This is a genomic window from Corynebacterium sp. ACRPO, assembly GCF_022347205.1.
GTDB lineage: Bacteria > Actinomycetota > Actinomycetes > Mycobacteriales > Mycobacteriaceae > Corynebacterium.
On record NZ_JAKRNE010000006.1, the window covers coordinates 1 to 114381 of the forward strand.

Consider the following 114381-nt stretch of genomic DNA (forward strand, 5'->3'; position numbering starts at 1 on the left):
CCCGGTTGTCGACGCCCAACCCCAGCCCCACCCCGCCCCCGCGCCCGCCCCCGCCCCAGACGCGGAGGCCACGCCCGAGGACGCTGCACCAGAGGACGGTGCACCGCAGGACGTTGCGCCGGAGGACGCAGCCCCTGAGCAGCCGCAGCCGGACCAGCCCGAGGCCGAGGCCGAGCCGGAAATCGCCCCGGTCGCTGAGGTTGTAGATACCGCGGAAGGCGATGCGGATAATGCCTCGCCGGAGGATAAGGCCGCGCTCGCGTCCTTCCTGTACACCGCGGACCAGCTCAAGGGGCTGGGCGGCGTGAAGCACGCGCAGATCGTCGGCCTGAGCGAGGACCAGCGCGCCGCGCAGATCATGGTCACCCCAGAAACCGCGCCGACGGACGCCGCGACGGTCAACGTTGCGCACGCGTTGCGCTCGGCCACCAGCGAGATTGAAGACGCCACCGGTACCGATATCGGCTTGACCGGCCTGACCGCCGTGCAGCTCGATATCACCGAGCGCCTCGAGGAAGCCATGGCGCCGTACCTGGCCATCGTCGTGGGCCTGGCCATCGTGCTACTGCTGTTGGTCTTCCGCTCCATCCTGGTGCCGCTGGTTGCCGGCCTGGGCTTCCTGCTGTCCGTCGGCGGCGCCTTCGGCCTGACCGTTCTGGTCTGGCAGGAAGGCCTGTGGAACCTGGTTCCCGCGCCGGGCCCGCTGATTTCCTTCATGCCCATCTTCCTCATCGGCGTGACCTTCGGCCTTGCGATGGATTACCAGGTCTTCCTGGTCACCCGCATGCGCGAGCACATTTCTCGCCACCCGGAGGGCACCGGCGGGCGATATAGCGCCGTCGACGAGGCCACCATCACCGGCTTTACCCAAGGCGCCCGCGTGGTGACGGCCGCGGCCATTATTATGATTTCGGTCTTCGTGGCCTTTATTAACCAGCCGCTGCCTTTCATCCAGATCTTCGGCTTTGCCCTGGCCGCCGGCGTGCTTTTCGACGCCTTCTTTATCCGCATGACCCTCGTCCCTGCCACCATGTTCCTCATGGGCCGCGCGACGTGGTGGATGCCGAAGTGGTTGGCGAAGATTCTACCCACCCTGGATATCGAAGGCACCGCCCTGGAAGAAGAATGGGAAGCTAAACACGCCACCCCAGCCCCAACCCCTAGCCCTGCAGACAAGGAAGAAGAGTAAAGATGGACTTGAGTTTCGACGTCGGCAAGCGCCTGCCCGAAGGCCCCGGCAAGCACGGCCGCAGCGGTGTCATCCACACCCCGCACGGTGATATCCAGACCCCGGCTTTCATCCCGGTGGCCACCAAAGCCACGGTGAAGACGCTTACCCCGGAGCAGATTCGTTCCACTGGTGCGCAGGCCATCTTGTCGAATGCGTACCACCTCTACCTGCAGCCGGGCCACGACATCGTGGACGAGGCCGGCGGCGTGGCCGAGTTTGAAAACTGGCATGGCCCGACCTATACCGACTCCGGCGGATTCCAGGTCATGTCCCTGGGCGTGGGCTTCAAAAAGGTCCTTGCGATGGATATTGCGGATCTCAGCGATAAGGACATCCGCGCCGCCAAGAAGGAACGCATGGCGCAGGTGGACGAGGATGGCGTGGATTTTAAATCCGTCATCGACGGCTCCAAGCACCGCTTTACCCCCGAGAAGTCCATGCAGATCCAACACGGGCTGGGCGCAGACATCATGTTTGCCTTCGACGAGCTGACCACGCTGGTTGATACGCGCACCTACCAGGAGGAATCCGTCGCGCGCACGCACCGCTGGGCTAAACGCTGCCTGGATGAGCACGATCGCCTCACCCGCGAGCGCGCCCACCGCCCGAAGCAGTCGCTGTGGGGTGTTGTCCAAGGCGCGCAGTACGAGGACCTGCGCCGCCAGGCCACCCGCGGCCTGCTCGACCTCGACCGCGCCGCCCGCGAGGACGGCAAGCGTGGCTTCGGCGGTTTCGGCATCGGCGGCGCACTGGAAAAGGAAAACCTGGGCACTATCGTCGGCTGGGTCTGCGATGAGCTACCCGAGGACAAGCCGCGCCACCTGCTTGGCATCTCCGAGCCGGACGATATCTTCACCGCCGTCGAGGCGGGCGCCGATACCTTCGACTGTGTGGCGCCCACTCGTCTGGCACGCCGCGGCGGCGTCTACACCCTTGACGGCCGTATGAACCTCACCAATGCGCGCTTCAAGCGGGACTTTGCCGGCGTCGACGAGGAATTCGGCGGCTACGTATCCGAGAATTACTCCCGCGCCTACCTGCACCACCTGCTCAAGGCGAAGGAATTCCTCGCCGGCACGCTGTGCACCATCCACAATGTGGAGTTCATGATTCGCTTGGTGGATAATATCCGTGTCGCCATCGACGGCGGATATTACGAGGCCTACCGCGATGAATTCCTCGGCCGCTATTACGCTGGCAAGTAGTCCTCGCGCTTCTTCACCCACTTAATGACCGCGGCCGTCACCGGCAGCATGACGGCCTCCATCAGGGTCTTCCACACGAAGCCCACGATGACGTAATTGATAAATCCGCCCACGGTGTCTACGCCGATGACCGGTGCGGCGATGGCGCAAAATAGCAGCGTATCGCCGAACTCGCCCACCACAGTGGAAGCGATAAGGCGCGCAAAGAGGCCCTTTTCGCCCGAGCGCTTCTTCATCGCGGTCAGCGTCCAGGCATTCAGCAGCTGGCCCACCAGGTAGCCGGCCAGCGAGGCGGCCAGAATCTGCGGCATCAGGCCAAGGGTGGCGGCGAAGGCCTCTTGACCCTCGTAGAAATCAGCCGCCGGCAGCCAGATGGCGATATAGAAACACACGGCCGCCAGGATGGCCATCGCGAAGCCGATGTAGACCGCGCGCCGGGTGGACTTGAAGCCATAGCACTCGGAGAGCACGTCGCCGACGATATAGGCCAGCGGGAAGAGGAAAAAGGCGCCGTCGGTGACCAGCGGGCCGAGCTGCACGCCCTTGGTGGCGTTGATATTAGAAATCAGGAAGGTCACCACAAACACGGTGACCAGCCAGGGGTAGAGGGTGGAGCGGACGGGAATGAAGCGCACCTCAGCGCCGTTCGATTTTTCCATGCCCGCCATTGTGCCAGCCCGTAGACTGTGGGCATGAATTCCGCGACCACCGGCGCCGGCCGTTACGCGCCCAGCCCCTCCGGCGATCTGCACTTTGGCAACCTCCGCACGGCGTTTCTGGCGTGGCTTTTCGCCCGGTCGACGGGCAGGCGCTTTGTGGTGCGCGTGGAGGACATCGATAAGCAGCGCTCCTCCCAGGAGTCGGCCGAGCGCCAGCTCGCGGATCTGCGCGCGCTCGGGCTGGACTGGGACGGCGAGGTCATCTACCAGCACGACCGCGACGCCGCCTATGAACAGGCTCTGGCCCAGCTGCCCACCTACGAGTGCTATTGCTCCCGCAAGGATATCCGTGAGGCCTCCCGCGCCCCGCACGCCATTCCCGGCCAGTACCCGGGCACCTGCCGCAACCTCACCGAAGACCAGCGCGCGGTCAAGCGCGCCGAGCTTGCGGCCCAGAATCGCCAGCCCGCCCTTCGCCTGCTTGCCGACGCCCCCACATTCACCATCCACGACGCCCTCCACGGCACCTATACGGGCGACGTCGATGACTTCATCCTGCGCCGCGGCGGCCAAGACACTGGCTGGGCCTATAACTTGGCCGTCGTCGTCGATGATGCCTATCAAGGCATCGACCAAGTGGTCCGCGGCGATGATCTGCTCTCCTCCGCGCCGCGTCAGGCCTACCTCGCCTCGCTGCTCGGCATCGAACCGCCGGAGTATATCCACGTCCCGCTCGTGCTCAATGCATCCGGCGAGCGCCTGGCCAAGCGCGATGGCGCGGTGACCATGCGGGAGATGGGGGAGGAGGGGGACGTCGTCAAGCAGCTGGCGGCCTCGCTGGGGAACAAGGCTCACAGCGCCGCGGAGCTGCTCGCGCAATTCGCGCCCGATCGACTCAGCCCTGAGCCTTATATCTGGCGGGGGTAAAATCTGGGTCCATGGACGTTCTTCTGGTGCTCATTGGGCTCATGCTGCTGACCGTGTTCGTCGTCGCCATCGGTGACAAGATTGGGCTGCCGTGGCCGGCCCTGCTGACGATCATCACCGCCTGCGCGGTCTTCGTGCCCAGCCTGCCCCAGTTCGAGCCGCCCACCGAGCTCATCCTGCCCATCTTCCTGCCGCCGCTGCTGTGGGCACTGGCCCGGCGCACCTCGTGGGGTGTTATCCGCGAGCAATGGGTGACCATCTTGAGCCTGTCCGTGCTGCTGGTGGTCGCCACCACGCTGGCCGTTGGCTTCACGGCCTATGCCTTCCTGCCTGGCATCAGCCTGGCCGCCGCCATCCTTATCGGTGCGGCCATCGCCCCGCCAGACCCCGTCGCCGTTGACGCCGTAGCCGAGCCCGCCGGCATCCCGCGCCGCATCATCACCACTTTGCAGACCGAGGGCTTGTTTAACGACGCCGCCTCCATCGTCGCCTTCAACCTCGCGCTGACGGCCGTAACCCAAGGCGATGAGCTTTCCTTCGGTGGCGGCGTGCTCAACTTCTTCTACTCCGCATTCGTGGCTGGCGGCCTGGGGTGGGTCGTCGGCCGGCTGGTGGCGCTGTTTATTACCCACGTCCACGACGTCACCGCGCGCAACGCGTTGACTTGGGTGACGCCGTTCGCCGTCTACCTCATCTCGGAGGAACTCGGCGCCTCCGGCGTTATCGCCGTAGTCATTGCGGCCGTGGAGCTTAATTCCCGTGCCGATATTCAGGCCGAGGACCGCCTGTCCGGCCAGGCCTTCTGGGAGACCATCGAGCTGCTCTTTACCGGCGTGGCCTTCGGACTCATTGGACTGACGGTGAATACGGCCATCGCGGAAGTCGGCTCGGACCTGTGGCACTCCGTGGTGGTGGGCGTCATTTTGTCCCTCGTGGCCTTTGTCGTCCGCTTGGTGTGGATGTACATCTATTACCGCATCAACGTCTCCCGCGGCCGCCCGCGCGTGGCGCCGCTGCGCCTGCAGGAGGTGTTGCTGATGACGTGGTCCGGCATGCGCGGCCTAGTCACCTTGGCGCTGGTGCTGTCTATCCCGGCCGGTGTATTCAGTTTCCACCACGAGCTTGCCGTCATCGCGTTGACCGTCTTGCTGGTCACGATGGTGGTGCCCGGCCTGCTCTTGCCGTGGCTGATGGAGCGCCTTGACCTGACAGAGGCCTCCCAAATCGCCAGCGATAAGATGCGCGCCGCCGTGGTGGCCCGCGCGCGTGCGGCCAGCATCGAGGCCCTGTCGCACTTCCGGCCGGATGGCCACATTACTGCCGACGCCGAAAAGGTCGACCCCGAAATTTCCGCCAACGTGATTCAGTGGTTCGAAGACCGCCTGGGCGATGGCGAGGATGTTTCCGATGACTCCCGCTGGCAGCGCGCCTGGCAGGCCCGCCACGTGGTGTTGGAGGCCCGCCGGACCGCCCTGGCGGCCGCACAGGAGGAGCTGCTGCGCATGCGCGGCTACCGGGCCTATAATCCGGCCATCGTGGACGAGGTGCTCGAGGAAATTGACCGCATGGTCTTGGGCACCAAGCGCCACTAGGCTGGGCGGCATGGATCCCTTCGATTATGCGCAGCTTGAGGACGCGCTGGATTACCTCTACGACTTCCTTGACCAGGATCTAGCGGACCGCGTGCGCGCCGAGCGCGAATATGTTCCGGCCGGGCTGGAGGGCCTGCTTGCCGACGACTCCCTCGACGACTACGTCTGGCTCTGGATCAAAGACCCAGGCCCGAATGGCTTCCGGCAATACCTGCGCGATGGGGGCTATTCCGAGGCCGAGGTCTCCCAGGCTTTCCTCTGGGCGCGCACCGAGTGGGGGATGAATACGCCGCCGCACGTCGCGTGGCTGAAGGCGGATGGCTACGAGCTGCCGATCATCGATTAGGGGGGAGGGGCGTCGGCAAGCGCGGCCGCGCGGGGTTAAGTAGCAAAAAGTGTGTCTGAGTTACAGCGATCTTGCTGCTCAGGCTGGGTAAATCGGGCGGATATAAGGTCTTTATGCTTATATCCGCCCGTTTCGTGTTCAATCCATCGGAATGGCACCCGCATGTGCTAGCCGGGGGTTGGTGTGCTTTCCGGGTGAGTAAAAACAGACCACGATGCCCGGTATGTGCTGGGCAAATGAAGAAAAACGGAACCACATCCAAAGGCACAACTAGGTGGCGGTGCAAAGACCCGAACTGCGGCAGCTCCACGACACGAACTCGCACCGATCTCACGCAGGCCCGCAACTTTAAAGCCTTCGTCTCTTATGTCACCTCCACAGCGACGTTGTCTGAACTCGCCGGGCAACAAAGGGTGAGTCGTTGGACACTTGATCGCCGATTCGAACCGTTTTGGCTCATCGACGTCCCCAACGACGGTGCCCCGCAGCGCGTCTACGATCAGATCTTCATCGACGGCACCTGAAGTGTCCCAGGTTTTGTTCCGTCTGAGTAGATGGGAAAATCTGGAATATGCCAAGAAAATTTGACCAGGATGCGAAGGACCGTGTGGTCCGTCTTGTAGAGGACCGTATCTTGGCGGAAAATATGTCGATGCAAGCCGCGTGCAAGGCAGTAGCTCCAAAGTTGGGGGTTTCATGGCACACGGCTCGTCAGTGGACCCAGCAGGCCCGTCGTGCGGGAAGCATCCCAGAACCTGTGCCTGAAGACTTGGCCGCGGAAAACGCGAGGCTACGCCGTGAAAATCAAGAGCTACGCGACACCAATGAGCTACTGAAGGCTGCCTCGGCTTTTTTCGCGTCGGAACTCGACCCAAAACGTCGGAAATGATCCGGTTCATCGATGAATACCGGAATCGTTTCTCCATCGAGTTCATTTGCGAGACGTTAAACACCCACCGTGTTGGCGGTTTCATCACGTCCCGTGGATACCGCCAATCAAAAGCCCGTGGTATGAGTGCCCGCAGTCTTCGTGACGCTGCTCTAGTCGCGCACATCGCCGAGGTCCATGAAGAAAATTTTGGCGTCTACGGCATCCGTAAGATGTGGCATACTCTGCGCCGTGAAGGAATCGACATTGGCCGTGAGCAGACCGCACGCCTGATGCGTCTTGCTGGAGTCAGAGGCAAAGGTAAAGGTAAGTCTCCTATTACTACCCGCAAGCCGAAGGGACCAGATCTGCGTCCTGATTTAGTTAATCGCAAGTTCAACGCCCCGGCACCGGCCCGATTGTGGGTGGCCGATATTACTTATGTGCGCACTAGAAAAGGATTCGTGTACACCGCTTTCGTTACCGACGTGTTCTCCCGAAGGATCGTCGGGTGGGCACTATCTGATTCAATGCGTACCGAGGCGCTGCCGCTGCAGGCGCTTAATCAGGCGATTGTCAGCGCGAAGGAAACAACGGGGCTGATTCATCATTCAGATCATGGCTCACAGTACGTCAGCATTGTCTACAACGAACGGCTGGCTGAGTATGGAATTGTTGCCTCTACCGGGACAGTAGGAGATTCCTATGACAATGCTTTGGCCGAAAACGTCAACGGTTCCTACAAAAATGAGCTGATTCATCGGCGGTCGTGGGACAGCGTGGTTGACGTGGAGATCGCGACGTTTGAATGGGTTAATTGGTGGAACGAGGTACGGCTTCACCAAAGTCTCGGCTATCGCACGCCAGCTGAGGTTGAGTCAGAGTTTTGGGAAACCAACCCGGCCCAAGAAATAATGGAAATCAAGGCAAATGCCTAGGAACAAAACCCGGGACACTTCACCTACACCGCGGCTGGCTGCCTACTTGTGGCAGCCAGCCGCGACCACGTCATTGCGTGGCACTGGACCAAACACGAAACAGCCCACGCATACACGCAGCTACTTCGCAAAATCGCCGAGCCACTCTGCGTCGTCCTCGACGGCGGACAAGGCGCACTCACCGCGATTAAAGCCTGCTGGCCAAACGTGATGATTCAGCGTTGTCTCGTCCACGCACAACGCGTCATCCGCCGCTACACCACCTCACGGCCGCGCACCGACGCTGGCAAAACCATCTACGCACTGGCGCTGAAACTAACCCGTGTCACCACGCTCGACCAGGCACGGGAGTGGACGCTACGCCTGCACGAATTCGGTCAGGTATTCAAAGCATTCCTCAACGAGAAAACACCCGTGCCAAAAGAACGCCGAACACCCAATAACCAGTGGGAATGGACTCATCTACGGGTACGCAAAGCCTACAACTCACTGCTGCACCTCTCGCGCAACAATTGGCTGTTTACCTACCTTAAGCCACCACCGAATGCGCTTGATCCTAACCGCTGGGCTTCAACGACAAACAGTCTTGAAGGCGGCATAAACGCCCAGCTCAAACGCATCGCCGATGCGCACCGAGGCAGGTCTGGGGAACGTCAACGAAAAATGCTTGAGTGGTACCTCCACACCAAAAAGCAACTGCCTGACGATCCGCTAAATATCGCCAGGCAGTGCAATTATGGCCAAGATCAACTCGCCAAAGTCAACGATCTTGCCGAAGAAGACCACAACAAAGCCGACCAAGAAACAGGCCGACCAGCCTTCTACGACAACGCTATCCCAACCGAGTACGAACACTCGATAGGAATCAGAAAAGGCCCCATGAAGTAACTAACCGTGTACCCGCCCCGCAACACGCCGAACGGACACACATTCTGCTACTTAACCCGCCGCGCGCCCGTATACAACAAAAATCCCGGCTCCATGCTGTGTAGCAGGAGCCGGGATTTCCTGTGGCGGAGGATGTGGGATTTGAACCCACGAGGGGCGTGAACCCCGCACGCGTTCCAGGCGTGTGACATAGGCCGCTAGTCGAATCCTCCGAGAAGAAACATTAGCAGCCGTGGCAATTATTTTACCAATCGCCAGGTCAGGGCCTATTTCTGGCGATCTAATGCCGTTTGTGTCGGATGGTCCTTGGGTTGCGCGCCGGTGGGCGGTGGTAGCCCGTGCGGCCGGAGGCCCATTTGGCTAAACCGGCGCGCGGGCGTTAAAGTATGGGACAGGATTCCGCGTGGCGTCCATCCTCTGAACTCCCCCAGGGCAGGAATGCAGCAAGGGTCAGGAGGCTCTGGCGGGTGCGCGGGGTCCCCTTTTTGTATGGCGTGCGTTACTATTGGGGGCTAAAAGTCGCCCTATACATGGAAGGTAGACATACGCATGTCGCTTCTTACTTTGGAATCGTCCGAACTCGCGGAGCTCGCCGCCCAAGTCCGTAAGGACTACGAGGATCTTAAGGCTAAGGGCCTGAAATTGGACCTGACCCGCGGAAAGCCGGCGAAGGCGCAGCTGGACCTCTCCAACGATCTCCTCGCTTTGCCCGGCCTAGGCCATTACACTGACGCGGCCGGAAACGACCTGCGTAACTACGGCAACCAAAAGGGCATCAAAGAACTGCGCGATATCTGGGGCAAGCTGACCAACATGGACCCAGAGCTGCTGGTTGCCGCAGACTCGTCCTCGCTGAACATCATGTTCGACCTGATTTCTTGGGCGTTTCTCTTCGGCACCAATGATTCCGCGAAGCCGTGGAGCAAAGAAGAAAAGCTTAAGTGGATCTGCCCGGTGCCGGGCTACGACCGTCACTTTGCCATCACGGAGCAATTCGGCTTCGAGCTGGTCACGGTGCCAATGGAGGAGGACGGGCCGGATGTAGAGGCCGTCGAAAAGCTGGTGGCGGATCCGGCAGTCAAGGGCATGTGGGTAGTGCCGATGTTCGCTAACCCCACCGGCGCCGTGATTTCTGAAGACAAGGCCCGCCGCCTCGCCCGCATGGAGGCCGGCGCGCCGGATTTCCGCATCGTGTGGGATAACGCCTACGCCGTGCACACCCTGACCGAGGACTTCCCGGAAATCCTGCCGATTCTGGATATCGCTGCGGAAGAAGGCAACCCGAACCGCTTCTGGGCCATGTCCTCTACCTCGAAGATCACCTTCGCGGGCGCGGGCGTGGGCTTCTTCGGCACCTCGGAGGACAACCTCGAGTGGTACCTGGAGCACGCCGGCATCCGCGGCATCGGCCCCAATAAGATTAACCAGCTGGCGCACCACGAGTTCTTCGGCTCTGCCGAGGGCGTGCGCGCGGTGATGCGCCGCCACGCAGCGCTGATTAAGCCCAAGTTCGATGCCGTGCTACGCATCCTAGAAAAGCGCCTCGGCGAGTACGAGGTGGCGCAGTGGACCACCCCGAAGGGCGGCTACTTCATCTCCCTCGACGTCGTCGACGGCACCGCCAACCGCGTGTGGGAGCTCGCGCGCGATGCCGGCATCCTGCTCACCCAGGCCGGATCCGCCTACCCTTATGGCCAGGACGATAACGACCGCAATATCCGCCTCGCTCCAACCTTGCCGCCGCAGGAAGAGGTCGAGGCCGCGATGGACGGCGTTGCCACCTGCGTCCTGCTCGCCGCCGTGGAGAAGCTGGGGGCCTAAAATCAACGCCGACGAGTCTGCCCTGTGGCTGAGCGAGATTATCCCGGCGCCGCTGGAGTTCCGCTACGTCGATAAGCGCCGGCTAGGCCTTGCCTCGCTTGCCGACGCCCAATCGCTCGCCCTTACCACCACCTTCAACACCACCGACACCGGCCTGCAAAGCCAAGATGACGGTGCCGATGTGCGCTGCGAGCTGCTTACGGTGGCACGCACCGGGCAGCCCGAGGTGGCCGCCGCCATCAACGCCGCGGCCGACACCTTCGAAAAGGCCGGCGGCCTGCTGCCGGCGCAGCCGGGCGTGATGCTGCCGTCCATCCTCGACGTCCCAGATATCACCGTGCACCACGGCCTGTTCATCGCCCCGTACCTGTGGGGCGGGCAGACCCCGCAGTTTCGCGAGGAGGGCCGCCTGACCCTCATCTTGCAGCTGCTCATGCTGACGGATTCGGAATATGCGTTTGGGGTAGAAGAGGGCGTCGGCAAGCTGCAAGGAGCGGTGGCCGAGCAGGGCATTGACCTGCTGGACTGGTCGCGCGAGGGTTAGCCGGTAAACTGGCTAACCGTGGCTTTATACCGGAAATATCGTCCAGCAACGTTCGCGGAGGTCGTGGGCCAAGAGCAGGTCACCACGCCGCTATCCGCCGCCCTTGACGCAGGGCGCATCAACCACGCCTACCTCTTTTCCGGCCCGCGCGGCTGCGGCAAGACCTCCTCGGCGCGGATTATGGCCCGCTCGCTCAACTGCGAGCACGGGCCGACCTCGACGCCGTGCGGCAAATGCGATTCCTGCGTCTCCCTCGCCCCCGGCGGCCCCGGCAACCTGGACGTGACGGAGCTCGACGCCGCCTCGCACAACGGCGTGGAGGACATGCGCGAGCTGCGCGACCGCGCCTACTACGCGCCGGCCGAATCGCGCTACCGCATCTTCATTATTGACGAGGCGCATATGATCTCGCCCTCCGGTGCGAACGCGCTGCTCAAGGTGGTGGAGGAGCCGCCCGAGCACGTCATTTTCATCTTCGCGACCACGGAGCCGGAGAAAATCATCGGCACCATTCGCTCGCGTACCCACCACTATCCCTTCCGCCTGCTGACCCCGCCGGCCATGAAGGGCCTGCTGCAGCGCACCGTCGAGTCCGAGGGCGTGCAGGTCGAGGACGCCGTGTACCCCATGGTCATTGAGGCGGGCGGCGGTTCCCCGCGCGATACTTTGTCTCTGCTGGACCAGCTGCTGGCCGGCGCTGGGCCCGATGGCCTGACCTACGACCTTGCCCGGCCACTGTTGGGCGTCACCGATGTCTCGCTGCTTGACGACGCCATCGAAACCCTCGCCAACCAAGACAAACCCGGCCTCTTCGCGATGGTTGACCATGTCATCGAGGCCGGCCACGACCCGCGCCGCTTCGCCGTCGATTTGCTCGACCGTTTGCGCGATCTGATGATCCTGCAGGCCGTCCCCGGCGCCATCGAGGCCGGCCTCGTCTCCGCGCCCACCGACCGCGCCTCCGTGCTCACCGCCCAGGCACAGCGCTTTTCCGGCCCGCAGCTGACTTACCTGGCTTCCACGGTCAACGACCGCATCAGCGACCTGACTGGTGCGACTTCACCGCGTCTGCTGCTGGAAATCATGTGCGCGCATCTGCTTATCGGGTCCACCGGTCCCGCTGCCGCCGCACCTGCAGCGGCTCCCGCTCCCGCCCCCGCTGCCAATGCTGCCGCGGCCTCGCCCGCGCCGGCTGGCCCTGCGACCCCGGGCGGTGCTCCCGCGGCCAACTCTGCCGTCGCCGGCGCCCAAGACCCCCAGTCCGCTGCTGCTGCCATCATCGCTCGCCGCCGCGCCAAGTCCCAGGAACAGCAGGCTTCTGCCCCTTCTCCTGCTCCAACCTCTGCACCGACCGCTCAGTCGCAACCGAAGGCGCAGGCCCCGTCCCAACCGGAATCGCAACCGGATGCGCAGCCGCAGGCGCAATCCGAGCAGCCGGCGGCCGCCGAGGCGCAAAGCACGCAGAGGCCGCAGGGCCAAGAGCCGCAACCGCAGCAGCAAGAGGCTGGGGACCCGTGGCAGCGTGAGCGGCAAATCCCGCAGGCAAAGGTGCCCGAGCAACAATCGGCGCAGTCGGCGCAGAGCGAGGCGCCGCACTCAGCGCCGACTCAGGAGAAGCATCGCGAGCCACTAGAGAAGCCCGTACCGTCCCGCGCGGAGGAATCTGCCCAGGAAACCAAGCCGGAGTCTGGCGCAGAGAAGGCGTCGGAAATGGCGCAGCCGCAGGCGGCGGAGGAGCCGGCGGGCGACTTCGCAGAGGCCGTGAGGGAGAAATGGGTGGCGTTGAGGGGGAGCGTCGGAAAGCGGAATAAGGTGGCCGAAATCATGCTGGCCGAAGCCCGCGTGCTTGGCTTCCGCGATGGCACCCTGACGCTGGGACACACCACCGGCGCGCTGGCCGAGCGCATCAACGCGCCCGCCAATAACGCCGTCATCGTGGAGGTGCTCAAGGAGGAGTTCCAGCGCGATGTGGCCGTGACCTGTGTGGTGGGCACCGACCCGAAGACCGCCGGTTTCGATGCCCCGCGGCCGCCGCAGCGCAAGGAAGCGTGGACGCCGAATCAGCCGGCGCGCGAGCCTGCCGACGACCAGGAGGCGGAGAGTAAACCGGAAAGCGCGCCCGGGTGGCGCTCGCGCATCGCACGGGCGACGCAGGCTGCCAAGCAGCGCGATGAATCACAGTTCAGCAACGGCGTGCCGCTGCCGCCCGAGCCTGAGCCGGATTTTGCCGCTCCGCCCGAGGAGCCGCCGGCCTATACCCGCGATGACGAAGAGCGCGACATGATGGAGGCCGCGCAGTCGACCGGCGAGATGGATCATCGCAGCGCTACCGAGGTAGCTATGGAGCTGCTGGAGCGCGAGCTGGGCGCCCGGCGTGCCTAACCCAGCGAGCACGGTACACTCGGGCGGTAGCGAAATTTACAGTTGAATTAGAAAGGAAACAACATGGCTGACCAAGACCCAATGCAGCAGGCAAATGACATGAACGACCTCATCGCGCAGGCCGCGCAGGTGCAGGCGGACCTGCAGAAGGCGCAGGAAGAAATCCTCGCCACCAACGTCGAGGGCCAGGCAGGCAACGGCCTGGTTAAGGTGACCATGACCGGCGGCGCCGAGCTCGTGGACCTGCAGATCGATAAGTCTGTCGTGGACCCGGAGGACGTCGATACCCTGCAGGACCTGGTCATGGGCGCGTTCAAGGAGGCCCACGCTGCGGCCGGCCGCCTGGCGCAGGAGAAGATTGGCCCGCTGTCCCAGGGCATGGGCGGCCAGGGTGGCCCGTCTTTTGAGGATGTCTTCGGCGGCAACCAGTAGCCCGCGCGATACGATAAAAGGCCGTTGCCCCGGTTGGGGCCGCGGCCTTTTGCTGATTTGGGAGTAATTGATGTTTGAAGGACCTCTGCAAGACCTCATCGACGAGTTTTCGCGCCTGCCGGGCATCGGACCGAAGTCGGCGCAGCGCATCGCGTTTCACGTTTTGCACATGGAGCCCGAGGACATCGAGCGGCTGCAGAACGCATTGGGCGCGGTGCGCGATGGCGTGACCTTTTGCCGCATCTGCTGCAATATTTCCCGCGAGGATGTCTGCCGCATCTGCATTAATTCGCAGCGCGACGCCTCGACCATATGCGTGGTGGAGGAGCCGAAGGATATCCAGGTCATCGAGCGCACCGGCGAGTATGAGGGTCGCTACCATGTCTTGGGTGGCGCGCTGGATCCGCTGGCGAATGTGGGCCCGCGCGATTTGAATATTTCCACGCTGCTGCAGCGCCTGGGCGGCGTGCTGCCGGATCGCGAGCTGGCGGATTCCACCCCTGAAGCCCCGCTTTACGACGCCACCCCCACCATCCACGAAGTTATTCTCGCCACCGACCCCAATACCGAGGGCGAGGCCACCGCCGCATACCTGGTGCGGTTGCTGCGTGACTTCCCTGATTTGAAGATCACCAGATTGGCCTCCGGCATGCCGCTCGGAGGCGATCTGGAGTTCGTGGACGAGCTCACCTTGTCCCGCGCGCTCTCTGGCCGCCTGACCATTTAACGCGGGGAATCCGCAAGCGCGGGCTAGGGGACGGCGGCCGTGGGCCCGGTTCGCGCGCGGCCGGTGAACACCGGCGGGCCGTGCGCTCTGCTGGCCGTCCCGTTATCTGCGCTGCTGTGTATACCGCTGTGGCCGCTATGCATGCTGCTATGCGGGCTGCTAGGCGTAGCGTTGTGCCGGCTGGCGGGCGGGAGCCAAGCGATTCGACCGTTGACGCGGGCCATGCGGCCGCGGCCCGGCAGGCCGTTGATGGAGTTGTGATACGGGCAGAGCAGCGTCATGTTTTCGGGGTGGGTGAGGCCGCCGCGGGAGTATTCGATGAGGTGGTGGGCTTGGCATTCGGAGGCGGGGCGTCGGCAAGCGGGCCAGGCGCAGCGGGCGCCTTCGGCCTCGAGCATGCGACGCTGCTTAGGGGAGGCATGCCGGGTGCGGTAGAGATTGACGGGGCCGCGCTCGGGATGGATGAGCGTGAAAAGGCCGGCGCCGGCTAGGGTGCGGCGGACGAGTTCGGCGCCGGTGATGGTCGCGCCATTGGTCATCGCGAGGCGGATGTCGTCGCCGTCGCCTGTCAGGATTTTCAGGTAATCCGGCAGCTCCATGATGACATTTGTGGTCACGGTCGCGGGCGCGGCGGCGCGGGAACCGGTGAGCCAGGCCAGCGGGTCGGACTGGGCGGCGGCCCAGATATCGGCCATCTGCGTGGCGGGGCCGGTAAAACTCAGGGTGGTTTTCTCGCCGTGCATGATGCGGCGGCCGCCGTCTTCGCGCTCGGGTGGCGGGTTGATTTCGCGCAGCAGCCGGGTGGCCGCGCGCGAGACTTGCTCGGTAGTGCCGGCGGTAGCGCACAGCTTCTCGCGGAATTGCCAGCGCTTGGTGTGGTCAGAAATGCCGCGTGAGCGGCGGGCGATGAGCGCGAGGGTCTCCAGGCTGTGTTGGTTGCGGCGCGCGGCGGCCAGGGCGCGGGATTGGTAGCGCGAGTGGCTGGTGGGCGAGAGGAAGGCCGCGGCGGTGCGGCGCAGGGTGCGCGCTTGGTCCGCGGGCAAGGGCAGGCTGGAGGCGGCGTGGGCCTCTTCGAGAAGGTCCACGCCGCGCTTAGCGATGTCGCCCAGCTGCTCCAATAACGTCATGCCCCGCAGCCTATGGGCGGGGGCACGCGGCTACAAGGGGTGGCGGCCGAGCCTGTGGATAACTTGGGGGTTTCGCGGCCGCTGGGCGAAGTTATCCACAGGTGTGGGCCTATCTTTGGGAGCGCGGGGGCTCGGAGGCGTTGAAACGTTCGACGCGCAGGCGGTCGACGGCCGGGATATCAATCGGCTCGAGGTCCGCGAGGGCCACGCCCATGGCCTGGGCGAGGAGGAGATCCGCCAACTGCGGGTTTCGGGCCAGTGCTGGGCCGTGCATATAGGTGGCGATGACGCTGCCTTGGACGGCGCCTTCGTAGGTGCGCTGGGCGGAGCCGTCGCTGAGGTCGGCGGTGGCGGCCTGGTCGGCATTGCCATTGCCGCGGGTGAGCGTGCCAAGCGGCTGCGCGGACGGGCCGAGGATGGTGGCGCCCAGGTGGTTTTCAAAGCCGGTCAGCGGCTCGGTGAGGTCCGCGGTGGCACCGGCGCGGGTAGGCTCGGAGGCTACCTCGCCGATGGCGCGGTCCTGCATGCCGGCCGTGGTGGCGTCGAGCAGCCCGACGCCGTCGACGATGCGGCCGGAGGCGCGGAAGGATTCGCCCAGGACCTGCAGGCCGGCGCAAATGGCAAAAACGGGGCGGCCGGCGTTAGCGGCGCGGGTAAGGCCGCCATCGGAAATCAGGTGGTCCGCAGCTAGAATCTGCGCGGTATCTTCGCCGCCGCCGAGGGTGTAAATGTCCAGCGTCTCGGGCACGGGCTCGCCCAAGCGGATGGGGTGAATCTCCGCCTCGAAGCCGCGCATGCGGGCGCGCTGGCGCAGGACGAGGGCGTTGCCGTCGTCGCCGTAGGTACCGAGGACGTCGGGAAGCACTAGGCCGATATTAAGCATTGGTGGCCTCCTTGGAAAGCGCCTTCTTCAAATCGCGGAAGGCGGTGTAGTTGGCGAGGACCTCGATGCGGCCCTCCGGGCAGGCGGCGAGCGCGTCCATCGGGTCCGGGATGAGCTCGTGGGAGATATCGGCGTAGACCAGGCGCACGGCGAGGTCGGTGCCGCGCTCGCCGGCGGCCTTGACGCTTAAGCCATTGAAGCCTTCGAATTTCACGTCCCAGAGCCAGGACATGTCGATGCCATCGGCCACCTGGCCGTTGGTGGCGATGACCAGGCCGTCGGCGCTGCGGTCCACCATGGATAGTGCTTCTTGCCAGCCGGCTGGGTTCTTGGCCAGCAGCAGGCGAATTTCGCGGTCCTTCCAGTGGATGGTGGAGTAGCGGCCGGCGACGTCGTCGATGCCCTCGGCGGCCGCAATGGCCTTATCAAGGTCCACACCGAAGCCCTCCACGGCCGCGGCGATGGCTTGGGCGGCGTTGCCCCGGTTCGCGCGGCCGGGCAGCGCCAGGTTCAGTGGGCGCTTGGCGGTCGGGGTGATGATGCCCCGCTTATCGACGCCCCAGGTAGGCTGCGGCCGGCGGAATTCGCGGCCGTCGGCAAGCGGCTTAACGGCGTACCAGTCATCCTCGGTGCGCACGACGTGCCCGCCGGTGCGCGGGCAGGTGACGGAATCGCCGAGCCAGCCGGCGCCGGCCGAGACCCAGATGACATTCTTGGCGTCATAGGCCACGGAGGTCATGAGCACGTCGTCGCAATTGGCGATGACGAGCATGTCTGGGTGAGCCTCCACGGCGCCGCGCAGCGCGCGCTCAATCTTGTTGATTTCGCCCACGCGGTCCAGCTGGTCGCGGGTGAGGTTGAGCAGGACTAGGGCCTGCGGGTTGAGGTTATCGGCCACGTGGGGCACGTGCAGCTCGTCCACCTCGAGGACCAGGTGCGAGGCGTCTTTGCCGGCCATGAGCGCGGAGATGATGCCGGCGTCCATGTTGTCGCCGCCGTCGTTGGTAGCTACGGTGTGCTCGGCGCGGACCGCGGCGGCCAACATGCGGGTGGTAGTGGACTTGCCGTTGGTGCCGGTAACCAGCACGGCCGGGCGCCCACCGCCCAGGTTGGTCATGATGGAAGGGTCAATGGCATTGGCGATTAGACCACCGATCATTCCGCCGGCGCCACGGCCGGTGGCGCGGGAAGCGGTGGTGGCCAGCTTCGCGGCGGTAGTGGCGGTGGTGGTGCGCAACTTCTTCAGCGCACCCGGGACTCTAAAACTCATGTCCCCTAGGGTAGTCGGGCGGGCGGCTTAGTCGTTCTTTTTCGCCGCCGAGCCGCCAGAATTTCGTCGGCCCCTGCCGCGACCTCCGCGGCCGCCGCGTCGCCGGCGCCGCTTGTTGTTCTTCCCGCCGCCCTTTTTGTTGTGCTGCGGTGAGCGTTGGGCCCGCGGCGCTGGCTTAGTGGATTCGGGTTCGGGCTCGGCGTCTTCGATGCGCGTGAGGGCATCAAGAAACGCGGCGTCCGACATCAGCGGGATGCCCTTGCGGTGGGCATGCATGGGCTTTCCCACCAGATCCGTGGTGACATTGCAGACCACCAGCGAGGACTCGCGGGTAAGCTTTTCCGAATAATTGAGCTCCTCGCGCATGAGCGCGGCGATGATGGTGTCTGGGTCCTCGAGGATTTCCGGTGCGACCACGATTTCCATGCCGCGGCGCAGCTCCTTGCCCGGTTCGTATTTGCCGGGATTGTGGTGCTGGACGGGGGCCTCGGCGGCGTCGACGCGCACGTGGGAGCGTTGCAGGCCGAAGCGATCTGCGCGCACGTCTTCGGGCGCATAGCTGCGCACAGTGCCGCCTTCTTGCTGGCGGTAGAGCGCGATGAGCAGCTCGGTTTGCTCGCGGGAGGTTTCTGGCTCGGGCCGGCCGGCGCGCTCCACCGAGGCTTTCGGCGTGGTGTCCAGGCCGCTCTGCTTGGCGACGCCCCCCAACCGCACATCATTCGACCGCACCTCCTGCGCATAGGAGGTGGCCAAGGTATCGATTATGCGAACCGGCGTGGGAACGTGTCCGACCTTTTGGCGCCGCCGGCGGCCTTTGTTGCGGCCGCGGTTGCGCGCCCGGTTTTGGCGTGCGGCGGCCATCATGGCGCGGCGGGCCTCGGCGACGAGAAAGCCCCAGGTATAGGGGAGATCGTGGACGATGAGCGTGCGGCCGTCGATAAGCTTGTCCAGCGATTTAAGGATTTTGCCAAAGGCGGGAGCCTGCTCAATATCGGTGGTGCTCAGCCCGTGGAGGTGGCGCGGTCCGGCATCGATATCGGGCTTGAGGACGGCGTGGAAGAGCTGGCCTTGTTCGCCGGCGTCGTTGAAAGCAATGGCGTCGATAGTCACGATGCGCCCGGTGCTGGGATGGATGCCGGTGGTCTGCAGGGTCAGCGCCACGTAGGGGTAGTCGGCCGCATCGGTGGATAGGTCGGCTTGCTGCGGCTGCTGTGGCTTCTGGTTAGCCGCTTTCGGCGCGGCAGGTCGCTCGTGGCGGGCAGATGGGTGCGGCTTTGGCTTTGGTATCGGCTTGGGTTTTGCGGCGTCCGGTTCGCCGGACGGTCGCACCGCGCGGCGCGGCCTAGCGCGTCGCTGTTCTGCGCCTGGTTTGGGCGCTGTGGACCTGGCCGCGTGGCGCGAAGCCACCGTCGCGGGCGACGGCGCTGGGGCCGACGCCGGCGTGTGCTGCGGGGAGGGGCCAGGTGTGTTGTTCATTAAACTCAGTGTAGTATCCCGCAATTCGCGCAGGGGGACAGGGCGCGCCGCTTAATTTTCCACGACGATGACAATGACCTTCGGCGGGGTTGTTGGCTCTTCGGGCTCCTCAGGTCGCCCCGGTTCCTCCGACTGCTGCGGTTCTTCCGGCTCGAGCGGTACCAGGGGCACCTCCGGTCCATCCGTTGCGCTGCGGTATGTAGTCGGCAGTGCCGGTTCGGGCTCTACGGTGATCTCTGGTTCTGGCTCCGGGGTGGGCTCGAGCTCAGGGCCAGGAATTGTCGTCGTAGGTGCAGTGGTCTCCGGCTCTGGCGTTGGTTCGAGCTTGGAACCTGTGATAGTGGTATCCGGCGCCGGCTTAGGCTCGGACTCCGAGGTCGGCAACGGAGACGTCGTCGTAGGCGCGGTCGACTCCGAGGGCTTTGGTTCCGAAGACTCAGGCGCTGAGGTGGGCGTAGACGGGTCTGCAGCCTGGGTCGGCTCAGACGTTGGCTCGCTCGTGGCAGAACTGGTGGCGGAGCTGGAAGGCTCTGCGGTCTGCTTTTCCGTCGAGGCTGCGGTGGTAGTTTCAGTCGTCGTTTCCTCGGAAGTTGTCTTTTCCGAGGTAGACGCGCTTGAGGTCGGCAGATCGGACGGCTCGGCAGACTGGGAGGACGAGGAGGTTGCGGTCGGTCCCTTGGCTGCTACCTCGGGTGCGGGTTCCGAGCTGGAGGATGGCGTCGAGGCAGGCGTGGTCCGAGACGGTGCCGGTGCCGGGGCTGGGGCCGAGGCGACGTCATTGGCTGCGGCCATGGCGGCAGCGGTCGCGGCGGAGGCGGCGCGGGAAATTGCCTGGGAATCCTCGCCGTGGTGGCCGCCGCGGGGTTCGCTGTGGTGGCCACGTCGGTTGTCGGCGGCAGGGGCTTGGGCGCGGTCAGCGTGAGGAGAATGCGTCGCGCTGGGCTTCTTCGTGGTCTGCGAAGTGGAGGGGGCGTCGGCAAGCGGGGGCTGAGCTGAGGTACCGCTGGTGGGGCCGGCATCGTGGATGCGCGGCGTGGCGGGGTGCGCGGGGCGCTTGGGGCCATTGCCGTCGAAGTGGGAAGAATCGAGGGAGGAATGGTTGTCTTCCGGAGCGGGCGCGGTGGAATGCGTGTTGGTGTCTGAAAGGGCTTCGTCCTCGCTCAGCAGGTTGGTGGCTACGGTGGCACCGCCACCAACGAGCACGGCGACGCCGGCTGCGGCCAGCAGGTTCGAGGTCACGGCACCGGATGCGCCGGCAGCACCGGCGGCAGAGGTGACGCTGAAACCGCTGGCTGCGGAGGTGCCGGCGGTAGAGACACCGGTAGCGGGGCCGCCGGGGACAGCGGATGCAGCCTGAGCGCGAGCTGCGGTAGCAGCGGACATGATGGCGGTGCCACCGGCGACGACGCCCAAAATTAGGCCCGCGTGGTGCTTGTTGGCGGCGTTATGCGCATAAATGGTGAGCGCGGGGCGGTCATCGGCGTTGTAGTGGAAGTAACCGTGGGCAATGGCGAGGCGGCCGGTCTTGGTGCAGTCGAGGACGGCGGGGGCGATCTCGCGGGCGGCTTCCCGGGGAAGGGAGCCTAAGAAGGTGCTATTGATATAGACGTCGACGGTATTGCGGCGCAGGAAACCGCGGGTGCGCAAAGAAACGAGGTAGTGCTCGTCGGTGTGCGGAAAGGCGGTGACGTCCTTGGAAAACTCCGTCAGCGTGGCGGTGGTCTCGCCGGGCAGCATGGTCCAGCGCTGCGCCGGCGGGTTATTGGCGGGAATGCACAGGTGCGGCGCCGGCAGGAGCAGGTTCAGTGTGGGCCAGTCTTCCCCAGAGGCATCCGTCATGCTCACATGGGCGGTGGCGCGTGGGTGCAGGCCGGCGCTGAGAATCCAGTCAAAGAGGGCATAGGCCTGGGAATCGGCGGCACTGAGGTGGCCCACAAGAGAGTCACCGATCCGAATCGCGAAGCCTTCCTCGGCGGTGCGGGGGCCGAGCTCCGCGGAAAGGTAACCGTCCTCCGCGGCGGTGGACTCGAGCAAGTCGCTGAAAGTCTCCGGCGACACATCCGCAATGGGCAGGTTATGGATTACGCCAAAACCGTGGTCAGGGACCACGTAGGTGGCGGAATCCAGCGAAGTCATTGGGGCCTTTCCATGCGAAACAATAGTAACTTCGCATTTTAAGCACCGCTAGGGGCGTTTTCCAATTTCCCAACCCGGCGAGAAAGGGATGTTATCCTGCTCAAAAGTTCTTACAGAACAAAAATAAGTACGGCGATAAGCACCGCAATTACCAGAAGGGCAATGAGGGTAGGCCACCACTGCTGGCGGCGCGGTGTGGAGTCATCGACGTTGACGGCGCGAAAGCTTGTGGTTTCGAAGGTTTCGGTGGCGGCGGGGGAGGTAGGGGTGGCGTCGGCAAGCGAGGCTTCCTTTGAATCCGGCAGCGGCGCACCCGCATAGATACTGAGCACCCGGCCGGCGCTGCGCGGCGCATGGTAGGCATGGGCCAGGGTTGTGCCCTGCTTGGCGACGTCCACCCCATCCAGTCGCCCCACCCACTGCGGGCCCAAATAAGCATCGGCGCCGGATCCGGTGGTGCTGGGTGAAAGCGTCACCAATACGTGCATGCGCGCGTGGGCGGGAATATCCAGATCCGCGGGCAGGTCGGTGATGTTGATGGGTGGGGCATAGCCCAGCATCGTCCACGGACCGGCCGGCGGGTTATTGGCCGGCAGGCAGAGGCCCGGCCGCGGCAACAGCAGGGACAGGGAGCCATCGGGCTGCGGCGCGGCCGTAGCTGCAGGAGTGAGCCCAGCGCGAAAAAGCAGATCTATCTCGGGGTATTCGGCATGGTCTGCGCTGGTGATATGCCCGATGGGGGAGTCGGTGCGCACCTCCAGGCCACCGTCCTGGCGGGGCGCCAAGGTGACGGTGAACTCCTGGTTTTCCTTCGTTTGCGCACCATAGACGGGCAGGGCCTGCACGGCGCCCAAGCCGCGGTGCGGAATGAGGTAGGTAGAAGAAGGCATACCCACCCTTCTACCACGCCAGGGTGCGGCACTGGTGTGCAGCACCGGCGGCCGGGCTTAGGCCAGGGCGCGATTGACGGCGGAGTTAATTGCGTTAATGGAAGCCCGCGTGGTGGATCCGGCGATGCCGGCGCCCCACACCTTGTTCTGGTTAACGTCGGCTGCGATATAACAGGCGGCCTCGGCGTCGTCGCCGGCGGAGCGGGACTGCTGGGAGTATTCCATGACCTCGAAGTCGATGCCCAGGGATTCCAGCGCGTTGGCATACGCCGCGATGGGGCCGTTGCCGGTGCCGGAGACGGTGGATTTTTCCCCGCGGAAGGTCACGGTGGCGGTCACGGCGACGTCACCGTCGGTGGTCGGGGAGTTGTCCATGTGGAAGGCCTCCAAGGCCAGCGGGGTCTCGCGGTCTAGGAATTCGGTGGCGAAGATGTCCCACATGTTCTTGGAATTGACCTCGCCGCCCTCGGAGTCAGTGATTTCCTGCACCACGGTGGAAAATTCCGCTTGCATGGCGCGCGGCATATTGATGCCGTGGTCGGTCTTCATGATGTAGGCAACGCCGCCCTTGCCGGACTGGGAGTTGACGCGGATGACCGCCTGGTAGTCGCGGCCCACGTCCTTTGGATCGATGGGCAGGTAGGGAACCTCCCAGATGGCCTCGCGCAGTTCTTCCCACGAGACCTCGGTATTGTTCGCGCCGGGGCGGATGGTGGCCGCCAGCGCATCGAGGCCCTTGTTGATGGCGTCCTGATGGGAACCGGAAAAGGCGGTAAAGACTAACTCGCCGCCATAGGGGTGGCGCTCCGGCACGCGCAGCTGGTTGCAGTATTCAACGGTCTCGCGGATCTGCGGCAGATCGGAGAAGTCAATCTGTGGGTCTACGCCTTGGGTGAGCATGTTCAGGCCCAGGGTGATGAGATCGACGTTGCCGGTGCGCTCGCCGTTGCCAAATAGGCAGCCCTCGATGCGGTCCGCGCCGGCCATAAAGCCCAATTCGGCGGCGGCGATTCCCTCGCCGCGGTCATTGTGCGGGTGCAGCGAGAGCAAGACGTCTTCGCGGCGGGCCAGGTTGCGGTGCATCCACTCGATGGAATCGGCGTAGACATTGGGCGAGATCATCTCCACGGTGGAGGGCAGGTTGATGATCATCGGGTTATCCGGGGAGGGATCCATGATTTCTACTACCTCATCGCAGACCTCGCGGGCGAAGTCTAGCTCGGTGCCGGTAAAGGACTCGGGGGAGTATTCCCAGCGCCACGTGGTGTCGGGGTAGTCCGCGGCGATGGACTTGATGAGTGCGGCGGCGTCGGTAGCCAGCTTCTTAATGGCGGGCTTGTCCTTGCGGAAGACCACACGGCGCTGCAGCTTCGAGGTGGAGTTATAGAAGTGCACGATAACGTTCTTGGCGCCCTCGCAGGCCTCAAAGGTGCGGCGGATCAGGTGCTCGCGGGCCTGGACTAGTACCTGGATGGTGACGTCATCGGGAATCTTATTGCCCTCGATGATTTCGCGGACGAAGTTGAAATCCGTTTGGGAGGCGGACGGGAAGCCGACCTCGATTTCCTTGTAGCCCATTTTGACCAGAAGGTCGAACATGCGGTGCTTGCGTTCTGGGCTCATGGGATCAATGAGCGCTTGGTTGCCATCGCGCAGATCCACTGCGCACCACTGTGGGGCGTGGGTGATTTTCTTGCTGGGCCACGTGCGGTCCGGCAGATCGATGTCTTCCACTTCGACGGCGAAGGGCTGGTAGCGCTCGTGGGGCATGGCGGAGCCGCGCTGCTTATTCCACGCGGGCTGTCCCTCGCGGCGTGGGCCGTTAGGGGTGGTGATATCGCGAGGGGCGCTGATAAAAGAGTCAGTGGGGGACATGGTGCGGTTTCCTTGTCTGTGGTGTCTGTGCGAGACGGCCAGCTGGGCTTGGGTAGCCGGACTCCGCGACGGGGCGCTGGCCAGTGCTTAGGCCGAAATCCCGCCGCGGCAGATAAGGAGTAGGTCAATCCGCTGTGTCATATCGGTCACACTACAGGCTCTCTCACTATGTGGCAAGAGATTTCATTCAATGAGACGCGGCGGCGGTGCGGTACTATGCCTTTCGTGTCTACGGCCCTCCATTCCGCATCCAACTCGTCGTCCTTACTGCGCTCCTTGTGGGCGCCTGCCGCGCTCGTTGCGCTCATCGGAGCTGCGGTGCGCGTGGGCGTGCTCGCGGCGGTGGCCGCCGTGCAGGACGATAAGCTCTGGGGACTGCTCAATAAGTGGGACGCCAAGCACTACGTAGAAATCGCCCGCGGCGGGTACTTCGGTGCGGATATCTCTACGGATGGGCCGGTCCATGAGACAACCATGGCCTTCTTTCCGGGTTTTCCCTTCCTGGTGCGTGCGGTAAGCGGCATCTTGGGAACCGGTGAGGCTGGCACTGCCATCGCGCTCAACGTGCTCTTTAGCATCGCGCTGGCCGCTGGGGTGATGGCCTTGGCCGCGCAGATGGGCATGGGAAAGTGGGCCCAAGTGCTCAGCGCCGTAGTGGTAACCAGCGCGCCGATGTCCATCGTGTTTTCTATGCCGTATACCGAGGCGCTTTTCGGGGCACTGGCTATCTGGGCGGTAGTGACGCTGGTGGGCGAGCGCTGGTGGGCCGCCGCGGCGTATATCTTTGTGGCCGGGCTCGTGCGCCTTACCGCGGTGGACCTCGTTGCGGTCTTTGGGCTTATGGTGCTGCTGCGGGCCCGAAAGGACTGGCGAGCCTGGGCCGCGGTGGCGTTTTCCGTCGTGCCGCTGGTGGGCTATTTGTGGTGGTCGAGCAGCCACTTGAAAGATGTCGGCGGTTATTTTGGTATCCAGAAAGAACATTGGAATTCCGGCTTTGATGGCGGCAAAGCCACGGCTATGTGGCTGTGGGAGACGCTGACTGGGGCCACCAATGGCGGCTACCTGCTCAGTGCCGGCGTCATGATCGCCGCCCCGCTATGCCTGCTGCTGGCGTGGCGCCGCCTGCCGCTGGCGGCCTGGCTGTTTTCCGCCGTCCTTATGGCCAATGTGCTGCTTTCTGATGGCATCATGCACTCGCGGCCCCGGCTGCTCCTGCCGGCGGTGATCGTGTTGTTGCCGTGGGTGAAAAAGGGGGCGTCGGCAAGCGTGGCGGTTATTGCCTGGGCCCTGTTTGGCGCGTGGTTTTCGGCCTATATGCTCGGCGTATTTGAGTGGGCCATCTAACCGCGCTGGCTCACCGGGCTGCGGGAGAGCACGATGGTGGACAGCACCATGACGGTTAGGGCGATGAGCATAATTGCCCAACCGACGGCCGTATCGATGAGGAATTTCTCTCCCAGGACCATGTATCCCAAGCCGAAGGCCACGATGGGCTCAAAGATGGTCATGGCCGGCAGGGAATGGGCCAGGGGGCCGGCGTTGAAGGAATATTGCTGTACCACCGTGCCGGTGAGCGCGAGGCCGATGAGGCCGTAGAACTGCCAGCTCGCCAATAGGGTGGTGAGGCCTTCATGAGTGAAAATATCCACCACGGCCTTAGAAAGCAGGGCGACGAAGCCATAAATAACGCCGCAGGCCGTGCCCAATGCCAAGGGGCGCTGATCCGGTAGCTTTGCGGCCGCCGCGCCGAGGATTGCGAGGGTGGCCAACCCTATGAGGAGCGCCGGCCACCAATCGCTCCATTCTGGGCGGGGATTGCCGGCAACCGGCCGGCCGTAAATGACCATGATGCCCACCGCAATGGTCAGCGCAATGGACCAGAAAACCTCGTGGAAGGGCATCTTACGGCCGGAGTACCATGCCGAGAGCGGCAGGGTAAACATCAAGGACAGCACCAAGATGGGCTGGACGACCAGCAAGGTACCGAAGCCGAGCGCGATAACCTGCAGGCCGTAGGCGCCAATCGCGGCCGCGGTGCCCACCCACCACAAGGGGTTAGACATGGCGGCACGCATGACCGAATCATCGGCGTCGAGGGCAATGCGGTGGCGGACGACCGTGCCCCAAGCAACCGTCAGCGCGGATGCGAGCGCGAAAAAGATGGCGAGGAGGTTGCTTAACACCCGCTCAACGGTAGTAAAGATTCCTGTTATATGCATATTCTGCGCTGCATGGCGCGCGTTTTTCTCTATGGGGGGACGGCCGGCGCATGGCGCGCTTTACGCTCGGGGTGTGTGAATAAAAAGCAAGCATTGTCTAGGAATTATGATGAGGACTAGGCCCCTGCGGGGTAGCATGGGTATTTGACTAGTGACCGACAGGTATTTCTGGCGGTGTGCGGACGCGCGCGCCAGGGGTGCCTTGAAAGACGAAAGGCGGCATCCTTACCGTGGCCCTGATCGTGCAAAAATATGGCGGTTCATCCCTCGAATCCGCAGACCGCATTCGCGCCGTTGCGGAGCGCATCGTGGCCACCAAGAAGCAGGGCAATGACGTCGTCGTGGTGTGCTCCGCCATGGGCGATACCACCGATGAGCTGCTCGACCTTGCTGCCCAGGTCAACCCCGTGCCACCACGGCGCGAAATGGACATGTTGCTGACCGCGGGCGAGCGCATCTCCAATGCGCTGGTGGCCATGGCCGTGGAATCCTTGGGTGCCCATGCCCAGTCCTTTACCGGCTCCCAGGCCGGCGTGCTCACCACCGAGCGCCACGGCAATGCCCGCATCGTGGACGTTACCCCAGGCCGCCTGACCGAAGCTCTCGATGAGGGCAAGATCTGCATCGTCGCCGGCTTCCAGGGAGTTAATAAGGAATCGCGCGATGTCACCACGCTGGGCCGCGGCGGTTCCGATACCACCGCGGTGGCGCTAGCAGCCGCGCTGAATGCGGACGTGTGCGAGATTTATTCCGATGTCGATGGCGTGTATACCGCAGACCCGCGCATCGTCCCAGACGCGCAGAAGCTAGAGAAGCTCTCCTTCGAGGAGATGCTGGAGATGGCCGCGGTAGGTTCCAAGATTTTGGTTCTGCGCAGCGTGGAATATGCCCGCGCGTTCAATGTACCCTTGCGAGTTCGCTCGTCTTATTCAAATGACCCCGGCACCCTAGTGACCGGATCGATGGAGGATATTCCTGTGGAAGAAGCAGTACTAACTGGTGTAGCAACCGATAAGTCCGAAGCAAAGGTCACCGTCCTTGGAATCCCGGACCGCCCCGGGGAGGCAGCGAAGGTTTTCCGTGTCATTGCCGATGCAGAGATCAATATTGACATGGTCTTGCAAAACGTCTCCTCCCTGGAGGATGGCACCACCGACATCACCTTCACCTGCCCGCGTGCTGACGGTCCACGCGCCATGGAGCTGTTGACCAAGCTGAAGTCCGAGGGCGGCTGGGCCAATGTGCTTTACGACGACCAGGTGGGCAAGGTCTCCCTCGTTGGCGCCGGCATGAAGTCCCACCCGGGCGTTACCGCCGAGTTTACCGAGGCCCTGCGCGACGTCGACGTCAATATGGAGCTCATCTCCACCTCCGAAATCCGCATCTCCGTGCTCACCCGCGAGGCTGACCTGGATAAGGCAGCTCGTGCGCTGCACGATAAGTTCCAGCTTGGTGGCGAAGAAGAAGCCACGGTTTATGCTGGAACCGGACGTTAAATACCTAAAAGCAACTACAGAGGATTTTTAAGTCATGACCACTGTTGCAGTCGTAGGCGCTACCGGCCAGGTCGGCCGCGTTATGCGCTCCATCTTGGAAGAACGCAATTTCCCGGCGGATAAGGTGCGCTTTTTCGCCTCGTCTCGCTCCGCCGGCACCGAGCTGGAATTTCGCGGCGAGCAGATTACCGTAGAAGACCTTGCTGAGGTCACCGAGCAATCCGTTGCCGATGTCGATATTGCCTTGTTCTCCGCCGGCGGCTCCACCTCCAAGCAGTGGGCCCCGGTATTCGCCGCGGCCGGCGCGACCGTGGTGGATAATTCCTCGGCCTACCGCAAGGACCCAGAGGTTCCCCTCATCGTTTCCGAGGTCAACCCCGAGGCAGTCAAGAACACCCCGAAGGGCATCATTGCTAACCCGAACTGCACCACCATGGCGGCCATGCCGGTGCTGAAGGTCCTCCACGACGCCGCTGGTCTGAATAAGCTCCACGTGTCCTCCTACCAGGCTGTGTCTGGCTCCGGTCTGGCAGGCGTGCAAGCGCTGGCCGCGCAGGTCTATTCCGTTGGTGAGCACAATGTGGGCTTGGTCCACGATGGCTCCGCGCTCAATGACGAAGACTTTGGCCCGTACGTGGCACCTATCGCCTATAACGCCCTGCCGATGGCTGGCAACCTCGTTGATGATGGCTCTCTGGAGACCGATGAGGAACAAAAGCTGCGTAACGAATCCCGCAAGATCCTGGATATTCCGGAGCTCAAGGTAGCGGGGACCTGCGTGCGCATCCCCGTCTTTACCGGCCACACCCTGACCATTCACGCCGAGTTCGATAAGCCCATCACCCCAGAGCAGGCCACCGAGCTTTTGGGTGGCGCTCCGGGCGTTACGCTTGCCGACGTCCCCACTCCGCTCGCCGCCACCGGCATCGACGAGTCCTTGGTCGGCCGCATCCGCCAGGACCAGACGGTGGACGATAACAAGGGCCTCGTGCTCGTTGTCGCCGGCGATAACCTGCGCAAGGGCGCTGCTCTCAACACCATCCAGATTGCAGAGCTGCTCGTCTAGAGCAGCGCCGCTTCGCCACCCGTTGCACTACAAAGCTCGGCGCCCTCCTTTCCCCATAGCAAGGGAAGGAGGGCGCCGAGCTTTTTGGCTTATCAGCCGTGGACGAGGGAGCTAGTCCTCAGAAACCGGCTTGGCGGTGCCAGTGCCAGAGTCGGCACCAGTGCCCTTCTTGCCAAAGTCGAGGTCGCTAGTGGACGACGGAACCTCCGGCTTGGTGTGCTGCACGTAGGTCACGGACGGCTCCGGATCTTCGCGGTCGTACTCAATATCATCATCATTTTCGAGCTCCTCGTGGATCTCTTCTGCGATATTGGTAACGAACTCGGTGGTTTCCATATTGGATGCTGCAGCCAGCTTGCGCAGCTCGCGCTCGTTCTTCTTGGTAAAGCGCTTGCGCGGGTCCAGGCGGCGGGACACCAGCTCGTGGGCGCGCATGCGGCGGTCGGACTCGTCCGCGAGCTTGCTGCCGTTCTTGATGCGGTTGAAGACCATCACCGCGATCATCAGCAGTCCGAGGTAGCCCAGGATCGGGTAGACGTTGCTGACCAAGGCCTGGAAGCCCACGAAGGACAAGATGAAGCCGATGATGCAGGCACCGGCATAAACCGGGTAGAAGCGCTTGGGGTTATTGCGGGTCAAGCGCTTGCCCAGCGCGTAGAACATGCCGATGGCGGTATTAAAGACCATGCCGTAAATGACAAAGGTCATCAGCACGCCCAAGACTGGGTGGATGCTGGTAATCAGGCTCAGTACCGGCATGTCCTGGCCGTTGACGGTCTCTGCCTCGAAGAAGAGGGCGAAGACCAATAGTGCCAACAGGATGAGATAGAGCAGGCCGCCAATGAGGCCACCGACGCCAACTGCACGGTTATCCAGGAAGTTACCGCCAATAACGATGGACATGGATACTGCCGTCATCACGTTCAGGCCGGTGTAGTTCAATGCGGCTAGCCACCAATTAGGCAACGAGGTATCAACATTGTTGACCGCCCAATCATTCATGGCGGAGAAATCAACATCCGCATTCAAGATGGTATAGCCGGTGGCAATCACCACGAAGATAATGATGAATGGGGTGATGGTACCGATGACCGCAGTTACTCGGTCGACATCCATCAGGCCGACGATCAGCACCAAAATCAGCATGGCGGTGGCGCCCACCCATACAGGGACGGACGGGAACTGCTGATTGATATTCGCACCGCCGCCGGCGAACATGACGAAGCCGATGGCGAACAAGGTCACCAGGGTGGACCAGTCCAAAATCTTGGCGGTAAATGGCGATGCGACCTTGTCGTAGACAGCGGTGTGCTCCTCGGCTTGGAAGTAGGAGCCGAGCTGCAGGATGGATACGCCGGTGATCATCATCAAACCAGCGGCCAGGGCGATACCCCACAGGCCCCAGTTACCAAAGGCTACGAAGTACTGCATGGCCTCCTGGCCGGAGGCGAAGCCTGCGCCCACGACGACGCCGATAAACGCCATGGAAATTCCGATTGCGCGTTTTAACATGAAAGGGAGAAACTCTCTTACTCACACGCGCCGGGCCCGGCATTGGTATCGCGCGGGCCCGGATCGACGGTCGATTTATCACGTGTGTACAGAACTAATAAACCACACATTGGACAGATATTTCGCGCAAGAATCGCCCTCATTGTGGCCTCGTTCACCCCACTCATTGCGCGTAAAGTGCAGCTAAGTGCCAAAATTTGGGGCCCGTAGGAAGCAAGGTAACCAGAGCGTAACAATTTGGGAGTGAAATTAACTCCGCAATCGCAGGGGGCTATTTGGGGGTATTACCCTATCCCCGCGATGAGATCCTTGCGGGCGCGCGCAACGCGGGAGCGGATGGTGCCGACGCGCACGCCGGCAATCTTGGCCGCCTCCTCATAGGTATAGCCCAGTACCTGGGTGAGGATGAGGGCTTCGCGGCGGTCGGCCGGGAGGGCGTCGATAAGCGTACGCGCGTCGATCCACTCGCTCCACGCCGCGGATTCTTCCGGCGCCGCACCCATCGCGTCTTCGTACTCGGTGGCAGACTTTCGCGGCCGGGCCATATCGTGGCGAATATTATCCACCCACACGCGCCGAGCCAAAGAGAGCAGCCACGTGCGCGCGGAGGACCGCGCCGCAAACCGCGGCAAGGCGCTGATGACGCGGAGATAGGTCTCCTGAGTGAGATCGTCAGCCCCCTCGGGCCCGCCCAGGTGCGCCAGCAAACGCCACACATCATCCTGGGTGGCCTTAATAAACTCCGTCAGTGCCGCGCGGTCGCCGCGACCGGCCCGAAGGGCAAGGTCGGTGACGCGGGCGTCGTCTGCTGCGGAGTGGTGAGTCACCTGAATGAATCTACCAGCACCTCTTACTCTCTTTGTCGAGCCCTGACAACCGTGCAAAGTTTTGCCACACTGGAGGGAACTGACCGCGAATTGCCAGGAGGCAAGAATGAGTGAATTTACCGCTGATGACATCCTGAACAAGGGCCAGCGCGCCGCTGGCAAGGGAAATACCACCCGCCCCTCGGGCCAGCCGGTGCCGTCCGAAAACACCTCGGTGACCGCCGGCCAGCAGGGCCCGGTGGCGCTGAATGATATCCACCTCATTGAAAAGCTCGCGCACTTCAACCGCGAGCGCGTGCCGGAGCGCACGCCGCACGCTAAGGGCCACGGCGCCTTCGGCGAGCTGCACATCACGGAAGATGTCTCTGCCTATACCAAGGCCAAGGTCTTCCAGAAGGGCACCGTCACTCCGATGATGGGCCGCTTTTCCACCGTGGCCGGCGAGCAAGGCTCCCCGGATACCTGGCGCGATGTGCACGGCTTTGCCCTGCGCTTCTACACCGAAGAAGGCAACCTCGACATCGTGGGCAATAACACCCCGGTCTTCTTCATCCGCGATGGCATTAAGTTCCCAGACTTCATCCACTCCCAGAAGCGCCTAGGCACCAATGGCCTGCGCGATGCCGATATGCAGTGGGACTTCTGGACCCGCAACCCGGAGTCCGCACACCAGGTCACCTATCTGATGGGTGACCGCGGCACCCCGAAGTCCACCCGCCACCAGAATGGCTACGGCTCCCACACCTTCCAGTGGGTCAATGAGGAAGGCGAGGCTTTCTGGGTCAAGTACCACTTCAAGTCCCGCCAGGGCGTGGAGAACTTCACCGATGAGGAGGCCACCACCACCGCCGGCCAGAACCCGGATTGCCACCGCGAGGATCTCTACAATGCCATCGAGGAAGGCAACTACCCGATCTGGGACGTGAAGGTGCAGATCATGCCGCTGGATGAGGCGGAGAATTACCGCTTCAACCCCTTCGACCTGACCAAGGTCTGGTCTAAGAAGGACTACCCGCTGCATGATGTGGGCTACTTCGTCCTCAACCGCAATCCACGTAACTTCTTTGCCCAGATTGAGCAGGTGGCGCTCGACCCGTCCAATATCGTGCCCGGCGTTGGCCTGTCTCCGGATAAGATGCTGCAGGCCCGCGTCTTTGCTTATGCTGACCAGCAGCGTTACCGCATCGGACCGAACTATAAGCACCTGCCGGTCAACCAGCCGCAGAACGTGGACCAGGTCAATACTTATGAGCATGAGGGGCCGATGCAGTACCTCTTCAACGCTCCAGAGGATCCGGTTTATTCGCCCAACCGCCATGAGAAGGGTACGGGCGTGCTTGACGACGCCGCTGTAAACGACCGCTCCCAGCTGGAGACCACCACCGCGGCGGAGCTCTACATCAATCCGGAGTCTCACGGCAGCGACCTAGTGCGTGCACCGTACGTTCGCCACGCCGAGGACGATGACTTTGTCCAGGCGCGCGACCTGTACGAGAACGTCTATGACGATGCCGCCAAGGAGCGCCTGGTCACCAATATCACCAACGCGATGGCCGGTGTATCCGAGGAGACCGAGGAGCGCGTCTACGAATACTGGACCAACGTGCACCCAGCCCTTGGCCAGCGCGTGCGCGAAGTCTACGCCGAAAAGAAGTAATCTTTCCCCGGCAGCGCCTCTGCGCTAACGACACCGCCCCCGTACCGAGTTGCTTTACTGCACGGTATGGGGGCGGTTTCTTGCTATGCGGCTAGTCGCAGCGGCGCATCTTTTCCGTAACAAAGGCAGGAGCGCCCTCGGCGGCCCACTTATCCACGTCGTAGCACGGGGCGGCCATGCCGGAGGTTGCCGTGCCAATGGATTCAATGGCTACCCACTGGCCGCCCTCATAGCGCGCCCAGGCAGTCCAGTCCGTGCTGTCTTTGCCAAAGTGGGCCCACTGGCCATCGCAGTTATTGACTCGGATATTGGTCATGGTGGGAGCTGCGGGCTGTAGCGCTTCTGGGGAGCAGTCGCCGCGGCCGGTGTCGGCGGGTACGGCGGCTGGGGCTTCGCTTTCCGCGTTGCCGGATTCCGCGGTCTCCTCAGCGGGAGCTGCCGCCGCAGAAGTGGGCTCGGCCGCTGCGGTCTCGGTGACGGTGTCTTCGGCTTCCGAGGTTGCGGGATCGCTCGTGGTTTCTTCGGACGAGGTCTCTTCGGCTGAGGAGCTAGCGGCGGTGGCGTCGGAGAACTCCGGTTCTGCGGAAGTATCGGCATCGTTGGAGCAGGCAACAAGGCTGAAACACAGCGGTGCGATGACCGCAGCGGCGAGGTAGCGGGAAGGGGCTAGGGAATAAATGTGGGACATGCCATATATCGTAGAGGAACTGCCATTGCGGGGGTGCTCGGCGCGCCTGCAACAGGGGAGTGACCTGCAAGGATAGGTTCAGTACTATGACCTCACGCCTTGCCTCCCCAGACGCTGCGTCCCCCTCCCGGTGGCGCAGCGTCCTCTTGATCCTCTTGCTCGCCCTGCCGCTCATTATCGGCGCTGCGGTGGCAGGCCTTGCGCAGTGGGAACCCGCCCACACCTGGTCTAGCGCCGCGCAGCCGTTTGGAGCGCCGCGGGAAAATTCCGCCTCGCCAGAGGTGAAGGAAGCCGCCGAGGCGGCCAGCCGCGCGCAGGCACAGGCGAGCATGCTTAAATCGGGAGCGACGCAGCTTGCCGACGGCACAGGGGAGCTGAATAAGGGGGCGGATGAGCTTGGAGGGGGCGTCGACAAGCTGGCGACGGGCTCCCAAGAACTGGTCGCCGGCCTCAATCAGCTGCAGTCCGGAACTAATACGCTCGGTGGCGGTGCAACGGAGCTGGCCAATGGTGTCGGCGGTGCCGTGGACCAGGTGGTGGGCCTCGGTGCCGTCCAGGGGCAGATTCTGCAGGCCATCGATGGCACGATGCGGGACCTGGAAGGCAATAAGTCCAAGGAAGCGAAGGAAATTCGCTCGCAGCTGGGCGATCTCCGTGCGCAGGTGAATAATTTCCGCCTAGATAATTCGGTGACCGATCAGCTCAAGAAGCTCAAGGACGGATCGCGCGATCTATCCAATCAGCTGGCGGTCAACGGCTATGCCTATCACGATGGCGTGAACCAGGCCGTATCCGGTGCGCAGGAGCTTAACGAGGGCATCGCGGAGCTGAACAAGCGCGTCGGTGAGGCGCAGGAGGGCGTGGACAAGCTTGACGACGGCGCCGGCAGGCTCTCCACCATGGCGGCCCAAAACCAGACCAATGTGGGTGAAATCCAGCGTGCCCTGCCGCCAGCGCATACCGCGACCGACGGCCCGGCACATCTGCTCAGCCCTATCGTGGCGATGCTGGTCTCCGCCCTGGTCTTGCTCGCAGGCGCCGCGGCCGGTGTGGCATGGCAGATGGGAATCCGCCCATGGTTGACAGTCCTCGGCGGCACGCTGGCCGCGGTCACCATCGGGGAAATCCTCCTCTTTGTGCTCGCCACCGGATTTACCCCTGTGGCGGCGGTGTGGGCCGGCGCGGCGCTCCTTCTAGGCGCGCTGTCCATGGCGGCCATCACCCGCGGCCTACTCGGGCTATGTGGCATTACTGCCGGCAGCATCCTCGCGGCGCTCTTTGGCATTGGCCAGACCGCGCTGGTGGGATGGCTGTGGAAATCCGCGGCAATTGCCGGTGTTTCTAAGGTTTGGCAGATTGTTTCTAATCTTTTGCCGCTGAATTGGACTACCGCGGCCGTCACAACGGCGGGCAACGAAGGCGAGCCGGCCATCCTGTGGACCGGCGTTGCGGTATTGCTCGCCATCACTCTCATTGGGCTGAGTGCAAAGTGGTGGGCTCTATCCACAGGAAAAACCAAACCTACGGTTCATTAAGTCTGAAAAAGCACACCTAAAAATAAAAAATATTGGTGGAAGCTGGGAACTTTGATTCGCGCTACCGTTTGCATTGCGCGAGTGCTACAGTTGGTCTTGCTCACAAAGCCTACTTAGGGGGTAGGCGAACGGTTTCTCCAATCCGTTGTGAGTGATAGGGAATAGGGACGACGCGGCGCTGTAGGGGCACCGCGTCGTTTCCCATATGTGGGGGTCTAGCTGCAATTTTTGCGGAAAAATCCGTGTAATTCCCAGAATGCTTTTGCTACAGTGGGACTTTTTCAGGCATTGCGAACTGCTTCGTGGTGGCGATTATCTATAGGTAATTCAATTTAAATCGGTGTGGACTTTGGGGGTGGTAGTGGCGTTGTCGATAGCCGGGGGTTTAATCTGAGTCACACTCGCTTGTATTCGTAGCGTAGGACATGGTGAGTTGTCGACTTTTGAAGGAGCACTATGCAGACCCCGCTCGGGCTCACGGCCATGGGCCTCATCATCATTTTCTTGACGGTGGGAATTTTGATCCGCGGCCGAGTAAATCCCATTATCCCCATGACGCTGGTACCCGTAGTTGGCGCCTTAATATGTGGATTTGGTCTAGGTGAAATATCTGACTTTTTCAGCGAGGGCTTAAGCTCAGTCATCAACGTCGTGGTGATGTTTATCTTCGCCATTATCTTCTTCGGCATTTTGCAAGACGTCGGCCTGTTTACCCCAGTCATTCGCGCGCTCATCAAGGCCACCCGGGGAAGGATCATGGCCGTAACGCTGGGCACTGCGGCGATTGGTGTGGTGGCCCACCTTGATGGATCGGGTTCTACTACCTTCCTCATCACCATCCCGGCCCTCTTGCCGCTCTACCGTGCGCTGAACATGTCGCGCTACGTGCTCATTACTATTGTGGCGATGGCTGCCTCGGTCATGAACATGGTTCCTTGGGGCGGCCCGCTGGGCCGCGCCGGTGCTGTGGTCGATCAGGAGCCCAATGCCATCTGGGTGCAACTCCTGCCTATTCAAGGCGTGGCGATTGTGCTGGTATTCCTCTTGGCTGCGCTTTTGGGATGGCGGGAACAGCGACGCATAGCGGGCCTGCGCGAAAGCGGAGAACTAGCGGGTGGTACTGCAGTGGACGTGAATGCGTTGGCGGATGAATTCGCTGCTGCGCAGGCACGTGAACAGCATAAATTGGGCTACCACTTCCGCGAAGGGCGCTGGGTAACCGTGATCAACATTGTCGTTGCACTTGCCGTTTTGGTGGCCTTGCTCTCGGGCGTAGTCCCGCCCGCCCCAGCCTTTCTCATTGCCACGACCATCACTCTGGCTATCAACTTCAGCGGTCCCATGGAGCAGGGTGAGGCCCTGCGACGGCACGCGCCCAATGCCTTGGCCATGGCAGGCGTCATCCTTGCAGCCGCGATGTTCTTGGGTGTCCTCAATGAAACCAAAATGCTTGAGGAAATCGCCCTGACATTAGTGAACGTTCTGCCAGAGAGCGTCGCACCGCACCTCCATGTGATCGTGGGCTTCTTCGGTGTGCCGCTAGATTTGTTGACCTCGACGGATGCTTATTACTTCTCAGTGCTTCCTATTGTTCAAGGAACTGTTGAAAGCTTTGGGGTCAGCGGCATGGGTGCGGCTTGCGCGCTCATTATCGGCAACGTGGTGGGCACCTTTGTTTCGCCCTTCTCTCCTGCATTGTGGCTGGCGCTGGGACTTGCGGAAGGTCAGATGGGTAAATACCTCAAGCTGGCTTTCCCAATTGCGTGGATTTTCTCCGCCATCTTGGTTGCCGTGGCGCTATTTACGGGAATGCTGGCGTAACAACGAAAAGGCCCGCAGCAAAGCTGCGGGCTGATGGTCGGGATAACAGGATTTGAACCTGCGACCTCTTCGTCCCGAATGAAGTGGAACTGCCGGCGCGTGTCGTCTACCTCGTAGTTCACGTTTGTTCGGGGCTCTTTTGTGCGTCTCGTTTGTCTCGTTTCGTCACCCTGGGTGACAAGCGGGTGACAAGAATGTGTCATGAGACGGGCACGAAAGAAGCGAAGAAATCAGTCCACGTCGGACCTTGCGAGCATCCGGTCCGTGTCGTCGACAGCGAGGGCGAGGTGCATTTTGTTCGGTGCAACAACAGAAGAAAGGTCAAGTGCGAGTCGTGCTCGTATTTGGCTCAGGGGGATTACCGCAAACTTCTTCGCGCAGGGTACCTCGAACTTGAAGACACGATTGATGAATACGCGTATTACTTGTTGACTCTTACCGCTCCGAGTTTCGGGGCTGTGCATCGTGTGCCGAAGAAGGGGAGGAGTAAGACACGTTGCAAGTGCGGCTGCTTTCATAGTGCGGAGCGTGATGGGCACCTCCGTGGCGTGGCGGTTGACCTGGACACTTACCGCTTTGATGAAGTGGTCGCCTGGAACAATCACTTGGGCAAGCTCTGGAATGCCACCAATACCAAGCTAAAGACTCTGCTTCCGACAATGGACTACATCAAGGTTGCTGAGTGGCAGGAACGAGGAGCATTGCACTTGCATGTCATCCTGCGAATTCCTCGTGCAGATTGGCACGAAGCAGTTGTGGCCTCCCGGAGCGATGACTCGACTTTCATTGATGAAGTCAAGGAGCTGATTCGGTCGATTGTTGTGGAGGACCGATGGGTTTGGGGTGACAAAGCCCTTGACATGCGAGTAATTAAAACCGGTGCTGACCGTGAGCGTGCGGCACGTTATCTGGCTAAGGCTCTGGCGTACGTTACGAAGGACATTGTCGAAGATGCTCCTCACCGTTCTCATGAAATGAGGGAGCATTTTGACCGTCTCGATGAGGCTGCGCGCGATATGCGGTGTGACAACTGCGAGGGTGGAGCTTTTGCATGTGGTCGTTTGTGTCATCGTCGCTGGGGAGCACGAAGCAGCACAATGTCGAAGAGTCGGGGAGGGAAACAACGCCGTGGTTGGTGCAATTTGCGTCGGTGTGACTTGATTGAGCGGAGGCGGGAATACGCTCGAACGATGGCACGACTGGATGAGGCCGAGAGGGTCTTGGAAGCTGAACTGAAGGGGGATAAGTTAGACAGCCAATTTTCGTCAGAAAATTGGTTGGCTTTTGAGATACAGCGAGAATAGCTAAGAGCGACGAGGCATGAAGGCGGAGTACGAAGGGGTGCTTCGCCTATTAGTGCTGTTCAGCTCCAGGTTCGGAGCGCAGTTTTGGAATATCTCACGACTGAAGAGGGGCTCAGCGGACAAAAAGTGGGGCAGAGACCGGCGGAGCGCCCGCGCGGAGCCGGTCGCCGCCCCACGGGACGGCGCGAAGCGTCGTCCCCTTGATTCTGTAGAGAAAATCTCAAATGGAGCTTTAGCCTGGCCCCTAAATCTAATCGGCCAAGTCATGCCAGTCCCCGGGAGGACGACAGCTGCTGTGATTTTGGGGCGCTGCGCTACGATCACTGCGTCCCCTTAACCAACAGTTGATTCGAGAAAATGGCTAAAGAAGAAATCCCCGTAGCAGAGAAGCGTCATGAAGCTGTTATCGCCGAAGGCGAAGTGGAAGTTTTGGTTAAATCTCGTGAGCGTGTAAAAGCATATGGAGAAGTGTTTACGCCTCAACGCATGGTTAATCGAATGCTTGATTTTGTTAAGCAAGATTTAGAAGTCGACGAGGGATTCGTTGATAAGACTGTGTTTGAGCCTGCTGCCGGAGACGGAAACTTTCTAATAGCGGTTCTCAGAAGAAAGCTTGACGCAGTCGAGCAAACTTTTGCACGGGATGAACTTGTCATGGAGTCATTGTTTGCACTTGCCTCGATATATGGGGTGGAGCTCCTGGAAGACAACTTGCAATCCGCTCAAGCAGGAATGCTTGGAGAATTTGTCGCTTTTCATGAGAAGTTGGACGTTACATTTGATGCCACGAGCGACACTCTCTTGGCTGCCAATTTCATCATTCAGCACAACGTTGTTCTCGGAAATACGCTTACCGGGCAGACCGCTGATGGACGGCCTATCACGTTTTCTTGGTGGCATCGTATTGCTGAAAAACCAGGGTTTGTTCAGCGAGAACCATTTACACTTGATTCATTGCGCGAAGCTAACCAAGGAATGATCGATTTCACCGTGCATCCTCACTTTGCGCCTTGCTTTATCACCGAAGTACACAAGGAATTGAAGTAGATGAATAGGCCGGAAATAACTACCTACGCGGCTATTACACCGCTCATTTATTCATGGACGACTCCTGATATTCCGAAGTACGAGGGTTGGGAAAAAATCGGGTACACCGAGCAAAGCTCGGCGGACGAGCGAATAGCTCAGCAAGCTTCGCAACTATCGGTGAGAAAAACCAAGCAATGGTCTCGTCGCGCGCTATTCACTTCTGAAGCGGGGGGCCGTTTTACAGACCACGACTTCCATGAGTATTTGAGGAAGCGAGGGGTCGAGCGAGAGCTCAGTCCAAAGCGAACGGAGTGGCACCGGTTTGCAGGTATGCCCGAGTCTTCTCTTGAGTACTTTAATGATTTCGCAGGACAGGACTATTCGAAAACGCAGACTTCGGGGGCCGAAGATTATGTGTTGCGTAATGAGCAGGAGGCTGCGGTAGCGCAAGCACTGTCGGCCTTTGATGAGGGCTATGATGAGGTGCTTTGGAATGCCAAACCGCGATTCGGCAAGACACTAACTACTTATGATCTGCTCCGGAAACTGGATGTACGCCATGCGTTGATTGTCACTAATCGTCCAGCTATCGCGAATTCGTGGTTTGATGATTTCGAAAGATTTATTGGGCATCAAACCAACTTCAAGTTTGTATCAGAATCTCCGTCCCTTTCTAATCGTTCACCATTGAGCCGAAAAGAGTGGACTGATCTAGTTTTGGAGGACGCGGATGAGAAATATCGACTCATTGAGTTTGTTTCTCTCCAAGATTTAAAGGGGTCAGAGTATTTTGGCGGAAGCTTCGACAAACTGGAGCACATTGCGAATCTGCACTGGGATATCCTGATAATCGACGAGGCACACGAGGGCATTGATACGGTTAAAACCGACATTGCCTTTGAACAAATATCTCGCAATTTCACGTTGCATTTGTCTGGTACTCCATTTCGTGCACTCGCTTCGGGGAAGTTTGAGCAAGAACAGATTTTTAACTGGACTTATGGTGATGAGCGGGAAGCTCTGGAGACTTGGTCTGATGAGGCGGAGGATAATCCATACGCTGTTTTGCCTCAGATGAATTTGTTCACGTACCAAGTTTCTCGAATGATCAGTGATCGTTTGACGGAGGGCGTGGCCCTAGAAGAAGACGAGGCGAGCATTGATTATGCATTTGATTTGAACTCATTTTTTGCGACGAAGGATAGCGGATATTTTGAACATGAAGCCGACGTCGAGAAGTTCTTGGATTGCCTAACGAAGAACGAAAAGTATCCATTTTCGACACCGGAACTACGCGATGAGGTGCGTCATTCATTTTGGCTATTAGACCGAGTTGCGTCCGCCAAAGCGCTACAGCGGTTGTTGAAGCGCCACGAGGTGTTCAAGGACTATACGATTGTCCTTGCAGCTGGTGATGGGCGTTCTGCTGATGCTGATCTCGATACGGCAGGAAAGTCTTATGACCGAGTGCGAAAGGCGATTGAGCAGGCAGAGAAGAACGGCGGCAAGACGATCACCCTTTCTGTGGGTCAGCTGACTACAGGCGTGACCATCCCAGAGTGGACCGCTGTTATGATGCTTTCGAATCTATCGTCCCCAGCTTTGTATATGCAGGCAGCTTTCCGCTCCCAAAACCCATGTATTTTTGAGCGTAGTGGCTTAGTACTTCGTAAGAAGAATGCTTACATTTTTGACTTCGCCCCGGAGCGGACTCTCACGATATATGACGCATTTGCGAATAACTTGCGATTGGATTCGGTATCCGCTGAAGCCGATTCTAGGCAAGCAAATATTCGCCGATTGCTTAATTTCTTCCCAGTTATTGGTGAAGATTCAGAGGGCAAAATGGTGGAGCTCGATGCTACTCAGGTTTTGACATTCCCGCAGATTTTTAAGGCGCGTGAGGTTGTGCGAAGGGGTTTCTTGTCAAACCTATTGTTTGACAACGTCTCTGGCATCTTCCGTTATGCAGAGCATTACAAGGAAATTTTGGATAAGCTTCCCGTCGCCAAGGCTGGAAAGTTGAAGGCTGGACGCGAATTCGAGATTCCGGACCCCTTGCCTGCTGTGGATGATGACGGTAACGCTCATGTTGACTTTGAGACAGTCATTAATCCGAAAGTCCAAGGGTTGGGTAAACCAGTTTGGGATGTTGATGAAATTACCACGGTGACAACGGCTCAGCCGCGACAGAAAATTGCTCGCGAAATAGCCAAGATGGTGGAGCAGAAACTCAAGCCAACGCGAGAGAAGCTTGTCGCTGAATACGGCTTGACCGCTAAGCAGACACAGCGAGATGAGAAAAAGACTGCGGCGAAAGTCGAGCAAACCGTTGAGCGTGCACTAACTGAGAATTCGATTGCGCAAAAGCGTCTTGAACATGACTTGGCGGAAGCAGCAACCGAGGCTGAGGCACGTGAAATTGAGCAGCAAAAGGCTGCGCAAGAAGAGTCCTTCCGCAACCAACTTGCGGAAGCTATTACGGAGCTCACCGATGAAGTACCCGTGCAGGTGGTCACGCGTGAGGAGGAAAAGAAAGAACAAAAGCGTGTCAACAGTGCATTTGAAGAAGCTCGCGCACATCTTAGAGGGTTTGCGCGAACGATTCCGATGTTCTTAATGGCCTATGGTGATCGTGCGATGACATTAGCGACGTTTGACGATTTCACGCCAGACGATGTTTTTGAAGAATTGGCAGGAATTAGCGAAGCAGAGTTTAGAGTGCTCCGTGATGGTCAGGTCGTTCATGAAGAAGATGGAACTGAAACCGAAATCCCTGGCTTGTTCGACGAGTTGGTTTTTAATCAGTCGATTCAGGAGTTTTTGGACAGGAAAGAGGCCCTAGCTGATTACTTTGACGATTCCTTGGAAGAGGACATATTTGCGTATATCCCTCAGCAAAAGACTTCCTTGGTGTTTACACCGCAAGAGGTCGTTTCCATGATGGTCGACGAGCTGGAGAGCCGTAACCCTGGTATTTTCTCGGACCCAACCAAGACATTCGCAGATCTTTTCTCGACGGCTGGTCTGTTCTTAATGGAGATCGTTCGTCGTTTGGACTCGGGGCTTGAAGGTAGTATTCCGGACCGAGAAGAACGATTGCGACACATCTTGACTACTCAGATCTTCGAGATGACTCATAACGAGATACATCATCGCATTACCATTGAGGCGGTTTCTGGCGGCGTGCCTCAGCGAAAGAAGTGGATAGAATCTTCTGGGCATTTCCAAGTCGGCAATCTATCGGCTATGGATTCTGCTGAACGGGAATTAGCAATTAATAAATTGCAAAATGGAGGTAAGTAGCATGGCGAAGAAGTTTGATGTGGTTATTGGTAACCCTCCGTACGGGGAGGACGCCGAGGGTAAGGCGACGCACGGCAAGCCCATTTATGACCGCTTCATGGATGCTGCTTACGAAGTGGCTGATAAGGCGGTATTAATTACCCCTGCCAGGTTCCTATTTAACGCAGGTTATACGCCTAAAGCATGGAACGCCAAGATGCTCTCGGATGAGCATCTCTCCGTCGTTTACTATGCGCCGAATAGCGACGCGCTCTTCCCCGGTACTGATATTAAAGGCGGGGTCGTCGTTACCTACCGTGATGCGAACAAGTCCGGAACTGCTATTGGCACATTTACGAGTTATCCCGAGCTGAACGAAATTGTTCAAAAGGTATCGTCGCGCTCCAAAGATTCCTTGGCATCTTTGATGACGAGTTCTCGGTCGTATCGCTATACCGAGGCGATGCATGAATCGCATCCGGAGGCTAAGAATATGATGGCGAAAGGTGAGCAATTCAAGATAAACACCAAAACCTTTGATCAGCTGCCTTTCTTATATTCTGAGGACCTGCCCAGCGGCTCGAAAGCTTATGTGAGGGTGTACGGACTGCACCAACGCACACGAATGTACAAATGGATCGAAAAGGCTTTTGTGAGTGGGCCTTCGAGCTTCGAGCATTATAAGGTGGCTCTTCCTAAAGCTAACGGCGCGGGCCGCCTGGGAGAAGCACTTTCACATCCAGTGGTGCTTGAGCCAGAAGTAGCTGTGACTCAGAGCTTTCTGACCATTGGAGATTTCGAGGCTCAAACGGAGGCGGAAGCCTGTCTTAAGTACGTCAAAACGAAGTTCGCTAGAGTCATGCTTGGAGTCTTAAAGATTACGCAGGACAATCCGGCTCGTGTCTGGCAGCATGTCCCGGTGCAGGATTTTTCGTCGGCTTCAGATATTGCATGGGACAAGCCGATTTCGGAGATTGATTCTCAGCTCTTTGCAAAATATGGATTGAGTGACCCTGAAGTTGAGTTCATTATGACGACAGCAAAAGAGATGGACTAGGCATCGCACGCCCTACTGCTAGCTGCTTGGTCTAGCATGCTTATCACTGGCGATGCCAATGGCGTGGATTAGTGTTTCGAACGTTTGAATCGGCTCCCGCAGGCTGGAGTAGGTTTCCTTGTACTGCGCTAAGTCGGGCACAGTTGAATCGTTAGTATCGCTGAAATAGCCGGAACGAATGCCTTCGGTGAGCTTGGAAAGCTCCCGATATTGGTTCCTGAAGTGGTCCATCTCTGATTTTGTGATGGTCCAAGGATGAATTGCATCGAGCGCTTCTATGAGTTTCGGGGGGAACCAACCACGCTCGATTGACGGCGTGAAGTCGTCGAAAAATGGGAATGGGTCAAAGCCGAGCCATTCTTCGATTTCCTTTTGGAACTGTGCGACAGCATCGGTTGCGAATTGGAAGACTTCGGGGATGGTCTTATGGACTAAATGTGAATAGGTCTCGGGAGTGGGGGACTTCGATAACTCTTCAAGAGCGTGGGTGTCATTGAAGATTATCGTGTTGGCGGCACCTTCGAGTGTTGAACTATAGCGAGCAATTGCATTTACGTTGAGCGGATATTTGCCATGCAGCATCCATTCTCTTGCGTCGTGCGCCTTGGCCTTGTGGTAAGCGCCGGAGAGTGGTTCGTGGTCTGTTTCGTGAGTGTCTTCCCAAGGGACAATGATTGTCTGAACCGGGACCTGGTAGGCGACGGAAAGCTGGACCAATTCCTCGACGGATAGGCTGCGTTCGCCGTTTTCGACTTTGGCAAGCATGGCTGAAGTCATGTGCGGGGGTTCCATGCGCTCCATTACATCGTCTCTGGTTAGTCCGCGCATCTCGCGCAACTTTCGGAGGTTTGTTCTAACGATGAGCGTGGTTGAAGTGTTGGGGTCGTAGCGTCCCGAGCGTCCAATTCGTGCCATGAACCTAGTTTAGATTGCCTATTGCGGTAATGGGAATTATCCAATATGCTCTAAATCAGTTACCTAAATAAGGTAATGCAGACATCGGTCTGGACCCTAGATAGGAGAATGTAATGGCGGGAGTTACGATTCCGGTAGAAGACGGACGCCGAATTCAGGTTGTGCCGACTGGTACGGAGCCACGAGGAAAATTCGTTTATAAGGACGGCGTACAGACGTCAGAACCGGTTCTTTTCGACGGCAAGCCGGTTTACGCGTTCGATGCGGCTGTTGCACTCGATGGAGTGTCGATCGGCGCGGCTCGTGTCGAAACAAATCTGGAGGTATTGCCGGATGGGCCATTTGGCACGGTGCTGGTTGGTGAAGGTGCTGGTGAGCTGAGGATTATGCCTCGTGATCAATTCAACTTGCGCATAACGATGGCTGTTGGCTCGTTGAAGGTCCAGGGGCGTCCGGGTGGTGCTGAAAAGTGATTGATGCGCTGACTATCGGAGAACTGGGCGCTGTCTCGTGCGCTGCGTGCGTGGCAGTCGTGGTTGGTTTTGTTGCTTGGTATTGGTCGCCAGGGCAACGGCTTGTTCGTAGGCTGCGGCCCGTTTGGGATGGTGCCGGTATCAGCAGGGTCGAGGTTCGAGCGCGGAATGGCAAGCAGAACACGGTGCGTCATCGGCCTCGTATCCGTAAGCGACGAAAATTGAGTCCGACCGCCTTCACTTTCGACGTTCGCCCTAATCCGGGAAGAACCGTCGAGGATATCGTGGCGTGTAGCGGAGCGATTCGTGATGCGTTACGTGTGGAGGATGTGACTGTTACCCCACGTGGACGTGGTCGAGCGACGGTGACTGCCTTTCTTGAGGACCCGATTCCCGCTGCGTATGAGAATGCTGAGTTTTTTGAGGAACCCGTTGGTAAGAAGCTTCCCATCGGCAGGGACGACCGGGGCGAGGTTTGTTACGTGAATCTCGGACACACGCTGGTTGTGGGGGCTTCGGGGTCTGGAAAAGGATCCTTACTGTGGCGCTATCTGATAAGTGTATTCGATGCCTATGGGTATCTTTCTGGAGGTGCGCAATTCTGGGGAATCGACCCGAAGCGTGCGGAGCTCGCGGGTGTGGTGGACGGAGCATTTGAGCGGGTGGCTTTTGACTTGGAGGATATTGAGTCCTTGCTGCTCGACCTGGTCGCTGAGATGAAGCGACGGCAGGAAACCGGAGAGAGGCAGTTTGAGCAACGGGAAGGACGTCCACTAATCATCCTGGTAGTAGATGAGCTTAACGCCTTGGGGACGATGGGGGACCGCAAATGGCAAAGCTCAGTGAGGGCCTCGATGCAGCAAATTTTGTCGCAGGGGCGGTCGGCCGGGATCTATGTCGTAGCAGCCGCGCAGCAGCCGCAAAAGGAGAATTTAGGGCCGTACAGAGCGCATTTCATGAATCGTATTTGTCTGCGGGTGGAGTCGGCGCAGGAGGTCGATCTGGTGCTCGGAAGTGGGGCGGCTGCCCTAGGGGCTGCGGCTCATGAGATTTCTCCGGCGACGGAGACGAACGGTTACGCGACCGCTGGTGTTGGGTACGTGCGGGCGGATGGTGAACCGGCGCCGGTTCGGTTTCGGGCACCGTACGTCGATGACGACGAGATCGGCATCTGGGCCTGGGAAGTGCAGTCGCTGAAAGAGGATGAAAATGTCTAAGGCGTTATCTAGCTACGGTCCGGTGCTGACCCCCAGTGAGGTCGCGGAAATATTGTCGGTGTCGAGGTCGACGCTCTCGGCCTGGAAGGCTTTGACGAATCCGCCGCTTGAGCCGGTTATTGCGCAGGGACGCGTCGTGCGATATGCACGGGCTGACGTGCGTCGGCTGCTGGAGAGCCGATAGTTATGGCTCGGCAACGAGGAAGTCGTTGGCAGGGGCTCGTCAAAATTCGAGGTCAGCAGGTGTCGCGGACGTTCGCGACTGAGGCTGAGGCCAAAGCCTGGGAAGATCGGGAGCGGTTGAAGTACGCCGATTCCACGTTCTCCGCGAGGCTTGGCAGGGTCTCGGTGCAGACGGCGGCGGATGTGTGGCTCGAAGTTCGAAAGGACGACGTGGCGGCTTCTACGTATGCGACGGACTCTGTGGTCATCGGCATTCTTCCATCGGGACTCCTCAAACGGCAGATTCGGGGAATTAAGCCCCAAGATTTACAACTGCTGGTGGATTCGTGGCGTGCAGAGAAGTCGGCGGCGACGGTGCGACGTTATTGCGACTGCCTGTGCGCCTTCTTTAAGTGGTCGGCACGACGCGGCTATGTGGTGAGTGACCCCATGGAGGCTGTAGAAATCCCACGCCGGAAGAAGACTATGCACGCCATTAGCCCACTGACTGAAGGCCAGATTGAAGCAATGGCTAAAGGTCTGAGGGACTTTGATGCTGCTGTCGTACGAGTATTGGCTTATAGCGGGGTGCGCTGGGGAGAAGCTCGTGCGCTCCGTGTTGCGGATGTGCAGCTTACGTCTAATCCACCGCATATCCAGGTGAAAAGGTCACAGCCTGAAGGGAAACCTGAAAAGGCTCCTAAATCGGGCCGCATGCGAGTGGTCCCGCTAGCGAAGGTACTTGTCCCTGTCGTGGAAGAGCTCTCACGAGGCAAGACTGGTGATGACTATCTGCTCTCGCGGAACGGTAAAAGCCAGATTTGGCGTGGGCGATTTACTCGCTCGACAAAGTGGGAAGAAATTTCTGGAGGGCGCACGATTCACGATCTCCGTCATAGCGCCGCATGCAACTGGTTACGGCGGGGAGTCCCGGTGAATGTGGTCCAATCGTGGCTTGGCCATGCGGACTTGGAAACAACAGCAATCTATACGACGTATCTGGGTATGGGGATTGACCTTGCGGCGTATGAACGAATGAACGGGTGACAAAGCGGTGACAAACAAAACACAAAAGAAACGGGCCGAATCGCTGCATTTGAAGTAAATGCAGGTCATCGACCCGTTGATATGGTCGGGATAACAGGATTTGAACCTGCGACCTCTTCGTCCCGAACGAAGCGCGCTACCAACCTGCGCCATATCCCGGCGTTCCGCCTTGAAAAGCGGTACCTGGATACTTTAACGCAAGCTGAGCGCAATCAACAAAACGGCAGGTGGCTGGGTTTAGTCCACCTCGGTGATTTTCAGCAGTGTGGCGGAAGGGCGGCAGAAGAGGCGCACTGGGGCGAATTTGGAGGTACCCAGACCATTGGAAACATGCATCTTCATCGGGCCGAAGTCGTGGAGACCCTGCACGCGGTCGCGATCGATGCCACAATTGGTTACCAGCGCGCGGGAACCGGGCAGGCAGATCTGGCCGCCGTGAGTGTGGCCGGACAGGGAAAGTTGGTAGCCATCGTCCGCGAACTTTTCCAGCACGCGGGGCTCGGGGGCGTGGAGGAGCGCTAGGGACAAGTCGGCGTCCTCGTTGGGCGGGCCGGCGATTTCGGAGTAGTCATCCAGATCGTGGTGCGGATCGTCCACGCCGGCGGCGGCAAGGCGGACGTTGCCTACCTTGAATTCATGGCGGGCCTGATTGGCATCGCGCCAGCCGTGCTCCAAGAAGGCGGCGCGCATGCCGCGCCACGGCAAGTCCACATAGGAGGGCTCGCGCTTTTTGCCCAGCAGATACTTGAAGGGATTGACCGGCTGCGGCGCCCAGTAGTCATTGGTGCCAAAAACAAAGAGGCCGGGTCGGGCCAGCAACGGGCCGAGAGCGCGCAACGTATCGGGAACGGCCTGCTGATCGGAGAGATTATCGCCAGTGTTGACCACGAGGTCCGGCTCCAGGGCGTCGAGGGCAGACACCCAGGCAATCTTGGTCTCTTGGCCGGGGATCATATGCAGATCGGACAGATGCAGCAGCCGAAATTCCGGCTTGCCGCGCAGCGTGCCCTTGGGCAGGAGGGGGAGCGTATATTCCTTGAGCTCGAATTTGGTCAGTTCGCTATAGCCCCATGCCGCGGCGCCCAGGCCGGCAGCGGTGAGGCCGCCAAGAATACGTAAAAGTTTCACGGCTACCACACTACCTCGCGTACATTGATAGGCATGAGCGAGCTAAAGCAAACCATCCGTGCAGATCTGAAAACCGCAATGAAGGCGAAGGAGAAGCAGCGCACCAGCGCCATCCGCGCCTTGCTGGCCGCCATCCAGGCCGAGGAGACCAATGGTTCCCGGCATGAGCTGGAGGACGCCGATATCCTCAAGGTGATTGCGCGCGAAATCAAAAAGCGCCGCGAGTCCGCCGAGGTTTATGAGGACAACGGCCGTCCGGAGCTGGCGGAAGCCGAGCTTGCCGACGTCCCCTTCTTCGAGGCCTACCAACCCCGCCAGCTGGACGAGTCCGAGCTGCAAGCTTTGGTGAAGGAATCTATCGCGGAGGTTGAGGCCGAAAACGGCGAAGCACCCACCATGAAGCAGATGGGTGCAGTAATGAAGGTGGCCAATGCCAAGGCCGCCGGCCAGGCGGATGGCAAGCGCCTGTCCGCCGAGGTCAAGTCCCAGCTGAGCTAAAGCGGGCGAGACCGCAACGGGCGAGGCTTAGCGGCCAAGCAGGCTGCGGACGTCGTTGGCAAAGCTATCGATGTCCTCTTGGCGGATGCCAAAGTCTTCCGGCGAGAACCCGCCGCCGGTACCGCCACCGCCGTTCCCCGTTCCACCGCCTGTGCCGCCAGTCGAGCGGCCCGGGCTCGTAGCACCGTCGGCATTTCCGCCGCCGGTGCTATTTTGTGCGCCGGTGGAGTTGGCGTCGGCCACGCCGGAGGAGGGGGATTGGGAGGCCCCGGCGCCGTCGGAAAGCTGCAGCGTAATCTCCGCGCCCTTCTTCTTGCCGTCCTTGCCGGTAATCGCGCGAACCACGCGGCCATAAGGAACATTGCCGCCGATGACCCGGGAGGTCTTGACCACGTAGCCCTTGGACTCCAAGGTCTGGCGGGCCTCGGCCTCGGACTTGCCGCGCAGGCTATCAAGGGTCTTATCGGCCGTGGTGCCGTTGTCGTACTTCTTGTTGTAGTTCGGCAGTCCGGCCTTGGTCGCTATCGGCAGCTGCGTAGCCATGCTGAAGAAGGTCTGCGCCGGTTCCAAGCCGCCGTAGAGGTTGCCCCAACCCGCGCACTGGCGCACCGGCCCGGTACACAGCGGGACGGTGGAGGTGCCATCGTTATAGATATACGGCGCGGCGGAAATGCCCTCGTTGAATCCCAAGAATGCGGAGGACTGGTTGGACTCGGTGGTGCCGGTCTTGGCCGCGATTGGGCTGGAGTAACCGGCCGCCTGGGCGGCATCCTTGGCGGTGCCTTGCTTGGCGTCCTCGGACAGGGCATTGCTCATCGCGCGGGCTACGTCCTTATCAACGGCCTGCTCACACGGGGTTTCCTTGAGATAGACCTCGTTGCCTTCCTTATCCGTAACCTGGGAGATGGGGTTGGGCTCGCACCACTTGCCATCCGCGGCCAGCGTGGCACCCACATTGGAAAGCTCCAGCGGGTTGACCTGGTCCGGGCCCAAGGTGAAGGAACCGGAGTTGGCGTCCTTGGTGTGCTGGGCAATCGAGGTGTCTTTATCAAAGCTGCCCTTGTCATCGTAGGAGCGCAGGCCCAAACGAACGGCCATATCGACGATGGGTGCCACGCCTACCTGCTCCGTGAGCTTGATAAACGGCGTATTGGGGGAGTGTGCCAGCGCTTCCTGCAGCGTCATCGTGGCCTTATAGGAACCAGCGTTTTCCACGCAGTAGCGGTCCGCCGGGCAGCCGGCGGCGCCGCCGTGGCCCAGGCCTTCCGCCTCGTAGCGGGTGGGCACATTCACGGTGTTTTTGATGCCATAGCCCGCTTCGAGCGCGGCCGCGGCGGTAAAGACCTTAAAGACGGAACCTGCACCGTTGCCCACTAAGGAGTAAGGCTGCGGCAGGATGGTCTCATTTTTATCTAGGTCCAGGCCGTAATCGCGCGAGGAGACCATGGCCAGCACCTTGCGGTCCGACCTGCCGGGCTTGATGACGTTCATGACTTCAGCCACGCCCTGGGCATCCGGATTGGTGTGGCTTTGTACTGACTCGAGGGCCTTGTCTTGCACCGTTGGATCCAGCGTGGTTTTGATGGTGTAGCCGCCGCGCGCTAGCTGATCCTCGCTAATGCCCTTTTTATCCAGGTATTTCAGCACATAATCACAGAAGAAACCGCGGTCGCCGGCGCCGATGCAGCCATTGGCCAGCGTTTTGGGCTTCTTGCCGACGCCCAGCTTCTCCCCCTTATACTTATCCGCTTCCTGTTGCTTGATATGGCCATTATCCGCCATGGATTGCAGGACTAGGTTGCGCCGCTCGGTTACTTCCTCGGCGTTGGTATAGGGATTGAGGCGCTCAGAGGATTGGACCATGCCGGCCAGCATCGCTGCCTGCGGCACCGTGAGCTCGGAAGCATGCGTGTCAAAGTAGGTGCGGGCCGCCGCCTCGACGCCATAGGCGTGGTTACCAAAAGACACCAGGTTGAGATAATTGGTGAGGATGTCATCCTTATCCAATTCCGCATCCATCTTGGTGGCCATGCGCATCTCGCGCAGCTTGCGGGCCACGGATTGCTCGGTGGCCGCGGCGCGCTCTTCATCGGTGGTGGCAGAGACTAGCAACAGGTAGTTCTTGACGTACTGCTGATCGATGGTGGAAGCGCCCTGGGAGACGCCGCCCGACGTCAGGTTTGTCCATAGCGCGCGGAAATTTCCCTGGAAGTCCACGCCTTCGTGATCATAAAAGCGCTCGTCCTCAATGGAGACGATGGCGTTTTTCATGGCCTTAGAGATCTTCTTGCTCTCTACCGGGTGGCGGCGTTGGCTGAAGACATAAGCCATGTCCTTGCCCTTGGCGTCTTTGATTGTGGTGACGCCTGGGATATTGCCGGCAGTCAGATCTTGCAGGTCAGATTGCATGGTTTCGTTAGTGCGGGCAATCGCCACACCGGAAATGCCCGCGAAGGGGGCAAGAGCCAGGGCGATGAGCGCGCCTACCAAGACCGTAGACAGGGCTATCTTGGCCAAAGATTTGATGACAGTCACGCCCCATACACTACGTGGTTGCCCTTGGTAGGTGGAAGATCACTCGCACCCCCTAAAGTGTGACGTGTTAGACAATCTTCTACCTGGATGAATAGACTCAGATGCGTTACATAGTATTCCGTCTGGGAAGGAGCACACTCACCCATGACCGTTCGTGTGAAGACTGCTGGAATGTCTAATACAGCCCGAAATCCCGAGCGTGGTGAGTGGGTCACCCAGGCCAAATGCCGCAAGGGCGACCCGGATGCCCTATTTGTTCGCGGTGCGGAACAGCGCAAGGCGGCCGTCATTTGCCGCCACTGCCCAGTGCTGACCGAATGCCGCGCTGACGCCCTGGATAATCGCGTCGAGTTCGGTGTTTGGGGCGGGCTGACCGAGCGCCAGCGCCGAGCTCTGCTGCGCAAGAACCCCCACATCACGGACTGGGCCCACTACTTGGCCCAAGGCGGCGAGCTCGTCGGCATTTAAGAATTTAGACGGCATAGTGCGTATTTAATAGTTAGAATGGACCCCATGACTAAATGGGAATACGCAACCGCACCTGTCCTTACCCACGCCACCAAGCAGATCCTCGATTCTTGGGGTGAAGATGGCTGGGAACTGGTCACCGTCACCCCGGGCCCTAACCCGGAAAACGTCGTGGCCTACTTCAAGCGCGAGGTGGCAGAGTAAATGGGCTTTCATGCTCGCTTGCGGGAGCTGGGGTATGAGCTGCCGGGCGTCGCCAAGCCGCTGGCTTCCTATGTGCCGGCCGTGCGCGTGGGTGATCAGGTCTGGACCTCTGGCCAGCTTCCCCTCGTGGAAGGCGCCCTGCCGCTCACCGGCAAGGTTGGCGCCGAAGTCACCACGGAACAAGCCCAGGAACAGGCCCGTATCGCGGCGCTGAATGCTCTTGCCGCTATCGATGCCGAAGTTGGCCTGGACAATGTCTCCCGCGTGGTAAAAATCGTGGGGTTTGTGGCCTCCGATCCGGCCTATGCAGACCAACCGGTAGTTATCAATGGTGCCTCCGATTTCATCGGTGAGGTTTTTGGGGATGCTGGAAAGCATGCTCGCTCCGCTGTGGGCGTAGCTGCGTTGCCTAAAAACGCCCCGGTAGAGATCGAACTAATCGTAGAAATTGCTGCTTGATCGGATAGGCTAGTAACTATGGAGCACCCCGCATATAGTCAATTGCGTCCCGTCAGCCAGTCCGTTGGCGTAGTCCTTTGTGATAACCCCAGCTACACCGCCCTTGAGGGTACGAATACGTGGATTATTCGCGCCGCTGAAGACTCTCGGGCGATCGTCGTGGATCCGGGCCCCGAGGATGAAGGCCATCTCAACGTTGTGCACCGCAACGCAGGTGAGGTGGCTTTGATTTTGATTACCCACCGCCATGATGACCACGCTTCGGGCGCACAACGCTTGCGGCAGATGACCGGCGCCCCCATCCGCGCCTTCGATCCGAGCTACTGCAATGGTGCCGAGGCCCTCCAGGACGGCGAGTACATCTCCCTCGATGGCATCACCCCAAGTCTCGAGGTCGTGCACACCCCAGGGCATACTGCGGATTCTACCTGCTTCTTTGTGTGGAGCGGCGAGGTAGCAAATTCCCGCCTCGAAGGCATTATCTCCGGTGACACCATCGCCGGCCGCCACACCGTTCTCCTTTCGGAGACGGACGGTAACTTGGCCGATTACCTGCAGACCCTCGACACCTTGGAAGAGCGCGGTAAGGATATTGCGCTGTTCCCGGGACACGGACCAGACTTGGATGACACCTCTCAGGTGGCCCGCAAGTACATTGACCGCCGCCACTACCGCCTTGACCAGATTAAGGAGATCCGCTCCCGCCTAGGCGATGATGTAGATCTGAATACCCTGGTCAACGAGATGTATGACGATGTGGACCCGGTGCTGCGCCACGCTGCGGAGCAGTCCACGCGCACCGCGCTGAAGTACTTGGACGGCGAGGCTAAATAAGCCTATCTCCATTCGCCCCTCTTCCTTTTTGGTGGGAAGAGGGGCTTAATTGTTCTGTGGGCTGAGGCAGGAGGCGCGCAGGGTCAACGTGTGGCCACGGTATGGCCCGCAGGCAGTGCGGTGTGGAGCGTACCGTGGCCACAAGTGTGGTGTGGAACTGGTTAAGGGGTGTAAAACCAGCGAAACCCCGCCGAGGCGGGGTCGTGAGCCGGCGCGGTCTTAGCGAGCGCGGCGGGCGAGGTGCTCGGTATCGACGATGAGCACGGACTTGCCCTCGAGGCGGATCCAACCGCGGTGCGCGAAGGTGGCCAGCGCCTTGTTGACGGTCTCACGGGAAGCGCCCACCAGCTGGGCAATCTCTTCCTGGGTGAGGTCGTGGTTCACGCGCAGGGCGCTGCCTTCCTGGACGCCGAAGCGGTTAGCCAGCTGCAGCAAGGTCTTTGCCACGCGGCCCGGAACGTCGGTGAAGATGAGGTCAGCCAGGTTAGCGTTGGTGCGGCGCAGGCGGCGAGCCAGCACGCGCAGCAGCTGCTGGGCGATTTCGGGATGGTCGCCTACCCACTTCTTGAGCAGCTCGGAGTTCATGGTGGCTGCCTGAACCTCGGTCACGCACACTGCGGAAGAGGTGCGCGGGCCCGGATCGAAGATGGACAGCTCGCCAAACATATCGGATGGGCCCATGACGGTCAGGAGGTTTTCGCGGCCATCCGGGGCGTGGCGGGCGAGCTTAATCTTGCCCGAGGTGATGATGTACAAGCGGTCACCGGGCTCGCCTTCGTCGAAGATGGTGGTTCCGCGCGGGTAGCGCACGGTCTCCATCTGCTCGATTAGGTGCTGCACTGCAACGGGATCAACGCCTTGGAAGATTCCGGCGCGGGAGAGGATGTCCTGTACGCCTTCCACGTTTTACTCCTTGGATGTCGACTACGAAAGTCCATAGATGAGCCTGTGCCACATCTGGGTGCGGTCTTTCATGCACTCGACAATGCGGAACAAGCGGGGTCACTGTGTAACGCGTTTCATCTTACAGTGTAATTGATCACTTTTGGTACTTCAGTGAAATTTTGTCACACTATAGAAACTCTACTCGTGCTAGGGCACGGTTCAGGCCAGCAGTTTTCCGGCCTAGTCAGCAAAAACGACTGCCTCAAGCTTTTCCATCAGGAGGGCGAAAAGGGCGATGGCAAGTGGTACCAGAATCACGAGTGAAATCATGTTTTCCTAGTCTACTAAGCTAAACCCCATGAATTCAGCACTGTCAGCGGCCAGCGCGCCGGAGCTGCGCGCACCGGAGATAAATCGGCGTTTGGCGCAGGAGTACCCGGATGCACGGTGTGCCTTGGATTATGACTCCCCGCTGCAGCTGCTCGTTGCCACCGTTCTTTCTGCGCAATGTACGGATGAACGCGTGAATTCGGTGACCCCTGAACTCTTTGCCCGCTACCCAGAGGCGGCGGATTATGCGGCTGCGCAGCGCTCGGACTTGGAGAGCATCCTGCGGCCGTTGGGCTTTCAGCGCGCCAAGGCAGGTCACCTTTTGGGCATCGGGGAGAAGCTGGTGGCAGATTTTGAAGGGCAGGTACCGCGCACGGTCAAAGAACTGACCAGCCTGCCCGGCGTCGGGCGCAAGACCGCACTGGTGGTGCTCGGAAATGCCTTCGGGGTCCCCGGACTGACCGTGGATACGCACTTCGGCCGCCTCATGCAGCGGCTCGGGCTGACAGGGGAGAAGACGCCGGTCAAGATTGAGCGGGACATCGCAAAGCTCGTGCCGGAAGAAGAGTGGACGATGTTTTCACACCGCGTCATCTTCCACGGGCGCCAGGTATGTCACGCGCGCACGCCGGAGTGCGATGCATGCGTTCTGCGGGATATGTGTCCAGCCGCTCGTGGGCGCTAGGCTAACGGTATGAAGAACTACGTCCTTGGCACGGTAATTGCCGCGATCCTGATTGCCGTCATTGCGGTAGCTGGGGTCTCGCAGTTGCGGGGTGGGGACGGATCCGAGGAGGCGTCGCGAAGCGAGGCTTCCCCGCAAGAAGTCCCGCAGCGCCCAGACTGCCCGGCCGGCGCCGTGGCTGGGGTAGAGCTGGAGTGCCTAGGCGGTGCGGCCGCCGGAAAGCCCGCCGATGAAGGCGTCAGCGTGGTTAACGTGTGGGCGTGGTGGTGCGAGCCGTGCCGCGCGGAACTTCCCTACCTGCAGGATGTGGCGGAAGCGCACCCAGACTGGCAGGTTGTGGGCGTGCACGCGGATAAGAATGCGGGAAATGGTGCAGCTTTCTTAAATGACCTGGGCGTGGAGCTGCCGAGCTTCCAGGATTCGGATAATAAACTTGCCGGTGAGCTGGGCCTGCCGGGCGTGGTGCCGGTGACCGTGGTGTTAAAGGACGGTGAGGTGCGCAAGCAATTTGCGCAACCGTTTAGCTCCGCAGCGGAGATTGAAAAGGCCGTGGAGGAGGCGATTGCGGCATGAGTCAACTCCTTCCCGAGCGCACGCCAGAATGGCTCAAGCCGGCGCTGGGGGTAGACCCCAGCCAGGTGCAAGAGCTCATTGGCAACCGGCAGGCTTCGTCCCTCAACGGCACCAATGTGCAGGTGCCGGTCAAGCGGGAAGCGGCCGTGCTCATGCTGCTGAGCGGTGAGAGCGCGGAGGAGGCCAGCATTTTGCTCACGCATCGCTCGCCGTCCATGCGCTCGCACTCGGGCCAGATAGCCTTTCCCGGCGGCCGCCGGGATCCCGCCGATACCTCCCTGGTGGATACCGCGCTGCGGGAAGCCTGGGAGGAAACGGATCTGCAGCGCAACTCCGTGACCCCGCTGGAGCAGTGGGAGCAGCTGCATATCCGCGCCACCGGCAATCCGGTGAGTCCCATTTTGGCGCATTGGGCCCAGCCGGGGGAGGTCTATCCCGCCAGCCCCGATGAAACCGATGACGTGTTTCTCGTGCCTATCCGGGAGTTGGCCGATCCGCGCAACCGCTTCATGGTGGGCTTTAGAAAGTGGCAAGGACCAGCATTTCACGCCAATGGCTACGTCATTTGGGGCTTTACCGCCGGTGTGCTCTCGGCACTATTGCAGCACGCCGGGTGGAGCGTTCCATGGGATAACAATTCAGTCATGGACCTGCGTGACTCCCTCACAAACTCCCGCAATAATGAGAAGATGTCCTAACCGCTTGTGCCGCGGTACGTATTCGTTTTAACTCCCAGATAGAAAGAACCCATAGCCATGACTCCTGCGCTCATCGTTGACGGCCTGATTGTGGTCGCCGTCCTCATAGCGCTCCTGAGTGGGTGGCGCAATGGTGCCCTCGCGGCGGTATTGGCCTCCATTGGTGTGGGCGCTGGGGTAGTGCTAGGCATTGCCGTGGCCCCGGCCGCCCTGCGTTTGGTGGATCAACCCTCGCTGCGCTTGCTGCTATTGGTGGGAATCCTGGTGCTTTTTGTGGGCGTCGGGCAGCTTATCGGATCCTCGTTGGGTGGCAGCGTGCGCGATCGCATGAAGGCGCGCAAGACGCAGCGCCTCGATTCCGCCGTGGGTGCGGTTTTTCAAGCCTTTGCCGCCTTGGTGGTTATTTGGCTCATTTCTATCCCCGTGGCCACCAACTTAGGTGGGGTGGCGGGCCAGGGCCTGCGCGATTCCCGCATCTTGGGCAAGCTCAACTCGGCCGCGCCGGCGCAGGTAGCGTCGCTGCCCAATGGGGTGGCGGCGATGCTCAACGAGTCCGGCCTGCCGCCGCTAGTCTCGCCGTGGCAAAACTCGATTAGCACCGAGGAAGTAGAAGAGCCGGACCCAGACGTGCAGGATCCGGAGATGGTGCGGCGTATGCGGCCGTCTATCATTCACGTGCTTGGCGACGCCGAAGAGTGCTCCCGCCGCCTCATGGGTTCCGGCTTCGTGGCGGCCGATGACTACGTGATCACCAATGCTCACGTAGTGGCCGGCACGCAGACCGTGCGTTTGGATACCAAGGTGGGCCTCAAGGACGCGACCGTGGTCTACTACAACCCGGATGTGGATGTGGCGGTGCTGCACTCGCGCGACCTGGGCATCGATCCGCTGCCGTGGGCCCAGGCCCCGGCCCAGACGGGCGATGATGCCATGGTCATGGGCTTCCCGCACTCTGGGCCTTTCGACGCCGAGATGGCGCGCGTGCGCGATCGCATCACCATTTCCGGCCCGGATATCTACTCGCATGGTCGCGTGGAACGCGATTCCTACACCGTGCGCGGCAAGATCCAACAAGGAAATTCCGGCGGGCCGCTGGTCAACACGGCCGGCGAGGTCCTCGGCGTGGTCTTCGGTGCCTCGGTGGATGATTCCGAGACGGGCTATGCCCTAACCGCCGATGAGGTCAATGCCCAGATCGGAGACATCACGCGGCTTACCCACCCGGTTGATACCGGGGAGTGCGTGGCGCACTAGCGATGTTCTTGTAGCCAGGCCGCTAGCGTGGAAACGAAATCCGCCGGTGCTTCCAGGTGCGGAAGGTTCTTCGCGCCGGGGACGGTCGTGGCGGTAAATCCGCGGCGGGCGCGCGAGGCGGCGCGGCGGACCACGGGGTTCCACAGTCGCTGCTGGGCGTGGATGAAGAGCACGGGACGCTCTACTGTCAGTTCTACCCAGGTCAAGGGGACCACGGCGGTGCGCATGCGGTGGTTCCACAAGATTCCACGGCGGACGCTGCCGATGCGGGAGGCGCGCAGGCGGAGATCGAGGATGCGGTCTAGGGTGGCGTCGGCAAGCGAAGGCCCCGTATCCAGCTCCAACTCCTTGCGGTAGGCGCGCGGGCTAAGCAGCAGGTTTTGGGCGCGGGTAACGCGCGGCAGGCGGCACAGCAACGAGCGCAGGTTAATCCACCCAAAGTCCCACGGCCGGGCAGCAATCGCGCGGCGCAGATCCACCGGGTGGGCGGCGGAAATGGAGGCCAGGCCGCGCACCCGCTCAGGGCGCTCTGCCGCCAAGCACCATGCCACGGCGCCACCCGTATCGGCGCCCACCACAAAGGCATCGTCATGGCCCAAGGCCTGAATGAGCCCGCTAATATCGCCCACTAAAGTGCGGATATCCTGCCCCGCATCAATGGGCGGCTTATCGGACATACCAAAGCCCCGCATATCCACGGCCGCGACGTGGAAGCCGCGTTGTGCAATCGGCGCTATGACCTCCTGGTAATCGAACCATCCGCCGAAGGCGCCGTGGATGAGCACCACGAGTGGCTGCGTGCTATCGCCCGCCGTGGCGACGTGCAGGCGAATGCCGCGGGTGTGGACGAACTCATGTGCATAAGGTCCATCCAGCTCCACCGTTGAGGGGGGCAGGGGTGCGAAGGCCATGGTGCCGCCTTTCTATAGTTGGGGCAGAAACGGTAGAGAAGAGGGGGCGGAAGTACACAAAATCCGCCCCAGGCTAGCTAGGGCGGATAGAGGGGTGCACGTACGCGTGGCGCCTGCCGGTTTAGGTGTAGAGGCCGTTGGTGTTCTTACGGTCCAGGGACTTCTGCGCCTTGCCCGGAACCAAGTTCTTGAGTTCCTTGGTGGAGTCAATGGTCTTCTGCGGGGCCTTGACCTGCTTGACGTTCTTCAGGCCAACGAAGGCCAGGATGCCGGCGAGGACGATCATGATCAAGAAGACGATCAGGAACGCTGCCCAGCGGTCCAGCCAGACGGCGAGGAGCTCGGCCAAGAAGAAGAAAAAGAAGAAGGAGCTATACAGTGCGATGGTGCCTGCGCCGCCGAAGAGGCCTGCACCGATGCCGCCCTTCTTAGCGGACTCTGCCAGCTCGGTCTTGGCTAGCTCCACCTCGGAGCGTACGAGCTGGGACATCTGCTCGGTGGCGTTGGAGACCAGCTGGCCTACCGAGGTCTCGGACGAGGATGTATCCACGTCACTCAAAGGGATCGAGTTCACCTTCGGTGCAAATTGATCAGTACCGTCGGTAAAAAGTCCATCGTTGCTCACGATTAATTCTCCTCGCGTTTATCTAAACCTTGTAATGTCCCCAACAATAATGGAATCACTATTATCCCATGGTGCCACGCATACTTAGGGACTTCCACGGCTATCCTAATGGATATGTCAGAAAATGACGCGTTATCCCCGCTGTTTCGCCTGCCGGGGGTAAAAGAAAGTGCAGAAAAGGCCGCCGCTGCCATTGCCCGTGCACACCGCCGACCTGCAGGATTGCGCAAGTTTAAGGTTATCTCTGCGGAGTCCCTCATGCGCGGCGCCCGTGTCAGCGTGGCGCTGGACGGCCACGCCATCCCCCCACATCCGGGACCGGAAGATATGGAAGAAGGGCCGCTGGCCAGCGCTGTCAGTGCCTATTCCGTGGCCGCCCCGGAACTCTTAGATGCCACGGTGCGATCCTTTGCGCGGGCACCGCTGCAGGTGCTGGCGCGCATCGACGTCGCGGCCGGAGGCACCGGCATTCCGGCCGGCGAGAGTGCGCGCTTGCAAGGGTTGGGCCGGCTCATCGCGCAGGGTGGCGGTCCCGCTTTCGATCTCTTGCTGCCGAGCGTGGTCCATGCCGAGATTGCCGCCGGCGAGTTCTTTGGCCCTCGCAGTGGCCTCGTCGCGCGCGTTGCCTCCCGCCTCGCCGCGGTGCATACGGGCTTTGACCCGCGCGGTTTCGCCGTGCCCGAGGTCTACTACACCCGCCACCGCGCCGAGTATGCCGCCGCGGTGGACAATTACCGCACCGCGCTTGCCGACGCCCTCTTAACCCACCTCACCGCCTGGACTGCCGGTGGCAAAGAAGCCGACGCGATTGCTCGCGCGGCCTAAGAGGCGCGCCGTGGGCCCCGCTTGGGCGGGCCAGGGCGGCCCGGATGCTGCGTTAGCCACAGGCCAGCGCCGATAACTGCCGCGGTACCCGCCAGAACGGAAGCGCCGATTCCAATTTCCTTGGCGGTCGGTGCAGGAAGGAGCGGCACCGGGTCCTTAAACGAGCGGATCTCCCATTGGTGGGCGAGGGCGTGGCGCTTTAGTTGCTTGTCCGGGTTGACGGCGACGGGGTGGCCTACCTTTTCCAGCATCGGGATATCGGTAGCGGAATCCGAGTAGGCATAGCTGGCATTAAGGTCGAGGTTTTCTGCCGCTGCGGTCTGATCCAGTGCCTCTGCTTTAGTGGGGCCCTTGCAATAAAAGAGCACCTCCCCGGTAAAGCGGCCGTTTTCCTCTGCCAATTCGGTGGCGATGACGTGCTCGACGCCGAGTTCTTCTGCGATGATGTCCACCAGCACGGCCGCGGAGGCAGAGACAATGACCACGTGGTGGCCAGCGGCGCGGTGGGCGCGGATAAGTTCGCGGGCCTCAGCATAAATGGAGGGCGTGACCACGTGATGCATGGTGTCGCGGGCGATGGCGCGCACCTCTTCCACGGACCACCCGGTGACCATTGCGGTGAGTTGGTCGCGGGTGGAATCCATGCCTTCGCTGGTCAAACCGGAGAACATATAGCTGGCCTTAGCAAGTGATAGCTGCAGTGCTTCGGCCGGCGAGATGAGCCCGTTGTGGAGGAACTCGCGGCCAAACGCATAGGCCGAGGAGGTGGCGATGATGGTCTTATCGAGATCGAAAAACGCCGCGGTGCGTGCGGGGTCGCCGCCAGCGCGGGTGGTGGCGCGGCGGGGATGACGGGGCTCGCGGGAAGTAGTCATGATGTGCTGCCGAGTGTAGCCGCACTTAACGCTTGCTGGTGTAGAAGTGGCTGATGTTAGCGGTGATTTGTATGTCACTAATGTGGGATTGGGAGTCCGCGTGGGGGTGGCGCTGGGTGAACATGCATTCGGTGCAGGTCAGCGCCGTGACCGTGGAAATCTGCTGTTAGCTGTTGTGATTGGGTGGCGAACATGTCATAATAAGCCGTGCAAGGCCCCGATATACCGTGCGGCCTGCCCCGGCTCACCCCCCCGAGGCCGGGTTACTGACGGCCCGCGCGCACACCCCCCCCGATGCGCGGGCCGTCACCTATATCTACCGCCGTGCGGTGCCGGTTTTCCACAGATTTTTGGTTGAAACGACAACCAAATCGCGCCTACATGGTGACGTCTGGCGGGTTATCCACAGCGCTGCCGCGAGAGCCTCGTTGCGGTTGCGCGAATGCTTCAGGCTATGAGGCATGAACGCATTACACCCTGATTCCGCCGTCATCGTTGTCGCCATTGGTGACGAAGCGCTGCGCGCCGAGGCCGTTCACGCCGCGGCTGCTACCAGCCACGATGTGCTGACCGTAACCGATCCCCGCGATATCCCACGCAGCCTGCCCGGCGCCTATGCGGTGCTGGTTGATTCCCTCATGGCCCGCGTGGTGGCAGCAGCGCGGCGCACCCACACCGCGCCTGCGCCCGTGCTTTTCCTAGCCGCGGACCCCGGACCGATTGATTACGAGGCGGCGCTCGCCTGCCACGCGGAGAGCGCCTTTATCATCCCCGCCCAGGTGAAGGAGTTGCTGGCGAGCATTGCCGCTGCGGGCGCGCCGCAGGAAGCGCGGCCGGGCAGTGCGACCATCGCCGTGGTGGGCGCGAGCGGTGGAGTGGGTGCTTCGACCTTCGCGGCCGCGTTGGCCCGCGCCCAATGCGCAGCTGACGGTCGCGCCCTGCTTATCGACGCCCACCCATACTCCGGCGGCCTCGACCTCCTGCTCGGTGTAGAAGCGGAACCGGGGGCGCGCTGGCCGGAGCTTACCGTGGGAGATGGCAGCATCGATGCCGCCGATCTCTACCGCGCGCTGCCATCCACGCCTGATGGAGTAGCGGTGCTCTCGGCCGCGCGCAGCACCGTCGCGGATCCCTTCCGCTTGGACAAGGACCTGCTTGCGCGAGTGGTAGGGGCGGCCCATGCAGGCGAAGGGTTATGCGTGGTGGATTGCACCCCGGAGACCATCCCGGATGCTTGTACTCACGTGGTCATCGTGGCGGCCGCGGAGGTGCGCTCGGCCGCGTCGGCAGCACAACTTCTGGTGCGCTTCGATGCTGCGCGGCGCAGGTGCGTGGTGGTGCTGCGGCAACGCCAGTGGGCGTCGTTAAGCGCGGCGGAAGTAGAACGCTTCGTCCACAGCACGGTGCTGGCAGAATTGCCGACGCTCCGGGGCCTCACCCGCGCGGTAGAAATCGGCGGCCTGCCGCAGCGCCTCCCCACACCCTTGCGTAAAGCCGCCCGCGCGGTCCTCGAGGAGGTCGGCGCATGAGCGAGCATAAAGCAGCACAAGAAACGCTGGAAAAGATGCAGCGCATCATTGCCGCCGAGCCCGACGTGGTGCATGATGCGGCAGCCCTGGCCCGGCGCATTCGCGCAGAAGCCGGCGTGATTAGTGACGTCGCAGTGCTTGACTTGCTGCGCCGCCTGCGCCAAGACGCCACCGGGATGGGGCCTCTCGATGCGGTGCTGGGGCGCGAGGGCGTCACAGACGTCGTAGTCAACGGGCCGCACGCAGTATTCATGGACCGCGGCGAAGGCCTTGAGCGCACCGATATCACCTTCCGCGATGATGCCGAAGTCCGCCAGCTGGCCAGCCGGCTTGCGGCAGCTTCAGGCACGCGCCTCGATGATGCACAGCCTTTTGCCGATGGCCGCGTTACTCGCCCCGATGGTGTCGTGTTGCGCGTCCACGCCTTGCTGAGCCCGCCTGCGGTTGCCGGGACTTGCCTGAGCCTGCGCGTGCTGCGCCAAGCGCAGACCACCCTGCCCCAGCTTGTAGACAATGGCACGCTGCCAGAAGACATCGCAGCACTGCTGCGCGCCGTGGTAGACAAGCGGATTTCCTTCCTGGTCATCGGCGGCACTGGTTCCGGCAAAACCACCCTGCTCTCCGCGCTTTTGGGAACCGTCTCCGAGCGTGAACGCATCCTCGTTATCGAGGACACCGCCGAGCTCTCCCCACACCACCCGCACTGCGTCAGTGTGGTCTCGCGCCGGGCCAACGCGGAGGGAAGCGGCGAGGTCACGATGTCACAACTGCTGCGCCAAGCGCTGCGCATGCGGCCGGACCGCATCGTGGTGGGCGAGATCCGCGGCCGCGAGGTGGTGGATCTCCTCGCTGCGCTCAACACCGGCCACGACGGAGGCGCCGGCACGCTGCACGCCAATTCCCTCTTTGAAGTACCAGCCCGCATGGAGGCTCTCGCCGCCCTCGGTGGCTTGGACCGTGCGGCGCTGCACTCGCAATTGGCTGCGGCTGTGCACATGGTGCTGACCATGGAGCGCACCCCACAGGGCCGCCGCCTCGCCCATATCGGCGTGCTCGAGGGAAACCCAGTGACCCCGCGCATCATCTGGAGCGCCGAAGCTGGTCCGGCAGACGGCTTCGCGGAATTCTCCGCGCAGCTGCTGGGAGAGCATGCCGGGGAGGCCAGCCATGCTTAGCTACCTCATCCTTGCCGCTGCGCTGCTTATACCCGCGCCCTCGAGTGCCGGCCGCCTGGCCTCGGTCACGCGCCGGGTACAGACCAGCTCGGTGGTGATCTTAGGCGCAGTCTTTTGCGGCAGCCTGGTCTTCTACTCGGTGGGACGCATCAGCATTGCCATTGCCGCCGCCATTATCGCGTGGTGCGTGTCCTGGTACGTCAAAGACCTGGTGGCCGCGCGGGCGGAGCGGCGCGGCCGCGAGGGGCTGGCCGCTTACCTGGGCGTGGTCACCGCGGACCTGCGCGCAGGGGCGACCCTGGCTGGGGCGCTTGCCCGCGGCGTGGAGTCCCTTCCAGCCACCACCCCGCGCGAGGTATCCGCAGCACTAGAATCCACGGCCGCCCTCGCCGCGCGCGGTGCGCCGCCGCACATGGCGTTGATAGATGCGCAGGGCGGCAAGGCCCTGCCGGAACTTAACCGCCTAGGCCACCTATTAGAGCTGTCCACCTACCACGGCATTGCGGTGGCCAGCTTGCTCGACCAAGCGCAAAGCCGCCTCGACGCTTCCCGACGACACCAGCAATCCACCTCCGCCAGCCTGCAAGGACCCCAGGCCACCGCCACGGTGCTCGCGTGCCTGCCCATAGCTGGCATCGCCATGGGAGGGGCCATGGGCGCCAACTCGCTCGGCTTCCTTTTAGGCGGCGGATTGGGTGGCATTCTCCTCGTGGTGGGCGTGGCGCTGGCCTGCTGCGGATTCGCCTGGTCGCGCGTCATTATCCGGAAGGCGGCCGCATGACCCCGCTCATCTTTATCGCCCTCGCCGCCCTCATTGGCCTGCCGCCGCACACCGCCCGCCTGGCACCTGCCAGCGCAACCGAGACCACCGCCAAGACCCCGCGCGATGGCCCGAACGCGCGCGGGGGACTGATAAGCAAGCTCAAGCCCGCAGCACCGCTGGATCCGCTGGCAGTAGCTGGCGACGTCGAACTTTTCGCAGCATGCCTGGCCGCAGGGCTATCCGTGCACGGCGCTACCACCGCGGTGACCCGCACCGCGGATGTCCAGACCAAGGAACTGTGGGAGACCGTCGCTGCGCTACTCGGTGTGGGCGTTCCCGCGCAGTCCGCGTGGGGCCACATGAAGGGCCATGCGGGGCTGGAGGACTTAGCGCAGCTTGTCATCATGTCGGGCCAATCCGGCGCCACCATCGCGGCCGGATGCCACCGAATCTGTACTTCTTTGCGCGCGGAAGCATCCGCCCACGCCACGGCGCAGGCGGAGCGCGCAGGAGTATTTATCGCCCTCCCGCTGGCGGTGTGCTTCCTGCCAGCATTCATCGTTCTAGGACTTGCGCCCGTAGTTATCAGTTTGGGCGCGCAACTTCTCTAAATCTCACATGAAAGGACACTAATCATGCATGCACTTAATAAGTATTTTCAGCTCATCCGTAATGACGAGGGGATGAGCACCATCGAATATGCCATGGGATCTTTGGCGGCCGCCGCGCTTGCCGGGGTGCTCTACATGGTCATCAACGGCGGCGGGGTGGTCGATGCCATCGAGGGCATCATTACCGACGCCCTCTCGAATACCCCGAGCTAGCGACGCTCTTTAACCGCGGCCGGCGGGCCCAGCCTGCCGGCAGAAAGGAGGAATGATGCACAGGGTATTTGATGACGATGGCTCCGTGACCATCGAGGCCGCCTTGGCTTTAAGCTCCCTGGTCTTGGTCGCGGCGGGAATCGTGGGTGCCATTGCCACGCTGGCATCTTATATCGCCGCGGTGGATATGGCGGGCGCGGCCGCGCGTTCGCACGCCATCGGCGTCGAATACCATCCCCCGCGCGAGGATGCCCAGGTCAGCGTGGAAGAAAGCGGTGGGTTGGTGAGGGCGTCGGTAAGCGTCGATGCCCCCGTCGGCACCATGCGCTCCGAGGCGGTATTTCCGGCCGAGGTGGGCGGAAATGAGTAGGCCAAGGCGCTGCGGCGAGGAAGGCTATGCCACCATTGCCGCGGCCGGCATCATCGTCGCCATCGTGAGCCTGCTGCTTATCGTGGCGGCAGTGGGCTCGCGCGTGGCCGCGCGCCACGAGGCCCAAGTGGCGGCCGACCTCGCGGCGGTTGCCGGTGCCTGGGCCCTCGCTACGGGTGAAGATGCTTGCACCGCCGCGCACGATACCGCCGAGCTTAACGACGCCACCTTAGGAACCTGCACCGAATCCGGCCGCGACGTCATCGTTACCGCTGCGGTCCGTGGTCGGTCCACTCAAGCGAAGGCCGGGCCGGTATGACCTGGCAGGAAGCAGTAGTGCGCCTTATCCCCACCGCAGTGGCAGCCGTAGCAGGCTTCATCGCTTGGCGGGAATACCGCCGAAAGGTACGCGAAGAAATCAAATCGGACCATAGGCGGGAACAAGATAGATGGTGGGGAATTGTGCAGTGGTGTATCGATAAGACTGACTCGGCGGAAAGCGCCGAAAGAATTACTGGATGGTATTTTCTCCCCACTATTCTGGGATTATTATCGGACGTTGAAGGAGATTCCCCTTTTATCAACACACTGTGGGATTTTGCCCAAGAGTTTAAAGAGGGTGAGCTCGACAAATCTGCCCCGAAAGAAGAAAGAGGCGATGCGAGATGAGGCATCCGCAAGGCTCGCCTTTTTATGAGCCGAATCCGGAAGTGCGGCGCACTCGCGCACGTGCAGCGGCGGAAATTCAGCGCATAATATTGGAGCGGTTTCCTCATCGGCGTGAGGAGCTATTGCAGCGCAGTGCGGACTATGAACACGCGCGGGCGCAGCGAGTAAATGAAGAAAAAGGCAGAACCGCTTAAGTTGCGGCTAGCTCTGCGTCATGGTGACCAGCGCACCCAGTAGCTTGATGGCGCCGTCCTTGCTCAGCGGGTTATTTCCGTTACCGCACTTGGGCGATTGCACGCACGACGGGCAACCGGCTTCGCACGGACAAGAGCGCACCGCCTCGAAGGTGGCCTCGATCCATTCGGGGAAGCGGCGAAAGCCTTCCTCAGCGAAACCGGCGCCGCCGGGGTGGCCGTCGTAGACAAAGACGGTGGGCAGCTGCGTATCGGGGTGCAGCGCGGTGGACACGCCGCCAATGTCCCAGCGGTCGCAGGTGGCGATAAGTGGTAGCAGGCCGATCGCGGCGTGCTCGGCCGCGTGCAAGGTGCCGGGCGTATCGGAGGCGGTAACTCCCATCGCGGAAAGCGCCATCGGATCGATGGTGTAGGCCACCGCCCGGGTGACCAGGCGCTGTTCGGGGAGATCGAGGGGGATATCGTCGCCAATGGTGCCGTCGGCAAGCCGCACCTGGTAGCCGGTGACGCGGTCGGTGACCTCCACCTCTACGTCCGCCACCCATAGTCCTGGGGAGTAATTGACCAGGTTATCGGCCTCGCGCAGGATGCGGATATCCGTGGTGGAGCGCGGAGTCGTGGAATAGTCCGGGGCCTCGGGGCGGGCCAGCGCCAGGTAATCGCTGAGGATGAGCTCCTCAATGACAAAACTTTCGCCCTGGTGCAGGTACACCGCGCCGGGGTGGACTTGGCTGGTGGCGCGGGCGGCGTCGATGGTGCCGAGCAGGCGGCCGTCGGAGGAATCCACAATCATGACTTCCTCGCCCGCTCCACCGCGCAGCGAAACCGCGGTATGTGCCGTCTCCGGGGAGAGCTCTTCCGGCGTATGGGCAGGGATGGGCACGGCGAACCAGCCGCGCTCGCGGCGGCGCAGCAGGCCAGATTCGGCCAGCTGGTGAACCACATCCTGCGCGCCCCAGGCGGCAATCGTGGCATCATCCAGCGGCTTTTCTACCGCGGCGCAATAGACGTGGCCGAAGAGGATATACGGATTGGCCGGGTTGAAAACGCTGGCCTCCACGGGCCGACCCAGCAGTGCCTCCGGATGGTGGACCAGGTAGGTATCCATCGGCTCGTCGCGGGCGATGAGCACCACGAGCGAGCCTTGCCCGCGGCGGCCGGCGCGCCCTGCCTGTTGCCAAAAACTTGCGACGGTCCCCGGGAAACCGGCCGTGACCACGGCATCGAGCCCACCGACGTCGATACCCAGCTCGAGGGCGGAGGTGGTGGCGACGCCGAGCAAGGAGGCGTCGTCAAGCGCGCGCTCCAACTTGCGGCGGTCCTCGGCCAGGTAACCGGCGCGGTAGGCGGCGATGCGCTGGGCAAAATCGGGCCGGCCGAGGCTACCGGAGAGCACCTCGGCCGCGCGCATGGCCACCACCTCGGCCGAGCGGCGCGAACGCACAAAGGTCATGGTGCGCGCGCCCTCGGCGATGAAGGAGGCCATCATCTCGGCCGCCTCGGTGGTGGCGGCGCGGCGCACCGGCGCCCCGTGCTCGCCCTCGGCGCCCTCGATAAAGCCCGGCTCCCATAGCGCCACGGTGCGCGCGCCGGTGGGGGCGGTGTCCTCCGTAATCGCGCGGGCAGGTCGGCCGGTAAGGCGCTGCGCGTGCCGGCCTGGGTCCTTCATGGTGGCCGAGGCATAAATTACCGTCGGCCGCGAGCCATAGTGCGCGCACAGGCGCAGCAGGCGCCGCAGCACCAGCGCCACGTTCGCGCCAAAAACGCCTCGGTAGGAATGGCATTCATCAATGACGATGAACTCCAGGTGCCGCAGCAGCCGCGCCCATCGCGCGTGCGCCGCCAGCAGCGACATATGCACCATATCTGGGTTGGAGAAAATGAACCGCGAATGATCGCGCACGCCCGCGCGGGATTCCTGCGGCGTATCGCCGTCATAAGGCGAGGGCACCACGCCCTTGAGCGCCGGAATGCCCCGGCACAGCTCGAGCACCGCCTGCAGCTGGTCCGAGCCCAGCGCCTTGGTCGGGGTGAGATACAGCGCGCAGGCGGTCGGCTTTTGCGCTAGCCGGCTCAGAATGGGCAACTGGTAGCCCAGGGACTTACCCGAGGACGTACCGGTAGAAATCACCGCATCCTCGCCGGCCCAGGCCGCCTGCGCCAGCTCGGCTTGGTGGCTGTACAGCTTGCCGACGCCCCCATCGACCAGCTTTTCCTTCAATTCCGGCAGCACCCATTCGGGCCACTCGGCATACTGCGCGCGCTGCGGCGGCAGGGTGGTGTGAAATGTGAGAGTGGACTCATCGAGGCGGCGCTGGATGAACTCGAGGAGCTCTTCTCCCAGGGGATTATCCGTTTCCGGGTGAGCCAATTTCTACCCCCTCATGAGTTAGGCCTATCGCTTTGGCGTGGAACGTGTCACACTTATATGAGGCCAATGATGTCTTGGTGCGGTGTTTACACTTTAAGGTACTGCTAAAGGACGCATTTACCGAACCCCTCGGCGCGGAATCGCCGCACCGCCAATCAAGAAAAGGACTGCACACCATGGCACAAGGAACCGTTAAGTGGTTTAACTCTGAAAAGGGCTACGGCTTCATCGAGCGCGCGGACGGCGAAGGCGATATCTTCGTCCACTACTCCGAGATCCAGGGCAGCGGCTTTCGCACCCTAGAAGAAAACCAGCAGGTCACCTTCGAGGTAGGCTCCGGCCCGAAGGGCGAGCAGGCCCAGTCCGTGTCCGTAGTTTAGGCGGCCGGCTCCCCTGCTCAGGCCTTTCTGCTCAGGCCTTCCTGCTACGGCGTTTCGGCGTAGCCGCGGCGGGTATCCCACCACTCGGTGAACTTATTCTGCAGTTTCTGCAGGCCCACGCCGATGACCACGGCGGCGATGATGCTGACCACCACCGCCAGCACCGGCGAATTGGAAAAGGCCATGCCGCCCAGGTAGCCGATGGCGAGCGCCTCGGCTGCCCAGAGCGCGACGCCGATGGTGTCGAAGAAGACAAAGACGAGCCACGGGAAGCGCATCGACCCCAGCAGGATGGTCATAAACAGGCGCGCTGAAGGAATGAAGCGGGCAATAATAATGGCCGCACCGCCGCCGCGGCGCATATTGCGCTTGACCCAGTTGAGCCCCTCGTAGGCCTTCGATCCCTTAGGTACGCGCTGGAGCAGGGGCATGAAGCGCGTGCCCAGCAGGAAACAGAGATTATCGCCCATCATGGCGGCAATGAGCGCCACGAAAAACATGGTGGGCAGGTGCGGAAAGCCCTGGGAGCCGGACCAGGCGCCGGCCATATTGAGCGGGATTTCAGAAGGCAGCACGGGGAAGAAGCAGTCACCAAAGATCAGTACGCCCACCAGCGGGTAGATCCACTCTGTGGACATGACGGATTCGATCCACATAGTGATGGTGTCAACCATGAATACTCCCCGGGCGTCGTCTTGGGTGTGCTATCGTGCCCCACAATGCTTTCACAGCTACTGGGCGTTCTAAGTAGGCCAGTATAGACCCGTTCCGTGGGGGTACATAGTGCCCCTGAAAACGGCCTTTTGGCAGAACCGCGTATATGGTGCGAGAAAGGAAACGCAGATCAACTGTGTACGCTAGGGGCGATTGCTGAAAGCGTGCATACCTTATTGTTCGCATCATCGAAAGGGATGAAGTCGAAGTGGCAGAAGCAGCCGGGCCGGGAAAGACCTTGGTGATCGTCGAGTCGGCGACGAAGGCGAAGAAGATTCAGCCTTACCTCGGAGACAACTACATCGTGGAGGCCTCCGTGGGCCATATCCGCGATCTTCCCCGTGGCGCTGCGGACGTGCCGGCTAAGTATAAGAAGGAATCCTGGGCGCGCCTCGGCGTGAACCCGGAAGATGACTTCGCCCCGCTGTACGTGGTGAGCCCCGATAAAAAGAAGAAGGTCGCGGACCTCAAGTCCAAGCTGAAGCAGTGCGACCAGCTCTACCTCGCAACAGACCCCGACCGCGAGGGAGAGGCCATCGCCTGGCACCTACTCGAGGTCCTCAAGCCCAAGGTGCCGGTGCGCCGCATGGTCTTCAACGAGATCACCAAGTCCGCGATCCTAGAGGCCGCGGATAATACCCGCGATCTGGATTACAACCTTATCGACGCCCAGGAAACCCGCCGCATCCTCGACCGCCTCTACGGCTATGAGGTCTCCCCGGTGCTGTGGAAGAAGGTCATGCCGCGGCTTTCTGCCGGCCGCGTGCAGTCGGTGGCCACCCGCGTCATCGTCGAGCGTGAGCGCGAGCGCATGGCGTTTATCCCCGCGGACTACTGGGATCTGGCCGCCACGCTAGATACCGGCGCTGCGGACGCGGACAACCCTGCTACTTTCGACGCCCGCCTCACGGCCGTCAATAGCAAGCGCGTGGCCTTGGGCCGCGACTTTGATGACCGCGGAAACGTCAAGAGTAAGGACGTCATCGTCATCACCGAGCCGCAGGCCAAGGCCTTGGAGTCTGCGCTCCAAGGCGCGGGCATGGAAGTCGCTGGGGTCGAACACAAGCCCTATACGCGCAAGCCCTATGCGCCGTTTATGACCTCGACGCTGCAGCAGGAGGCCGGCCGCCGCCTGCACTTTACCTCTGAGCGCACCATGCGCATTGCGCAGCGACTGTACGAAAACGGCCACATTACTTATATGCGTACGGACTCCACCTCGCTCTCCAAGCAGGGCCTGTCCGCCGCGCGCAACTCCGCTACCAGCATCTATGGCGCAGAGTACGTCTCTGATTCCCCGCGTGTATATGACCGCAAGGTGAAAAACTCCCAGGAGGCTCACGAGGCCATCCGCCCGGCCGGCGAGTCCTTCGCCACCCCGGGCCAGCTCTCCGGCCAGTTGGATGCGGAGGAGTTTAAGCTCTATGACCTGATTTGGAAGCGCACCGTTGCCTCGCAGATGGCCGATGCCAAGGGAACCTCGATGAAGGTCACCGTAGCCGGTACCGCCGCCACCGAAAAGGGCAGCTACGACGTGGAATTTTCCGCCACCGGCCGCACCATTACCTTCCCCGGCTTCCTGAAGGCCTACGGCGCGGACGACGCCAAGGGGGACAAGAAGGGCGAGACCCGCCTACCGCACTTGGAGGAGGGTCGCGCCCTGATCGCCAAGGAGGTCTCCGCCGAGGGCCACTCCACCAACCCGCCGGCGCGCTATACCGAGGCCAGCCTGGTCAAGAAGATGGAGGATCTGGGCATCGGCCGTCCGTCCACCTACGCGTCCATTATCAAGACCATCCAGGACCGCGGCTATGTGGTCTCGCGCGGCAATGCGCTGGTGCCTTCCTGGGTTGCCTTCGCCGTCGTGGGCCTATTGGAGGAAAACTTCACCGAGTTGGTGGACTATGACTTCACCTCTTCCATGGAAGACGAGCTAGACCAGATTGCCACCGGCATCGAGGACGGCACCGCCTGGCTAAACGGCTTCTACTTTGGCAACGCCGAGGCCAACGAGCAGAAGGCGGCCTCCATCGCCCGTCACGGCGGCTTGAAGTCGCTTATCGACGTCAACCTGGAAGCCATCGACGCCCGCAAGGTCAACTCCCTGCGCCTCTACACTGACACCGAGGGCCGCGACGTCTTCGTCCGCGTGGGCCGCTACGGCCCGTATATCGAGCGTGCCGTTGGTACCAACGATGACGGAAGCATTGAGTATCAGCGCGCTAACCTGTCCGAAACCGTCACCCCGGATGGCCTGAATGAGGAGCTGGCGGAAAAGCTCTTCGCCACTCCGCAGGGCGGCCGCGAGCTGGGCGAGAACCCGGAAAACGGCCGCATGATTGTGGCCAAGGAGGGCCGCTTCGGACCGTACGTTACCGAGGTCGTCCGCGAGGATGAGCGGGAGAAGGCCGAGGGTGAGGCCGAGGAGGTCGTCGCCAAGGAGCGCGCCGAGGAGGACAAGCAACGCGCCGAGGAAGGCAAGCGTGCCAAGAATTGGGAAACCAAGACGGCCGCAAAGCAGAAGGAAAAGCGCGTCAAGGAGTACATCGAGAACAAGCTCAAGCCGGGTACGGCGTCGCTGTTTAGCTCCATGGAACCCTCCACCGTGACTTTGGAGGAGGCCCTCAAGCTGCTTTCCCTGCCGCGCGAGGTGGGTGAGGACGACGGCGTGATGATCACCGCGCAGAACGGCCGCTATGGCCCGTATCTGAAGAAGGGGACCGATTCGCGCTCGCTGGCTAAGGAAGAGCAGATCTTCACCGTCACCTTGGACGAGGCCCGCCGCATCTACGCCGAGCCGAAGCGTCGCGGCCGCGCAGCGGCTCAGCCGCCGATTAAGCAGCTGGGTGATAACGACGTCTCCGGCAAGCCCATGACCGTCAAGGACGGCCGCTTCGGCCCGTATGTCACCGATGGCACCACCAATGCCTCCCTGCGCCGCGGCGATGACCCGGAGCAGCTTACCGACGCCCGCGCGAACGAACTCCTTTCCGAGCGCCGCGCCAAGGAAGCTTCCGGCGAGACCAAGAAGAAGTCCACCAAGAAGTCCTCTAAGAAGACGACGAAGAAGAAGGCAACCAAGAAGGCCACCAAAAAGTCCACGAAGAAGGCTGGAAAGAAGGCGACTAAGAAGCCTTCGCCCGGTACGAAGAACGTGGTAAAGGCCGGCTCGCGCAAGAAGTAACCGCGTAAGGTGGCGGGCATGAAGGATTTTCTTGCCCGCACCCGAGAAGGCGCCGCGGCCCTGTGGCGCGCCGTCACCATCAAAACGCGGCCGCAGCTTTTGGCCTCGGTACGCGAAGAGCCCGCCGTTGGCGCCGGAGTTGTAGCCGGAGCTATTGGCCAGGTGGAAAAGGCCCGCCGGCTGACCCGTCCTTCGGCGCTTGGCGTGGCGGCCGTAACGGCGAACCACGCCGCCTATGCGTGGAGCCTATATCGTCGCGGCGCGCGCAATGATGCTCTGGGCTGGGGCCTGCGCGCGGCAGCATGGTGCGCGGGCGTTGCCGCCACTCGCACACAGCCGACGGCCGCCGCGGTCGCGGTGGGCGGCGCGGCGGTGCTCACGACCTCGGCAATGGCGGGAGATCCGGCGCTGCGCACCGATGCTGGCAAAGGCATGAGCCACGGCGCCAACCTGCTCGTTGCGGCCGAGGGGCTGACGGCCCTGCGCGCGGCGCTCGCGCAGCACTATCGCGGTAAGCGGAAGCAGGGGGCGCGCTTGTTATGCGCGGCCGAGGCGGGTGCCCTAGCGGTCGGCCACCTGCTGCTGATTGATGGCCTGTGCCGCACGCGGTAGCTGCGGCTGCATCGTCGGACCATAGGACAGGCGGCGGTGCACCGCCTCGAACGGCCCGCGGAGGTCGAAGACTTCCAGCACGCAGGCCCCGATAAGCGTAGCCAACCACACCGCGAAGGCCAGCGCGGCCTGGCCGAAGGCGCCCAGATCGTGGCCGAAGTTCAGCGTGAATGGGTGCACGAGGCAGAAAAAGAGGATGGACTGCCCTACGTAGCCGCTCATGGAGCGCTTGCCCAGCGCCGCGAAGGGCCACAGTACCGCGGGCAGCGGTGCGCCAGCCGAGAGCCTTTCTTGCACTGGCTGCAGCACCAACGCGAGCCCGGCCAGGATGCCGGGGCCAGTGAAGACGCCGAGGAAAGAGTTGGCATTATTGGCCGCATTGGCCCAGCGCTGCTCGATGACCCCAAGCGTGCTCAAAGACCACAAGGTACCGATAACCACGGTAATGACCACCGCGACGGCGACCCAGCGCAGGAGGGTGGAGCGGTGAGAGGGGACGTCGGCAAGCACGCCTTGGCGCGCCCACACAAAGCCCACCAGCATGACGGGCAGGTACATCAATAAAATGATCGGCGTGGCCAAAGCCTGGCTGCCTAAGGTGACAAGCTGGCTGAGCAGCAAATCGGGGTAGGACTCGATGGTGCCGATGCCTTCCGTAGCCACCACGCCGCGGGGATCCATAGCGCCGGAAATGAAGGCCACAATCCCGCCCAGCGCGCACAGTGCGAATAGAATATAGGCCACGAGCATGAGGGAGGAATCCCGCTTGCGCAGCAGGAATGCAATTACGATTCCGGCCGCGCCATAGAAGAACATGATGTCGCCCCAAAACAGCAGCACCATATGCACCGCACCCATCACTGCCAAGAAGGCATAGCGCTTGGCGATGACCCTGCGTGCCCCCTGCACCGGAAACCCGCGCCGCCACAGGCTCAGCGCAATGAGCCCCACGCCAAAGCCGAGCAGGGTAGAAAACATGGGCAGGCCGCGGTTGTGGACAAAGAAGGCACCGAAGACGACGGCCGCCTTATCCCACGCGCTGCCATCGATGATGCCGCCGAAATAGCTGCCCGGCCGGTCGGTGGTGATGATCCATGCCGTGGTCATATTGGCCATGGCGATGCCTAGAAGGGCCATGCCGCGCGCCACATCGGGCACGATCATGCGGGGCCGGGGAGCTGAGCTCACTGAAAAACCTCGTTATACCTCGGAACGTTCTGCCAGGGTAGCGCGGATAGGGCGAGCCAGCTGGGTCATGCGGTGACGGCCGCGCAGCTCAATGGATTTCATCATAGTCCAGCGGGCCTGCTCGGCCTCGTTAGCGGTCTTGAGCGTGGCGGCGTTGGTAAGCACCTGGCCCGGGGTGTCCTTGGCCAGCTCGGTCAGGCGCGCAGCCTCGTTCACGGCGTCACCAATGACGGTGTATTCGAAGCGATCCGCGCCGCCGATATGCCCGGCCACAACGTGCCCCGCCGCCACGCCAATGCCCGCCTGCAGCTCCAGCCCGCGCAACTCGCCGCGCAGCTCGCGGGCGGCCTGCAGCGCCATGGAGGCGGAATCATAAACATTGAGCGGCGCGCCAAAGACAGCCAGCGCGGCATCGCCCTGGAACTTGTTAATGATGCCTTTATTGCGGTGCACCACCTCGACGACGTGCTCGAAGAACTTATTGAGCTCCTCCACTACCTCCTCGGGGGAGTGGTTGACGGCGAAGGTAGTAGAGCCGATGACGTCAATGAAGAGCACCGCGACCTTGCGGTCCTCGCCGCCCAACTCGGGGCGCTCTTCCAGGGCGCGCTGCGCTACCTCGGTGCCGACGTAGCGGCCGAAGATATCGCGCACGCGCTGGCGCTCGCGCAGGCCGCGCATCATCTCGTTGAAACCGGCCTGCAGTACGCCCAGCTCGGACCCGTCATAGATATCGACCTCGGCATTGTTCTCGCCGCGGCGCACCCGGTTAATGGCGTCTTGGAGCTCCACGATCGGGTCCACCACGCTCATCACCGCGAAGCTCGTACCGATAAATCCGGTGGCCAGGGCGGTAAGTGCCAGGGCTGTGATGGCGGGAACCAGGTCTCCTGCGGTGCCGGAGAAGAGCCCGGTTCGCTGTGCGATGAGCACGAGCAAGATGCCCACCAGAGGCACGCCGGAGGTCATCAGCCAGGTCGAAATGAGGCGGTACTTGATGGGCGGCTCCAGGGTGGCGTCCTCGAAGCGGCGCGCCACCGCCTGGGCGGCCACCGGGCGCACGAGACGCTCTGCCTGCAGGTAGGTCAAGATGACCACTACGAGGCCGGCCAGGGTGGCGGACACGCCTACGACGAGCCCGAGGCTGCCGGATTCCCGGCCGGAAATCACCACGGCCAGGATGATGCCGATGAGCCACACCGCGGCCGCCACCACGGATTGGTAGACGGGGATGCGCATGACCAAGTTGCGCACCATATTCGGATCGTGCTCGTCCGGGTTGCGCTGCCAGTCCAGCACCGGGCGGAAAAGCAGCAGGGTGACGGCGATGCCGATGACTACGGCAAAGATGAGGTACACCGCGGCGACGCCCATCAGGCTGGGCAGCTCGGCGGCAAAATCCTTAATCTCCGGCATCGGTAGGAAATAAAGGACAAAGGTCATGATGGCGATGGCACCGATGAGGTTCGCACCAAGGACTAAGGCGGCGTAGACCGGCCATTGGGTACCCATGAGCCATCGAGCGCCGCGCAGTAGTCTGTTCATGCCTTCATACTTTAGTAAGACCAGTAGGCTAGGGCGAGTGAATACCGGAAGCGTTGCGCAAAGATTGGCAGATACCCCAGGTGTGGCCCGTACCATCCTGGGCGCCGCTCGGGCGGCCAGGGGGATGCCGGGGGCAGACCCGCGGGCGATGAGCCATTCCTGGCTATTTACCGGGCCGCCGGGCTCCGGCCGTTCCCTGGCCGCCATCGATTTTGCGGCCGCGCTCATGTGCACGGACCCAGAGGAGCCGGGCTGCGGCCGATGCGAGGCCTGCCGCGCGGTGCTGGAGACCAAGCAGCACACCGATCTGGTCCTCGTGGATCCACAGGAGGTCATCATTCCCGTGGATACGGTGCGCGAGGTCATCGGCCGCGCGGCGAGCCTGCCCACGGTGGCCCCTTGGCGCGTGGTGATCTTCAATAACGCTGACCGCCTGAACAATAACGGCGCGAATGCCCTGCTCAAGACGGTGGAGGAGCCGCCGGCGCGCACCGTGATCATCATGTGCGCGCCTTCCGACGCCCCCGAGGACTTCTCCCAGACCCTCCGCTCGCGCTGCCGCCACCTCTACATTCCCTCCCCGTCGGTGGAGAGCATTACCGCCCAGCTGGTCAGCGAGGGCGCCTCGGATCACGACGCCCACTTGGCCGCCCTCACCTCCCTCCGCCACGTCGGCCGGGCGCGGCGCCTGGTCAACGATCCGGCGGTGCAAAAACGCCGCGCGGTGGCCATCAACCTGGCAGAAGAGGTCTTCCACGGCTCTCAGGGCTTCCAAGCGGTGACCTCGCTGCTGAAGATGGTGGACGCGGAGGCGAAGGACTCGCACAAGGAACAAGAAGAGGCCGAGCTGGCGAAGTTGGAACAAACCCTCGGCGTGGGCGCGAAGGGCAAGGGCGCGGCCAAGGCACAGCGCGACGCCCGCTCCGCCATCAAGGACCTGCAGGACCAGCACAAGAAGCGGGCGAAGCGCCGGGTGATCGACAACCTGGACCTTGTGCTTGTTGATCTCTCCGGCGTCTACCGCGATGCACTCATGCAGAAGGTGGGCGCGCAGGTGGATCTCACCCACCCGGACTTCGCTGGACTTTCTGGCGAGATCGCGCAGCGCGTGAGCGAGGAAGGCCTGCTGGACTGCCAGGCGGCCATTACGCTGTGCCGCGAGCAGCTGACCCAAAACGTCGGCACGCAGATTGCCTTCGACGGGTTGGTGGGCCGCCTGCGCCGTGCGTGCCTGTAGGCGGGGCCCGATTTCTATTCCGCGGCGCCCCTAGGTTAAACTCTCTCTTGCTGCACTGGCGCATGCCAAGCAGCGCGCCGCCTTAGCTCAGTCGGTAGAGCATTTCACTCGTAATGAAAAGGTCGCGAGTTCGATTCTCGCAGGCGGCTCCACAGTGGCCGCAGGTGTATAGCCTGCGGCCTTTCGCGTATTCGGGGGAGGTGCGCGCTAAGCCCCGCCGTGGTTATTAAGCAGGCGCGGGACCACCTTGCCGGTAGCGTTGCGCGGGAGCTTGGCCAGGAAGTGCACGTCGCGCGGAACGGAGTGATCGGCAAGCTTGGTGCGGACCCAGTCGCGGATGGCGTCGGCGGTGAGGGCCTTTCCAGCGGCGTCGGCAGTAGGCACCGCCCACACGGCGATGCGCTGGAAAGTCTCGCTATCCTTTACGCCACCGGCGTGGACCTCGTGGATGCCGGGCATGGCCTCGAGGACCTCGGTGACGGACTGCGGGTGGACGTTTTCGCCGCCGACGATGATCATGTCATCGGCGCGGCCGACCACGTGCAGGAAGTCGTGCTCGTCGATGTAGCCCAAATCGCCGATGGAAATGAGCCCGTCCACCTTATTGAGCCGCAAATTCGGGTTGGTATAGCCGGTCATTGCGGTGGAGTTGGTCAGGTAAATCTCTCCCACCTCACCGCGCGGAACCGGGTGCCCCTCCTTATCGAGGATGCGCAGCTTCGTGCCCGAGGCCACGCGCCCGGCGATGGTGGGGTTGGCGGCCACCTGATCCATGGTGGCGGTCGTCGCCAGTGCGAGCTCGGTGGATCCGTACACGTTGCACAGGATGGCGCCGAAGCGCTCATTGGTCTCCTTGACCACCTCCGGGGTCAGCGCATTGCCGGCCGAGGCAATGAATTTCAGGCTCGAGGTATCGAACTCGCCGGCCGGGTCCCGCTCCACCAAGCGCTTAAAGAAAATGGGGGAGGAAATCATGCCATCGAGGCGGTAGCGCTGGACATCGTCAAGCACCTGCTCCGCATCGAATACCCGGCGGGTGACGATGGTATTGCGCAGGCCAAGGGCAATATTGATGCAGGCCCAGCCCCAGGTATGAAAAATGGAGGCGGTGAGCTGCAGGCGCTGGTCGGCGCGCCACGGAATCGTATCCACGATGGAGGCCAGCACCACGGGCAGGGTTGGCTCCGGCCGCACAATGCCCTTCGGAATGCCCGTGGTGCCGGAGGACATGAGCACGATTGGGCCGTGCTTGGGGAAGCGCGGCAGCTCCACGACCGGTGGGTTCTTCACAATCTTGTCCAGCTTCGGCAGATCGCTTGCGCCCGTATCGTGCGCGATAATGACCGGGATATCGGTGTCCACGCGGTCGATGAACTCATCATCTACGACGAGCACGTTGATGCCATTTTCCTCGATGCAGCCGGCCAGCTGTTCCGGGGAAGAACCCACGTTGAGCAGGAAAATAGAAGCGCCCACATAGCCCTTGGCGCCGAGCGGAATGATGATGCCGCGGCCGTTGCGTGCCATGACGCCGAGGCGAATCTCGGGCAGGTCCAGCGAGCGGAGGTAGCGGGCGAAGCCCTGGGTGTGGGTGCGCAGCTGGCGGTAGGTGAGGGTGCCGTCGTCGTCGATAAGCGCCAAACGCTCTGGGCAGGCAAGGTAGCCCTGTTCGATCTCGCGTGCGGTGGTAAAGCGGTAGCGGGCCAGGTTTGGCAGCAGGTTGAGCTGGGCCTTCGCGCCGCCTTGGTGGCTGATGAGTCCGGCGTTAAGAAGCGCCGGCACGAACCGGCCGAGGGCTGCAGCGTGGAATGTGAAATCAGAAAAATTCACGATCGGGAAAGCTCCAAATTAGCGAAGATAACGAAAAGATAACTATGGACGATATCGTGAGAGAGGCGGGCGGTGTTGCCGCCAACTCGAAATATGTTACAGAAGTAACTACAGTTACCTGAAGTTACTGGTGTTTCTAGAAAAGGATCTCATGAAATCTCTGCAGCTGAAAGTACTCTCCGTGGTGGCTTCCGCGCTGACCGTGCTGGGTGCGGTGGCCGCGCCGCAGGCCACCGCCGCGGAGCGCAACCTAGTGGCCTTCGGCGATTCCGTCTTGGCGGATCCAGACGCCGGCTCCTACTTCGCCCACCGCTACGATCCCTCTAAAGGTGTGGGCGTAGATTGCCCGACCTCCAATAACTACGCCAAGCGCGCCGGCGCCAAGCTGCGCCTTCCGGTGCGGGACTTCTCCTGCTCCGGTGCCGTGTCCATGTCTCGCGGCCCGCAGGTTTCCCAGCAGGTGGATGCGGCCATCCGCAGCGGTGCGCTGACTCCGGCTACCAACCGCGTGGTTATTACTACCGGTTTCAATGACACCTATAACCACCGCGAGCTCAACCTGCCGCAGATTCGCAAGCAGTTTGCGGACCGCACCGCGCCTCAGATTGAGCGCATCAAGCGCGCGGCCCCGAACGCCCGCGTCCAGATCGTTGGCTACCCCACCATCGGTTCTGGCCCGTACTACTGCCTCTTCCACTTCGGTCCGCGCCCGGCCGATTCCACCTTCCTGCCGCCAATCCAGGACTTTGAGAATAAGGCGCAGTGGATGCAAGTGGACCTGGCGGCGCGCACCGGCGTGCAGTTCCTAGACCTGAAGCCCTCTACCCGCAATAACGGCATGTGTGCCGATGCAAACCAGCGCATGTGGGCTGGTCTGGTGGACTTTACTGGTGGTGACGGCAACCTTCCCATCCATATGAACCAGCGCGGCCACGAGCATACGGCCAACGTCATTGCCCGCTCTTAAAACGAGTTTTCAATAATGCGCCGGTTTTGAAAATATCGGTACGCTCGGGCGCATGACTGTAAAAGCTGTTATTGCCCGTTCCAAGGGCGCGGAAGTCGAAACCGTCAACATTGTCGTTCCTGATCCCGGCCCTAACGACGTCATCGTGCGCGTCCAGGCCTGCGGTGTGTGCCACACCGACCTTGCTTACCGCGATGGCGATATTGAAGACGCCTTCCCCTTCCTGCTCGGCCACGAGGCCGCAGGCGTGGTGGAAACCGTAGGTTCTGCGGTTACCCACGTGGAGGAAGGCGACTTCGTCATTTTGAACTGGCGCGCCGTGTGCGGCGAGTGCCGCGCCTGCAAGAAGGGCGAGCCAAAGTACTGCTTCAATACCCACAACGCCTCCAAGAAGATGACCCTCGAGGACGGCACCGAGCTCACCCCTGCACTGGGCATCGGTTCCTTCGCTGAGAAGACCCTGGTCCACGAGGGCCAGTGCACCAAGGTGGAAGACACCGACCCAGCCGCTGCCGGCCTACTGGGCTGCGGCATCATGGCGGGCCTCGGCGCGGCCGTGAATACCGGCGATATCCAGCTCGGCGAGTCCGTTGCCGTCTTTGGTTGCGGCGGCGTTGGCATGGCTGCCATTGCGGGCGCCAAGCTGGCGAGCGCGGCAAAGATCATTGCCGTGGACATTGACGAGTCCAAGCTGGAGACCGCCCGCGAGTTCGGCGCGACCGACACCATCTGCTCCAAGGACCTTTCGGAGCAGGAGGTTATTGACGCCGTCCGCGAGCTCACCGGCGGCTTCGGCACCGATGTCTCCATCGACGCCGTGGGCATCCAGCCCACCTGGCGCCAGGCCTTCTACTCTCGCGACCACGCCGGCCGCATGGTCATGGTGGGCGTGCCGAACCTCACCGACCACGTGGACATTCCGGCCATCGACCTCTACGGCCGCGGCGGTTCCATCAAGCCTGCGTGGTACGGCGATTGCCTCCCAGAGCGCGATTTCCCCGCTTACGTAGCGCTGTCCAAGGCCGGCAACTTCCCGCTGGACAAGTTCGTCACCGAGCGCATTGCGCTTGACGACGTCGAGCAGGCCTTCGCCACCATGAAGTCCGGCAAGGTTCTGCGTTCTGTGGTGGAGTTCTAATGCGTATCGATAGCACGGTTACTTCTGGCAAGTTCCGCCTTGATGGCGGCGAATGGGATGTGGACAATAACGTCTACGTCGTGGGCGATGACTCCAGCGTGTACGTGGTGGATCCCTCCCACGATCTGGATGCGGTAGCAGAGCTCGTGGGCGACCGCCGCGTGGAAGGCATCCTGCTCACCCACGCGCACAATGATCACTGCGAGCTCGCCCCCGAGGCCGCCAAGCGCTTCGATACCGAGGTCTACCTGCACCCGGACGATGACATGCTGTGGCAGGAGTCCAATGGTGATGCTCCGTACACGCCATTGGCGGACCGCGGCCAATTCGATATTGGCGGCGAGAAGATTACGGTCTACCACACCCCGGGCCACTCCCCGGGCTGCGTGGTGCTGCACGTGGGCGAGACGCTGCTGTCGGGCGATACGCTCTTCAACGGTGGCCCTGGTGCCACCGGCCGCAAGTACTCCGACTTCGATGTGATCATCGAGTCGCTGAAGAACGTCGTCTTCACCCTGCCCGAGGACACCAAGGTCCTGCCAGGGCATGGCGACGCCACCACGGTGGGCGCGGAGGCCGCGCGCATCGACGAATACATCGAGCGCGGCTACTAGCCTCTAGTACGCCCGCAGGTACTCGCCGTAGCCGGACTTGAGTAACGGCTCGGCGAGTTTTTCTAACTGGGCGCGGTCGATGAAGCCGGCGTCGAAGGCGGCCACTTCTGGTGAGCCGATAACGATGCCGGTGCGTTTTTGCATCACCTCGACGTAAGCGGAGGCCTCGCTCATCGAGTCCACCGTTCCCGTATCGAGCCACACGCTGCCGCGGTGCAGGCGCTGGACATTCAGCTCGCCGCGGCGCAGGTACTCCTCGTTTACCGCCGTGATTTCCAGTTCACCGCGGCCGCTGGGCTCGATGCCCTTGGCTATCTCCACCACGGAGTTGTCATAAAAGTACAAGCCCACCACCGCGTGGTTCGACCGCGGCACTTCCGGCTTTTCCTCGATGCTCAGCGCATGGCCTGCGGCGTCGAATTCCACGACACCATAGCGCTGCGGATCCGAGACCTCGTAGGCGAAGATGATGCCGCCCTCCGGATCTTGGCAGTGGGCGAGCTCGCCGCCGAAGCCGTGGAAGATATTATCGCCGAGTACCAGCGCGACGCTGTCGTCTCCAATAAACTCCTCGCCAATCAAAAAGGCCTGCGCAAGGCCCTCCGGCCGCGGTTGGACCGCGTAATCGATCATGAGTCCGAGCTGCGATCCATCGCCAAAGAGGCGCTGGAAGGCCCCCGCATCCTCCGGGGTGGTAATGATGAGGATTTCCCGAATACCCGCCTGAATGAGCGTGGTTAGAGGGTAATAAATCATCGGCTTGTCATAAATGGGCATGAGCTGCTTCGAGATGCCCTTGGTAATCGGGTAGAGCCGCGTGCCGGAACCGCCGGCCAGGATGATGCCTTTCATTTAATCCTCCGGGTACAGCGCCAAGTACAGGGCCAGGGCCGCGCGCCAGTTCTGCGGCTTGAAGCCGGTAGCCTCGATTTTATCTAGCGCAAGCGTCGACTCCTTGGGGCGCGGCGCCTCGGGGCCCGCGATCTCGCGGTACTGCTCGGTGCTTACCGGAGTGACCTCGGCCGGGTCGTGGCCGAGACCGATGAACACGGCCATGGCAATCTCATCGCGGCCCACGGTATCGCCTGAGTTGGAGAGGTTATACACGCCGTAGTCCGCACCGGAGTTGAGCAGGTGCACGATGCCTTTGGCTAGGTCCTCGGCAAACGTGGGTCGCCCGCGCTGGTCGTGGATGACCTTCGGTTCCACTCCCTTTGCGGCCAGCCGGCGCATGGTGGACATGAAGTTCTCGCCATCGCCAAAGACCCAGGAAGTACGGATGACGTAGTGCTGCGGCGCGGTCTGCGCGGCGGTATCGCCCGCGGCTTTCGACGCCCCGTACGCACTCAGCGGCGACGGCAGTTCCTCCTCAGTGTGGACCTCGTTGGTGCCGTCGAAGATGTAGTCGCTCGAGACATGCACCAGCGTGAGTTGGTTCTCCGCGGCGATGCGCGCCAGCCGTGCAGGCGCTTCCGCATTGACGGCCCAGGCGGCGGCGCGGTCGTTTTCGGCACCGTTGACGTCGTTATACGCCGCGCAATTGATGATGGCGGAGTGCTGCTTCCAATTCCGTTCTGGTGGGTCGGTGATGTCGAAGTCGGCGTGGGTGCAAAACTCGGCGTCGGCAAGCAGGCGTTTAAGTGCCCGCCCCAACTGTCCATTCGCACCCGTGACAAGAATGCGCCGGGCGGGCATCGGGCTCACGTCTGTGAGAGCGGGGTGCTGCTTGTCTTTCTCTGAAATCTCGGTGGGATCCAGCGGCCAGTCGACGATGTTGAGGTTCACCGCGGCGTAGCGAGCTTCGGCCGACCAGTGCTCATTCACCATGTAGCAGTAGGAGGTTTCCTCCAGCGCTTGAAAGCCATTGGCGACGCCCCGCGGGACAAACACCGCAGTCTCCGGCCCTACCTCGTGGGTGACGACCTTGCCAAAGCTTTCCGAACCCTCGCGCAAGTCGCACCATGCACCGAAGATCTTGCCCTGCGCCACCGAGACGAGCTTGTCCCACGGCTCGGCGTGCAGGCCGCGCGTAGCACCGGCGTGGTTGAAAGAGATATTGTTCTGCACCGGCTGGAAGCTCGCGAGCTCGGGCGCGAGTCCGGTGAATTTCTCGCGTTGCCAATTCTCCTTGAACCAGCCGCGGTTATCGCCGTGCACGTCGAGGTCGATGATGAGCAGCCCCGGGATGGCGGTTTCGGTAATACGCATATCTACTGTCCTTGCTGCTTGTAGCGGGCTTCCACGTCTTCTTTCTCGGGCTTCCACCAGTCTTCGTTATCGCGGTACCACGCGATAGTGTCTTCGAGACCGGCGCGGATATCCGTGAACCGCGGGGTCCATCCCAGCTCGCGACGCAGCTTGGTGGCGTCCATGGCATAGCGTTGGTCATGGCCGGGGCGGTCCGCCACGTGCTCATAGAGCGCGCGCCCATTGCGGGTGTGGCCCATGATTTTGCAGATCAGCTCAATGACCTGCTTATTATTAATATCTTCCTGGTCCGCGCCGATATTGTAGGTCTCGCCGATGCGGCCACGCTCGAGGATGGCGAGCACTGCTTCGTTGTGGTCATCGACGTGGATCCAATCGCGCACCTGCTCGCCCGTGCCATAGAGCTTTGGCGTGTGTCCGGAGAGGATATTGGTGATCTGGCGGGGGATGAACTTCTCAATGTGCTGGTACGGCCCGTAATTATTGGAGCAGTTTGAGATGGTGGCGCGCAGTCCGAAGGAACGCACCCATGCCCGCACGAGGTGGTCAGACCCCGCCTTGGTGGCTGAGTAGGGGCTGGAGGGAGCGTAGGCGGTGTGCTCGCTAAATTTGGTCGCTGCTCCTATCTCGAGGTCGCCGAAAACCTCGTCAGTGGAGACATGGTGGAAGCGGGTATCGTGCTTGCGGCAGGCTTCCAGAAGGGTGAAGGTGCCTACGAGGTTCGTGTGGATGAAGGGCGAGGGGTCGCGCAAAGAATTATCGTTATGGGACTCGGCGGCAAAATGAACCACTACATCGGCAGCGGCGACGAGCGGTTCTACGGTGGCGGGATCGGCGATATCGCCCTCCACGAGGTCAATATCGAGGCCGGCGAGGTTGGCGCGGTTTCCGGCGTAGGTGAGCTTGTCCAGCACCGTAACTCGGGTATCGGGACGCGCCTGGCATATAAGGCGCACGAAATTGGCGCCGATAAAACCGGCGCCGCCAGTGACGAGCATCGTTTGCATGGTTATCCAGTGTAGGGCAGTCGGGCGCGCGGCTGTGGCAGGCTGCGGGCCCCGGTCAGGCTGCGCCCGGGGGTGACGGCGGTGGCGAAGGTGGATCGGTGAGCCTGCGGGCCGGGGCTTGTTCCGCGGCGGGGTGGTCGTTGACCTCCACGGTGGGCGATAGGCCGTTGGGGTGGGCGGCCCGATAGCCTACCCGGCCCGTGTCGGGGTCTCGTTCGGCGTGTCCCATTCCGTTGCGGCCATCGCGGTAGTCGTTATTGTCCACGTGGTGCCGGCGGCACAGGAGAGTGAGGTTCTTGAGGTCGGTGGCGCCACCGTGAGACCAGGCTTGGAGATGGTGGACGTCGCAGTCATGCCACGGGCGGTTGCACTCTGGGTGCGTGCAGACGAGCTCGGAGGCCGCTAGGGCGAGTTTTTGCCAGAGGGAAGCAGTGCGCTTGGTGCGGCCAAGCTCGAGGGGGAAGCCCTTGTCGTCCACAGCACAGAAGAAATCGTGCCGCGCGCCGCCCAGGCGGAGGAGGTCGAGCGGGGTGAGCTCGATGCCGGTGCTGGTGGCGAAGCGGGTATCTCCGCCCATTGCCTCCAGTTCTTCCAATGTGGTGGCGACGAAGAAGGAGCCGAGGCCGTCGGAGTTCTTTTGGGTGGCGGAAAGGTAGCTCGACAGGGCGGCGGTTAGTTGGTCCGCCATGCGTTGGGCATAGGTGCGGGTATCGTCCTCGGGGCTGAGGTCCGCGCTGCCCTTATTCTTTGCGGGCGCGAAGGCGCTGGCGAGGATGGCGGCTGCGGAGGCATCGAGATAGCCGGAGATGTGCACGCCGCCGTCGGCATCTTGGCGGGAGATGCTAAAGCGGCGCTTGCGGGTAGCGGCGTGCGGATCGGGCTCGCCGGCTGGGTTGAGTGCGTGCTTATTCGCCTTGCGGATGGCCTTGCGCAGCCACTCTCGCAGAGAGTCGAAGGAACGACGCTTGGCCTGCTCGAGAGCTTGATTGCGCAGTTCGCTCGGGCCAGGGATGGCGTACTTGCTGAGGCTGCGCAACTCGTTTTCGATGAGGTTGAGGATGCGCTCGGGGATAGGCTCTTCCTCAAAGAGCTTCTTGCGGCGCTTCTCCTCCTCGCGGCGCTCGCGGTCAGCGCGGCGGCGGGATTCCTCCTCGGCTCGGGCGCGTGCGGCCTCGTCAGCATCGGGGTCCGCAGGGGGAGCCGGCTCCGGATTGGGGATGGGTGCAAAGAGATTACGTCCATTGCGGAGGCGGGCGGCGGCCTCGGCATCGGTAAGGCCTAGGCGCGTGGTCAGGTAGTCCTTGGCCTTGGAGGAACCAACGCGGCGGCCGGCGTCATCCCGCTCCGCGATGAAAGCGAAGGCGGCGTCGATAGTGGACTTATTTCCTAGCGCCCGCTCCAAGTGCTCGAAATGAGGATGAAGAAGCTCGAAGGACAGATCGGAAGGATCCTGCATGAGGCTGCGCAGCTGGGTGAGCCCAGTGGCAACCTGTGCGATGGCGGAGTCTATCTCCGCGTGCTTGGTGGTCTGCATGATCCCTCCCTTCCAATTCGTTTACATGTTCTATTTTACCCAGATAAAACACCCCGTCAACAGGAAAGAAGGGTTTGGTCAATAGATTAGACATTCCCCAAACAAACGCAGACTAAACTCCGCGAAACGGGGCCAAAACCACTAACTCGGGAAGGGAGGAAGGGCCTTCTGGTTAAGCCAGGTGTCTACGGTGGCGTCGAAAAGCGCGGCGTCAGGAGCGGCGGCGCGGAAGGAATCCAGCAGCATGGAAGGCTCTACCACCGAATGCTGGTGCTCGGTGAGGTAGCTGCGGAGGGTGGTAAAGAAGGCGTCGCCAAGCAGGCGGTGAATGGCATGCACGGTCAAGGCTCCGCGCTTATACACGCGGTCATCGAACATATCGCGCGCACCCGGATCAGAAACGGTGAGGTTCTGCGCCTTGCGTCCCAGGACGTTGTAGTGGGAACGTGCCGCCTCGCGCGCGGTGGTCTCGCCCTTGTGCTCGCCCCATAGCCACTCGCTGTAGCAGGCAAAACCCTCGTTGAGCCAGATATCCTTCCACTCGCTCAGGCCCACGGAATTGCCGAACCACTGGTGCGAAAGCTCATGCGCAATAAGGCGCTCGAAGGCGTGGTCGCCCTTAATATGATTAGAGCCAAAGATGGACAGGCCCTGCGCCTCCAGCGGTATTTCCAGCTCATCTTCCGTGATGACCACCTGGTAATCCGTAAACGGGTAAGGGCCGTAAATGGAGGAGAAGAAGTCCACCATTTCCTGCTGCTGGGCAAACTCATCGAGCACGCGCTCGCGCAGCGCGGCCGGCGCCCAGGCGCGCGTGGAAGGCCCTAAATCAAAATTAGAGAACTCGCCTACCTGGACTGTCGCCAGGTAGGTGGCCATGGGCTCGCGGGTGCGGTAGTGCCACCGCGTGGTGGAGCCGCCCGCCCGGCGGGAGACGAGGTCACCATTGGATACCACGATGAAGGGATCATCGGCCGTAATGATGATGTCATAGTGCGCCTTTTCAGACGGCGTATCGTCACAAGGCAACCAACTCGGCGCGCCGTTGGGCTGGCTGGCCACCAGCGAGCCGGATTCGGTTTCTTCCCAGCCAATCTCGCCCCAGGTGGTGCGGATCGGCCGCGGGCTGCCGCCATAGCGAATAATCAGCTCAAATTCCGTACCAGCGGCAATCTCCTCAGCAAAACGCAGGCGCAGCTTGCCGGAAGACTGACGGAACTTAGCCACCCGCGGCGCACCCTTTGCGGTCACGCGCCGAGCCACCATCGCCCCGCCTAGGTCTAGGGTCAGCGACGTTAAATCCTCGTCGGCCCGGATGGCCAAAGTAGCCTCGCCTTGAAGTAGGTTGGGCTCCACGCGGTAGGTCAGATCCAGCGTGTAGTGGGAAACCTCGAAACCGAGGTTAAAATCCACGCCGGTATAAGGATCAGTGTGGGCACGCGAAAGGGCGGTAGGAAGCAACTTCATAATGCTGCAAGCCTACCGCCCTTTTAGTCGCGGAAAGAAACGAGCTTATTTATTGAAAGCGCGCTCGAAGACCGGCCAAGAATCCTTGAGGTCCGCAATCCAGTGCGGCCAGGAGTGGGTGCCGGTATTGCGGAAGTTGTAGGTCGCTGGGATGCCAGCCTGGTCCAGCTTGGCCTTAAAGTTGTGGGTGCAGTAGTTCACGCCAGCCTCGATGGCGCCGCCTTCCACCTGCAGCTGAGCGGAGCCCAAAGCAGCGGTAGCAGGGTTGTAGCCCTTAGCCACGTTATAGGAGAAGGTATCTTCCTTGCCTGCCAGCCCAGAACCGGAAGAGATGTACAGCTCCGTGCCGCGCAGCTTCTCGTGGTTCATCATCGCGTCGTTGTAGCGGTTGGTGGGGGAGCCGAACGGGCCCCACATCTGCTCCGTGGTCGCACCGCCGCGGTTGACGGTGAGCTCAACGGCCTTGTGCTCTACCGGGTAAGCGGTGGCCGCGCAGCCGGCGTAGGAACCCACGGCGTCGTAGAAGCCCTGGTTGTGCTCTGCCAGTAGCAGGGAGGAGGTGGCGGACATGGACATGCCCGCGATGGCACGGTGGTTATCGGCCTTGATATGGCCCTCGATGGCGCCCGGCAGTTCCTTGGTGAGGAAGGTCTCCCACTTCTGCGGCCCCTTGAGGTACTTGGAGTTCGGCTCGGAGACCCAGTCGGTGTAGTAGGAGAAAGCACCGGCCTGTGGGACGACCACGTTGACGTTCTTGGAGTGGTAGAAATCAACGGCGTCAGAAAGCTTCAGCCAGTCCATGTCCTGCTCCGCGCCACCTGCGCCATTGAGCAGGTAGATGGTCGGGCGGTTCTCATCCGTTGCGCGAATGACGGCCAGCGGAATCTTGCGGCCGTTCATGGCTGGGGAGGTGGCCTGCAGCTTTTCGACGCGCGGATCGTCCTTGTACTTCTGGTACCAGGTCTGCTGCTCCAGCTCTGGGGTGACCTCCAGCGGGGCCAGGGTGGACTGGGCGGCGTTGCCCGCTACCTGCTGCGGGGTGAGCTGTGCGGCCCCCGCCATCGGGGCGCAGGCCAAGCCTGCGCACACGGCGGTGGCGGCCAGGATGGAGCTAAGGCGCTTCATAGTGCTTCTTTCCTGTAGTTTATGAACTCGCTGATTATACTGCTGCGTTGCTTATTCCGCAGTACCGGCGGTCTCTGGGGCGTCAGCGGTCAGATCTTCGACGTAGTCCTTATCCGGGGACTGGTCAGCGGCGCTCGGGGCGTCCTTAACCTGCGCATCTTCCTCGGCCTGCGGTGCCTCGATAGAAAGCTCGTTGGGCTTTACCTCCGGCTCGGCCGGTGCCTCTGCAGCATCCTTGGCAAAGCCGCGCTCGAAGGTCTTCCACGAGGAGAAAATGTCATCGCGCCAGCCCGGCCAGGAGTGGGTGCCGGTATTGCGGAAGTTCCAGTCCGCGTCCATGCCCTGGGAGTCCATCTTGGCCTTGAGGTCATGGGTGCAGGAGTTCATCGCGGCCTCGATGACGCCGCCTTCAACGATGAGGGTGGAAGACCCCGGAACACCCCAGTCATTGGCGCCGCCCAGGCCGGAGTTGACCGAGACATAGGTCTCGGACTTGCCCAGGTTATTCGGGTTAGCGTTCACCAGGGCATCGTTGTACACGTTGTACTCGCTGCCCATAGCGCCCCACATCTGATCGGCCGAGCCACCGCCGCGGTTGACGGTCAGCTGGGTGTACAGGCGTGGCAGCGGGCGAGAGGTGGCAGCGCAGCCGGAGAAGGAGCCCACGGCGTTGTAGAAGCCCGGGTTGTGCTCTGCCAGCAGCAGGGAAGAGGTAGCGGACATGGACATGCCGGCGATGCCGCGCTTGCCATTGCCGCCGATGTGCTCTTCCAGTTTGCCCGGTAGCTCCTTGGTGAGGAAGGTTTCCCACTTCTGCGGGCCCTTGAGGTAGCCGCTATTCGGGGAAGATACCCAGTCGGTGTAATAGGAGAAGGCGCCGGCCTGCGGGATCACCACGTTGACGTCCTTGGACGTGTAGAAGTCCACCATGTCCTGCACGCCCTTGGTCTCAGGGTCGATGTCATGGTTGGCGGTGGCGGTCAGCCAGTCCATGCCCTGCTCAGCGCCGCCCGCGCCATTGAGCAGGTACAGGGTGGGGCGCTTCTTATCAAAGTTGCCGTCCGGGGTGATGACCGCAAGCGGAACCTCGCGGCCGTCCATGGCGGCGGAGGTGGCGGTCAGGGCCTTTACGTGGTTGCCGTAGTGCTTGCCAGCCTTGCTCTTATGGCCAAAGGCATAGCCCTTCCACTTGTCCTTGTCCTTCAGCTTGGCAATATCCACCACGCGGTTTTCACCTTTGGTGGTGATGGCGTAGTTGATGTTTTCCGCATCCGCTGAGTCGGTGAGGTTAACCTCGCGGATGGTGGACGGGGTGGCGTCACCCTGGAGCTCGGCCGGCTCAACGGCGGAGGCGAGAGGGGCGGAGAGGACTCCTGCCGCGATGGCGATGCCTGCGACGCTGGAGCCGATAGAGCGCAAAGTATGCATATTTTTAGCTTCCTCGAGTTAAGAGAATCTTCTCAGTAGGTATCGTTCCGCATAGCGGGAGTGTTAGCAAGACTCTATGCCTTAATAGCCCTTTTAATGTAGCAAAACCTGTGACGTATGTGGTTTATGTGTCATAATTCTGAACACGGCGCGTATGTAACGGTGGCGCTACAATCTCCGCTAGTACTAAACGTGTGAATAATGCGGTCCCCATCCGCGGGCCCATCCCTCGCTCTAGGCAAGTAAAAACACAGAAAGAAGAATAATGAACGTTTTCGATTCCATCCTCGTAGCCATCAACGAAGTTCTGGGCCAGTTCCTGCACGCCGGCTCCTCCATGTCCTCCACCGCTGCACTGGCTCTCGGCCTGTTCTAAAACACCGAGCCCATAGCCCTGCGTGGGGGCGTCGCGCGCTTGCCGACGCCACCGTGCAGGGCCTTTGTGCGTTTTACCCCCCGAAGCGTGGGGTACTCGGGCATAAGAGTGTGACCCAATGCGCGACATGGAGGGGAAAGTTACGTATCCTAAAGGGCGTGACTAATGAACATTATGACGTAGTAGTACTCGGCGCGGGCCCTGGCGGCTACGTGGCCGCCATCCGTGCAGCTCAGCTTGGTAAGAAAGTTGCCGTAATCGAGAAGCAGTACTGGGGCGGTGTCTGCCTCAACGTAGGCTGCATCCCTTCTAAGGCGCTGCTGAAGAACGCTGAGGTTGCCCACACCTTCAACCACGAGGCCAAGGACTTCGGCATTTCCGGCGATGTCTCCTTCGACTTCGGTGTTGCCCACAAGCGTTCCCGCAAGGTTTCCGCGGGCATCGTCAAGGGTGTCCATTACCTGATGAAGAAGAACAAGATCACCGAAATCAACGGCCTTGGCTCCTTCAAGGACGATAAGACCATCGAAATCACCGATGGTGATGACAAGGGCAAGACCGTCACCTTCGATGACTGCATCATCGCTACCGGTTCCGTGGTCAAGTCCCTGCCGGGCGTAGAGCTCGGCGGCAACATCGTGTCCTACGAGGAACAGATCCTCAACGATGAGGCCCCGAAGTCCATGGTCATCGTCGGCGCCGGCGCCATCGGCATGGAATTTGCCTATGTTCTGTCCAACTATGGCGTGGACGTCACCATCGTGGAGTTCATGGACCGCGTCCTGCCGAACGAGGACAAGGACGTCTCCAAGGCCATTGCCAAGGAGTACAAGAAGCTCGGCGTCAAGCTGCTGACCGGCTACAAGACCACCTCCGTGAAGGACAACGGCGATAATGTCACCGTTGAGGTGGAGTCCAAGGACGGCTCCAAGCAGGACACCCTCACCGTGGACCGTGCCATGATCTCCATCGGCTTCGCCCCGCGCACCGAGGGCTTCGGCCTGGAGAACACCGGCGTTGAGCTCACCGAGCGCGGCGCTATTGCCATCGATGACACCATGCGCACCAACGTCGACCACATCTACGCCATCGGTGACGTCACCGCGAAGCTGCAGCTCGCCCACGTTGCTGAGGCCCAGGGCGTTGTCGCCGCAGAGACCATCGCCGGCGTGGAGACCCAGCTCTTGGGTGACTACATGAATATGCCGCGCGCTACCTTCTGCAACCCGCAGGTCGCTTCCTTCGGCTACACCGAAGAAGCTGCCAAGGAGAAGTTCGCGGACCGCGATATCAAGGTCGCTACCTTCCCGTTCTCCGCTAACGGCAAGGCCGCTGGCCTCAATGAGACCGCCGGCTTTGTCAAGCTCATCGCGGACGGCGAGTACGGCGAGCTCATCGGCGGCCACATGGTGGGCTCCAACGTATCCGAGCTGCTGCCGGAGCTGACCTTGGCGCAGCGCTTCGACCTCACCGCTGAGGAAATCGGCCGCAACGTTCACACCCACCCGACCCTCTCTGAGGCCATGAAGGAAGCAGCCGAGGGCATCGGCGGCCACATGATTAACCTCTAAGCAGGGCTGCTTGCCGACGTCGCCATAGAGCGCGACGCCAGCGGCACCGCACCGTTCGCTCCCCTCGTTGGAGGGAGGCGGACCGCGGTGCCGCTTTTCTATGTGTAGTCCACCTGGGTGGCAGAGTTAGTACGGTGCCACGGCGGAGCGGTGGGCGTCGACGCTAATGACCTCGTTGATGGGTGGAAAGGCGCGTTGCGCGCAGTTCTCGCGCGGGCACGTGCGGCAGCCGGAGCCGATGGGGGTGGCGGTAGAGAGATCGGTGAGATCGAGCCCCTCGGCGTAGACGGTGCGGTCGGCGTGGCGGGCTTCGCAGCCTAGGCCGATGGCGAAGAGCTTATCGGTATCGCCAAAGCGCCCCTGGTGGTGCTGGACGGCGCGCGAAATCCACAGGTAGTTGCGACCATCGGGCATTTGGGCCAGCTGGCGGGAGATAATGCCGGGCTGGGTGAAGGTCTCGTAGACATTCCACAGCGGGCAGGTGCCGCCATTATTGGAAAAGTGCACGCCGGTGGCGGATTGGCGCTTGGACATATTGCCGGCGCGGTCGACGCGAACAAAAGTAAAAGGAATGCCGCGGAGGTTATCGCGCTGCAGGGTGGACAGGCGGGAGGCCACGGATTCATAGCCCACGCCGAAGACCTGGCAGAGGTATTCCACGTCGTAGCCGGAGCGCTCGGCTTCGGAATGCATCAGTGCATAGGGCATCACGGTGGCGGCGGCGAAGTAGCTGGCCAAGCCGCGCCGCGCGAGGTTGCGCGAAGCATCCGAGGTAAACGGCTCCTCCTCCACTAGGGAAGCGATGTCTTCCCCGGCCTCGAGGAAGCTCAGCTCCGCGGCCATGCGGAAGGCGCGCTGGCCTTCGCTCAGGCGCGACGCGAGCCGGAACTCGCCGGTTTCGCGGTCAAAGCTGTGTAGCGTGCCATCCATCTGGGAGGTGATGTGGATATCTACGTTGTGGCGATCGCGCAGGCGCTGGGCCAGGGCGTGTTCGGTGTCGCGGATGCCGAAGTGGGTGACCGAGAGGGCGTCGGCAAGCTGCTCTGCATGGTGGTCCAGGTTGTCCAAGTAGTTTTGGCGAGCGTAGAAGAAGTCGCGCACCTCGTCGTGCGGCATGGATAGGGCCTGGGTGGCCTCGGTGGTGCGGCGGGCATCAGTGGCCAGCGAGAGCTTATCGCGCACATTGCGGTAGCGGCGGTGGACGTCTACCAGCGTGCGAGCCACGGTGGGGTGGTTATAGACCAGCTCGGAGAGCTCTTGCAGCTCGACGGGGGAGGGGCAGAGCTCTTTGTCTTGGATGACGTCCTGGATCTCGGCAAGAAGGCGGGAGTCATCGTCACGGGAGAAGAAGGTGGCATCGACGCCGAAGACCTCCGTGATGCGAAGGAGCACCGGGACGGTGAGCGGACGGACGTCGTGTTCGATCTGATTGACGTAGCTGGCGGAGAGCCCCAGCGTCGCGGCAAGGGAAGCCTGACTGAGATCGCGCTCACGGCGAAGCTGGCGAAGGCGGGATCCCACATACGTCTTACTCATGCCGGCAAGGTTACTGGCTGGCCTGCGGGTGTGCACCCTAATTGCAAAGATCTTGCGAAGAATGTTCACCCGCCTGTGGGCTACATGTGGGTTTCATGCGAAAGTTTGACACATAAAGGGGTAAGGCGGTCACTCTGGCAACACTGGGTGACCAAGTTCACAAATCTGGGACAAATTACGCAACGTCAATATTGCGGAATTCCGAGCTGCCAAGGTAGTGACGTTTTACCCGGAGGCTTTTAAGGCAACCCTTACCTAAGAGAATTCTGACTTTAACCGTACCGCTGTACCGTTAGCTGAAACGCTGCAGGAATTGACTAGTAACCAGCGGTTAAGCCCAGTTAAAGTGAGGGCGACAATGGAGGTGTCATGACTTTAAGAAATCCGGACCGTGAGGCAGTAGCTCACGGCCACATCACGAACGAACCAATCCGTCAGAAGCCGGGAGTGCCCTCCTGGGTTCTGAAGCTCATTATGGCCGTCACTGGCCTGCTTTTTGCCCTTTTCGTTGTTGGCCACATGGCCGGCAACCTGAAGTTGTACTTGCCGGCACACGGCGGCGAAGAGGCGCTGGATGAATACGGCGCATTCCTGCGCTCCATGGGCGAGCCGTTGTTCCCGCACGAGGGCGCATTGTGGATTATCCGCGCCGTCCTGCTGGTTGCCATCCTCGCCCACATCTATGGTGCATTTGCCCTGACCGCACGCTCTAAGGCGTCCCGCGGCAAGTTCCGCCGCAGCAACCTGATGGGCGGCCTTGATTCCTTCGCTACCAAGTCCATGCTGGTTACCGGCATCGTCTTGCTGCTGTTCATCATTTTCCACCTGCTGGACCTGACCCTGGGCGTGCAACCTTTCGCTCCCGGCGACTTTGCAGAGGGCGCGGTGAAGGCCAACATGATCGCCACCTTCAGCCGCTGGCCGGTCACCATCGTGTACGTGATCGCTATGTGCTTCCTGTTCCTGCACCTCACCCACGGCATTCGCCTTGCCGCCTCTGACCTGGGTATCACCGGTGCGAAGTGGCGTCAGACCTTCCTGATCCTGGCGTACGTCATCCCGGCCGTTGTCTGTATCGGCAACATCGTTATGCCTTTGTCCGTTGCCCTGGGCTTGGTCAGCTAAAGGAGTTAGAAACCCATGACTAATACTGAACTCAAGCGCGAGCACCCTAAGTTCTCGCACCCACAGTCCATCGTTCCGGGCGTATCTGCCGGCAACATTCTGGAATCCCACGAGCCGCACGGCGTGCCGATGAAGGATATGTGGTCCCACCAAAAGGACCACATGCAGCTGGTCTCCCCGCTGAACCGCCGCAAGTTTGAGGTTCTCGTAGTTGGCACCGGCCTGTCCGCTGGTTCCGCTGCGGCCGCACTGGGCGAGCTGGGCTACAAGGTAAAGGTATTCACCTACCACGATTCCCCGCGCCGCGCGCACTCCATTGCCGCGCAGGGTGGCGTCAACGCCTCCCGTGCCAAGAAGGTGGACAATGACTCCGCCTACCGCCACACCAAGGACACCGTTAAGGGCGGCGACTACCGCTGCCGCGAGTCCGACTGCTGGCGCCTGGCAAACGAGTCCGTCCGCGTCATTGACCACATGAACGCCATCGGCGCCCCATTCGCTCGCGAGTATGGCGGCACCCTGGCTACCCGTTCCTTCGGTGGCGTGCAGGTCTCCCGTACCTACTACACCCGTGGCCAAACAGGTCAGCAGCTGCAGCTGTCCACCACCTCGGCGCTCTACCGCCAGATTGGCCTGGGCAACGTGGAGCTTTTCGCTCACAACGACCTGCAGGACATCATCGTCTACAACGACAACGGTAAGAAGCGCGCCGGCGGCATCGTTACCCGCAACCTGATTACCGGTGAGCTCAAGGCCTTCACCGGCCACGCAGTTGTGCTGGGTACCGGCGGCTACGGCAACGTCTACCACATGTCCACCCTGGCAAAGAACTCCAATGCCAGCGCCATGATGCGTGCGTATGACAGCGGTGCCTACCTGGCCTCCCCAGCCTTCGTGCAGTTCCACCCGACGGGCCTGCCGGTCAACTCCGATTGGCAGTCCAAGACCATCCTGATGTCGGAGTCCCTTCGTAACGACGGCCGCATTTGGTCCCCGAAGAAGGAGGGTGACGACCGCGACCCGAATACCATTCCGGAAGAAGAGCGCGACTACTTCTTGGAGCGCCGCTACCCGGCATTCGGCAACCTGGTTCCGCGCGACGTTGCCTCCCGTGCCATCTCCCAGCAGATCAACGCCGGTCTGGGTGTTGGCCCGCTGCACAACTCGGTGTACCTGGACTTCCGTGACGCCATCGAGCGCCTGGGCAAGGACAAGATCCGCGAGCGTTACTCCAACCTCATCGAGATGTACGAAGAGGCTATCGGTGAGTCCGCCTATGAGACCCCGATGCGCATCGCCCCGACCTGCCACTTCACCATGGGTGGCCTGTGGACCGACTTCAACGAGATGACTTCCATCGACGGCCTCTTTGCCGCCGGTGAGTGCTCCTGGACCTACCACGGTGCTAACCGCCTGGGTGCTAACTCCCTGCTTTCGGCTTCCGTCGACGGCTGGTTCACCCTGCCATTCACCATCCCGAACTACTTGGCTGACCACCTCAACGAGGAGAAGCTGGCCGAGGATTCCCCGGAGGCACAGGCAACCCTGGCACAGTCCCAGGAGCGCATCGATCGCCTCATGGGAGTGCGCGGTGAGAACCCGCACGGTCCGTCTTACTACCACCGCCAGCTGGGCGATATCCTCTACCACGGCTGCGGTGTGTCCCGTAACGTCGAAGACCTCAAGGCCGCGATCACCAAGATCCGCGAACTGCGCGAGGACTTCTGGGCTAATGTCCGCATTCCGGGCGAGGCCAACGACATGAACCAGGTGCTGGAGTACGGCCTGCGCGTAGCCGACTACCTGGACTTGGGCGAGCTCATGTGTGTCGACGCTTTGGACCGCGATGAGTCCTGTGGCGCTCACTTCCGTGAGGACCACCTGACCGAAGACGGCGAGGCAGAACGCGACGATGAGAACTGGTGCTTTGTTTCCGCATGGGAGCCGGGCGCAAATAAGAACGAGTTCATCCGTCACGCCGAGCCGCTGTACTTTGATTCGATCCCGCTGATGACAAGGAACTACAAGTAATGAAACTGACACTTGAGATCTGGCGTCAAGCCGGACCGACCCAAGAAGGCCACTTCGAGACCGTCCAGGTGGATGACGCCTCTGAGCAGATGTCCATCCTGGAACTGCTGGACCACGTTAACGAGGGCTACATTGAGCGCGGCGAAGAGCCCTTCGCTTTCGCTTCCGACTGCCGTGAGGGCATCTGTGGTACCTGTGGTTTGACCGTCAACGGTCGCCCGCACGGCCCAGGCCAGAACACCCCTGCCTGCCAGCAGCGCCTGTTTAACTTCACCGATGGCCAGACCGTCAAGCTGGAGCCATTCCGTTCTGCTGCCTACCCGGTCATCAAGGACATGGTCGTGGACCGCGCGGCACTGGATCACGTAATGGAGCAGGGCGGTTACGTCTCCATGGATGCGGGTACCGCTCCGGATGCGGATACCATGCACCTCAACCACGAGACCGCCGAGTACTCGCTGGATCATGCCGCCTGCATTGGCTGCGGTGCCTGCGTTGCTGCCTGCCCGAACGGTGCGGCTCACCTGTTTACCGGTGCGAAGCTGGTGCACCTCTCCCTTATGCCGCTGGGCAAGGAAGAGCGTGGCCGCCGTGCCCGCAACATGGTCGACGACCTGGAAGCCAACTTTGGCCACTGCTCCCTTTACGGTGAGTGCGCCGATGTCTGCCCGGCCGGCGTTCCGCTGACCGCAGTTTCTGCGGTTACCCGCGAACGTGCACGTGCTGCTTTCCGTGGCAAGGACGACTAAGCTAAGGTTATTCCGTAGGAATACTAGGAACGAGAGAAAGACAGAAAGACTCCGCCATGAGCGATAACACCCATGCAGTCGCTGACTACGCCAGCGAGACCTACCCAGAGTTCTCCGGCAAGATTCAGGACACCTACATTGAGGGCTACGATCCAGTATCCTTCGGTGCTCCTCACTCTTCCCTGCTTCGCACCTCCACCTGGGTGGGCATGGGTCTGATCCTGTCTTGCCTCCCGGCTGCCGGCATCATCATTTGGGGCCTTGGCGTGTGGGACACCCCGCTGGGCACCGCAGGCGAGGGTGACTACACCCTGACCATGATCATCGGCATCATCGCCCTAGTCATTGTGGCCATCGCCGCAGTAGGCACCGTCCACTACGGCCGCCGCTACTACCGCAAGTACCGCAAGGAAACCGGCCGCGTTAACTAGTATTCGCTTTTAAGCCAAGCACCAACAACCCCGCTCCTCACAGCATGCACGCCATGCAGGGAAGCGGGGGTTGTTGCATATCTTGAGCCAAAGGCCCAAGAAGGCGCCAACATAGCGTTGCTTTAAGCTGCGCTTGCCGACGCCTCCCTCCTTACCGTTGCTTCAACGCCCCCAGATTGCGATCGAGAGGTGCTCCCCGCGTTCGTAGTTGAACGAAGGCGGATCAGTGGGTGCTGTTGCAAAGTTGGGGCAGTAGGAAGAGCGACGTGAAATAATCACAGCCATGGGTATTTTCTCCGGTTGTCATTTCCCCGTGACATCATTTTGTGGGCAGTGGGTGGTACTGCCGCTACGGGGTGAGCTGCCGCGATCTGGAGGAAATGATGACTTCAGCGGGGCGTGCCGGTCGATCACACCACGATCTACCGCTGGGTCCAGAAATACGCCCCCTGAGCTGGACAAGCAAACACGGTGGTACCGGCAGGTACCTGACTGGCAGGCCAGTTTCTGGCGGGTGGATGAGACCTATATCCGGGTCGGCGGCAGGTGGTGCTACCTCTATCGGGCGATCACCGCCGGTGGCCAGACCCTGGACTTTTACCTCTCTCCGAAGCGGAACGTGGCCGCAGCGAAGTGTTTCCTGGCCAAGGCCGTCAGATCCAATGCGTCAGCCGGGTATCCCAGAGTGATCAACACCGATAAAGCACCCTCACTAGCCAGGGCAATCGCCGAGTTGAAGTCAGAGGGAATCTGCCCGCCAACAGTGGAACACCGGCAGGTGAAATACCTCAACAACATCTTCCAGAATATCTAAGCAGGCTGGGCCATAATGCTGGCCAGGCGACGAAGAAAGGAGTGTTCGCGGTTCTCCACCCAACTTTGCAACAGCACCCCCGTATGCAACTCGATGCTAGAGACAAGAAATACAGTTTCGCTTTTCACCGTGAGTAGACATGGAAAATAGCAAAGCTCTTGTTTTAATTGGAATCACCCTAATTATTTGGTGCGCGTTATACAGGTACAGAACAACCACCCCTAAATGGGTTTTTATTGCAGCCTCTTTAAGCACCTGTCTAGCGTTTGTCCTAGGTCTATCAGGATTTCTAGGGTTAGGTCATGGTTACATCGATTTGTTGTCTCTAGTAAACGTATTTTTAAACGCATTTATATTGTTGGCCATAGGCCAGTTCCACAATCGAAACAGATCGGACCACGTAAAAGATGTATAGAGCAATGCCCCAAACGTGGGTCACGGGACTCGCTGGTAAAGACATTTCCGGAAAAGATATGTCCAACTATGACCTGACGGATATCAATCTCGAAGGAAGCATATGCAAAGGATGCTCGTTCCGCGGCTCCATGGTGGCATGGGCTAACTTGAAATCGGCAGATTTCACCGACGCAGATTTTACGAACGCAATTCTTAGCGAGTCAGACCTTCGTGGAGCGACGTTAACGCGCGCTAATTTTACGAACGCATATCTAGTACCTGTTACCGCCAATCCAAGGCAATTCTCTGGATGTACAGGTTTGGATGCAAGGAATGCGATATTTTATAGCCCTTGATTGCGCCTACACGAATTCCGTTTGAACCCTTTTTTATAATGAGCATTGAAAACGTGTAAACAACGCAATGTGAGGGTAAATCAGCGCACTCGCCGAGCCCGCCATAAATCAGAACATATGCTAAAGCATATGTTCTGATTTATGGTTTTAGCTGCTGGTTTCCCTAGAGAAGATGAAAGCAAGGGGCAAATCGACATGATAATGCGTGTCTCTGGGTGAACCTGGGCGGATTTTTACTTTGCGTACTTCTGGGCATTAAAAGCCTCTGACGCTGCTTCCGGGAAAGTTGGAATTGGGGATGTGGTTATGACACTACGGTTGGGCTCTATCCAACAATCGCTTTCGAAGGGATAGCCTTCTGCTGCTCGGACACGTCACTGCGTTTCGTGATGCGCACGTACTCTTGATCAATAAATTCGCTGCGCCAGCAGAGTGTCAGCGCAGCGATGTGCAGAGACAGAGATGAGGGGGCCGAGGATTAGTCGTCCTTCAGGCCGCCGATAACCTTGTTGGCCTTATCCTTCATACCCTCGGCAGCATCGAAGAGCTTATCCTTAGCCTCGGAAGCGACCTGGTCAACCCCATTAAGACCGCCTGCTTAGATTAACGAAGTTAGTGTTTGTGCTAGTGGGTATTTATCTTCTCTAACAGAACAAAATCTGGTGCCCTTCAGTTCAGATTCTTTGGCGTTCATAAGCTTAATTGCTGAAGGCAGAGGTCGAGTGCTTTTAAGTACGCACTAGTCTTAATGGTCGAAGCCCGAATACACCTTCACAACCTCAAGGAGAACTCATGACGCACCGCGCGGAGGAAGGCCTCGAGATGGCTACGGCAACGGCATCGTCGGGTGCTGCTCCCGTGCCGCAGGCTGGCAACCAGGAGGCCCGGCGTGCGGACCTGCGCCGGTGGAAGGCGATTGCGCTGTCGTTCCTTATTGGTGCGGCGGTGATCTTTTTGGGGTGTTCGTGGTGGCAGGCGTCGGAAAGCGGGGCTCCGGTATGGGTGGGCTACGTGCGCGCAGCGGCGGAGGCCGGCATGGTGGGCGGCTTGGCGGACTGGTTTGCGGTGACCGCGCTATTCCGCCGGCCGATGGGCCTGCCCATCCCGCATACGGCGTTGATTCCGAATAATAAGGACCGCGTGGGCGATGCCTTGAAGGACTTCGTGGAGGAGAACTTCCTGACCGCGGATGCACTTAGCGCCAAGGTCCGGGAGGCGGAGCTGCCGCTATGGCTGGCGCGCCAGGGTGTGGAGCCCGGCAAGGCGGAGGAGGTCTCCGCGTGGATTGGCGAGCGTGCCGCCAGCGTGGTGGAAGATCTCGACCCAGCTGAGGCAGAGCAATTCATCCGCACCCAAGTCATGGACCGCCTGGCCGAGCCCGAGTGGGGCCCGCCGCTGGGTAGGTTGCTGGAGGGCTATATTGCTGACGGCAAGGCTCGTCCGCTGGAAGACGACCTCATCGAGTGGGCACACGGCAAGATTCTGAGCATGGAGCCCACCGTGGTCACCGCAATCGACGAGCGCATGCCAGGGTGGGCGCCGCGCTTTGCCCGCGAGATGGTGGGGGAGAAGGTCTATACCGAGCTCGTGGAATTCGCCGATGAGGTGCGCCGCAATGGCAACCACGAGGCCCGCCTGGCCATTCGCCGAAACCTGTCCAAGCTGGCCTCGGATCTGCAGTGGGACGAGGACATGCGCGGGCGCATCGAGGGCATCAAGCAAGAGATGCTCGCCTCCGATCAAGCCCAGCAGGCACCGGCGGCCATGTGGCGCACGGTGTCCACCACGCTCATTGACCAGCTCAATGACCCGGAGTCTTTCCTGCGCCAGAAGATTACGGCGAAGGTGAAGGAGCTGGCGCACCGTCTGCTCGAGGACTCCGAATTCCTGGCCCAGGCCAATGCGCTCGTGGATAAGGCCGCGCGCTACGCGGTGGAGAAATTCGCGCCGGAAATCATCGCGATTATCCCGGAGACCATCAAGCGCTGGGATGCGGAGGAAGCCTCCCACAATATCGAGCTCATGGTGGGCAAGGACCTGCAGTTTATTCGTTTGAACGGCACCGTCGTCGGTTCCCTGGCAGGATTGGTGATATTCGCGATCAACCACCTTATCTTTGGTGCTTAGGCAAAAGGAGTAATGAGCAATGAGCGATAATAAGAAGATTTTCGATTCCCTGAAGGATGCCGGTAGCGCCGCTTTTGAGGTAGCCAAGGACTTCGGCGGCCGCCTGCAAGAAGAGCGCACCCAGCACGCGCATGGCGCGCAGGCACACAGCCCCTACGGCGCCACCGGCAAGGATGGCCTAGTGGACAAGGCCACCGCCACCGCGAAGGAATTTGGTGCTTCCTTGAAGAAGGCCGCCGATGGCACCCGTGAGTCCGCTGCTTTCGACGCCGCTAAGGGCAAGTTCTCCACCGCTTATAACGAGACCCGCGAGGGCGTGATGGACGCCTATAATTCCGCGCAGGCCCGCCGTGCGGAAAAGAAGAATGCGCCGCGCCCCGGCCAGGATTCGGCTCCTTCGCAGGGCGATAATATTATCGATGGCGAAGTAATCGAGACTGACGATCCACAGAATTAAACTACATGTATTTACTTTTGGAAATTGCGTACCACTTGGATGCCTATATTTTGCGCATCCTCGCCCTGACCGCCATCATCGGCGCGATTCTCGCCGCCGCCACGCGCGAGGATGCCTTCCGCGCGGGCGACCGCCAAGGCAAGTGGGTGTGGGTAGGCTTGCTGGCTGGTTCGGCGGTAGCGATGGCCACTGGCATGCTTTTCTTGTCGTGGATCGGCACGGTCATTACCGGCGTGTACTGGTTTGATGTGCGCCCGCAGCTCAAGGCCATCATCAACGGCGATTACAGCTACTAATGCTTAACCTGCTTGCTGCCTCGGCCGCGACGGTCAAGGACCGCGCCGCCGATAACACCGTCGTGGTCTCTCCGCACCATGTTTCCCTCGCCGCGGGGGCCGGCGCGGCCGATATCATCTCCGTCGCCGGCTATCCCACCGGCCGCCACCACACGCTTATCAAGGCCTCTGAGGCGCGCTTGGCCATCCAATCCGGCGCCAGTGAGGTGTGGGTCAGCCTCGATGAGACCGTGACGGATGCCAATGCCGTGCTCTCCGAGCTCATCGCCATCCGCGAGGCCTGCCCGGATCCGGCCCGCTTGGGCCTCATCGTCCCAGACGCCCCGCTTGCCGACGCCACCCTCAACGCCGCCCACCAAGCCGGCTACCAGCGCCTCATTGTGCGCAGCTCCGCGGCCGCAGCCGCGGACCGCGCGGAATCCGGTGTCGGTGAAGAAGGCATGAAAAAAGGACCGGCGTTGGCCGCTGCCACTCTTCCGGTCCTCGAATTTCCCGCAGCTTTGGTTTAGGCGGCTTCCTTCTGCGCGTCCTGCTGCGGCGCGCCATTGTTGGCCCCACCATTGCCGGTGGTGCCCTCGCCGCCGGCCAGCTTATCCATGTCGTTCATCGGAACATCGGTGCCGGTGATGGTGAGCTTGAGTTCGCCATCGAGCACCTCCACGGAATCGACGTTCATGTCCGAACCCACGAACTGATCCGACATGCCGTTTTGCAGCGCGGAGGAGATGGCTTCGGTGGCCTGATCCGGCAGCTCGAGGCCGAAGATAGAGGCCTCGGTGGCGCGGATATCGAGCTTTCCATCGTGGGCAGTGGGCTCCAGCGAGAGGTTGGCCAGGCCGCCGGCGAACTTCACGTCTAGCACATGGTCCTGCTCATTGGCGGTAATCTCCGTGACCACCATATTGCCTACCTTGTCGCTGCCGGCTTGCTCGGAAATGCCCTTCTGGAAGGAGGCCAGCAGGTAGTCATCCGGCACGGTGGTAGAAGCGCGCAGCTTGCCGGCCACCGGGTTGTCCTGGTCCGTGCTCATATCTTCCACGTGGATCTCGGAGGCAGGTTGGCCCTTGATCTCGGTGCCGTCGATTTGCAGGGTGGACGGCGTGGTCATATCCATTTGGGAAATGGAACCCTTGAACAGCCCTACGAGCAGTGGGCTGCCGCCAAAGCTGACGGAGGGATCTTCTTTGACCTGGATTCCCTCTTGCTCCGCGGCCTCGTTGAATTGCGAGGTCATCTGGTGACCGATGAACCAGCGCAGGCCGAACTCGGCCAAGAGGATGAGCACGAGCAGTGCTACAAGGATGCCAATGATGATTTTCCAGGCGAGTGAACCCGCCGATCTCTTCGAAGCCATGCGTACCAGTGTGGCGCATGAGACGGCGCGGGGCAAAGTCTGCGGGAGCCTTCGGGCACATTGCTAGGCACTTCACAGCTCCCCAGCTGCCATCAGCGCGCGGCGCGTTTAGTCCCGTGGCGCGATGGACTCCCAATCCACGGTGAGCACATTATCGCGCAGGCGCCGGCGGACGGGGTGGATGTTAAAGGGGGCGTCGGCAAGCATGGCTCGCGCCCTACGCCAGCGCACGCGCGGACCGTAAGGCGCCCAGCCGGCAGCGCGATCCCAAGCCTCGTCGGCGGCCTGAAGCAGCTCGTGGATGGGCTCGCCGGGCACATTGCGGTGGATGAGGATTTTGGGCAGGCGCTCGGCAATATCGGAAGGACGCGCCACGTCAAACGGGTCCCACGCCAGGGTGAGCGTCCGCGGACCATGGGCATCGAGCAGCAACCAGGCCGCGCGCCGGCCGAGCTCATCGCAGGTGCCCTCCACAAAGAAACCGCCTGGGGCGAGGCGGGAACATACCGTCTGCCAGGCCTCTTCCACCTGGTCCACGTCATACTGGCGCAGCACATTAAACGCGCGCACTAGCTGAGGCCGGTACCCGGCCAGCTCAAAACCGCCCAGCTCGAAGCGCACGCCATCGCGCGGCGGCAGCACCCGGTCCGGGTGGATTTCCAGCCCGCGCACGTCTACCTGCGGATTCGCCCGGCGCAGCCACCCCGCCCACTCCACGGTGGTCGCATGCGAGGCCCCGTAGCCCACGTCGAGCGCCAGCGGGGTATCTACATGCCGCAGCAGCGCGGAAATCTCCGGGTGCGCGAGCATCCACCTATCGCAGCGCCGCAGCCGGTTGTGGTTGGTGGTGCCGCGGGTGATAACGCCAAAAGGCCGACCCGCAGCTGCGCTAGCGCGCAGATTATGTGCGTGGTCGGCCATAAATTTCGGTTCTGTAGAACTTAGGCGTTCTCAGAGATCCACTGCTCGGTCAGCTTGCCCTCGTTATCGAAGAGCTCGGCCAGGGACTCGCCCACCTTCGGCTCGATGGCGGCGCCCATCATCGGGATATTGACGGAGATCTCGTTGACGTAGGACAGCTTGGTCATTTCGCCCTCGCCGGCCAGGGAGATATCGCCCTTGAAATCAACCGGGGTGCCCTTGACATCCGCGGTGTAGTTAACGTCAGCAGCCTCACCGTTGAGCTCGCCCACGGTAACCACGCGCTTGACCTTCAGGTCCTGGGAGACCATGGCGCGCACTGCCTCTGGCAGCAGGGTGGTCGGCAGAACCTCGAAGAGGGTGGCTACGTTATCGCTGAAGTCGTGCACCTGGCCCGCCTCAGGGGAGAGGTTGGCCACGATGTACTCCCAGTATTCCTTGGTGAGCAGCGCCTTGTGGACCTTTTCGATGGGCTGATTGATGGTTACGGTGTTTTCACTACGGGTTGACATGCCTAACAGACTACCTTGGTAGGCGTGCTTGATAAATCTTTGACGCAAAAGCTCACAGCGATCGACGGCGTAGAACTGGACCCCGCCGCCACCTTTGCGGACCTGACTACGCTGCGTGTAGGCGGAAAACCGCAGGCCGCACTGCGCTGCTCGCAGCCAGAGGCTGCCGTCGCCGTGGTGCGTGCCCTTGATCACGCCGAAGTGAAATTCATCGTCGTTGGCGGCGGCTCCAACCTCTTGGTGGCCGATGGCGCAGTGGATCTCGTCGCGGTCATCCTTGACTTTGATGAGGTCTCCATGGACACCGAAACCGGCGTGGTGCGCGCACAGGCGGGTGCCGTCTGGGATGACGTGGTAGCCCGCTCCGTGCAGCTCGGCCTGGGCGGCATAGAGTGCCTCTCCGGCATTCCCGGCACCGTGGGCGCGGTCCCCGTGCAGAATGTGGGTGCCTATGGCGCGGAAATTTCTGAGGTCCTTACCCGCGTGCGCCTCTATAACCGCCGCACCGATACCGATGAATGGGTTCCCGCCTCCGACCTGGAGCTGGCGTATCGCTATTCCAACCTGAAATTCACCGGCCGCGCCGTGGTGTTGGAGGTGGAGCTCCAGCTCGATACCGAGGGCCTTTCCCGCCCGCTGCGCTTTGGCCAGCTCACCCAGAATCCGGGCGAGCGCCGCCCCGTGGCCGAGGTCCGCGAGCAGGTCCTCAAGCTGCGCCGTGGCAAGGGTATGGTGCTCGACCCCACCGACCATGACACCTGGTCCGCCGGCTCTTTCTTTACCAACCCGGTGGTGGACTCCGCTCTTGCCGACGCCGTCCAGGCCAAGGTCCGTGCCTCGCTTGGCGACGCCACCGCAGACTCCATGCCCCGCCACCCCTCTGCCGAGACAGGCCGGGAAAAGCTTTCCGCCGCCTGGCTCATTGACCGCGCCGGCTTTGCCAAGGGCTACCCGGGCTCCGGCCGGGCCACGCTCTCGACGAAGCACACGCTGGCGCTGACCAACCGCGGCGAGGCCACAGCCGCCGATATCGTGGACCTTGCCCGCACCATCCGTGACGGCGTCCATGAGACCTTCGGCGTAGAGCTCGTGCCCGAACCCGTGTGGATCGGCCTCGCCCTCGACGAGTAGCGCGCGACTGCGCTTTCACTCCGGGCTCTAGGGCATAAAACCTACAAAGCAGCCACGATAGCGCCCTTAACCACACGGTTTTCGGGTCTATCGTGGCTGCTTTTCAGTTCGGCACCTACCGTGCCGGCGACTGGCTTAGGCGGCCATGACCTGGAGCCACTCATCCTTAGCGCCCAAGAATGCGCGGGCTGCCTCCTGCGCGCCCTCCAAACTGTGGTGCGCACCCCAACCGCACTGCTCTTCATTGGCGGCCGGTACCTCGGTAGCGTTAAGAATATCGTTGAGCGCGCCTTCCACCGCGCGCAGCAGCTCGTCCTGCTCCATGCCGTTGGTGATGGCGTAGAAGCCGGTGCGGCAGCCCATCGGGGCGAAGCCGATGAGCTTATCGGTGTAGTTGCGCATGAAGTTTGCCATCATGTGCTCCACCGAGTGCAGCGCCTTGGTATCCAGGTGGTCCTGGTTAGGCTGGCAGAAACGCAGGTCATACTTGATGATTTCGACGCCGCCGCCCAAATCCGTGCGGTCGGCCACGCGGATATATGGCGCGCTGACTAGGCGGTGGTCGAGTTCGAAGGACTTCACGTTGAGCTTTTTATCATTCTGTTCAGTCATGTCTCTCCAGTGTAATCACAGCTGAGTGTCACTTCCTGAAAAAGATTCTTTACCGCATACGCTGGGATAATATGAGCACACTGGACGATTCCGCCGAGGTTCCTGGCGCCGCACGCACCCCTGGCAATTCGTCTTCCGGCGAACCGCCGAGCGCTGCGGCTACTCCGGTGGGCAAATCCGTCTATGAGGGCGCGGATAAAATCGTGCCGAGCACTGCGCCCACCGTGGTCAAGATTGAAGGCCACACCGAAAATGTAGATCCGTTGGCCCGCGGCAACCGCCTGCGCAAGGAAAGCTGGGGGCTGGTGCTCCGCCGCGTGTGGGCGGACTTCTTCCACGATGCCTTGATGGATCGCGCCGCCACGATGACGTACTTCACGCTTATGGCCTTTGCCCCTACGGTGCTCGCGGCCTATTCGATAGCCACGCTCATTTTCTCCTCGCGGCGTGCTGAGGTGCACGAATTAACCTCGCAGTTTATTGCAGATTATGTGCCAGGCTCCATGACGGAGCAGGCCGAAAAACTGGTTGGCTCCATTATCGGTTCCACGGCACAAGGCACCTTCGCGCTGGTGGTATCCGTGCTGATTTCGCTCTTTGCCGCCTCGGCCTATGTGCGCGCCTTCTCGCGCACGGCCAATACCGTCTATGGGCGAGTGGAAGGCCGCGGAATCATCCGCACCTGGGCATTGATGTGGGGGCTTACCATCGTCCTCGTCATCGGTGCGGTCATCGTGCTCTTTGCTAACCTGCTGCGCGATACCATCGTGAGCGGCGTTATCAATCCGCTGGCGGGCAAGCTGGAGATGCAGGGCACCGCGGACTTTTTGGGTGGGATCTTCATGCCAGTGTGGAATTGGCTGCGCTTCCCGCTCACCGTGGTGATCGTGCTGAGCTTGATCGCTATCTTGTATCACTTTTCCCCGAACGTGCGGCCGGCGCGCTTTCGGTGGATAACCCTAGGCTCCGTCGTAGCGCTGAGCACCAATGTTGCGGTGTGGGGAGCATTTGCGCTGTATACCCAGCGCTTTGCCGGAGCCAGCGTCTATGGCGCCTTCAGCCTCATCATGGCCGTATTCATGGCCGTGTGGCTATCTAATACGATGCTCATTCTGGGCATCAAGCTCGATGCGGAGATCCTGCGCGCCAAGGAACTGCAATTGGGCCTGCACGCCGCGCGGCATATTCAGGCTCCGCCGCGTTCCGACGCCGCCGCTAAAGCCCAAGCCCGCGCCCAGCACGACCTTGAGGAACGATCCGAGCGCATCTACGAACAGGCGGTGCGCCGGGAAGCGCGTGAACAAGGCTAGCCCTGGTTGAGCAGGGCGAGGAGATCGCGCTGGACATCGCGGCGGCGCAGCTTGCCCAGCTGGTCGGCGGCGAGCGTCTCCATGGCAAAGAAGCGCTGCGGGACTTTATAGCGCGCCACCAACCCGCGGCAATGGTCGCGCAAGGCGGATTCGTCGAGCTGCGCGCCGGGGGCAAGCACCACGCAGGCGGCGACGTGCTCCGAACCATCAGAGCGAGGAAGGCCCACGACCGCGGCTTGGGCAATATCAGGATGGGAGGTTAAAGCCTCCTCGACCTCGCCGGGGTAGACATTGAAGCCACCGGTGATGATGATTTCCTTGATGCGGCCCACCAACCGGATATGGCCGTCGGGCTCGCGCACGCCCATGTCCCCGGTGCGGAACCAGCCGTCATGGAAGGCAGCGGCGGTGGCGGGGGCGTCGGCAAGGTAGCCGCTAAAGACTTGCGGGCCGCGGGCGAGGATCTCGCCGGCCTCGCCATCCGGCTGGGTGCGGCTGAGGTCGTGAGGATAGCCGATGCGCAGCTGCGTATCCGGCAGCGGCAGGCCGATGGTGCCGGCGCGCCGGGTGCCATCGAGGGGATTGATGGTCAGCACGGGAGAGGTCTCCGTAAGCCCATAGCCTTCCACCAGTATGCCGCCGGTGCGCGCCTCCCATGGCTCGATGATGCGCGAGGGGAGGGAAGCTGCGCCCGAGATGGAGTAGCGTACCCCGCCGAGATCCGTGGGCGCGTCAGAGGCGGCGGTGCCTGCGGCCAAGGGAGCGGCCGCCATGGCGCGCTCGTAGATGGTGGGCACGCCCGGCATCCAGGTGGGGCGGCGGGCGGCAAGCGCCTTGGTCACCGCGTCGGTGTGTGGGGCAGGCAGCAGGATGATCTCGGCCGCGCAGCGCACCGCGAGGAGCACGCTCATCGTCAGGCCATAGGAATGGAACATGGGCAGCGCGGCCAGAAAGCGCTCGTGGCCAGCGCGCAGCGGGGCCTGGGTTTCCAGCTGCAGGCAGTTGGCCGCGAGGTTGCCGTGGGTTAAGACCACGCCCTTGGGGCGGGCGGTGGTGCCGGAGGTGTAGAGGATAAGGGCGGCGTCGGTAAGCGCGGCAGGGTGCGGTTCCACCGGGGCGCCGGTGAGGGGAAGCGGCTTGGTGAGGGAAACGGTAATGGTGGTCTCTACCTGCGCGGACACGGTGGGGGCGATGTCCTCCCAGGCAATCGCCACGCGGGCGCCATGGTGGGCGAGCAGCGGGGTGAGCTCGTGCGCGGTATAGCGCGGATTGTGCTCCACCACCACTGCGCCCAGGCGCAGGATGGCGAAGAATGCCACCACGTGTTGCGGGCAATTGGGCAGCAGGAGCGCCACGCGGTCGCCGGGGCGCACGCCCATCTCGCGTAGGGCACCGGCCGCGGCCGCCACCTGGGCGTTGAGCTCGCTATAGGTGAGCGTGTGGCCAGCGAAGTAGGTGGCGGGGCGCTGGGGAAACCTCGCGACGGCGGCCGCGAGGAAATCCGTCAAGGTAGCGCCATAATGAATATCTGCCATAGCCGCTAAGTTTAGGCCTTTGCCTCCAGCAGCTCGAGTAGGTCCTTGCGCACCTGGTGGCGGCGGATTTTGCCCAGGTGGTCGCGCGCCAGATCTTCGAAGTGGTAGAAGGTGCGCGGCACCTTATAGCGGGTCAGGCGCTCGCGGCAGAATTCCTTCAAGCCTTCTGGATCGAGCACGGCGCCATCGCGCAGGGTAACGCAGCCGACGACATCCTCGGAGCCATCCTGGCGCGGGCGGCCCACGGCGGCGACATCCACGACGTCGGGATGCTGGGCAATCGCCTCTTCCACCTCGGCGGGGTAGACGTTGAAGCCGCCGGTGATGATGATTTCCTTGATGCGGCTGACCAGCTTGATATAGCCATCCGGTTCCATGAGTGCCATATCACCGGTGCGGAACCAGCCATTGTGGAAGGTCTTTTCGGTAGCGGCGGCATTGCCAGAGTAACCCTGGAAAATCTGCGGGCCGCGCGCGAGCATCTCGCCCGGTTGGCCATCGGGCTGGGTCTCATCCAGGTTCTCAGGGTTGGCGATGCGCACCTCCGTATCCGGGAAGGGCACGCCCACATAGCCGGGGCGGTGCTTGCCGTTCATGGGATTGGCTGTAAGAACCGGGGAAGTCTCCGTCATGCCGAAGCCTTCCACCAGCCGGCCGCCGGTCATGGTCTCCCAGCGCTCCACAATTTCTACGGGCAGCGTGGCGGCGCCGGAGAAAGCATTGCGGATGCCGCTTAAGTCGACGTCCTTTTCTTCCGCCGCGTCCATGATCTTCTGATACAGCGTGGGCACGCCCGGCAGCCAAGTAGGCGTGCGCTTCTTGACGATGTCCATAATCAGCGGCATCTGCGGGGAGGGGACCAGGATGAGCTCGGCGCCAAGGTAGATGCTGAAGATACACAGCGTGGTCATGCCGTAGGCGTGGAAGATGGGCAGGGCTGCGAGGAAGCGCTCTTGTTGCTTGCCCATCTGTGGCACCCAGGCCTTACCTTGGATGGCATTGGCAATGAGGTTGCCGTGTGAGAGGAGCGCACCCTTGGGCTTTCCGGTGGTGCCGGAGGTATAGAGGATGAGCGCGATATCGTCCTGGGAGATCTCAGGGATATCGAGGGCCGAGCCATCGCCGCCAATGGCCGCGCCGATGAGGGTGGACCACTCCACGGTATTGGGCGCGGGGCTGGTGAGCTGCTCGCGCTTGGCGGCCAGCGGCGGGATGGGCAGGCGCAGTGCGAGGCGCTTGAGTGGTGGCATGGCATCGACCATATTGACGGAGACGATGGTCTCCAGCGGGGTGGTCGAGCGTAGCTTTTCCAGTGTGGAGGCGGTTTTATCCCAGGAGATGACCACGCGCGCGCCGTGGTCATTGAGCAGCCCTTCCAGCTCCGGGGCGGTATAGAGCGGGTTGTGCTCGACCACGGTGGCGCCAAGCAATTGCACCGCGTAGAAGGCCGCGACGTGCTGGGGGCAGTTAGGCAGGACGATGGCCACCTTGTCGCCGGGGCGAATGCCAAAAGCCTTGAGTCCGGCCGCAGCGGCGCGCACTTGGGTATCGAGTTCCGCGTAGGTCTGTGTCTTTCCGAAGAAGTAGGTGGCGGATTTATTGGCATTGACCCGCAGATTATTGCGGTAGTAGTCGACGATGGTTTTATCGCCGTAGTCCAGCGTGTGTGGGGTCCAATCGCTGTAGTGCTCGAGCCAGGCTCGGGAGGTGGAAGCGGACACGCGGAAAACCTTTCGTTTGGCTACAAAAACTATTTCTGAGGGGATAGCATATCCCAAACATGAGGAATCCCTCTAGTTTTCTTCCAGTGTCAGCAAAAAACGTTTGGCTTCCAGACCACCCGCATAGCCGCCGAGCCCGCCATCGCTGCGCAGCACACGGTGGCATGGCCGCACGATGAGCAGGGGATTGGCGCCGCACGCACTGCCCACGGCCCGCGTCGCGCCGGGCCGGCCCAGCAGCTTGGCGACGTCGCGGTAGGTGACCGTCTCCCCATAGCCAATCTCTGCCAGCCGCGCATGCACTGCGGCGCGAAAGTCGGTCGTCGCAGGCGGGTCGAGGGGCAACTCGAAGGCGCGGCGCTGTCCGGCGAAATACTCCGCGAGCTGTGCCTGGGCGGCGTCGAGCACGTCCGCGCTGCGCTTTTCGACGCCCCCTTCTTCCACACCGCCCACCGCTTCCTGTGGAGTGCTGGCCGCGGTGAATTCGATGCGGGAAAGCCCCCGCGGGCTCGCCTGCAAGCGCAGGGGTCCGAGGGGGCTATCGATGAGGCGGAACATGTTAATTCTGTTCGGCCTCGAGGCGGCGGATGAGGTCTGCCTGGACCTCGCGGCGGCGGATCTTGCCCATCTGGTCCTTGGCTAGCTCCTCAAAATGGTAGAAGGTGCGCGGGACCTTGTAGCGGGTCAGGCGCTCGCGGCAGTAGTCCTTGAGTCCCTCCGGATCCAAGGCGGCGCCATCGGCGAGGTCGAGGCAGGCCACGACGTCCTCGGAGCCGTCCTCGCGCGGGCGGCCGACCACGGCGACGTCATCAATGCTCGGGTGCTCGCGCAGGATTTCTTCCACCTCGCCGGGGTAGACGTTGAAGCCGCCGGTGATGATGATTTCCTTGATGCGGCTGACCAGGCGGATGAAGCCGTCTTCTTCCATGACGCCCATGTCACCGGTGCGGAACCACTCACCGTGGAAGGCGGCCCCGGTGGCTTCCTCATTGTTGAGGTAGCCCTTGAAGATCTGCGGGCCGCGGGCCAGCACCTCGCCTTCGACGCCGTCCGGCTGGGTCTCGTCCAGATTATCCGGGTTGGCAATGCGCACCTGGGTATCCGGGAACGGAATGCCCACGTAGCCCGGGCGGCGGTCGGTGCTCATGGGGTTGCCCACAATAATCGGCGAGCACTCCGTGAGGCCATAGCCCTCCACCAAGAGGCCGCCGGTGTAGTTCTCCCACTTGTTGACCGTGTCCGAAGGCAGGGTAGACGCGCCGGAGAAGGCTGCGCGCACACCCTTGATGGGGATTTCCTGATCCTCGGCGGCCTTCACGATGCGCTCGTAGAGCGTCGGCACGCCCGGTACCCAGGTCGGGGTGTGCTTCTTCATCAACTGCATGATGAGCGACATATCTGGCTTTGGCAGGATGACTAGCTCGCCGCCGATAAACTGCGCCAAGGTCACGTTCATGGTCAGGCCATAAGCGTGGAAGAAGGGGAGGGCTGCCAGCATGCGCTCCGGCTTATCGCCCAAACCTGGTACCCACGCCTTGCCCTGCATCAGGTTAGAAAACAGGTTGCCGTGCGAGAGCATGGCGCCCTTCGGGGCGCCGGTGGTGCCAGAGGTGTACATAATCAGCGCGATGGT

At 61.6% G+C, this 114381-nt stretch carries 102 protein-coding genes, 3 tRNA genes, 1 other RNA gene and 3 pseudogenes (1 of these 109 only partly in view); 67 read left to right on the forward strand and 42 right to left on the reverse strand.

Annotation, left to right across the window (positions count from 1 at the left end):
* Both MHY22_RS05565 and tgt read left to right on the forward strand, forming a co-directional pair.
* Window positions 1-1189: MMPL family transporter (locus tag MHY22_RS05565; RefSeq protein ID WP_239278435.1), on the forward strand; the 1189-nt coding region annotated here is incomplete at its 5' end.
* A 2-nt stretch (window positions 1190-1191) separates the two neighbouring features.
* A complete protein-coding gene (tgt, locus tag MHY22_RS05570; protein WP_239278436.1) occupies window positions 1192-2436 on the forward strand; it encodes a tRNA guanosine(34) transglycosylase Tgt in 1245 nt (414 codons plus the stop codon).
* Here the strand turns inward: tgt and MHY22_RS05575 are convergent.
* Complete coding sequence (locus tag MHY22_RS05575) at window positions 2421-3095, reverse strand: queuosine precursor transporter (protein ID WP_179387271.1); 675 nt, start codon at window positions 3093-3095, stop codon at window positions 2421-2423. The genes tgt and MHY22_RS05575 overlap by 16 nt on opposite strands.
* 33 nt (window positions 3096-3128) lie before the next feature.
* On the opposite strand from MHY22_RS05575, the gene gluQRS reads away from it, so the two are divergent.
* The 6 genes and pseudogenes from gluQRS to MHY22_RS05605 all read left to right on the forward strand — a co-directional run.
* A complete protein-coding gene (gene gluQRS / locus MHY22_RS05580) occupies window positions 3129-4022 on the forward strand; it encodes a tRNA glutamyl-Q(34) synthetase GluQRS (protein WP_239278437.1) in 894 nt (297 codons plus the stop codon).
* A gap of 11 nt (window positions 4023-4033) precedes the next feature.
* Window positions 4034-5614, forward strand: coding sequence for a sodium:proton antiporter (locus tag MHY22_RS05585; RefSeq protein ID WP_239278438.1), 1581 nt, complete (start codon window positions 4034-4036; stop codon window positions 5612-5614).
* Between the two features lie 10 nt (window positions 5615-5624).
* Entirely contained in the window at window positions 5625-5960 is a 336-nt protein-coding gene (locus tag MHY22_RS05590) for a hypothetical protein (protein ID WP_239278439.1), read from the forward strand.
* 236 nt (window positions 5961-6196) lie between these two features.
* Window positions 6197-6481, forward strand: a pseudogene (locus MHY22_RS05595) (IS256 family transposase); the annotation flags it as partial.
* A gap of 50 nt (window positions 6482-6531) precedes the next feature.
* Window positions 6532-7766, forward strand: a protein-coding gene (locus MHY22_RS05600) for an IS3 family transposase (protein ID WP_239278440.1) whose coding sequence is annotated in 2 segments (ribosomal slippage) — window positions 6532-6820 and window positions 6820-7766 — 1236 coding nt in all. Because the reading frame shifts where the segments join, the coding sequence is not laid out codon by codon here.
* 21 nt (window positions 7767-7787) lie between these two features.
* Window positions 7788-8654 (forward strand): annotated as a pseudogene (locus tag MHY22_RS05605) (IS1249 family transposase); the annotation flags it as partial.
* A gap of 123 nt (window positions 8655-8777) precedes the next feature.
* Here MHY22_RS05605 and MHY22_RS05610 read toward each other — a convergent pair.
* Window positions 8778-8866, reverse strand: a tRNA-Ser gene (locus tag MHY22_RS05610).
* Window positions 8867-9044: 178 nt separating this feature from the next.
* Between MHY22_RS05610 and ffs the strand changes: the two genes are divergently transcribed.
* The 6 genes from ffs to recR all read left to right on the forward strand — a co-directional run bounded on the left by ffs (window position 9045) and on the right by recR (window position 14560).
* An RNA gene (ffs, locus tag MHY22_RS05615) (signal recognition particle sRNA small type) lies at window positions 9045-9143 on the forward strand.
* A gap of 60 nt (window positions 9144-9203) precedes the next feature.
* Window positions 9204-10475: an aminotransferase class I/II-fold pyridoxal phosphate-dependent enzyme gene (locus MHY22_RS05620; RefSeq protein ID WP_239278442.1), complete on the forward strand. Its 1272-nt coding sequence runs from the start codon at window positions 9204-9206 to the stop codon at window positions 10473-10475.
* Window positions 10429-11019, forward strand: a complete 591-nt coding sequence (locus tag MHY22_RS05625) for a hypothetical protein (protein WP_239278443.1) — start codon at window positions 10429-10431, stop codon at window positions 11017-11019. Before MHY22_RS05620 ends, MHY22_RS05625 begins: the two co-directional genes overlap by 47 nt.
* Window positions 11020-11037: 18 nt before the next feature.
* Window positions 11038-13401, forward strand: coding sequence for a DNA polymerase III subunit gamma and tau (locus MHY22_RS05630; RefSeq protein WP_239278444.1), 2364 nt, complete (start codon window positions 11038-11040; stop codon window positions 13399-13401).
* A 63-nt stretch (window positions 13402-13464) separates the two neighbouring features.
* Entirely contained in the window at window positions 13465-13833 is a 369-nt protein-coding gene (locus MHY22_RS05635; RefSeq protein WP_005327377.1) for a YbaB/EbfC family nucleoid-associated protein, read from the forward strand.
* Window positions 13834-13903: 70 nt separating this feature from the next.
* A complete protein-coding gene (recR, locus tag MHY22_RS05640; protein WP_005323161.1) occupies window positions 13904-14560 on the forward strand; it encodes a recombination mediator RecR in 657 nt (218 codons plus the stop codon).
* Between the two features lie 23 nt (window positions 14561-14583).
* Here the strand turns inward: recR and MHY22_RS05645 are convergent, their stop codons facing one another.
* The 7 genes from MHY22_RS05645 to leuA all read right to left on the reverse strand — a co-directional run bounded on the left by MHY22_RS05645 (window position 14584) and on the right by leuA (window position 24217).
* Window positions 14584-15687 (reverse strand): HNH endonuclease signature motif containing protein, encoded by a 1104-nt coding sequence (locus MHY22_RS05645; protein WP_239278445.1) that lies wholly within the window; start codon window positions 15685-15687, stop codon window positions 14584-14586.
* Between the two features lie 109 nt (window positions 15688-15796).
* Window positions 15797-16570 (reverse strand): type 1 glutamine amidotransferase, encoded by a 774-nt coding sequence (locus tag MHY22_RS05650; RefSeq protein ID WP_239278446.1) that lies wholly within the window; start codon window positions 16568-16570, stop codon window positions 15797-15799.
* A complete protein-coding gene (locus MHY22_RS05655) occupies window positions 16563-17840 on the reverse strand; it encodes a MurT ligase domain-containing protein (protein ID WP_239278447.1) in 1278 nt (425 codons plus the stop codon). Before MHY22_RS05655 ends, MHY22_RS05650 begins: the two co-directional genes overlap by 8 nt.
* A gap of 27 nt (window positions 17841-17867) precedes the next feature.
* The gene (locus MHY22_RS05660) at window positions 17868-19169 is read right to left on the reverse strand and encodes a DNA polymerase III subunit epsilon (RefSeq protein ID WP_370658837.1); all 1302 of its coding nucleotides are present in this window, start codon (window positions 19167-19169) and stop codon (window positions 17868-17870) included.
* Between the two features lie 198 nt (window positions 19170-19367).
* The gene (locus MHY22_RS05665) at window positions 19368-21452 is read right to left on the reverse strand and encodes a hypothetical protein (RefSeq protein ID WP_239278449.1); all 2085 of its coding nucleotides are present in this window, start codon (window positions 21450-21452) and stop codon (window positions 19368-19370) included.
* A gap of 110 nt (window positions 21453-21562) precedes the next feature.
* Complete coding sequence (locus MHY22_RS05670) at window positions 21563-22342, reverse strand: hypothetical protein (RefSeq protein WP_239278450.1); 780 nt, start codon at window positions 22340-22342, stop codon at window positions 21563-21565.
* 57 nt (window positions 22343-22399) lie between these two features.
* On the reverse strand, window positions 22400-24217 hold the full coding sequence (leuA, locus tag MHY22_RS05675; protein WP_239278451.1) for a 2-isopropylmalate synthase: 1818 nt from the start codon (window positions 24215-24217) through the stop codon (window positions 22400-22402).
* Between the two features lie 216 nt (window positions 24218-24433).
* Between leuA and MHY22_RS05680 the strand changes: the two genes are divergently transcribed.
* Window positions 24434-25561 carry a mannosyltransferase family protein gene (locus MHY22_RS05680; RefSeq protein WP_239278453.1) on the forward strand — a complete coding sequence of 376 codons (1128 nt, stop codon included), beginning with the start codon at window positions 24434-24436 and terminating at the stop codon, window positions 25559-25561.
* Here MHY22_RS05680 and MHY22_RS05685 read toward each other — a convergent pair.
* Entirely contained in the window at window positions 25558-26436 is an 879-nt protein-coding gene (locus tag MHY22_RS05685) for a DMT family transporter (RefSeq protein ID WP_239278454.1), read from the reverse strand. The genes MHY22_RS05680 and MHY22_RS05685 overlap by 4 nt on opposite strands.
* Window positions 26437-26666: 230 nt before the next feature.
* Between MHY22_RS05685 and MHY22_RS05690 the strand changes: the two genes are divergently transcribed.
* Window positions 26667-27932 carry an aspartate kinase gene (locus MHY22_RS05690; protein ID WP_179387282.1) on the forward strand — a complete coding sequence of 422 codons (1266 nt, stop codon included), beginning with the start codon at window positions 26667-26669 and terminating at the stop codon, window positions 27930-27932.
* Between the two features lie 34 nt (window positions 27933-27966).
* On the forward strand, window positions 27967-28998 hold the full coding sequence (locus tag MHY22_RS05695) for an aspartate-semialdehyde dehydrogenase (RefSeq protein ID WP_239278455.1): 1032 nt from the start codon (window positions 27967-27969) through the stop codon (window positions 28996-28998).
* A 111-nt stretch (window positions 28999-29109) separates the two neighbouring features.
* Here the strand turns inward: MHY22_RS05695 and MHY22_RS05700 are convergent, their stop codons facing one another.
* A complete protein-coding gene (locus tag MHY22_RS05700) occupies window positions 29110-30510 on the reverse strand; it encodes a hypothetical protein (RefSeq protein ID WP_239278456.1) in 1401 nt (466 codons plus the stop codon).
* Window positions 30511-30794: 284 nt separating this feature from the next.
* Window positions 30795-31337: an RNA polymerase sigma factor gene (locus MHY22_RS05705; RefSeq protein WP_239274112.1), complete on the reverse strand. Its 543-nt coding sequence runs from the start codon at window positions 31335-31337 to the stop codon at window positions 30795-30797.
* A 106-nt stretch (window positions 31338-31443) separates the two neighbouring features.
* Here MHY22_RS05705 and MHY22_RS05710 point away from each other — a divergent pair, with 106 nt between their 5' ends.
* Window positions 31444-32994 carry a catalase gene (locus MHY22_RS05710; RefSeq protein ID WP_239278457.1) on the forward strand — a complete coding sequence of 517 codons (1551 nt, stop codon included), beginning with the start codon at window positions 31444-31446 and terminating at the stop codon, window positions 32992-32994.
* Between the two features lie 91 nt (window positions 32995-33085).
* Here MHY22_RS05710 and MHY22_RS05715 read toward each other — a convergent pair whose 3' ends face one another.
* Entirely contained in the window at window positions 33086-33682 is a 597-nt protein-coding gene (locus MHY22_RS05715) for a hypothetical protein (RefSeq protein WP_239278458.1), read from the reverse strand.
* An 86-nt stretch (window positions 33683-33768) separates the two neighbouring features.
* On the opposite strand from MHY22_RS05715, the gene MHY22_RS05720 reads away from it, so the two are divergent.
* The 6 genes from MHY22_RS05720 (at window position 33769) to MHY22_RS05745 (ending at window position 43713) form a co-directional block, all read left to right on the forward strand.
* Window positions 33769-35217, forward strand: coding sequence for a hypothetical protein (locus MHY22_RS05720; protein WP_239278459.1), 1449 nt, complete (start codon window positions 33769-33771; stop codon window positions 35215-35217).
* Window positions 35218-35673: 456 nt separating this feature from the next.
* Window positions 35674-37038, forward strand: coding sequence for a CitMHS family transporter (locus tag MHY22_RS05725; protein WP_239278460.1), 1365 nt, complete (start codon window positions 35674-35676; stop codon window positions 37036-37038).
* A 194-nt stretch (window positions 37039-37232) separates the two neighbouring features.
* Entirely contained in the window at window positions 37233-38342 is a 1110-nt protein-coding gene (locus MHY22_RS05730; RefSeq protein WP_370658838.1) for a replication initiator, read from the forward strand.
* Between the two features lie 357 nt (window positions 38343-38699).
* Window positions 38700-39389 carry a hypothetical protein gene (locus tag MHY22_RS05735; RefSeq protein ID WP_239278462.1) on the forward strand — a complete coding sequence of 230 codons (690 nt, stop codon included), beginning with the start codon at window positions 38700-38702 and terminating at the stop codon, window positions 39387-39389.
* The gene (locus MHY22_RS05740) at window positions 39390-42677 is read left to right on the forward strand and encodes a DEAD/DEAH box helicase (RefSeq protein ID WP_239278464.1); all 3288 of its coding nucleotides are present in this window, start codon (window positions 39390-39392) and stop codon (window positions 42675-42677) included.
* A 1-nt stretch (window position 42678) separates the two neighbouring features.
* Entirely contained in the window at window positions 42679-43713 is a 1035-nt protein-coding gene (locus tag MHY22_RS05745) for an Eco57I restriction-modification methylase domain-containing protein (protein ID WP_239278465.1), read from the forward strand.
* An 18-nt stretch (window positions 43714-43731) separates the two neighbouring features.
* On the opposite strand, the gene MHY22_RS05750 is transcribed toward MHY22_RS05745, so the two are convergent.
* On the reverse strand, window positions 43732-44628 hold the full coding sequence (locus tag MHY22_RS05750) for a helix-turn-helix domain-containing protein (RefSeq protein ID WP_239278466.1): 897 nt from the start codon (window positions 44626-44628) through the stop codon (window positions 43732-43734).
* Between the two features lie 113 nt (window positions 44629-44741).
* On the opposite strand from MHY22_RS05750, the gene MHY22_RS05755 reads away from it, so the two are divergent.
* Genes MHY22_RS05755 through MHY22_RS05765 form a run of 4 tightly spaced genes read left to right on the forward strand, consistent with a single transcriptional unit; the run spans window position 44742 to window position 47527 of the window.
* On the forward strand, window positions 44742-45101 hold the full coding sequence (locus MHY22_RS05755) for a hypothetical protein (protein ID WP_239278467.1): 360 nt from the start codon (window positions 44742-44744) through the stop codon (window positions 45099-45101).
* A complete protein-coding gene (locus tag MHY22_RS05760) occupies window positions 45098-46318 on the forward strand; it encodes an FtsK/SpoIIIE domain-containing protein (protein ID WP_239278468.1) in 1221 nt (406 codons plus the stop codon). The genes MHY22_RS05755 and MHY22_RS05760 overlap by 4 nt, the downstream gene beginning before the upstream one ends.
* Complete coding sequence (locus tag MHY22_RS11620; protein ID WP_370658835.1) at window positions 46311-46502, forward strand: helix-turn-helix domain-containing protein; 192 nt, start codon at window positions 46311-46313, stop codon at window positions 46500-46502. The genes MHY22_RS05760 and MHY22_RS11620 overlap by 8 nt, the downstream gene beginning before the upstream one ends.
* Before the next feature lie 2 nt (window positions 46503-46504).
* Window positions 46505-47527 (forward strand): site-specific integrase, encoded by a 1023-nt coding sequence (locus tag MHY22_RS05765; RefSeq protein WP_239278469.1) that lies wholly within the window; start codon window positions 46505-46507, stop codon window positions 47525-47527.
* 82 nt (window positions 47528-47609) lie between these two features.
* On the opposite strand, the gene MHY22_RS05770 is transcribed toward MHY22_RS05765, so the two are convergent.
* A tRNA-Pro gene (locus tag MHY22_RS05770) sits at window positions 47610-47686 on the reverse strand.
* 78 nt (window positions 47687-47764) lie between these two features.
* Window positions 47765-48655 carry a metallophosphoesterase gene (locus MHY22_RS05775; RefSeq protein ID WP_005327115.1) on the reverse strand — a complete coding sequence of 297 codons (891 nt, stop codon included), beginning with the start codon at window positions 48653-48655 and terminating at the stop codon, window positions 47765-47767.
* Between the two features lie 33 nt (window positions 48656-48688).
* Here MHY22_RS05775 and MHY22_RS05780 point away from each other — a divergent pair, with 33 nt between their 5' ends.
* On the forward strand, window positions 48689-49153 hold the full coding sequence (locus tag MHY22_RS05780; protein WP_239278470.1) for a GatB/YqeY domain-containing protein: 465 nt from the start codon (window positions 48689-48691) through the stop codon (window positions 49151-49153).
* A gap of 27 nt (window positions 49154-49180) precedes the next feature.
* On the opposite strand, the gene MHY22_RS05785 is transcribed toward MHY22_RS05780, so the two are convergent.
* Window positions 49181-51688: a transglycosylase domain-containing protein gene (locus MHY22_RS05785; RefSeq protein ID WP_239278471.1), complete on the reverse strand. Its 2508-nt coding sequence runs from the start codon at window positions 51686-51688 to the stop codon at window positions 49181-49183.
* 144 nt (window positions 51689-51832) lie between these two features.
* On the opposite strand from MHY22_RS05785, the gene MHY22_RS05790 reads away from it, so the two are divergent.
* From MHY22_RS05790 to MHY22_RS05805, 4 genes are read left to right on the forward strand one after another with little or no spacing between them, the layout of a single operon-like run.
* Window positions 51833-52156: a WhiB family transcriptional regulator gene (locus MHY22_RS05790; protein WP_005323132.1), complete on the forward strand. Its 324-nt coding sequence runs from the start codon at window positions 51833-51835 to the stop codon at window positions 52154-52156.
* Window positions 52157-52201: 45 nt separating this feature from the next.
* The gene (locus tag MHY22_RS05795; RefSeq protein ID WP_005323131.1) at window positions 52202-52360 is read left to right on the forward strand and encodes a DUF4177 domain-containing protein; all 159 of its coding nucleotides are present in this window, start codon (window positions 52202-52204) and stop codon (window positions 52358-52360) included.
* Window positions 52361-52819 (forward strand): RidA family protein, encoded by a 459-nt coding sequence (locus MHY22_RS05800; protein ID WP_198492395.1) that lies wholly within the window; start codon window positions 52361-52363, stop codon window positions 52817-52819.
* Window positions 52820-52837: 18 nt separating this feature from the next.
* Window positions 52838-53653, forward strand: coding sequence for an MBL fold metallo-hydrolase (locus MHY22_RS05805; RefSeq protein ID WP_239278472.1), 816 nt, complete (start codon window positions 52838-52840; stop codon window positions 53651-53653).
* 219 nt (window positions 53654-53872) lie between these two features.
* On the opposite strand, the gene glxR is transcribed toward MHY22_RS05805, so the two are convergent.
* Window positions 53873-54556: a CRP-like cAMP-activated global transcriptional regulator GlxR gene (glxR, locus tag MHY22_RS05810; protein ID WP_005323128.1), complete on the reverse strand. Its 684-nt coding sequence runs from the start codon at window positions 54554-54556 to the stop codon at window positions 53873-53875.
* 340 nt (window positions 54557-54896) lie between these two features.
* On the opposite strand from glxR, the gene nth reads away from it, so the two are divergent.
* Genes nth through MHY22_RS05830 form a run of 4 tightly spaced genes read left to right on the forward strand, consistent with a single transcriptional unit; the run spans window position 54897 to window position 58078 of the window.
* Window positions 54897-55553 carry an endonuclease III gene (gene nth / locus MHY22_RS05815; protein ID WP_239278474.1) on the forward strand — a complete coding sequence of 219 codons (657 nt, stop codon included), beginning with the start codon at window positions 54897-54899 and terminating at the stop codon, window positions 55551-55553.
* Window positions 55554-55562: 9 nt separating this feature from the next.
* Complete coding sequence (locus MHY22_RS05820) at window positions 55563-56126, forward strand: TlpA disulfide reductase family protein (protein ID WP_239278476.1); 564 nt, start codon at window positions 55563-55565, stop codon at window positions 56124-56126.
* A complete protein-coding gene (locus MHY22_RS05825) occupies window positions 56123-56824 on the forward strand; it encodes a CoA pyrophosphatase (protein WP_239278478.1) in 702 nt (233 codons plus the stop codon). Before MHY22_RS05820 ends, MHY22_RS05825 begins: the two co-directional genes overlap by 4 nt.
* A 57-nt stretch (window positions 56825-56881) precedes the next feature.
* Window positions 56882-58078: a MarP family serine protease gene (locus MHY22_RS05830; protein WP_239278480.1), complete on the forward strand. Its 1197-nt coding sequence runs from the start codon at window positions 56882-56884 to the stop codon at window positions 58076-58078.
* On the opposite strand, the gene MHY22_RS05835 is transcribed toward MHY22_RS05830, so the two are convergent.
* Together MHY22_RS05835 and MHY22_RS05840 are read right to left on the reverse strand one after the other, a co-directional pair.
* Complete coding sequence (locus MHY22_RS05835; protein WP_239278481.1) at window positions 58075-58989, reverse strand: alpha/beta fold hydrolase; 915 nt, start codon at window positions 58987-58989, stop codon at window positions 58075-58077. The two genes, MHY22_RS05830 and MHY22_RS05835, sit on opposite strands and share 4 nt — an antisense overlap.
* A 121-nt stretch (window positions 58990-59110) precedes the next feature.
* Window positions 59111-59617, reverse strand: a complete 507-nt coding sequence (locus tag MHY22_RS05840) for a phage holin family protein (protein ID WP_239278546.1) — start codon at window positions 59615-59617, stop codon at window positions 59111-59113.
* A 105-nt stretch (window positions 59618-59722) separates the two neighbouring features.
* On the opposite strand from MHY22_RS05840, the gene MHY22_RS05845 reads away from it, so the two are divergent.
* On the forward strand, window positions 59723-60439 hold the full coding sequence (locus MHY22_RS05845; protein WP_239278483.1) for an oxidoreductase: 717 nt from the start codon (window positions 59723-59725) through the stop codon (window positions 60437-60439).
* Here the strand turns inward: MHY22_RS05845 and MHY22_RS05850 are convergent.
* On the reverse strand, window positions 60436-61314 hold the full coding sequence (locus MHY22_RS05850) for an HAD family phosphatase (RefSeq protein WP_239278484.1): 879 nt from the start codon (window positions 61312-61314) through the stop codon (window positions 60436-60438). The genes MHY22_RS05845 and MHY22_RS05850 overlap by 4 nt on opposite strands.
* 461 nt (window positions 61315-61775) lie before the next feature.
* Between MHY22_RS05850 and ssd the strand changes: the two genes are divergently transcribed.
* From ssd to MHY22_RS05890, 8 genes are read left to right on the forward strand one after another with little or no spacing between them, the layout of a single operon-like run.
* Window positions 61776-62843: a septum site-determining protein Ssd gene (gene ssd, locus MHY22_RS05855; RefSeq protein ID WP_239278485.1), complete on the forward strand. Its 1068-nt coding sequence runs from the start codon at window positions 61776-61778 to the stop codon at window positions 62841-62843.
* Window positions 62840-64018 (forward strand): TadA family conjugal transfer-associated ATPase, encoded by a 1179-nt coding sequence (locus MHY22_RS05860; protein ID WP_239278486.1) that lies wholly within the window; start codon window positions 62840-62842, stop codon window positions 64016-64018. The genes ssd and MHY22_RS05860 overlap by 4 nt, the downstream gene beginning before the upstream one ends.
* Window positions 64011-64799 carry a type II secretion protein F gene (locus tag MHY22_RS05865; protein WP_239278487.1) on the forward strand — a complete coding sequence of 263 codons (789 nt, stop codon included), beginning with the start codon at window positions 64011-64013 and terminating at the stop codon, window positions 64797-64799. The genes MHY22_RS05860 and MHY22_RS05865 overlap by 8 nt, the downstream gene beginning before the upstream one ends.
* Window positions 64796-65392, forward strand: a complete 597-nt coding sequence (locus tag MHY22_RS05870; RefSeq protein WP_239278488.1) for a type II secretion system F family protein — start codon at window positions 64796-64798, stop codon at window positions 65390-65392. The genes MHY22_RS05865 and MHY22_RS05870 overlap by 4 nt, the downstream gene beginning before the upstream one ends.
* A 24-nt stretch (window positions 65393-65416) precedes the next feature.
* Window positions 65417-65605, forward strand: a complete 189-nt coding sequence (locus MHY22_RS05875; protein WP_239278489.1) for a DUF4244 domain-containing protein — start codon at window positions 65417-65419, stop codon at window positions 65603-65605.
* Window positions 65606-65660: 55 nt separating this feature from the next.
* Window positions 65661-65975 carry a hypothetical protein gene (locus MHY22_RS05880; RefSeq protein ID WP_005323101.1) on the forward strand — a complete coding sequence of 105 codons (315 nt, stop codon included), beginning with the start codon at window positions 65661-65663 and terminating at the stop codon, window positions 65973-65975.
* Complete coding sequence (locus MHY22_RS05885) at window positions 65968-66294, forward strand: Rv3654c family TadE-like protein (RefSeq protein WP_239278490.1); 327 nt, start codon at window positions 65968-65970, stop codon at window positions 66292-66294. Before MHY22_RS05880 ends, MHY22_RS05885 begins: the two co-directional genes overlap by 8 nt.
* A complete protein-coding gene (locus MHY22_RS05890) occupies window positions 66291-66644 on the forward strand; it encodes a hypothetical protein (protein ID WP_239278491.1) in 354 nt (117 codons plus the stop codon). The genes MHY22_RS05885 and MHY22_RS05890 overlap by 4 nt, the downstream gene beginning before the upstream one ends.
* A gap of 201 nt (window positions 66645-66845) precedes the next feature.
* Here MHY22_RS05890 and MHY22_RS05895 read toward each other — a convergent pair whose 3' ends face one another.
* Entirely contained in the window at window positions 66846-69209 is a 2364-nt protein-coding gene (locus MHY22_RS05895) for a DEAD/DEAH box helicase (RefSeq protein ID WP_239278493.1), read from the reverse strand.
* Between the two features lie 176 nt (window positions 69210-69385).
* Between MHY22_RS05895 and MHY22_RS05900 the strand changes: the two genes are divergently transcribed.
* Complete coding sequence (locus MHY22_RS05900) at window positions 69386-69589, forward strand: cold-shock protein (protein ID WP_204610420.1); 204 nt, start codon at window positions 69386-69388, stop codon at window positions 69587-69589.
* A gap of 44 nt (window positions 69590-69633) precedes the next feature.
* On the opposite strand, the gene MHY22_RS05905 is transcribed toward MHY22_RS05900, so the two are convergent.
* On the reverse strand, window positions 69634-70263 hold the full coding sequence (locus MHY22_RS05905) for a DedA family protein (RefSeq protein WP_239278495.1): 630 nt from the start codon (window positions 70261-70263) through the stop codon (window positions 69634-69636).
* A gap of 248 nt (window positions 70264-70511) precedes the next feature.
* On the opposite strand from MHY22_RS05905, the gene topA reads away from it, so the two are divergent.
* Both topA and MHY22_RS05915 read left to right on the forward strand, forming a co-directional pair.
* A complete protein-coding gene (gene topA / locus MHY22_RS05910) occupies window positions 70512-73487 on the forward strand; it encodes a type I DNA topoisomerase (protein ID WP_239278496.1) in 2976 nt (991 codons plus the stop codon).
* Window positions 73488-73505: 18 nt separating this feature from the next.
* Window positions 73506-74099 carry a hypothetical protein gene (locus MHY22_RS05915; RefSeq protein WP_239278497.1) on the forward strand — a complete coding sequence of 198 codons (594 nt, stop codon included), beginning with the start codon at window positions 73506-73508 and terminating at the stop codon, window positions 74097-74099.
* On the opposite strand, the gene MHY22_RS05920 is transcribed toward MHY22_RS05915, so the two are convergent.
* Window positions 74049-75287 carry a DUF418 domain-containing protein gene (locus MHY22_RS05920; RefSeq protein WP_239278498.1) on the reverse strand — a complete coding sequence of 413 codons (1239 nt, stop codon included), beginning with the start codon at window positions 75285-75287 and terminating at the stop codon, window positions 74049-74051. The genes MHY22_RS05915 and MHY22_RS05920 overlap by 51 nt on opposite strands.
* A gap of 12 nt (window positions 75288-75299) precedes the next feature.
* Window positions 75300-76832 carry an adenylate/guanylate cyclase domain-containing protein gene (locus MHY22_RS05925; RefSeq protein WP_239278499.1) on the reverse strand — a complete coding sequence of 511 codons (1533 nt, stop codon included), beginning with the start codon at window positions 76830-76832 and terminating at the stop codon, window positions 75300-75302.
* Between the two features lie 37 nt (window positions 76833-76869).
* Here MHY22_RS05925 and MHY22_RS05930 point away from each other — a divergent pair, with 37 nt between their 5' ends.
* Window positions 76870-78069 carry a DNA polymerase III subunit delta' gene (locus MHY22_RS05930; RefSeq protein ID WP_370658836.1) on the forward strand — a complete coding sequence of 400 codons (1200 nt, stop codon included), beginning with the start codon at window positions 76870-76872 and terminating at the stop codon, window positions 78067-78069.
* Window positions 78070-78145: 76 nt separating this feature from the next.
* A tRNA-Thr gene (locus MHY22_RS05935) sits at window positions 78146-78221 on the forward strand.
* 55 nt (window positions 78222-78276) lie between these two features.
* Here the strand turns inward: MHY22_RS05935 and MHY22_RS05940 are convergent.
* Window positions 78277-79899: an AMP-binding protein gene (locus MHY22_RS05940; RefSeq protein WP_239278501.1), complete on the reverse strand. Its 1623-nt coding sequence runs from the start codon at window positions 79897-79899 to the stop codon at window positions 78277-78279.
* A 151-nt stretch (window positions 79900-80050) separates the two neighbouring features.
* On the opposite strand from MHY22_RS05940, the gene MHY22_RS05945 reads away from it, so the two are divergent.
* From MHY22_RS05945 to MHY22_RS05955, 3 genes are read left to right on the forward strand one after another with little or no spacing between them, the layout of a single operon-like run.
* On the forward strand, window positions 80051-80866 hold the full coding sequence (locus tag MHY22_RS05945) for a GDSL-type esterase/lipase family protein (RefSeq protein WP_239278502.1): 816 nt from the start codon (window positions 80051-80053) through the stop codon (window positions 80864-80866).
* Window positions 80867-80918: 52 nt separating this feature from the next.
* The gene (locus tag MHY22_RS05950) at window positions 80919-82004 is read left to right on the forward strand and encodes an S-(hydroxymethyl)mycothiol dehydrogenase (protein ID WP_049377810.1); all 1086 of its coding nucleotides are present in this window, start codon (window positions 80919-80921) and stop codon (window positions 82002-82004) included.
* A complete protein-coding gene (locus MHY22_RS05955; RefSeq protein ID WP_005323087.1) occupies window positions 82004-82618 on the forward strand; it encodes an MBL fold metallo-hydrolase in 615 nt (204 codons plus the stop codon). The genes MHY22_RS05950 and MHY22_RS05955 overlap by 1 nt, the downstream gene beginning before the upstream one ends.
* Window positions 82619-82621: 3 nt before the next feature.
* Here the strand turns inward: MHY22_RS05955 and rfbA are convergent, their stop codons facing one another.
* The 7 genes from rfbA to MHY22_RS05990 form a co-directional block, all read right to left on the reverse strand.
* The gene (rfbA, locus tag MHY22_RS05960; RefSeq protein ID WP_005323086.1) at window positions 82622-83470 is read right to left on the reverse strand and encodes a glucose-1-phosphate thymidylyltransferase RfbA; all 849 of its coding nucleotides are present in this window, start codon (window positions 83468-83470) and stop codon (window positions 82622-82624) included.
* On the reverse strand, window positions 83471-84826 hold the full coding sequence (gene rfbD, locus MHY22_RS05965; RefSeq protein ID WP_239278503.1) for a dTDP-4-dehydrorhamnose reductase: 1356 nt from the start codon (window positions 84824-84826) through the stop codon (window positions 83471-83473).
* Between the two features lie 2 nt (window positions 84827-84828).
* Window positions 84829-85824 (reverse strand): dTDP-glucose 4,6-dehydratase, encoded by a 996-nt coding sequence (gene rfbB, locus MHY22_RS05970; protein WP_239278547.1) that lies wholly within the window; start codon window positions 85822-85824, stop codon window positions 84829-84831.
* Window positions 85825-85888: 64 nt separating this feature from the next.
* Window positions 85889-87367 (reverse strand): HNH endonuclease signature motif containing protein, encoded by a 1479-nt coding sequence (locus MHY22_RS05975; RefSeq protein ID WP_239278505.1) that lies wholly within the window; start codon window positions 87365-87367, stop codon window positions 85889-85891.
* Window positions 87368-87508: 141 nt separating this feature from the next.
* Complete coding sequence (locus MHY22_RS05980) at window positions 87509-88834, reverse strand: M1 family metallopeptidase (RefSeq protein ID WP_239278507.1); 1326 nt, start codon at window positions 88832-88834, stop codon at window positions 87509-87511.
* A gap of 45 nt (window positions 88835-88879) precedes the next feature.
* Window positions 88880-89959 (reverse strand): alpha/beta hydrolase family protein, encoded by a 1080-nt coding sequence (locus MHY22_RS05985; protein ID WP_239278509.1) that lies wholly within the window; start codon window positions 89957-89959, stop codon window positions 88880-88882.
* 51 nt (window positions 89960-90010) lie between these two features.
* The gene (locus tag MHY22_RS05990) at window positions 90011-91378 is read right to left on the reverse strand and encodes an alpha/beta hydrolase (RefSeq protein WP_370658839.1); all 1368 of its coding nucleotides are present in this window, start codon (window positions 91376-91378) and stop codon (window positions 90011-90013) included.
* 543 nt (window positions 91379-91921) lie between these two features.
* Here MHY22_RS05990 and lpdA point away from each other — a divergent pair.
* Window positions 91922-93334 carry a dihydrolipoyl dehydrogenase gene (gene lpdA, locus MHY22_RS05995; protein WP_005327177.1) on the forward strand — a complete coding sequence of 471 codons (1413 nt, stop codon included), beginning with the start codon at window positions 91922-91924 and terminating at the stop codon, window positions 93332-93334.
* 126 nt (window positions 93335-93460) lie between these two features.
* On the opposite strand, the gene ramB is transcribed toward lpdA, so the two are convergent.
* A complete protein-coding gene (gene ramB / locus MHY22_RS06000; protein WP_239278511.1) occupies window positions 93461-94870 on the reverse strand; it encodes an acetate metabolism transcriptional regulator RamB in 1410 nt (469 codons plus the stop codon).
* 369 nt (window positions 94871-95239) lie between these two features.
* Here ramB and MHY22_RS06005 point away from each other — a divergent pair, with 369 nt between their 5' ends.
* The 10 genes and pseudogenes from MHY22_RS06005 (at window position 95240) to MHY22_RS06045 (ending at window position 104161) form a co-directional block, all read left to right on the forward strand.
* Window positions 95240-95995, forward strand: coding sequence for a succinate dehydrogenase cytochrome b subunit (locus tag MHY22_RS06005; RefSeq protein ID WP_239278512.1), 756 nt, complete (start codon window positions 95240-95242; stop codon window positions 95993-95995).
* A 15-nt stretch (window positions 95996-96010) separates the two neighbouring features.
* On the forward strand, window positions 96011-98026 hold the full coding sequence (locus MHY22_RS06010) for a fumarate reductase/succinate dehydrogenase flavoprotein subunit (RefSeq protein ID WP_201802305.1): 2016 nt from the start codon (window positions 96011-96013) through the stop codon (window positions 98024-98026).
* Complete coding sequence (locus MHY22_RS06015; RefSeq protein ID WP_005323073.1) at window positions 98026-98775, forward strand: succinate dehydrogenase/fumarate reductase iron-sulfur subunit; 750 nt, start codon at window positions 98026-98028, stop codon at window positions 98773-98775. The genes MHY22_RS06010 and MHY22_RS06015 overlap by 1 nt, the downstream gene beginning before the upstream one ends.
* 56 nt (window positions 98776-98831) lie before the next feature.
* Complete coding sequence (locus tag MHY22_RS06020; RefSeq protein ID WP_049377823.1) at window positions 98832-99206, forward strand: hypothetical protein; 375 nt, start codon at window positions 98832-98834, stop codon at window positions 99204-99206.
* 283 nt (window positions 99207-99489) lie between these two features.
* Window positions 99490-100011 (forward strand): annotated as a pseudogene (locus MHY22_RS06025) (IS6 family transposase); the annotation flags it as partial.
* 482 nt (window positions 100012-100493) lie between these two features.
* Window positions 100494-100772, forward strand: coding sequence for a pentapeptide repeat-containing protein (locus MHY22_RS11625; RefSeq protein ID WP_350309236.1), 279 nt, complete (start codon window positions 100494-100496; stop codon window positions 100770-100772).
* Window positions 100773-101564: 792 nt separating this feature from the next.
* The gene (locus MHY22_RS06030; RefSeq protein WP_239278513.1) at window positions 101565-102899 is read left to right on the forward strand and encodes a DUF445 domain-containing protein; all 1335 of its coding nucleotides are present in this window, start codon (window positions 101565-101567) and stop codon (window positions 102897-102899) included.
* 19 nt (window positions 102900-102918) lie between these two features.
* Window positions 102919-103356, forward strand: coding sequence for a CGLAU_01105 family protein (locus MHY22_RS06035; RefSeq protein ID WP_239278514.1), 438 nt, complete (start codon window positions 102919-102921; stop codon window positions 103354-103356).
* Window positions 103357-103361: 5 nt separating this feature from the next.
* Window positions 103362-103652 (forward strand): DUF2516 family protein, encoded by a 291-nt coding sequence (locus tag MHY22_RS06040; protein ID WP_239278515.1) that lies wholly within the window; start codon window positions 103362-103364, stop codon window positions 103650-103652.
* Window positions 103652-104161: a deoxyribose-phosphate aldolase gene (locus MHY22_RS06045; protein WP_239278516.1), complete on the forward strand. Its 510-nt coding sequence runs from the start codon at window positions 103652-103654 to the stop codon at window positions 104159-104161. The genes MHY22_RS06040 and MHY22_RS06045 overlap by 1 nt, the downstream gene beginning before the upstream one ends.
* Here MHY22_RS06045 and MHY22_RS06050 read toward each other — a convergent pair.
* The 3 genes from MHY22_RS06050 to MHY22_RS06060 form a co-directional block, all read right to left on the reverse strand.
* Window positions 104158-105006: a DUF2993 domain-containing protein gene (locus MHY22_RS06050; RefSeq protein WP_239278517.1), complete on the reverse strand. Its 849-nt coding sequence runs from the start codon at window positions 105004-105006 to the stop codon at window positions 104158-104160. The genes MHY22_RS06045 and MHY22_RS06050 overlap by 4 nt on opposite strands.
* Before the next feature lie 108 nt (window positions 105007-105114).
* A complete protein-coding gene (locus MHY22_RS06055) occupies window positions 105115-105927 on the reverse strand; it encodes a class I SAM-dependent methyltransferase (RefSeq protein WP_239278519.1) in 813 nt (270 codons plus the stop codon).
* Window positions 105928-105947: 20 nt separating this feature from the next.
* Window positions 105948-106439: a DUF2505 domain-containing protein gene (locus MHY22_RS06060; RefSeq protein ID WP_005327201.1), complete on the reverse strand. Its 492-nt coding sequence runs from the start codon at window positions 106437-106439 to the stop codon at window positions 105948-105950.
* Between the two features lie 24 nt (window positions 106440-106463).
* On the opposite strand from MHY22_RS06060, the gene MHY22_RS06065 reads away from it, so the two are divergent.
* Window positions 106464-107570, forward strand: coding sequence for a UDP-N-acetylmuramate dehydrogenase (locus MHY22_RS06065; RefSeq protein WP_239278521.1), 1107 nt, complete (start codon window positions 106464-106466; stop codon window positions 107568-107570).
* A gap of 135 nt (window positions 107571-107705) precedes the next feature.
* Here the strand turns inward: MHY22_RS06065 and MHY22_RS06070 are convergent, their stop codons facing one another.
* A complete protein-coding gene (locus MHY22_RS06070; RefSeq protein ID WP_023020462.1) occupies window positions 107706-108182 on the reverse strand; it encodes an S-ribosylhomocysteine lyase in 477 nt (158 codons plus the stop codon).
* Between the two features lie 71 nt (window positions 108183-108253).
* On the opposite strand from MHY22_RS06070, the gene MHY22_RS06075 reads away from it, so the two are divergent.
* Window positions 108254-109492, forward strand: a complete 1239-nt coding sequence (locus tag MHY22_RS06075) for a YihY/virulence factor BrkB family protein (RefSeq protein WP_239278522.1) — start codon at window positions 108254-108256, stop codon at window positions 109490-109492.
* On the opposite strand, the gene MHY22_RS06080 is transcribed toward MHY22_RS06075, so the two are convergent.
* From MHY22_RS06080 to MHY22_RS06095, 4 genes are all read right to left on the reverse strand, one after another.
* Window positions 109489-111027, reverse strand: coding sequence for an AMP-binding protein (locus MHY22_RS06080; RefSeq protein WP_239278523.1), 1539 nt, complete (start codon window positions 111025-111027; stop codon window positions 109489-109491). The genes MHY22_RS06075 and MHY22_RS06080 overlap by 4 nt on opposite strands.
* Window positions 111028-111038: 11 nt before the next feature.
* On the reverse strand, window positions 111039-112748 hold the full coding sequence (locus MHY22_RS06085; protein ID WP_239278524.1) for a long-chain-fatty-acid--CoA ligase: 1710 nt from the start codon (window positions 112746-112748) through the stop codon (window positions 111039-111041).
* A gap of 72 nt (window positions 112749-112820) precedes the next feature.
* Entirely contained in the window at window positions 112821-113306 is a 486-nt protein-coding gene (locus MHY22_RS06090; RefSeq protein WP_239278525.1) for a methylated-DNA--[protein]-cysteine S-methyltransferase, read from the reverse strand.
* 1 nt (window position 113307) lies between these two features.
* A protein-coding gene (locus MHY22_RS06095; protein ID WP_239278526.1) for a long-chain-fatty-acid--CoA ligase crosses the window boundary here: on the reverse strand, window positions 113308-114381 show its 3' portion. 642 nt of this gene lie beyond the right edge of the window; only the last 1074 of its 1716 coding nucleotides appear in the window; its start codon lies beyond the right edge, outside the window — the gene reads right to left on this strand; it ends in the stop codon at window positions 113308-113310.

Bases quoted from the DNA above. Each gene is read 5' to 3' on its own strand.
- tgt (WP_239278436.1), top strand. From the start codon at position 1,192: ATGGACTTGAGTTTCGACGTCGGCAAGCGCCTGCCCGAAGGCCCCGGC.
- MHY22_RS05575 (WP_179387271.1), bottom strand. From the start codon at position 3,095: ATGGAAAAATCGAACGGCGCTGAGGTGCGCTTCATTCCCGTCCGCTCC.
- gluQRS (WP_239278437.1), top strand. From the start codon at position 3,129: ATGAATTCCGCGACCACCGGCGCCGGCCGTTACGCGCCCAGCCCCTCC.
- MHY22_RS05585 (WP_239278438.1), top strand. From the start codon at position 4,034: ATGGACGTTCTTCTGGTGCTCATTGGGCTCATGCTGCTGACCGTGTTC.
- MHY22_RS05590 (WP_239278439.1), top strand. From the start codon at position 5,625: ATGGATCCCTTCGATTATGCGCAGCTTGAGGACGCGCTGGATTACCTC.
- MHY22_RS05620 (WP_239278442.1), top strand. From the start codon at position 9,204: ATGTCGCTTCTTACTTTGGAATCGTCCGAACTCGCGGAGCTCGCCGCC.
- MHY22_RS05635 (WP_005327377.1), top strand. From the start codon at position 13,465: ATGGCTGACCAAGACCCAATGCAGCAGGCAAATGACATGAACGACCTC.
- recR (WP_005323161.1), top strand. From the start codon at position 13,904: ATGTTTGAAGGACCTCTGCAAGACCTCATCGACGAGTTTTCGCGCCTG.
- MHY22_RS05645 (WP_239278445.1), bottom strand. From the start codon at position 15,687: ATGACGTTATTGGAGCAGCTGGGCGACATCGCTAAGCGCGGCGTGGAC.
- MHY22_RS05650 (WP_239278446.1), bottom strand. From the start codon at position 16,570: ATGCTTAATATCGGCCTAGTGCTTCCCGACGTCCTCGGTACCTACGGC.
- MHY22_RS05655 (WP_239278447.1), bottom strand. From the start codon at position 17,840: ATGAGTTTTAGAGTCCCGGGTGCGCTGAAGAAGTTGCGCACCACCACC.
- MHY22_RS05665 (WP_239278449.1), bottom strand. From the start codon at position 21,452: ATGACTTCGCTGGATTCCGCCACCTACGTGGTCCCTGACCACGGTTTT.
- MHY22_RS05670 (WP_239278450.1), bottom strand. From the start codon at position 22,342: ATGCCTTCTTCTACCTACCTCATTCCGCACCGCGGCTTGGGCGCCGTG.
- leuA (WP_239278451.1), bottom strand. From the start codon at position 24,217: ATGTCCCCCACTGACTCTTTTATCAGCGCCCCTCGCGATATCACCACC.
- MHY22_RS05680 (WP_239278453.1), top strand. From the start codon at position 24,434: ATGCCTTTCGTGTCTACGGCCCTCCATTCCGCATCCAACTCGTCGTCC.
- MHY22_RS05685 (WP_239278454.1), bottom strand. From the start codon at position 26,436: ATGCATATAACAGGAATCTTTACTACCGTTGAGCGGGTGTTAAGCAAC.
- MHY22_RS05695 (WP_239278455.1), top strand. From the start codon at position 27,967: ATGACCACTGTTGCAGTCGTAGGCGCTACCGGCCAGGTCGGCCGCGTT.
- MHY22_RS05700 (WP_239278456.1), bottom strand. From the start codon at position 30,510: ATGTTAAAACGCGCAATCGGAATTTCCATGGCGTTTATCGGCGTCGTC.
- MHY22_RS05710 (WP_239278457.1), top strand. From the start codon at position 31,444: ATGAGTGAATTTACCGCTGATGACATCCTGAACAAGGGCCAGCGCGCC.
- MHY22_RS05715 (WP_239278458.1), bottom strand. From the start codon at position 33,682: ATGTCCCACATTTATTCCCTAGCCCCTTCCCGCTACCTCGCCGCTGCG.
- MHY22_RS05720 (WP_239278459.1), top strand. From the start codon at position 33,769: ATGACCTCACGCCTTGCCTCCCCAGACGCTGCGTCCCCCTCCCGGTGG.
- MHY22_RS05725 (WP_239278460.1), top strand. From the start codon at position 35,674: ATGCAGACCCCGCTCGGGCTCACGGCCATGGGCCTCATCATCATTTTC.
- MHY22_RS05730 (WP_370658838.1), top strand. From the start codon at position 37,233: ATGTGTCATGAGACGGGCACGAAAGAAGCGAAGAAATCAGTCCACGTC.
- MHY22_RS05735 (WP_239278462.1), top strand. From the start codon at position 38,700: ATGGCTAAAGAAGAAATCCCCGTAGCAGAGAAGCGTCATGAAGCTGTT.
- MHY22_RS05740 (WP_239278464.1), top strand. From the start codon at position 39,390: ATGAATAGGCCGGAAATAACTACCTACGCGGCTATTACACCGCTCATT.
- MHY22_RS05745 (WP_239278465.1), top strand. From the start codon at position 42,679: ATGGCGAAGAAGTTTGATGTGGTTATTGGTAACCCTCCGTACGGGGAG.
- MHY22_RS05750 (WP_239278466.1), bottom strand. From the start codon at position 44,628: ATGGCACGAATTGGACGCTCGGGACGCTACGACCCCAACACTTCAACC.
- MHY22_RS05755 (WP_239278467.1), top strand. From the start codon at position 44,742: ATGGCGGGAGTTACGATTCCGGTAGAAGACGGACGCCGAATTCAGGTT.
- MHY22_RS11620 (WP_370658835.1), top strand. From the start codon at position 46,311: ATGTCTAAGGCGTTATCTAGCTACGGTCCGGTGCTGACCCCCAGTGAG.
- MHY22_RS05765 (WP_239278469.1), top strand. From the start codon at position 46,505: ATGGCTCGGCAACGAGGAAGTCGTTGGCAGGGGCTCGTCAAAATTCGA.
- MHY22_RS05780 (WP_239278470.1), top strand. From the start codon at position 48,689: ATGAGCGAGCTAAAGCAAACCATCCGTGCAGATCTGAAAACCGCAATG.
- MHY22_RS05790 (WP_005323132.1), top strand. From the start codon at position 51,833: ATGACCGTTCGTGTGAAGACTGCTGGAATGTCTAATACAGCCCGAAAT.
- MHY22_RS05795 (WP_005323131.1), top strand. From the start codon at position 52,202: ATGACTAAATGGGAATACGCAACCGCACCTGTCCTTACCCACGCCACC.
- MHY22_RS05800 (WP_198492395.1), top strand. From the start codon at position 52,361: ATGGGCTTTCATGCTCGCTTGCGGGAGCTGGGGTATGAGCTGCCGGGC.
- MHY22_RS05805 (WP_239278472.1), top strand. From the start codon at position 52,838: ATGGAGCACCCCGCATATAGTCAATTGCGTCCCGTCAGCCAGTCCGTT.
- nth (WP_239278474.1), top strand. From the start codon at position 54,897: ATGAATTCAGCACTGTCAGCGGCCAGCGCGCCGGAGCTGCGCGCACCG.
- MHY22_RS05820 (WP_239278476.1), top strand. From the start codon at position 55,563: ATGAAGAACTACGTCCTTGGCACGGTAATTGCCGCGATCCTGATTGCC.
- MHY22_RS05825 (WP_239278478.1), top strand. From the start codon at position 56,123: ATGAGTCAACTCCTTCCCGAGCGCACGCCAGAATGGCTCAAGCCGGCG.
- MHY22_RS05830 (WP_239278480.1), top strand. From the start codon at position 56,882: ATGACTCCTGCGCTCATCGTTGACGGCCTGATTGTGGTCGCCGTCCTC.
- MHY22_RS05835 (WP_239278481.1), bottom strand. From the start codon at position 58,989: ATGGCCTTCGCACCCCTGCCCCCCTCAACGGTGGAGCTGGATGGACCT.
- MHY22_RS05845 (WP_239278483.1), top strand. From the start codon at position 59,723: ATGGATATGTCAGAAAATGACGCGTTATCCCCGCTGTTTCGCCTGCCG.
- MHY22_RS05850 (WP_239278484.1), bottom strand. From the start codon at position 61,314: ATGACTACTTCCCGCGAGCCCCGTCATCCCCGCCGCGCCACCACCCGC.
- ssd (WP_239278485.1), top strand. From the start codon at position 61,776: ATGAACGCATTACACCCTGATTCCGCCGTCATCGTTGTCGCCATTGGT.
- MHY22_RS05860 (WP_239278486.1), top strand. From the start codon at position 62,840: ATGAGCGAGCATAAAGCAGCACAAGAAACGCTGGAAAAGATGCAGCGC.
- MHY22_RS05865 (WP_239278487.1), top strand. From the start codon at position 64,011: ATGCTTAGCTACCTCATCCTTGCCGCTGCGCTGCTTATACCCGCGCCC.
- MHY22_RS05870 (WP_239278488.1), top strand. From the start codon at position 64,796: ATGACCCCGCTCATCTTTATCGCCCTCGCCGCCCTCATTGGCCTGCCG.
- MHY22_RS05875 (WP_239278489.1), top strand. From the start codon at position 65,417: ATGCATGCACTTAATAAGTATTTTCAGCTCATCCGTAATGACGAGGGG.
- MHY22_RS05880 (WP_005323101.1), top strand. From the start codon at position 65,661: ATGCACAGGGTATTTGATGACGATGGCTCCGTGACCATCGAGGCCGCC.
- MHY22_RS05885 (WP_239278490.1), top strand. From the start codon at position 65,968: ATGAGTAGGCCAAGGCGCTGCGGCGAGGAAGGCTATGCCACCATTGCC.
- MHY22_RS05890 (WP_239278491.1), top strand. From the start codon at position 66,291: ATGACCTGGCAGGAAGCAGTAGTGCGCCTTATCCCCACCGCAGTGGCA.
- MHY22_RS05900 (WP_204610420.1), top strand. From the start codon at position 69,386: ATGGCACAAGGAACCGTTAAGTGGTTTAACTCTGAAAAGGGCTACGGC.
- MHY22_RS05905 (WP_239278495.1), bottom strand. From the start codon at position 70,263: ATGGTTGACACCATCACTATGTGGATCGAATCCGTCATGTCCACAGAG.
- MHY22_RS05915 (WP_239278497.1), top strand. From the start codon at position 73,506: ATGAAGGATTTTCTTGCCCGCACCCGAGAAGGCGCCGCGGCCCTGTGG.
- MHY22_RS05925 (WP_239278499.1), bottom strand. From the start codon at position 76,832: ATGAACAGACTACTGCGCGGCGCTCGATGGCTCATGGGTACCCAATGG.
- MHY22_RS05945 (WP_239278502.1), top strand. From the start codon at position 80,051: ATGAAATCTCTGCAGCTGAAAGTACTCTCCGTGGTGGCTTCCGCGCTG.
- MHY22_RS05950 (WP_049377810.1), top strand. From the start codon at position 80,919: ATGACTGTAAAAGCTGTTATTGCCCGTTCCAAGGGCGCGGAAGTCGAA.
- MHY22_RS05955 (WP_005323087.1), top strand. From the start codon at position 82,004: ATGCGTATCGATAGCACGGTTACTTCTGGCAAGTTCCGCCTTGATGGC.
- rfbA (WP_005323086.1), bottom strand. From the start codon at position 83,470: ATGAAAGGCATCATCCTGGCCGGCGGTTCCGGCACGCGGCTCTACCCG.
- rfbD (WP_239278503.1), bottom strand. From the start codon at position 84,826: ATGCGTATTACCGAAACCGCCATCCCGGGGCTGCTCATCATCGACCTC.
- rfbB (WP_239278547.1), bottom strand. From the start codon at position 85,824: ATGCTCGTCACTGGCGGCGCCGGTTTTATCGGCGCCAATTTCGTGCGC.
- MHY22_RS05975 (WP_239278505.1), bottom strand. From the start codon at position 87,367: ATGCAGACCACCAAGCACGCGGAGATAGACTCCGCCATCGCACAGGTT.
- MHY22_RS05980 (WP_239278507.1), bottom strand. From the start codon at position 88,834: ATGAAGTTGCTTCCTACCGCCCTTTCGCGTGCCCACACTGATCCTTAT.
- MHY22_RS05985 (WP_239278509.1), bottom strand. From the start codon at position 89,959: ATGAAGCGCCTTAGCTCCATCCTGGCCGCCACCGCCGTGTGCGCAGGC.
- ramB (WP_239278511.1), bottom strand. From the start codon at position 94,870: ATGAGTAAGACGTATGTGGGATCCCGCCTTCGCCAGCTTCGCCGTGAG.
- MHY22_RS06005 (WP_239278512.1), top strand. From the start codon at position 95,240: ATGACTTTAAGAAATCCGGACCGTGAGGCAGTAGCTCACGGCCACATC.
- MHY22_RS06010 (WP_201802305.1), top strand. From the start codon at position 96,011: ATGACTAATACTGAACTCAAGCGCGAGCACCCTAAGTTCTCGCACCCA.
- MHY22_RS06015 (WP_005323073.1), top strand. From the start codon at position 98,026: ATGAAACTGACACTTGAGATCTGGCGTCAAGCCGGACCGACCCAAGAA.
- MHY22_RS06020 (WP_049377823.1), top strand. From the start codon at position 98,832: ATGAGCGATAACACCCATGCAGTCGCTGACTACGCCAGCGAGACCTAC.
- MHY22_RS11625 (WP_350309236.1), top strand. From the start codon at position 100,494: ATGTCCAACTATGACCTGACGGATATCAATCTCGAAGGAAGCATATGC.
- MHY22_RS06030 (WP_239278513.1), top strand. From the start codon at position 101,565: ATGACGCACCGCGCGGAGGAAGGCCTCGAGATGGCTACGGCAACGGCA.
- MHY22_RS06035 (WP_239278514.1), top strand. From the start codon at position 102,919: ATGAGCGATAATAAGAAGATTTTCGATTCCCTGAAGGATGCCGGTAGC.
- MHY22_RS06040 (WP_239278515.1), top strand. From the start codon at position 103,362: ATGTATTTACTTTTGGAAATTGCGTACCACTTGGATGCCTATATTTTG.
- MHY22_RS06045 (WP_239278516.1), top strand. From the start codon at position 103,652: ATGCTTAACCTGCTTGCTGCCTCGGCCGCGACGGTCAAGGACCGCGCC.
- MHY22_RS06050 (WP_239278517.1), bottom strand. From the start codon at position 105,006: ATGGCTTCGAAGAGATCGGCGGGTTCACTCGCCTGGAAAATCATCATT.
- MHY22_RS06055 (WP_239278519.1), bottom strand. From the start codon at position 105,927: ATGGCCGACCACGCACATAATCTGCGCGCTAGCGCAGCTGCGGGTCGG.
- MHY22_RS06060 (WP_005327201.1), bottom strand. From the start codon at position 106,439: ATGTCAACCCGTAGTGAAAACACCGTAACCATCAATCAGCCCATCGAA.
- MHY22_RS06070 (WP_023020462.1), bottom strand. From the start codon at position 108,182: ATGACTGAACAGAATGATAAAAAGCTCAACGTGAAGTCCTTCGAACTC.
- MHY22_RS06075 (WP_239278522.1), top strand. From the start codon at position 108,254: ATGAGCACACTGGACGATTCCGCCGAGGTTCCTGGCGCCGCACGCACC.
- MHY22_RS06080 (WP_239278523.1), bottom strand. From the start codon at position 111,027: ATGGCAGATATTCATTATGGCGCTACCTTGACGGATTTCCTCGCGGCC.
- MHY22_RS06090 (WP_239278525.1), bottom strand. From the start codon at position 113,306: ATGTTCCGCCTCATCGATAGCCCCCTCGGACCCCTGCGCTTGCAGGCG.